Origin of the sequence: Kitasatospora sp. NBC_01539, from assembly GCF_045040525.1 — a bacterium.
Taxonomy (GTDB): Bacteria; Actinomycetota; Actinomycetes; order Streptomycetales; family Streptomycetaceae; genus Kitasatospora.
The window spans coordinates 461,373-572,986 of sequence record NZ_CP109390.1 but is presented as its reverse complement, the minus strand read 5'-3'; the positions used below and the strand labels follow the sequence as shown (position 1 = coordinate 572,986).

General features: G+C 72.7%; 107 protein-coding genes and 3 pseudogenes (1 of these 110 only partly in view). 56 read left to right on the top strand and 54 right to left on the bottom strand.

The window, feature by feature from the left end; all coding sequences use genetic code 11:
* Positions 1-42 precede the first annotated feature (42 nt).
* The 4 genes from OG335_RS02445 (at position 43) to OG335_RS02430 (ending at position 5,233) form a co-directional block, all read left to right on the top strand.
* Complete coding sequence (locus tag OG335_RS02445; RefSeq protein WP_405009288.1) at positions 43-987, top strand: RNA polymerase sigma-70 factor; 945 nt, start codon at positions 43-45, stop codon at positions 985-987.
* Between the two features lie 111 nt (positions 988-1,098).
* Positions 1,099-2,295 (top strand): NAD(P)/FAD-dependent oxidoreductase, encoded by a 1,197-nt coding sequence (locus tag OG335_RS02440; RefSeq protein WP_405009287.1) that lies wholly within the window; start codon positions 1,099-1,101, stop codon positions 2,293-2,295.
* 327 nt (positions 2,296-2,622) lie between these two features.
* Complete coding sequence (locus OG335_RS02435) at positions 2,623-4,548, top strand: sigma-70 family RNA polymerase sigma factor (RefSeq protein WP_405009286.1); 1,926 nt, start codon at positions 2,623-2,625, stop codon at positions 4,546-4,548.
* 220 nt (positions 4,549-4,768) lie between these two features.
* On the top strand, positions 4,769-5,233 hold the full coding sequence (locus OG335_RS02430; RefSeq protein WP_405009285.1) for a phage tail protein: 465 nt from the start codon (positions 4,769-4,771) through the stop codon (positions 5,231-5,233).
* A 205-nt stretch (positions 5,234-5,438) separates the two neighbouring features.
* Here OG335_RS02430 and OG335_RS02425 read toward each other — a convergent pair whose 3' ends face one another.
* From OG335_RS02425 to OG335_RS02405, 5 genes are all read right to left on the bottom strand, one after another.
* Positions 5,439-7,547 (bottom strand): cellulose binding domain-containing protein, encoded by a 2,109-nt coding sequence (locus OG335_RS02425; RefSeq protein ID WP_405009284.1) that lies wholly within the window; start codon positions 7,545-7,547, stop codon positions 5,439-5,441.
* 454 nt (positions 7,548-8,001) lie between these two features.
* Entirely contained in the window at positions 8,002-8,253 is a 252-nt protein-coding gene (locus OG335_RS02420; RefSeq protein ID WP_405009283.1) for a helix-turn-helix domain-containing protein, read from the bottom strand.
* A complete protein-coding gene (locus tag OG335_RS02415; RefSeq protein ID WP_405009282.1) occupies positions 8,253-8,738 on the bottom strand; it encodes a DUF2975 domain-containing protein in 486 nt (161 codons plus the stop codon). The genes OG335_RS02420 and OG335_RS02415 overlap by 1 nt, the downstream gene beginning before the upstream one ends.
* Positions 8,739-8,998: 260 nt before the next feature.
* On the bottom strand, positions 8,999-10,483 hold the full coding sequence (locus OG335_RS02410) for an MFS transporter (RefSeq protein ID WP_405009281.1): 1,485 nt from the start codon (positions 10,481-10,483) through the stop codon (positions 8,999-9,001).
* Positions 10,480-10,938, bottom strand: a complete 459-nt coding sequence (locus OG335_RS02405; RefSeq protein WP_405009280.1) for a MarR family winged helix-turn-helix transcriptional regulator — start codon at positions 10,936-10,938, stop codon at positions 10,480-10,482. Before OG335_RS02405 ends, OG335_RS02410 begins: the two co-directional genes overlap by 4 nt.
* Before the next feature lie 438 nt (positions 10,939-11,376).
* On the opposite strand from OG335_RS02405, the gene OG335_RS02400 reads away from it, so the two are divergent.
* A complete protein-coding gene (locus OG335_RS02400; protein ID WP_405015289.1) occupies positions 11,377-12,951 on the top strand; it encodes a carbohydrate binding domain-containing protein in 1,575 nt (524 codons plus the stop codon).
* A gap of 224 nt (positions 12,952-13,175) precedes the next feature.
* The gene (locus OG335_RS02395; RefSeq protein WP_405009279.1) at positions 13,176-13,850 is read left to right on the top strand and encodes a FadR/GntR family transcriptional regulator; all 675 of its coding nucleotides are present in this window, start codon (positions 13,176-13,178) and stop codon (positions 13,848-13,850) included.
* 177 nt (positions 13,851-14,027) lie between these two features.
* Here OG335_RS02395 and OG335_RS02390 read toward each other — a convergent pair whose 3' ends face one another.
* Positions 14,028-14,861, bottom strand: a complete 834-nt coding sequence (locus tag OG335_RS02390; RefSeq protein WP_405009278.1) for a PIG-L family deacetylase — start codon at positions 14,859-14,861, stop codon at positions 14,028-14,030.
* 407 nt (positions 14,862-15,268) lie between these two features.
* Here OG335_RS02390 and OG335_RS02385 point away from each other — a divergent pair, with 407 nt between their 5' ends.
* The 3 genes and pseudogenes from OG335_RS02385 to OG335_RS02375 all read left to right on the top strand — a co-directional run bounded on the left by OG335_RS02385 (position 15,269) and on the right by OG335_RS02375 (position 18,959).
* A complete protein-coding gene (locus tag OG335_RS02385; protein WP_405009277.1) occupies positions 15,269-17,062 on the top strand; it encodes a thiamine pyrophosphate-requiring protein in 1,794 nt (597 codons plus the stop codon).
* A 272-nt stretch (positions 17,063-17,334) separates the two neighbouring features.
* A pseudogene (locus tag OG335_RS02380) lies at positions 17,335-17,790 on the top strand (SRPBCC family protein); the annotation flags it as partial.
* 212 nt (positions 17,791-18,002) lie between these two features.
* Complete coding sequence (locus OG335_RS02375) at positions 18,003-18,959, top strand: TIGR03557 family F420-dependent LLM class oxidoreductase (RefSeq protein ID WP_405009276.1); 957 nt, start codon at positions 18,003-18,005, stop codon at positions 18,957-18,959.
* 71 nt (positions 18,960-19,030) lie between these two features.
* On the opposite strand, the gene OG335_RS02370 is transcribed toward OG335_RS02375, so the two are convergent.
* The gene (locus OG335_RS02370) at positions 19,031-19,711 is read right to left on the bottom strand and encodes an HAD family hydrolase (protein ID WP_405009275.1); all 681 of its coding nucleotides are present in this window, start codon (positions 19,709-19,711) and stop codon (positions 19,031-19,033) included.
* Between the two features lie 364 nt (positions 19,712-20,075).
* On the opposite strand from OG335_RS02370, the gene OG335_RS02365 reads away from it, so the two are divergent.
* From OG335_RS02365 to OG335_RS02350, 4 genes are all read left to right on the top strand, one after another.
* On the top strand, positions 20,076-20,444 hold the full coding sequence (locus tag OG335_RS02365; RefSeq protein ID WP_405009274.1) for a low affinity iron permease family protein: 369 nt from the start codon (positions 20,076-20,078) through the stop codon (positions 20,442-20,444).
* A 266-nt stretch (positions 20,445-20,710) separates the two neighbouring features.
* Positions 20,711-21,187: a ferritin-like domain-containing protein gene (locus OG335_RS02360; RefSeq protein WP_405015288.1), complete on the top strand. Its 477-nt coding sequence runs from the start codon at positions 20,711-20,713 to the stop codon at positions 21,185-21,187.
* A gap of 89 nt (positions 21,188-21,276) precedes the next feature.
* Positions 21,277-21,471: a hypothetical protein gene (locus OG335_RS02355; RefSeq protein ID WP_405009273.1), complete on the top strand. Its 195-nt coding sequence runs from the start codon at positions 21,277-21,279 to the stop codon at positions 21,469-21,471.
* A 286-nt stretch (positions 21,472-21,757) separates the two neighbouring features.
* Positions 21,758-22,486, top strand: a complete 729-nt coding sequence (locus OG335_RS02350; protein WP_405009272.1) for an alpha/beta fold hydrolase — start codon at positions 21,758-21,760, stop codon at positions 22,484-22,486.
* Between the two features lie 157 nt (positions 22,487-22,643).
* Here OG335_RS02350 and OG335_RS02345 read toward each other — a convergent pair whose 3' ends face one another.
* From OG335_RS02345 to OG335_RS02335, 3 genes are all read right to left on the bottom strand, one after another.
* Entirely contained in the window at positions 22,644-23,759 is a 1,116-nt protein-coding gene (locus tag OG335_RS02345) for a YihY/virulence factor BrkB family protein (RefSeq protein ID WP_405009271.1), read from the bottom strand.
* Between the two features lie 163 nt (positions 23,760-23,922).
* Positions 23,923-24,933, bottom strand: a complete 1,011-nt coding sequence (locus OG335_RS02340; RefSeq protein ID WP_405009270.1) for an AI-2E family transporter — start codon at positions 24,931-24,933, stop codon at positions 23,923-23,925.
* Positions 24,934-25,411: 478 nt separating this feature from the next.
* Positions 25,412-25,582 (bottom strand): hydrophobic protein, encoded by a 171-nt coding sequence (locus OG335_RS02335; protein WP_405009269.1) that lies wholly within the window; start codon positions 25,580-25,582, stop codon positions 25,412-25,414.
* Between the two features lie 204 nt (positions 25,583-25,786).
* On the opposite strand from OG335_RS02335, the gene OG335_RS02330 reads away from it, so the two are divergent.
* Both OG335_RS02330 and OG335_RS02325 read left to right on the top strand, forming a co-directional pair.
* Positions 25,787-25,912 (top strand): hypothetical protein, encoded by a 126-nt coding sequence (locus OG335_RS02330; RefSeq protein WP_405009268.1) that lies wholly within the window; start codon positions 25,787-25,789, stop codon positions 25,910-25,912.
* A 190-nt stretch (positions 25,913-26,102) separates the two neighbouring features.
* Positions 26,103-26,957 carry a SigB/SigF/SigG family RNA polymerase sigma factor gene (locus OG335_RS02325; RefSeq protein ID WP_405009267.1) on the top strand — a complete coding sequence of 285 codons (855 nt, stop codon included), beginning with the start codon at positions 26,103-26,105 and terminating at the stop codon, positions 26,955-26,957.
* 280 nt (positions 26,958-27,237) lie between these two features.
* Here OG335_RS02325 and OG335_RS02320 read toward each other — a convergent pair whose 3' ends face one another.
* Positions 27,238-27,387 (bottom strand): hypothetical protein, encoded by a 150-nt coding sequence (locus OG335_RS02320; protein ID WP_405009266.1) that lies wholly within the window; start codon positions 27,385-27,387, stop codon positions 27,238-27,240.
* 371 nt (positions 27,388-27,758) lie between these two features.
* Here OG335_RS02320 and OG335_RS02315 point away from each other — a divergent pair, with 371 nt between their 5' ends.
* Complete coding sequence (locus tag OG335_RS02315) at positions 27,759-28,118, top strand: STAS domain-containing protein (RefSeq protein ID WP_405009265.1); 360 nt, start codon at positions 27,759-27,761, stop codon at positions 28,116-28,118.
* A gap of 158 nt (positions 28,119-28,276) precedes the next feature.
* Here OG335_RS02315 and OG335_RS02310 read toward each other — a convergent pair whose 3' ends face one another.
* The 3 genes from OG335_RS02310 to OG335_RS02300 form a co-directional block, all read right to left on the bottom strand.
* Complete coding sequence (locus OG335_RS02310; protein WP_405009264.1) at positions 28,277-28,612, bottom strand: ATP-binding protein; 336 nt, start codon at positions 28,610-28,612, stop codon at positions 28,277-28,279.
* A 361-nt stretch (positions 28,613-28,973) separates the two neighbouring features.
* Positions 28,974-29,324, bottom strand: a complete 351-nt coding sequence (locus tag OG335_RS02305) for a PRC-barrel domain containing protein (RefSeq protein ID WP_405009263.1) — start codon at positions 29,322-29,324, stop codon at positions 28,974-28,976.
* 292 nt (positions 29,325-29,616) lie between these two features.
* Positions 29,617-30,159, bottom strand: coding sequence for an EF-hand domain-containing protein (locus OG335_RS02300; protein ID WP_405009262.1), 543 nt, complete (start codon positions 30,157-30,159; stop codon positions 29,617-29,619).
* A 256-nt stretch (positions 30,160-30,415) separates the two neighbouring features.
* On the opposite strand from OG335_RS02300, the gene OG335_RS02295 reads away from it, so the two are divergent.
* The 3 genes from OG335_RS02295 (at position 30,416) to OG335_RS02285 (ending at position 31,812) form a co-directional block, all read left to right on the top strand.
* Positions 30,416-30,592, top strand: coding sequence for a hypothetical protein (locus OG335_RS02295; protein ID WP_405009261.1), 177 nt, complete (start codon positions 30,416-30,418; stop codon positions 30,590-30,592).
* Positions 30,593-30,842: 250 nt separating this feature from the next.
* Positions 30,843-31,496: a HemK2/MTQ2 family protein methyltransferase gene (locus OG335_RS02290; RefSeq protein WP_405009260.1), complete on the top strand. Its 654-nt coding sequence runs from the start codon at positions 30,843-30,845 to the stop codon at positions 31,494-31,496.
* Positions 31,480-31,812 carry a CDGSH iron-sulfur domain-containing protein gene (locus tag OG335_RS02285; protein WP_405009259.1) on the top strand — a complete coding sequence of 111 codons (333 nt, stop codon included), beginning with the start codon at positions 31,480-31,482 and terminating at the stop codon, positions 31,810-31,812. Before OG335_RS02290 ends, OG335_RS02285 begins: the two co-directional genes overlap by 17 nt.
* Here OG335_RS02285 and OG335_RS02280 read toward each other — a convergent pair.
* Positions 31,777-32,772, bottom strand: a complete 996-nt coding sequence (locus OG335_RS02280; RefSeq protein WP_405015287.1) for an iron-containing redox enzyme family protein — start codon at positions 32,770-32,772, stop codon at positions 31,777-31,779. The genes OG335_RS02285 and OG335_RS02280 overlap by 36 nt on opposite strands.
* Before the next feature lie 379 nt (positions 32,773-33,151).
* Between OG335_RS02280 and OG335_RS02275 the strand changes: the two genes are divergently transcribed.
* Positions 33,152-33,427, top strand: coding sequence for a DUF4235 domain-containing protein (locus OG335_RS02275; protein WP_405009258.1), 276 nt, complete (start codon positions 33,152-33,154; stop codon positions 33,425-33,427).
* Between the two features lie 159 nt (positions 33,428-33,586).
* Here the strand turns inward: OG335_RS02275 and OG335_RS02270 are convergent, their stop codons facing one another.
* Positions 33,587-34,027: an STAS domain-containing protein gene (locus tag OG335_RS02270; protein ID WP_405009257.1), complete on the bottom strand. Its 441-nt coding sequence runs from the start codon at positions 34,025-34,027 to the stop codon at positions 33,587-33,589.
* 129 nt (positions 34,028-34,156) lie between these two features.
* On the opposite strand from OG335_RS02270, the gene OG335_RS02265 reads away from it, so the two are divergent.
* Both OG335_RS02265 and OG335_RS02260 read left to right on the top strand, forming a co-directional pair.
* Positions 34,157-34,510, top strand: coding sequence for a helix-turn-helix transcriptional regulator (locus tag OG335_RS02265; protein ID WP_405009256.1), 354 nt, complete (start codon positions 34,157-34,159; stop codon positions 34,508-34,510).
* 246 nt (positions 34,511-34,756) lie between these two features.
* On the top strand, positions 34,757-35,182 hold the full coding sequence (locus OG335_RS02260; protein WP_405009255.1) for an ATP-binding protein: 426 nt from the start codon (positions 34,757-34,759) through the stop codon (positions 35,180-35,182).
* 329 nt (positions 35,183-35,511) lie between these two features.
* Here OG335_RS02260 and OG335_RS02255 read toward each other — a convergent pair whose 3' ends face one another.
* Both OG335_RS02255 and OG335_RS02250 read right to left on the bottom strand, forming a co-directional pair.
* The gene (locus tag OG335_RS02255) at positions 35,512-35,667 is read right to left on the bottom strand and encodes a DUF6131 family protein (RefSeq protein ID WP_405009254.1); all 156 of its coding nucleotides are present in this window, start codon (positions 35,665-35,667) and stop codon (positions 35,512-35,514) included.
* Positions 35,668-35,801: 134 nt separating this feature from the next.
* Entirely contained in the window at positions 35,802-36,971 is a 1,170-nt protein-coding gene (locus tag OG335_RS02250; RefSeq protein ID WP_405009253.1) for a glutamate--cysteine ligase, read from the bottom strand.
* A gap of 455 nt (positions 36,972-37,426) precedes the next feature.
* On the opposite strand from OG335_RS02250, the gene OG335_RS02245 reads away from it, so the two are divergent.
* Both OG335_RS02245 and OG335_RS02240 read left to right on the top strand, forming a co-directional pair.
* A complete protein-coding gene (locus tag OG335_RS02245; protein ID WP_405009252.1) occupies positions 37,427-37,984 on the top strand; it encodes a hypothetical protein in 558 nt (185 codons plus the stop codon).
* A 297-nt stretch (positions 37,985-38,281) separates the two neighbouring features.
* Positions 38,282-38,689, top strand: a complete 408-nt coding sequence (locus OG335_RS02240) for a hypothetical protein (RefSeq protein WP_405009251.1) — start codon at positions 38,282-38,284, stop codon at positions 38,687-38,689.
* A 141-nt stretch (positions 38,690-38,830) separates the two neighbouring features.
* Here the strand turns inward: OG335_RS02240 and OG335_RS02235 are convergent, their stop codons facing one another.
* The gene (locus OG335_RS02235) at positions 38,831-39,319 is read right to left on the bottom strand and encodes a DUF5709 domain-containing protein (RefSeq protein WP_405009250.1); all 489 of its coding nucleotides are present in this window, start codon (positions 39,317-39,319) and stop codon (positions 38,831-38,833) included.
* A 267-nt stretch (positions 39,320-39,586) separates the two neighbouring features.
* Here OG335_RS02235 and OG335_RS02230 point away from each other — a divergent pair, with 267 nt between their 5' ends.
* Complete coding sequence (locus OG335_RS02230; protein WP_405009249.1) at positions 39,587-40,018, top strand: hypothetical protein; 432 nt, start codon at positions 39,587-39,589, stop codon at positions 40,016-40,018.
* 17 nt (positions 40,019-40,035) lie between these two features.
* Here the strand turns inward: OG335_RS02230 and OG335_RS02225 are convergent, their stop codons facing one another.
* Positions 40,036-41,160, bottom strand: coding sequence for an SRPBCC family protein (locus OG335_RS02225; RefSeq protein WP_405009248.1), 1,125 nt, complete (start codon positions 41,158-41,160; stop codon positions 40,036-40,038).
* Between the two features lie 3 nt (positions 41,161-41,163).
* Complete coding sequence (locus OG335_RS02220) at positions 41,164-42,045, bottom strand: histone protein (RefSeq protein WP_405009247.1); 882 nt, start codon at positions 42,043-42,045, stop codon at positions 41,164-41,166.
* 516 nt (positions 42,046-42,561) lie between these two features.
* On the opposite strand from OG335_RS02220, the gene OG335_RS02215 reads away from it, so the two are divergent.
* The 10 genes from OG335_RS02215 (at position 42,562) to OG335_RS02170 (ending at position 48,728) form a co-directional block, all read left to right on the top strand.
* The gene (locus OG335_RS02215; RefSeq protein WP_405009246.1) at positions 42,562-42,927 is read left to right on the top strand and encodes a gas vesicle protein; all 366 of its coding nucleotides are present in this window, start codon (positions 42,562-42,564) and stop codon (positions 42,925-42,927) included.
* A gap of 69 nt (positions 42,928-42,996) precedes the next feature.
* Positions 42,997-43,443: a gas vesicle structural protein GvpA gene (locus OG335_RS02210; RefSeq protein WP_405009245.1), complete on the top strand. Its 447-nt coding sequence runs from the start codon at positions 42,997-42,999 to the stop codon at positions 43,441-43,443.
* 1 nt (position 43,444) lies between these two features.
* Entirely contained in the window at positions 43,445-44,158 is a 714-nt protein-coding gene (locus OG335_RS02205; protein WP_405009244.1) for a GvpL/GvpF family gas vesicle protein, read from the top strand.
* Positions 44,159-44,188: 30 nt separating this feature from the next.
* A complete protein-coding gene (locus tag OG335_RS02200; RefSeq protein ID WP_405009243.1) occupies positions 44,189-44,443 on the top strand; it encodes a gas vesicle protein GvpG in 255 nt (84 codons plus the stop codon).
* A gap of 44 nt (positions 44,444-44,487) precedes the next feature.
* Entirely contained in the window at positions 44,488-44,961 is a 474-nt protein-coding gene (gene gvpJ / locus OG335_RS02195) for a gas vesicle protein GvpJ (RefSeq protein ID WP_405009242.1), read from the top strand.
* On the top strand, positions 44,958-45,791 hold the full coding sequence (locus tag OG335_RS02190; RefSeq protein WP_405009241.1) for a GvpL/GvpF family gas vesicle protein: 834 nt from the start codon (positions 44,958-44,960) through the stop codon (positions 45,789-45,791). The genes gvpJ and OG335_RS02190 overlap by 4 nt, the downstream gene beginning before the upstream one ends.
* Positions 45,788-46,030, top strand: coding sequence for a gas vesicle protein (locus tag OG335_RS02185; protein ID WP_405009240.1), 243 nt, complete (start codon positions 45,788-45,790; stop codon positions 46,028-46,030). Before OG335_RS02190 ends, OG335_RS02185 begins: the two co-directional genes overlap by 4 nt.
* Entirely contained in the window at positions 46,027-46,434 is a 408-nt protein-coding gene (locus OG335_RS02180; RefSeq protein ID WP_405009239.1) for a gas vesicle protein K, read from the top strand. The genes OG335_RS02185 and OG335_RS02180 overlap by 4 nt, the downstream gene beginning before the upstream one ends.
* A gap of 255 nt (positions 46,435-46,689) precedes the next feature.
* Positions 46,690-47,226 (top strand): GNAT family N-acetyltransferase, encoded by a 537-nt coding sequence (locus OG335_RS02175; protein ID WP_405009238.1) that lies wholly within the window; start codon positions 46,690-46,692, stop codon positions 47,224-47,226.
* Positions 47,227-47,606: 380 nt separating this feature from the next.
* Positions 47,607-48,728, top strand: a complete 1,122-nt coding sequence (locus OG335_RS02170) for a hypothetical protein (RefSeq protein ID WP_405009237.1) — start codon at positions 47,607-47,609, stop codon at positions 48,726-48,728.
* A gap of 96 nt (positions 48,729-48,824) precedes the next feature.
* Here the strand turns inward: OG335_RS02170 and OG335_RS02165 are convergent, their stop codons facing one another.
* The gene (locus OG335_RS02165) at positions 48,825-50,402 is read right to left on the bottom strand and encodes an ATP-binding protein (RefSeq protein WP_405009236.1); all 1,578 of its coding nucleotides are present in this window, start codon (positions 50,400-50,402) and stop codon (positions 48,825-48,827) included.
* Positions 50,403-50,629: 227 nt separating this feature from the next.
* On the opposite strand from OG335_RS02165, the gene OG335_RS02160 reads away from it, so the two are divergent.
* Entirely contained in the window at positions 50,630-51,061 is a 432-nt protein-coding gene (locus OG335_RS02160) for a response regulator (protein ID WP_405009235.1), read from the top strand.
* Between the two features lie 127 nt (positions 51,062-51,188).
* Here OG335_RS02160 and OG335_RS02155 read toward each other — a convergent pair whose 3' ends face one another.
* Positions 51,189-52,223: a transcriptional regulator gene (locus OG335_RS02155; RefSeq protein ID WP_405015286.1), complete on the bottom strand. Its 1,035-nt coding sequence runs from the start codon at positions 52,221-52,223 to the stop codon at positions 51,189-51,191.
* Between the two features lie 126 nt (positions 52,224-52,349).
* Positions 52,350-52,541 (bottom strand): annotated as a pseudogene (locus tag OG335_RS02150) (helix-turn-helix domain-containing protein); the annotation flags it as partial.
* A 193-nt stretch (positions 52,542-52,734) separates the two neighbouring features.
* Between OG335_RS02150 and OG335_RS02145 the strand changes: the two are divergent.
* From OG335_RS02145 to OG335_RS02135, 3 genes are all read left to right on the top strand, one after another.
* On the top strand, positions 52,735-52,986 hold the full coding sequence (locus OG335_RS02145; RefSeq protein WP_405009234.1) for a DUF397 domain-containing protein: 252 nt from the start codon (positions 52,735-52,737) through the stop codon (positions 52,984-52,986).
* Positions 52,987-53,081: 95 nt separating this feature from the next.
* On the top strand, positions 53,082-53,927 hold the full coding sequence (locus tag OG335_RS02140) for a JmjC domain-containing protein (RefSeq protein ID WP_405009233.1): 846 nt from the start codon (positions 53,082-53,084) through the stop codon (positions 53,925-53,927).
* A gap of 46 nt (positions 53,928-53,973) precedes the next feature.
* On the top strand, positions 53,974-54,285 hold the full coding sequence (locus OG335_RS02135) for a DUF6087 family protein (protein ID WP_405009232.1): 312 nt from the start codon (positions 53,974-53,976) through the stop codon (positions 54,283-54,285).
* A 258-nt stretch (positions 54,286-54,543) separates the two neighbouring features.
* Here OG335_RS02135 and OG335_RS02130 read toward each other — a convergent pair whose 3' ends face one another.
* The 20 genes from OG335_RS02130 to OG335_RS02035 form a co-directional block, all read right to left on the bottom strand.
* Positions 54,544-56,187: an alpha-amylase family protein gene (locus OG335_RS02130; RefSeq protein WP_405009231.1), complete on the bottom strand. Its 1,644-nt coding sequence runs from the start codon at positions 56,185-56,187 to the stop codon at positions 54,544-54,546.
* A complete protein-coding gene (locus OG335_RS02125; RefSeq protein WP_405009230.1) occupies positions 56,178-57,929 on the bottom strand; it encodes an alpha-glucosidase in 1,752 nt (583 codons plus the stop codon). The genes OG335_RS02130 and OG335_RS02125 overlap by 10 nt, the downstream gene beginning before the upstream one ends.
* A 128-nt stretch (positions 57,930-58,057) precedes the next feature.
* Positions 58,058-58,807 carry a sulfite exporter TauE/SafE family protein gene (locus OG335_RS02120; RefSeq protein ID WP_405009229.1) on the bottom strand — a complete coding sequence of 250 codons (750 nt, stop codon included), beginning with the start codon at positions 58,805-58,807 and terminating at the stop codon, positions 58,058-58,060.
* Between the two features lie 16 nt (positions 58,808-58,823).
* Positions 58,824-59,363: a flavin reductase family protein gene (locus OG335_RS02115; protein WP_405009228.1), complete on the bottom strand. Its 540-nt coding sequence runs from the start codon at positions 59,361-59,363 to the stop codon at positions 58,824-58,826.
* On the bottom strand, positions 59,360-60,421 hold the full coding sequence (locus OG335_RS02110; RefSeq protein ID WP_405009227.1) for a MupA/Atu3671 family FMN-dependent luciferase-like monooxygenase: 1,062 nt from the start codon (positions 60,419-60,421) through the stop codon (positions 59,360-59,362). The genes OG335_RS02115 and OG335_RS02110 overlap by 4 nt, the downstream gene beginning before the upstream one ends.
* 17 nt (positions 60,422-60,438) lie before the next feature.
* Positions 60,439-62,292 (bottom strand): asparagine synthase (glutamine-hydrolyzing), encoded by a 1,854-nt coding sequence (asnB, locus tag OG335_RS02105; protein ID WP_405009226.1) that lies wholly within the window; start codon positions 62,290-62,292, stop codon positions 60,439-60,441.
* Between the two features lie 29 nt (positions 62,293-62,321).
* Entirely contained in the window at positions 62,322-62,570 is a 249-nt protein-coding gene (locus OG335_RS02100; protein ID WP_405009225.1) for an acyl carrier protein, read from the bottom strand.
* Between the two features lie 28 nt (positions 62,571-62,598).
* Complete coding sequence (locus OG335_RS02095; RefSeq protein WP_405009224.1) at positions 62,599-63,654, bottom strand: hypothetical protein; 1,056 nt, start codon at positions 63,652-63,654, stop codon at positions 62,599-62,601.
* Between the two features lie 13 nt (positions 63,655-63,667).
* Positions 63,668-64,681 (bottom strand): 3-oxoacyl-ACP synthase III family protein, encoded by a 1,014-nt coding sequence (locus OG335_RS02090; RefSeq protein WP_405009223.1) that lies wholly within the window; start codon positions 64,679-64,681, stop codon positions 63,668-63,670.
* Entirely contained in the window at positions 64,678-66,072 is a 1,395-nt protein-coding gene (locus OG335_RS02085; RefSeq protein ID WP_405009222.1) for an MATE family efflux transporter, read from the bottom strand. The genes OG335_RS02090 and OG335_RS02085 overlap by 4 nt, the downstream gene beginning before the upstream one ends.
* Positions 66,069-67,160: a glycine oxidase ThiO gene (thiO, locus tag OG335_RS02080; protein WP_405009221.1), complete on the bottom strand. Its 1,092-nt coding sequence runs from the start codon at positions 67,158-67,160 to the stop codon at positions 66,069-66,071. The genes OG335_RS02085 and thiO overlap by 4 nt, the downstream gene beginning before the upstream one ends.
* Positions 67,157-68,143, bottom strand: a complete 987-nt coding sequence (gene aroF / locus OG335_RS02075; RefSeq protein WP_405009220.1) for a 3-deoxy-7-phosphoheptulonate synthase — start codon at positions 68,141-68,143, stop codon at positions 67,157-67,159. The genes thiO and aroF overlap by 4 nt, the downstream gene beginning before the upstream one ends.
* A gap of 108 nt (positions 68,144-68,251) precedes the next feature.
* Complete coding sequence (locus OG335_RS02070) at positions 68,252-68,944, bottom strand: SDR family NAD(P)-dependent oxidoreductase (RefSeq protein WP_405009219.1); 693 nt, start codon at positions 68,942-68,944, stop codon at positions 68,252-68,254.
* Complete coding sequence (locus OG335_RS02065) at positions 68,941-70,275, bottom strand: aldehyde dehydrogenase family protein (RefSeq protein ID WP_405009218.1); 1,335 nt, start codon at positions 70,273-70,275, stop codon at positions 68,941-68,943. The genes OG335_RS02070 and OG335_RS02065 overlap by 4 nt, the downstream gene beginning before the upstream one ends.
* Positions 70,275-71,330: a phenazine biosynthesis protein gene (locus OG335_RS02060; RefSeq protein ID WP_405009217.1), complete on the bottom strand. Its 1,056-nt coding sequence runs from the start codon at positions 71,328-71,330 to the stop codon at positions 70,275-70,277. Before OG335_RS02060 ends, OG335_RS02065 begins: the two co-directional genes overlap by 1 nt.
* Positions 71,327-71,908, bottom strand: a complete 582-nt coding sequence (locus tag OG335_RS02055; RefSeq protein ID WP_405009216.1) for an anthranilate synthase component II — start codon at positions 71,906-71,908, stop codon at positions 71,327-71,329. The genes OG335_RS02060 and OG335_RS02055 overlap by 4 nt, the downstream gene beginning before the upstream one ends.
* Positions 71,905-73,299 carry an anthranilate synthase component I family protein gene (locus OG335_RS02050; protein WP_405009215.1) on the bottom strand — a complete coding sequence of 465 codons (1,395 nt, stop codon included), beginning with the start codon at positions 73,297-73,299 and terminating at the stop codon, positions 71,905-71,907. Before OG335_RS02050 ends, OG335_RS02055 begins: the two co-directional genes overlap by 4 nt.
* Before the next feature lies 1 nt (position 73,300).
* Entirely contained in the window at positions 73,301-73,993 is a 693-nt protein-coding gene (locus OG335_RS02045; RefSeq protein ID WP_405009214.1) for a cyclase family protein, read from the bottom strand.
* A 3-nt stretch (positions 73,994-73,996) separates the two neighbouring features.
* Positions 73,997-75,253 carry a biotin carboxylase gene (locus OG335_RS02040; protein WP_405009213.1) on the bottom strand — a complete coding sequence of 419 codons (1,257 nt, stop codon included), beginning with the start codon at positions 75,251-75,253 and terminating at the stop codon, positions 73,997-73,999.
* A complete protein-coding gene (locus tag OG335_RS02035; RefSeq protein ID WP_405009212.1) occupies positions 75,250-76,488 on the bottom strand; it encodes an acetyl-CoA carboxylase biotin carboxylase subunit family protein in 1,239 nt (412 codons plus the stop codon). Before OG335_RS02035 ends, OG335_RS02040 begins: the two co-directional genes overlap by 4 nt.
* 1,260 nt (positions 76,489-77,748) lie before the next feature.
* On the opposite strand from OG335_RS02035, the gene rph reads away from it, so the two are divergent.
* Positions 77,749-80,361, top strand: a complete 2,613-nt coding sequence (gene rph, locus OG335_RS02030) for a rifamycin-inactivating phosphotransferase (protein ID WP_405009211.1) — start codon at positions 77,749-77,751, stop codon at positions 80,359-80,361.
* Positions 80,362-80,586: 225 nt separating this feature from the next.
* Here rph and OG335_RS02025 read toward each other — a convergent pair whose 3' ends face one another.
* Both OG335_RS02025 and OG335_RS02020 read right to left on the bottom strand, forming a co-directional pair.
* Entirely contained in the window at positions 80,587-82,617 is a 2,031-nt protein-coding gene (locus OG335_RS02025; RefSeq protein ID WP_405009210.1) for a M36 family metallopeptidase, read from the bottom strand.
* A 24-nt stretch (positions 82,618-82,641) separates the two neighbouring features.
* Positions 82,642-84,594, bottom strand: coding sequence for a M20/M25/M40 family metallo-hydrolase (locus OG335_RS02020; protein ID WP_405009209.1), 1,953 nt, complete (start codon positions 84,592-84,594; stop codon positions 82,642-82,644).
* 971 nt (positions 84,595-85,565) lie between these two features.
* Between OG335_RS02020 and OG335_RS02015 the strand changes: the two genes are divergently transcribed.
* Entirely contained in the window at positions 85,566-86,228 is a 663-nt protein-coding gene (locus OG335_RS02015) for a hypothetical protein (protein WP_405009208.1), read from the top strand.
* Positions 86,229-86,302: 74 nt separating this feature from the next.
* A complete protein-coding gene (locus OG335_RS02010; protein WP_405009207.1) occupies positions 86,303-87,139 on the top strand; it encodes a hypothetical protein in 837 nt (278 codons plus the stop codon).
* Positions 87,140-87,425: 286 nt separating this feature from the next.
* On the opposite strand, the gene OG335_RS02005 is transcribed toward OG335_RS02010, so the two are convergent.
* The 3 genes from OG335_RS02005 to sigJ all read right to left on the bottom strand — a co-directional run bounded on the left by OG335_RS02005 (position 87,426) and on the right by sigJ (position 89,736).
* The gene (locus tag OG335_RS02005; protein WP_405009206.1) at positions 87,426-87,914 is read right to left on the bottom strand and encodes an RICIN domain-containing protein; all 489 of its coding nucleotides are present in this window, start codon (positions 87,912-87,914) and stop codon (positions 87,426-87,428) included.
* 206 nt (positions 87,915-88,120) lie between these two features.
* A complete protein-coding gene (locus OG335_RS02000; protein ID WP_405009205.1) occupies positions 88,121-88,540 on the bottom strand; it encodes a nitroreductase family deazaflavin-dependent oxidoreductase in 420 nt (139 codons plus the stop codon).
* A gap of 221 nt (positions 88,541-88,761) precedes the next feature.
* Complete coding sequence (sigJ, locus tag OG335_RS01995) at positions 88,762-89,736, bottom strand: RNA polymerase sigma factor SigJ (RefSeq protein WP_405009204.1); 975 nt, start codon at positions 89,734-89,736, stop codon at positions 88,762-88,764.
* A gap of 173 nt (positions 89,737-89,909) precedes the next feature.
* On the opposite strand from sigJ, the gene OG335_RS01990 reads away from it, so the two are divergent.
* Positions 89,910-91,028, top strand: coding sequence for an LUD domain-containing protein (locus OG335_RS01990; protein WP_405009203.1), 1,119 nt, complete (start codon positions 89,910-89,912; stop codon positions 91,026-91,028).
* Positions 91,029-91,460: 432 nt separating this feature from the next.
* Here OG335_RS01990 and OG335_RS01985 read toward each other — a convergent pair whose 3' ends face one another.
* Complete coding sequence (locus OG335_RS01985) at positions 91,461-92,552, bottom strand: endonuclease/exonuclease/phosphatase family protein (RefSeq protein WP_405009202.1); 1,092 nt, start codon at positions 92,550-92,552, stop codon at positions 91,461-91,463.
* A gap of 11 nt (positions 92,553-92,563) precedes the next feature.
* On the bottom strand, positions 92,564-94,102 hold the full coding sequence (locus OG335_RS01980) for a PLP-dependent aminotransferase family protein (RefSeq protein WP_405009201.1): 1,539 nt from the start codon (positions 94,100-94,102) through the stop codon (positions 92,564-92,566).
* A gap of 57 nt (positions 94,103-94,159) precedes the next feature.
* On the opposite strand from OG335_RS01980, the gene OG335_RS01975 reads away from it, so the two are divergent.
* From OG335_RS01975 to OG335_RS01925, 11 genes and pseudogenes are all read left to right on the top strand, one after another.
* Positions 94,160-95,212 (top strand): glycosyltransferase family 2 protein, encoded by a 1,053-nt coding sequence (locus tag OG335_RS01975; RefSeq protein WP_405009200.1) that lies wholly within the window; start codon positions 94,160-94,162, stop codon positions 95,210-95,212.
* Positions 95,209-96,144: a lysylphosphatidylglycerol synthase domain-containing protein gene (locus tag OG335_RS01970; protein WP_405009199.1), complete on the top strand. Its 936-nt coding sequence runs from the start codon at positions 95,209-95,211 to the stop codon at positions 96,142-96,144. The genes OG335_RS01975 and OG335_RS01970 overlap by 4 nt, the downstream gene beginning before the upstream one ends.
* Positions 96,134-97,537: an aspartate aminotransferase family protein gene (locus OG335_RS01965; RefSeq protein WP_405009198.1), complete on the top strand. Its 1,404-nt coding sequence runs from the start codon at positions 96,134-96,136 to the stop codon at positions 97,535-97,537. The genes OG335_RS01970 and OG335_RS01965 overlap by 11 nt, the downstream gene beginning before the upstream one ends.
* Complete coding sequence (locus OG335_RS01960; protein ID WP_405009197.1) at positions 97,534-98,589, top strand: NAD-dependent epimerase/dehydratase family protein; 1,056 nt, start codon at positions 97,534-97,536, stop codon at positions 98,587-98,589. Before OG335_RS01965 ends, OG335_RS01960 begins: the two co-directional genes overlap by 4 nt.
* Positions 98,590-98,621: 32 nt before the next feature.
* A complete protein-coding gene (locus OG335_RS01955) occupies positions 98,622-99,653 on the top strand; it encodes a UbiA prenyltransferase family protein (RefSeq protein WP_405009196.1) in 1,032 nt (343 codons plus the stop codon).
* Positions 99,650-100,693: a glycosyltransferase family 2 protein gene (locus OG335_RS01950; protein WP_405009195.1), complete on the top strand. Its 1,044-nt coding sequence runs from the start codon at positions 99,650-99,652 to the stop codon at positions 100,691-100,693. The genes OG335_RS01955 and OG335_RS01950 overlap by 4 nt, the downstream gene beginning before the upstream one ends.
* Complete coding sequence (locus OG335_RS01945) at positions 100,693-101,733, top strand: glycosyltransferase family 2 protein (protein ID WP_405009194.1); 1,041 nt, start codon at positions 100,693-100,695, stop codon at positions 101,731-101,733. The genes OG335_RS01950 and OG335_RS01945 overlap by 1 nt, the downstream gene beginning before the upstream one ends.
* The gene (locus tag OG335_RS01940; protein ID WP_405009193.1) at positions 101,730-102,812 is read left to right on the top strand and encodes an endonuclease/exonuclease/phosphatase family protein; all 1,083 of its coding nucleotides are present in this window, start codon (positions 101,730-101,732) and stop codon (positions 102,810-102,812) included. The genes OG335_RS01945 and OG335_RS01940 overlap by 4 nt, the downstream gene beginning before the upstream one ends.
* Positions 102,809-103,786: an aldo/keto reductase gene (locus OG335_RS01935; RefSeq protein ID WP_405009192.1), complete on the top strand. Its 978-nt coding sequence runs from the start codon at positions 102,809-102,811 to the stop codon at positions 103,784-103,786. The genes OG335_RS01940 and OG335_RS01935 overlap by 4 nt, the downstream gene beginning before the upstream one ends.
* Before the next feature lie 759 nt (positions 103,787-104,545).
* A pseudogene (locus OG335_RS01930) lies at positions 104,546-105,724 on the top strand (glycoside hydrolase family 64 protein); the annotation flags it as partial.
* A 27-nt stretch (positions 105,725-105,751) separates the two neighbouring features.
* On the top strand, positions 105,752-106,195 hold the full coding sequence (locus tag OG335_RS01925) for an RICIN domain-containing protein (RefSeq protein ID WP_405015285.1): 444 nt from the start codon (positions 105,752-105,754) through the stop codon (positions 106,193-106,195).
* A gap of 143 nt (positions 106,196-106,338) precedes the next feature.
* On the opposite strand, the gene OG335_RS01920 is transcribed toward OG335_RS01925, so the two are convergent.
* The gene (locus tag OG335_RS01920; protein WP_405009191.1) at positions 106,339-106,722 is read right to left on the bottom strand and encodes a VOC family protein; all 384 of its coding nucleotides are present in this window, start codon (positions 106,720-106,722) and stop codon (positions 106,339-106,341) included.
* Positions 106,723-106,796: 74 nt separating this feature from the next.
* Positions 106,797-108,083 carry an MFS transporter gene (locus OG335_RS01915; RefSeq protein ID WP_405009190.1) on the bottom strand — a complete coding sequence of 429 codons (1,287 nt, stop codon included), beginning with the start codon at positions 108,081-108,083 and terminating at the stop codon, positions 106,797-106,799.
* A gap of 344 nt (positions 108,084-108,427) precedes the next feature.
* Between OG335_RS01915 and OG335_RS01910 the strand changes: the two genes are divergently transcribed.
* Positions 108,428-108,598 (top strand): hydrophobic protein, encoded by a 171-nt coding sequence (locus tag OG335_RS01910; protein WP_405009189.1) that lies wholly within the window; start codon positions 108,428-108,430, stop codon positions 108,596-108,598.
* 307 nt (positions 108,599-108,905) lie between these two features.
* Positions 108,906-109,526 (top strand): hypothetical protein, encoded by a 621-nt coding sequence (locus OG335_RS01905; RefSeq protein WP_405009188.1) that lies wholly within the window; start codon positions 108,906-108,908, stop codon positions 109,524-109,526.
* 137 nt (positions 109,527-109,663) lie between these two features.
* On the opposite strand, the gene OG335_RS01900 is transcribed toward OG335_RS01905, so the two are convergent.
* Positions 109,664-111,614, bottom strand: partial view of a GH92 family glycosyl hydrolase gene (locus tag OG335_RS01900; protein ID WP_405009187.1) — the 3' portion only. 1,172 nt of this gene lie beyond the right edge of the window; 1,951 of the gene's 3,123 nt are visible here — the last part of the coding sequence; its start codon lies off the right edge, out of view; it ends in the stop codon at positions 109,664-109,666.

Here is a 111,614-nt window from a genome sequence, read left to right as displayed (position 1 = left end):
CGCCGTCCGATGGCGGTGCCCGGGAGCGACTAGGATCGCGGCATGGCCCTGATCATGAGCGACGTGGACCGGTTCGAGGCCGCGAGGCCCCGACTGGAGGCCATCGCCTACCGGTTGCTCGGCTCGGCGAACGAAGCGGAGGACGCCGTGCAGGAGACGTTCCTGCGCTGGCAGGCGGCCGACGTCGAGCGGATCGAGGTGCTGGAGGCCTGGCTGACGAAGGTCCTCACCAACCTCTGTCTCAACGTGCTCACTTCGGCCCGCGCCCGGCGTGAGACGTACGTCGGCGCGTGGCTCCCCGAGCCGCTGCTCGCCGGGGATCCGATGCTCGGCCCGGCCGAAACCGCCGAGCAGCGCGAGTCGGTGTCGTACGCCGTCCTCGTCCTGCTGGAGCGCCTGTCGCCCAACGAGCGGGCGGTGTACGTGCTGCGCGAGGCCTTCGGCTACCCGCACCGGGAGATCGCCGAGATCCTGAACGTCACCGAGGCCGCCAGCCAGCAGATCCACCACCGGGCGAAGAAGCACGTCGCGGACGGCAGGGCGCGCACCGAGATCGACGGGGCCGCCGCCCGGCGGATCGTCGAGGAGTTCCTGGCCGCGGCGACCAGCGGCCGTACCGAACCGCTCGTGCGCCTGCTGACCCAGGACGCCGTATCGGTCGGCGACGGCGGCGGCAAGGTCCCGGCCCGCGCGAAGGCGTTCGAGGGCGCGCTCGCGGTCGCGAAGTTCCTGCGCGGCCTGTTCAAGCCCAGCGCGGCCAAGCGGGCCCAGGTCGGCGGCGCGGTCGAGTTCTACTGCGCGGTCGCCAACGGCGGGCCCGCCGCCGTGGCGGTCGTGGACGGCCGGGTCATCGGCATCACCTGCCTGGAGGTCACCGCGGACGGCATCGCCGCCGTCCGCAGCCAGGTCAACCCCGACAAGCTCGTCCGCGCGACCGGGCAGTGGGCCGCCGCCGGCCACGGGAGCGCCCCGCTTCACACCCTCTGACCGATGTGACGTGCTTCACACCCCGGTCCTGTCAGGAAACGCCGGGCTGCCCGGTTCAGGAGACGAAACCGCGCAGAGACAGCGGCAGAACCTCCAGACAGGAGCAGGCACATGCAGCACCGCATCGTCGTCCTCGGGGCCGGCTACACCGGAGCCGTCGCCGCCGGCCGCCTCGCCAAGCGGCTGCACCGGGAGGACGTCGCCATCACCCTCGTCAATCCCGAGCCCGACTTCGTCGAGCGCGTCCGGATGCACCAGCTCGCGGCCGGCCAGGACCTCCGGCCCCGGCCGTTCGACGAGATGTTCGCCGGCACGGGCGTGGCACTGAAGCTCGCGAAGGTCACCTCCGTGGACGTCGACCGCAAGAGCGTGACGGTCACCGCCGCGGACGGCCACGAGCAGGAGCTGGCGTACGACACCCTGGTCTACGCCCTCGGCAGCGGCTGGAACGACGGGGGAGTGCCCGGCACGGCCGAACACGCCCACGACATCTCCGGCCGTCCCGGCGCCCTCCGTCTCCGCGACCGCCTGGCCGCCCTGCAGCCCGGCCGGCCCGTGGTCGTCATCGGCGGGGGCCTGACCGGCCTGGAGGCCGCGACCGAGATCGCCGAGACCCGCCCGGACCTCGACGTCGCCCTGGCCACCCGCGGCGCCCTCGGCGCATGGCTCTCGGAGAAGGGCCGCGCCCACCTGCGGAAGGTGGTGGACGGGCTCGGCATCACCGTCCACGAGCACACCGCGGTCACCACCGTGGCGGCGGACCGCGTGGCGACGGCCGACGGCCGGGACATCCCCGCCGAGGTCACCGTCTGGACCACCGGATTCGCCGTCCACCCGATCGCCCGGGCCACCACCCTGGAGCTCGCCGACGACGGCCGGATCGTGGTCGACGGCACGATGCGCTCGGCCTCCCACCCGGACGTGTACGCCGTGGGCGACGCCGCCACGGCGATCGGCCCGGGCGGCAAGCCCCTCCGCATGTCCTGCGCCTCGGGCGTGCCGATGGCCTGGCAGGCCGCCGACGCCGTCGCGGCCCGGCTCGCCGGCACCAAGGTCCCCCGCGTGCCCGTCCGCTACTTCCAGCAGTGCGTCTCCCTCGGCCGCAAGGAGGGCCTGATCCAGTTCGTCACCGCCGACGACCGCGCGGTCGAGCGCACCCTGACGGGCCGTCCGGCCGCCCTCTACAAGGAACTGATCTGCAAGGGCGCGGCCTGGGGCGTCGCCAACCCGACCGTCGGCATGCCGTCCCGGCGCCGCCGTGTCGTACGGGCGGAGCCCCGCAGCGGCGCACGGTCGGTGGCGGCCTGATCGGCCCGGCCCGCCGCACGCCCAGGAGACCGACGGTGGCGTGCACCACCAGGACAGGCCGCCCGGTCGCCGCGGCGGGCGGCCGGCACCCTGATCCTCGGCCTCCTCGTGTCATTCCGGTGCCGCCCTCATGCTCCTCGGGGTGCGTGCACACGTGTCGGTGACCGGGTCCGCGGCCGCTCGACGACGGAAATCCGGCCCGCGACCGGATTTCCGTTGTCGAGCGGCCGCTCGGACGGTCTCCGTAGACAGAGGCGTCCCGCCGTCCGGAGCACGGGCGCCGGGGCCCCTGTCACGGCCGCCCACCCCACGTAGAGGAACGGACCCATGCCGAACACCCCACGCAGCGGACCCGACACCGGGACGGTGACGGCGGCGCGCGCCGGTGACCGGCAGGCACTGGAACATCTGGTGGCCCACTGCCTGCCGCTGGTCTACAACATCGTCGGCAGGGCGCTGAACGGCCACGCCGACGCCGACGACGTCGTGCAGGAGACGCTGTTGCGCATGGTACGAGGACTGCCGGACCTGCGGGATCCCGCCGCCTTCCGGTCCTGGCTGGTCGCCATCGCCATCCGGCAGGTGCGCAACCGCCAACACGACCGCGCCGTGGCCTCCGACCGCGTCGCCCGCCTGGAAGAGGCCGAGGCGATACCCGACCCCGCCCTGGACTTCGTGGGCCTGACCATCGTGCGCCTCGGACTCACCGAACAGCGCCGCGAGATCGCCGAGGCCACCCGCTGGCTCGACCCCGACGACCGCGAACTGCTCTCCCTGTGGTGGCTGAAGGAGACCGGCGAACTGGAACAGGCCGACCTCGTCGCCGCCCTCGGCCTGTCGACCGGTCACACCGCTGTCCGGATCGGACGGATGAAGGGCCGGCTGGAGGTCTCCCGGCTCGTGGTACGCGGCCTGGCCGCCGACCCGCGCTGCGCCGCACTGAGCGAGACCGCCGCCACCTGGGACGACGCCCCGAGCCCGCTGTGGCGCAAGCGGTTCGCACGGCACATCCGCGGCTGCGCGCGCTGCACCGGCACCGAGCAGGGGCTGCTCCCCGTGGAGCGGCTGCTGTACGGCCTGCCCCTGCTGGCCGTCCCGCCGAGCCTCGACCCGGCCCGGATCCTCGACGCCCTCACCGCGAGCGGTACGCGCTCCCCCTCCCCGGACCCCGGCGGCAGAGGGCGGCGGGCGCGCCGCTCCACCCGCAGGCGACCGCGTGCCGTCTCCAAGCCGGTCCTCGGCAGCGCGGTGGCGGCCCTGGCGGCGGTCGCCGTCCTGGTCGGGGCCCGGCTGACACCGGGGTTCCTCGACGCCCCGGCCGAGACGGCCGCGCTCTCCGCGCCGTCCGCCCTGCCCGCACCCGTCGAGGCGGCCCCGCCGAGCCCCGGCCCGTCACAGGCCCCGTCCGCCTCGCCCACCCCGTCCCCGGCCCAGCCGTCCCCGACCCGGCCGTCCCCGGCGCCGTCGGGAGCGCCGACGCCCACCGCCGGGGCCGCGGCCCCGACGGGGATCGCCACGTCCGCCCGGAAGGGCGTCGGGGTCTGGTCCTTCGACGGCGTGAGCCAGGCACTCGCCGCCTCCGGGGCGGGCTGGTACTACACCTGGGCCACCCGGCACCCCGGCGTGACGACACCCGCGTCGGCGTCCTTCGTCCCGATGATCTGGGGAGCGGCGTCCGTCACCGACGCCTCCCTCGCCCAGGCCCGCGCCAACGGCCCCTACCTGCTCGGATTCAACGAACCCGACATGGCCGAGCAGTCGAACATGTCGGCCGACCAGGCCCTGGCGCTGTGGCCGCAGCTCATGCAGGCCGGCAAGGTCCTCGGCAGCCCCGCGGTGGCGTACGGCGCCGACACCCCCGGCGGCTGGCTGGACCGCTTCATGTCCGGCGCCGCGGCCAAGGGGTACCGGGTCGACTTCATCACGCTCCACTGGTACGGCGGGGACTTCCGCACCCCCCAGGCGGTCAGCCAGCTGACGTCCTACCTGGAAGCCGTCCACCAGCGCTACCACAAGCCGATCTGGCTCACCGAGTACGCCCTGATCGACTTCTCCCGGGGAACCCGCTTCCCGTCCCCCGAGCAGCAGGCCGCCTTCGTCACCGCCTCCGCCAAGGCCCTCGACGCCCTTCCCTACCTCCAGCGCTACGCCTGGTTCGGCCTCGGTGCCGACCCGTCGAAGCCGAGCAGCGGCCTCTTCACCGACGGCACGACACCGACCGCCGCCGGCCGTGCCTACCAGGCCGCACGCTGACGCGTCCGCCGTCCGCCGTCCGAAGGCGGAGGCCGTCGGACGGCTGCTGCAGCGGAATCCCCGGGCACCGCTGAGCGCAGCACGAGGGCGGGCGCGCCCGTTCGGCGGAGGTCCCCTCCGGCCGGGCGCCGGGCGCCGGGCCCGAGAGCGGTCACGACTTCGGGGGAGCGTACGTGTCGAAGGGCGGTCGTCCACGGACGCCCGTGAGAAGGTACCTGCCATGACGTACACCGTGGATTTCGTCACCGTCTCGACCGTCGGTCTGGAGTCGTCGCCCGTCGCGGATGCGCTCGCCGGTCTGCGGGCGAACGAGGCCCGCTACTTCAAGAACAAGTACGACCACGTCTTCACGGTGGAGCCGGCGAGCGACGCCACGGCGGCCGTCGACTGGGTGCACCGGATCCTCCAGGAGGAACGCGACATCGTCATCTCCTCCCGGCCGCTGGAGGCCACGGCCTTCCAGGTCGAGAACATCCGCATGGCGTACGTCTTCTACGAGAGCGGCCTGTCGATCAACGTGATGTACACCGTCGACGACCCGAAGAAGCGGGCTGTCGGATTCAAGCTCTCCGACGGGATGGAGGTCCCGGAGGAGCTCGCCTCCCGGTTCAAGTTCGCACGCCAGAAATCGAAGCTCGCCGGCACCATCCGCGGTTCGTTCTTCGTCATCAAGAACGAGTACTGACCGCGACACCCTCGACTCCGGCGTCGCGGGCCGTGCTCCTCGTCCGCTCGTGGCTGCCGCAGCGGCAGTCGTGGTGCAGCGGACTCCCCGACGCCGTGGTGCAGTTGGGCTCCCCGACGCGGGAGCGGCACCCTCTCGTCGGGCCCGGGGAGACGCCCCGGCCGGGGGCGGCGGTGGCCGCCCCCGGCCGGGGTGGGGGTGCGGATCAGATGACGGTCCGGCAGACCGTTCCGTTCAGCCTGAAGACCGTCGGGGACGGGTTGGCGCCGTTGTTGCCGCCGACGAAGCCGAAGTCGACGGAGTTGCCGCCGTTCGGCGCCAGCCGCGCGTTGTACTGGCCGTTGGTCACGCGGACGTGCTGCCCCGTGCCGGTGATGTCGGCATTCCACCAGGAGGCGACGGACTGCCCGGTCGACGGCCAGTCGAAGTCCAGCGTCCAGCCGTTGATGTCCGCCGGGCCGAGGTTGCTCACCACGACGTTGGAGACGAAGCCGTTGCCCCAGCCGGTGGTCACCTGGTACGAGACGGTGCAGGTGCTGTCGCCCGGTGTGCCGGTGGTGAAGGTCAGCGGGACGGAGGGCCGGGAGAGGCGCCCCGCCTGGTCCCGGGCCAGCACGTTGACCGTGTGCCGGGAGCCCGGCGGGAGGTTGTAGAGCGTGGCGGAGGTGCCGGTGGAGGAGCCGAGCAGCTGGATGGTGGTGCCGAGCTGCTCGTAGACCTCGTAGCGGTCCACCGCGCCGGTGGTGGCCGGCCAGCCGAGGGTGACGGTGCCGGCGCCCACCGAGGTGGTCCGCGGCGCACCGGGGGTGCCCACGGTGGCGGCGGACGAGCCGGTGCCGCTCTTCGGGTGCATGGTCAGCACGGTGATGGAGTACGGGGCCAGGGTCGCCGAGGAGGAGGTGGCGGTGCCGGTCGCGTCCACCAGGCCGTTGCCACCGGGCGCCCACCGCTGGACCGAGGGAGCCGACGAGCCGGCGGTGAAGCCCTGGTACCGCAGGTCCACGGTGTGCTCGGCGGAGGAACTCTTGTTCAGCAGCAGGACGCTGAGGTCACCGTTGGCCCGGAGCACCGCGTGCGACGACACCTCGGAGCCGGAGGTGCCGGAGGCCACCATGCTGTCGCCCGGGTCGCTGAGAGCGCCCAGCGCCTTGATGCCGTAGTACGGCGCGAACGGGGTGTTCACCGCCGGCTCGCAGACGCTGCCGGAGCAACTGCCGTTCGACAGCATGCCCATGTCGCCGTAGTCGGTCTCACCGCCCACGGTGGTGATGGCGCCCGCGCCGTTGTGGGTGTCCCACCAGTCCACGGTGAAGACGCCGTTCTCCAGCGCCGTGATCACGGCCTCCGCGGCGAACAGGCCGTTGGGGTGGCTGGTGAAGGCACCGCCGCCGGAGTTGGAGTTCACCTCGGTCATCGCGATGCCGATGTTCGCGGAGTCGGCCCCCGCGTACTGGTTCACCAGGTTGCGCACCTCGCGGAGCTCACCGGGCAACTGCTGCACGGCTGCCAGCGACTGGTCGCCGTTGTTGGTGTTGGGATACCAGTGGACGCTGACGAAGTCGATGTCGTGGGCGACGGCGGCGAGCACGGTGTGGTTCCAGTCGCCGGTGTCGCCGGCGGCCACCAGTCCGTCCGGCCAGTTGCCGGGCATGGTGAGCACCGCACCGATCTTGACGGTGGGGTCGACGGCCTTCATGGCCGCGGCGTACGCCTTGACCTCCCTGGCGTACTGGTCCGGCGTCTTGTCGGCGTGGACGTCGTTCTCCCAGCCGCTGCCGTAGACGCCGTTGCCGTAGATCTCGTTGCCGATCTCCCAGTACTTCGCCCCGTACGCCTTGGTGACGTTGGCGTACCGAACCCAGTCCGCGGCCTCCTGGGCCGTGCCGGAGCCGTAGTTGGCGATCAGGATCGGTTGGGCGCCGGACGCCTTCACGGTTCCCATGAAGGCGTCGAAGTCGGTGCCGGGGGCGACGTAACCGCCGGGTGCGGTGTTGTCGACCCAGTGGTAGATGTCGGAGTAGGAGCCGCCCGGGTAGCGCAGCGCGCCGATCCCGGCGGCCTTGTACAGGGAGGCGACCTGGGGGTCGTTCATGTACGAGTCCCAGATGGCGGTGTTGGCGCCGAGCGCGGTGGAACTGACGGTGCCCAGGCCCGCGTTCGCGTTGACCGTGACCGTGGTGTCGCCGGTGGCGGCCGGGTCGGCCGCAACGGCGGGGGTGGACAGCGGCAGAGTCGCGGCAACCACGGCCAGGGCGGCCGAGGCCGTCACGGCGAGGGGGCGGCGGAGCCCGTCTGGCCTCTTGCGGAACAGCATGGGGGTGTTCCTCCCGGGTGGGACGCCGGCCCGGGGCCACGCCGCGGAGCCGGACGATGGACGGGTAACTGTGCGGCGTGGGGCGCCGCTTCAACCGTCGACGATGCGTGAGACGGGTGAGGCTTGGGAGCGCTCCCATGATGGGAGGGTGCGCCGAGCATGTCAATCTTCCTGACAGGCCGGGACGCAGGATCGTCACGACGTGCGCCGGTTCGGGCCGAAGGTCCCCGCCCGAACCGGCGACTGTCCGCCGGTAGCCGTCCGGACCGGTAGCCGTCCGGACCGGCAGCCGTCCGTCGGGCGGGGGCGGTGAGGCCCTGGCCGCCCACGCGACGGCGAACCCCCGCCCTTCCGCGCTGGAAGGACGGGGGTTCGCCGTGGGGAGGTCGCGTTCGCAGATCGGGATTCTCGACCGGTGCGTGCGGTGCGCGAGCTGTGTCAAGGGCGCGTGGTGTCAGGCGATTTCGTGCTCGCCCTGGGGTGCGTCCGCTGCCGCGGCGTCCTCGGCCTCCCAGCGCAGCAGGTCGCCGGGCTGGCAGTCGAGCACCTCGCAGAGCGCGGCGAGCGTCGCGAAGCGCACCGCCTTGGCGCGGCCGTTCTTGAGCACCGCCAGGTTGGCGGGCGTGATCCCCACCCGGTCCGCGAGCTCGCCCACGGACATCTTCCGCCGGGCCAGCATCACGTCGATGTCGACGGCGATCGGCATCAGATCACCTCGTCCAACTCGGCCTGCATCTTGGTCGCTTCGACGTCGCGCGCGACGGCCTGGGCGAGCAGCATCCGCAGCACGAGCACCATGAGCGCGACCCCCAGGATGGCCATGCCGACCCCGCCCATGATGAGGGTGACGCCCGGATCCTCCCGCTGGCCCGGCGCGTTGATGGCCGTGACCGCGAACCACACGAGGGCGGCCGCCACGATCGCGCCGATCACGACATCCACGTACCGGAAGGCGGCGTGGGAGAACACGGTTCCGCGTCGCACCATCGCCAGCAGCCGCCACACGCAGACCAGGGCGACCTGGACCGACACCATGCCCAGGATCGTGACCAGGCGCAGCGGGGTCAGCGGGAGCGTCCCGTCCTCCGGGTCGGTGGCCAGTGCCCACACCATCGACGCCTGTACGAACACGGTGCCGGCGAGCACCACCGCGAGCACGGCGCGCAGCGCCCGCACTGTCAGCTTTCCCATGACCCATCCTTCAATCGAGTTACGATGGAAATCTATCGAAGTTCGATAGATGGGGCAAGGGGTGGAACGGGCGACGGACAGCGGCGCCGCGCCGCGGTCGGGACCGCACCCGCCGCTGATCCCCGTACCGGGGGAGCTGGGCAGCGAGGGGATCCGCGATGACGACCATCGATGCTCGGAAGCGTGCTCGGATCCACGGTCGGCGCGCTGTGGGTCGGCGAGCCGGCGGAGGCGGCGTCGAGGTCGGACGGCTTCGATCCTCAGCTTCCGGTTCGACTCGACCGGCCCGGGCCCGGCGCACCGACCGGGGCTGTGGTCGGACTGGTCTCGGGTGAGCGTCGGCGGGCGAGGGCGAGGCCGGCCGTCGTCGTGATCGCCATCGCGGCGACGCCGACCAGCGCCGCGGTCGTGTAGGCGTCGTCGTTCGGGAAGAGGCGGCCCGTGGCGGTGCCGGCGGCCAGGACCAGACCGCCGATGGCGCTGCCCAGGGAGTACCCGACGCTGCGGACGACGTAGTTGAAGCTCATGGCGCTCGACGTCTCGCTCCTGGGGGTGACGGCCAGGATGACGCCGGGCACGGCGGCCGAGAAGCTGCCGACGCCGAAGCCCAGCACGCCCATGGCCGCGAGCAGTTCGGCCAGGTTGGACCGGGCGGTGGCGAACAGGACGAACCCGCCGCCGACGATGGCGGCGCTGCCGGCCAGGAGCAGGGGGCCGTCGATCCGCGTCCGGACCCGCGGCGTGAGCCTGCCGGCGACGAACCCCAGCACGGAGAACGGGACGAGGACCAGCCCCGCCACGAAGGTGGTCAGTCCGAAGCCGTAGCCGGCGCTGCGCGGCGTCTGCGCGTAGCGGGTGATGAGCGTGAGCAGGAGGTACATGCCGCTCCCGCCGACGAACATGGCGATGTTCGCCCCGGCGACCGCCGGGTGCCGTACCGCCCGGACGTCGACCAGGGGCGTTCTGGTGCGCAGTTCGGAAACGGTCCAGGCGCAGAGCAGGAGTGCGGCGGCGACGGCAAGGGTCACCGCCACGGCGAGGTGTCGGATCCACAGGCCCCTGTCGCCGGCCAGGAACAGGACGAGGAACAGCCCACCCGCCAGGACGAGCGCACCGGCCGCGTTCACGTGAGCGGAGCGGCCTTCGGGGGCTGCGGGCATGGAGCGCCACGCGGTCACGAAGGCGACGGCGGTGACGAGCAGGCCGAGGCCGTAGGCGGCCCGCAGTCCGCCGAACTCGGCGAGCAGCGCGGCCAGCGGGTAGCCGACGCCGGCTCCGATGATGGAGACCACCGAGATCAGGGCGATCGTGGCCGCGCTGCGCTCCTCGGGAAGATGGTCGCGGGCCACGCCCATCATCAGCGCCGTGAGACCGAGTCCGACGCCTTGGGCCGCTCTGCCCGCGAGCAGCCAGGCGAACGGCAGTGGCAGCACGGTGAGCGCGCTGCCGACGACGACGATCGCCAGCGTGGCGAGAATCGTGGCCCGCCGGTGCGGACCGGCTCCGAGCCGGCCGAGGACGGGTGTGGCGACGGCGCCGCCGAGCAGGGCGATGGTCAGCGTCCACTGCGCGCTGTCGAGGGAGACGTGGAACGTGGTCGCCACGCTGGTGATGAGTGGCGTCCCGAGGCTGGCGACCGCCGCCACGACCAGGGCGATGAACACCAGGGCGGGGACCAGCAGACGTGCTTCGGAACGTGTCGGGGCGGTGCTCGCGGGCTGGTCATGGGCCTGGGCCGCGGTCACCGGTCCGACTCCTCTCGGGCGTGGCTTTCGAGCTCCGCCAGATGCAGCAGCGCCGGAAGGGCTGCTGCCAGGGCCTCGACCTCGTCACCGGTGAGTTCGTCGATCAACCGCGCGTACGCGTCGACGCCCGCCCGGCGTCGCGTCCGGACGTACGACGCGCCGGCCTCGGTCAGGCACACCAGCGTGACCCGCTTGTCGGACGGATCGCCCCTCCGCTCGACCAGCCCGGATTCCTCCATCACCCGGACCAGGACGGTCATCGCGGGCTGGGTGACGCCCTCGGCCACCGCCAGATCGGTGATCCGTCGCGGGCCGGTCTTGTCCAGGGTGGCCAGGGTGGCGGCGGACGTCAGGCTCATGTCGCGGGGAAGGCGTCTCACGGCCCTGGTGGCCAGACCGTAGAGGGCTGACCCGATGGCATCGGAAGTGTCGTGCGCGGCGTCTCGGCGGCTCATGCCTGAAGCATAGCGGATTTATATGAATCCTTTATGTATTCCCGCGGGCCCGTCCACCGGTGGCTCGAACGGGCCCGCTCCCCTGAGATTGGTCCAGACCTATTGACGAGCCCCATCGCTCCTCCTACGATCCGGTCCGGCACTGCCTCACATGTCCCCACCTCACCCACAGCCGGGCGTCACGCCCCCACGCGTCGGTCTGTCCATGGCGCTCGGCGGGAGGAGCACAGCATGTTCCGTCGTAGGTCGCGCACTTCACGTCCGTCGGGCGATGCCCGCCCCTGTCCGGATCCCGGCCGCCTCGACGGCGACCGGGCCGGGAGCGAGCCGCTCCGAGCACCTCGCCCGCAGAGGGTGACCGTCGAACGTGCGGCGCGGGTGAACCGGACCGGCCGCGTCGAGCACGGACCGACCGTCCTCAGGCGCTCGCTCGCCGGGGTGAGCGCCGCCGCCCTCATCGGTGCCGGCATCGCCGTGGCCGGCACCGTCACGGCCGGGGCCGCCACCACCAACCTGGTGGCCAACTCCGGTTTCGAGAGCGGACTTTCGGGCTGGACCTGCTCCGCAGGCTCCGGCGCGGCCGTCAGCAGTCCGGTCCACTCCGGTGCCTCCGCGCTCAGGGCCACGCCGTCCGGCCAGGACAACGCCCAGTGCAGCCAGACCATCAGCGTGCAGCCCAACTCCCAGTACACGCTGAGCGCGTACGTCCAGGGCAGCTACGTCTACCTGGGCGCCACCGGCACCGGACTCACCGGCACCCTGTCCACCTGGACGCCGAGCAGCCCGTCGTACGGCCAGCTCGGCGTAAGTTTCACCACCGGAGCCGGCACCACCTCGGTGACCGTCTACGTGCACGGCTGGTACGGGCAGCCCACGTACTACGCGGACGACGTGTCGCTCGCAGGCCCCGGCGGCAGCAGCCCCTCGCCGACCGCCAGCCCGTCGCCGAGCAGCAGCCCGTCGACCAGTGCTTCGCCGAGCAGCAGCCCGTCGACCAGCACGTCACCGAGCAGTAGCCCGTCGACCAGCGCTTCGCCGAGCACCAGCCCGACGGGCGGCACCTGCGCCCTGAAGCCCAAGCCGTCGGGCAAGGTGCTGCAGGGATACTGGGAGAACTGGGACGGCGCCTCGAACGGCGTTCATCCCGGCATGGGCTGGGTGCCCATCACGGACAGCCGGATCGCCGCGCACGGCTACAACGTCATCAACGCCGCGTTCCCGGTGATCCTCTCGGACGGCACCGTCCTGTGGCAGGACGGCATGGATGCCGGGGTCAAGGTCTCGACCCCGGCCGAGATGTGCCAGGCCAAGGCGGCCGGGGCGACGCTCCTGATGTCGATCGGCGGCGCCGCCGCGGGCATCGACCTGAGCTCCAGCACCGTTGCCGACAAGTTCGTGGCGACCGTCGTCCCGATCCTCAAGCGGTACAACTTCGACGGCATCGACATCGACATCGAGACCGGCCTGTCCGGGAGCGGCAGCATCGCCACGCTGTCGGCCTCACAGTCCAACCTGATCCGCATCATCGACGGCGTGCTCGCACAGATGCCGGCCGGCTTCGGCCTCACGATGGCCCCCGAAACCGCCTACGTCACCGGCGGAAGCGTCACCTACGGGTCGATCTGGGGCGCCTACCTGCCGATCATCAAGAAGTACGTCGACAACGGCCGTCTGTGGTGGCTGAACATGCAGTACTACAACGGCAGCATGTACGGCTGCTCCGGCGACTCCTACTCCGCCGGCACCGTCCAGGGCTTCACCGCGCAGACCACCTGCCTGAACAACGGCCTGGTCATCCAGGGCACCACCATCAAGGTGCCGTACGACAAGCAGGTCCCCGGCCTGCCGGCCCAGTCCGGCGCGGGCGGCGGCTACATGGCGCCGAGCCTGGTCAGCCAGTCGTGGAACGCCTTCGGAGGTTCGCTGAAGGGGCTCATGACGTGGTCGATCAACTGGGACGGCTCGAAGGGCTGGACCTTCGGCGACAACGTCAAGTCCCTCCAGGGCCGTTGATGTCCCGCTGACACCGCGCCGACGTCCCGCGCCCCGGTGCACCGGGGCGGCCGGTGCCGGTCACCCGACCGGCACCACAGCCGGCGCCGAGCCCGGGGCGCGGGACGTCGAGCGCGGCCCCACCGCGCGGACCACCCGGACCGCCGTCGGCGGCCGGCGACCGGGCCCGCGCACGCGACCGGACCTCCGGTCGGGGCATCGGAGATATCCGTTAGGCTCCATCCATGGCCCTACCTGCCCACCGAACCCGCGCCGAGGACGTCGTGGTCTACGTCGAGGACGCGATCGAGAAGCGTGGACTGCGTCCCGGTGACCGCATCGGCACCCGGGCCGATCTGCGTGAGCAGACCGGTGTCGCGAAGGCCACCGTCAACGAGGCGATCCGGCTGCTGCAGGAGCGGCGGCGGATCGCGGTCCGGCCCGGCCCGGGCGGGGGGATGTTCGTCGCGGCCGCCGATCCGGTGGTCCGGCTCGGGCGCACGCTCCTCACCGTGCACGGCGAGCCGTTGGCGGTCGCCGAGGCCATCGAGGTCCGCGAGCAGCTGGAGCCGCTCGTCGCCGTGCACGCGGCGCAGCACCGGTCGGCGAAGGACGCGCGCGAGCTCAGGTCGCTGATCACCGCGATGAGGAAGAACCTCGACGACATGCCGACGTTCGTCTCGCTCAACTGGGACCTGCACCTGCGGATCGCGGCCATCTCGCCGAACGCCGTCCTGCGGGGCACCTACGTCGGTCTCTACGAGTTCGTCAACCACGTGTCGCTGGTGAACCCCCAGCCCCGCGACGGCGACTACCTCGCGCAGCGCCTGCAGGTCCACGGCGACCTGGTCGCCGCCATCACCGCCGGCGACGTCACCGCCGCCCGGCACGCCGCGGAGGCGCACCGCCACTCGGGCTGAGCCCGCCGGACTGCCGGTCCGGATCCCGGACCGTTTTCAACGGCGCCGCCCTCGTGGCCGCAGTGGGCCCGGCCGTTCGCCGAGCCCGGCGGTCGCCGTGAGCGGACCCGGCCGGCCGGATCCGCTCACGGTCGACGGCCGGGGTCGGCCGCCCTGCCACCTCTGTCGCCCAGCGGATCAGCGCAGCCCGGCGAAGAGGTCGTTCTCGGGCACGGCCGCGCCGGTGGTGTCCTGGACCCGTACGAAGGTCTCCACGCCCATCAGCTCGGTGAACCTCTCCTTGCCCATCTTCAGGAAGAAGATGTTCTCGCCCTGGCTGGCGTGCGCGGCGAGCGCGTCGAACTTCTGGGCGCCGAACTCGGTGGTGTCCACCCAGGTGCTGATCTCCTCGTCGGGGAGTCCGATCTCGGGCATGGCGGCGGTCTCCGCCGGATCCGGCTCCTCCCAGTCCGCGCCGAACTCCCGCATGACCTCGCCGAACCGCTGCATCATCGAGCGCGGCGCGGTGGTCCAGTACACCTTCGGGGTCAGCCCGGTCATCGCCAGCGCCGCCGTCGTGACGCGGTTCGCCTGGATGTGGTCGGGGTGGCCGTAGAACCCGTTCTCGTCGTAGGTCACGACCACGTCCGGCCGGTAGTGCCGCATCAGGTCGGCGAGGCGGGCGGCGCCCTCCTCGACGGGCGTCCGCCAGAACGATCCGGGCGCGTCGTTGGCCGCCCAGCCCATCATCCCGGAGTCGGCGTACTCCAGCAGCTCCAGGTGACGGATGTTCAGCACCTCGCAGCTGGCTTCGAGTTCCCGGCGGCGCATCGCGACGACGGCTGCCGGATCGTGCCCGGGCTCGCCCGGCTTGACACCTCCCGGTCCGTCACCGCACCCGCCGTCGGTACACGTGACGAGGACCGTGCGAATGCCCTCGGCCGCGTACCGCGCCAGGACACCCCCGGTCCCGGTGGCCTCGTCGTCGGGGTGGGCGTGCACTGCCATCAGCGTCAAAGGCCGTTCAACCATGAAATCCATCCTCCGGTGCGAAATGTGCTCCGGCCTCAGTCTGCGGTAGGCGGCGGGGCGATCGCGCGCAATACCGGGGTGATCGGGCACACGGTGACCGGGGGAATACACGGCGGATCCGACGGATCCCGCTGCGAGGGGCGAGGGGCGAGGGGCGAGGGGCGAGGGGCGAGGGGCGAGGGGCGCCGGAGCCGATCGGCCCGGGCGGAAGCCGGCCCCGTCGTCCCCGCGCGGACGCGAACCGGCCCGGACGGCGAACCGGCCCGAACGGTGTGCCGGACCGGGCGGTGCACCGGCCTGTCCCGGCCCCGGGTTTCGGACATTCCCGGCCGGTCAGACGAGCTGCCGGGAGGTGTGCAGCCCCCTCCGCCCGCCGGGTGGTCGCGCTACGAACGGAGCCCGTGCAGATGAAGGTCTCGGACCACATCCTGGAACGCCTGCGGCAGTGGGAGGTGGAGCAGGTCTTCGCGTATCCGGGCGACGGCATCAACGGCCTGCTCGCCGCCTGGGGCAGGGCCGACGACAGGCCGCAGTTCGTGCAGGCCCGGCACGAGGAGATGGCCGCGTTCGCGGCCGTCGGGTACGCGAAGTTCTCGGGCCGCACCGGCGTGTGCGCCGCGACGTCCGGCCCGGGCGCGATCCACCTGCTCAACGGCCTGTACGACGCGAAGCTGGACCATGTTCCGGTGGTGGCGATCGTGGGCCAGACGGACCGCAGCGCCATGGGCGGCTCCTACCAGCAGGAGGTCGACCTGCTGTCGCTGTTCAAGGACGTCGCCTCCGCGTACTGCGCGATGGTGACCGTTCCCGAGCAGCTGCCGAACGTGCTGGACCGCGCGATGCGGATCGCCGCGACGAGCCGCACCGTCACCGCGGTGATCGTCCCCGCCGACGTGCAGGAGCTGGAGTACGAGCCGCCGGCGCACGCCTTCAAGATGGTCCCCTCCAGCCTGGGCGTGGGCCGCTACGCGCCGGTTCCGGCGGACGAGGAGCTGGCCCGCTGCGCGGAGATCCTCAACTCGGGGGAGAAGGTGGCCGTCCTGGTCGGCCAGGGTGCCCGGCACGCGCGGCCGGAGGTGGAGCGGCTCGCGGAGGTGCTGGGCGCGGGCGTGGCGAAGGCCCTGCTCGGCAAGGACGTGCTGCCCGACACCCTGGCGTACGTCACCGGGTCCATCGGGCTGCTCGGTACCCGCCCGTCGTACGAGCTGATGCGTGACTGCGACACCCTGCTGGTGATCGGATCCAGCTTCCCGTACACGCAGTTCCTGCCGGAGTTCGGCCGGGCGCGCGCCGTGCAGATCGACGCCGACCCGTCGATGGTGGGCCTCCGGTACCCGTTCGAGGTCAACGTCGTCGGCGACGCCGGGGAGACGCTGAAGCGGCTGTTGCCGCTGCTGCACCGCAAGGACGACCGCACCTGGCGGGGCACGGTGGAGGAGAACACCGCCCGCTGGTGGGAGGTGATGGAGCGCCGGGCGGCCGTCCCGGCCGACCCGCTGAACCCGGAGCACGTCGTGCACGCCCTCGACGCGCTGCTGCCCGACAACGCCATGATCGCGGCCGACTCCGGTTCCGCGGCGAACTGGTACGCCCGGCACCTGCGGATGCGCGGGTCGATGCGGGGCTCGCTGTCGGGCACGCTGGCCACCATGGGGCCCGGCGTCCCGTACCTGATCGGGGCGAAGTTCGCCCACCCCGACCGTCCGGCCGTCGCGATCGTCGGCGACGGCGCGATGCAGATGAACGGACTGGCGGAACTGATCACCGTCGCCAAGTACTACGAACAGTGGTCCGACCCGCGGCTGATCGTCGCCGTCCTCAACAACCAGGACCTCAACCAGGTCACCTGGGAGATGCGCGCCATGCAGGGCGCGCCGCAGTTCGAGCCCTCCCAGCACCTCCCGGACGTCCGCTACGCGGACTTCGCCGTCCAGCTCGGCCTGCACGGGCGCCGCGTCGAGGATCCGGACGACGTGGAGACGGTCTGGCGGCAGGCGCTGGCCTCGGACCGCCCGTACGTCATCGACTTCCGCACCGACCCGGCCGTGCCGCCGATCCCGCCGCACGCCTCGCTCGACCAGATCGCCGCGGCCGCCTCCGCCGTCGTGCACGGCGACAGCGACCGCGGCTCGATGCTGAAGCAGGGCTTCAAGGCGAAGATCCAGGAGTTCCTGCCCGGCAGCGGCAGCGGCAGGGAGTGAGCCGCTGCGGCCCGGGGCCCGGGGCCCGGGGCCCGGGGCAGGGGGCAGGGGGCTCGCGGGGGACGACGCTCGCGGGGGACGGACGCTCGCACGGGACGGCAGGAGACCCCGGCCGACCGCCGCCGCTCCCGGGCCGGATCGCTCCGCGGGCCGACGACACGATGCCGCGGTGTCGGGAACCTGCCGGAATGCCCTGGTTGGATGTCCCGCCCGAGGGGCAGACGCGCGGTGGGCAACGAATGCCCGACCCGTCGAAGCGGAAGGAGACCGTGGTGAGCAAGGTGAAGGAGTCCATCGACGTGGATGTCCCGCTGCACAACGTCTACGACCAGTGGACGCAGTTCGAGGACTTCCCGAGCTTCATGGACGGCGTGGAGGAGGTCCGCCAGACGGACGACCGGCACTGCCACTGGACGACGAAGGTCGCCGGTGCCCGCCGCGAGTTCGACACCGAGATCGTCGACCAGCTCCCCGACGAGCGGATCGCCTGGCGCACGGTGGGAGGTGATGTCCGGCAGATGGGCGTCGTGACGTTCCAACGCCTGGACGACAGCCACACGCGGGTGAGCCTGGCCATGGAATTCGAGCCGCACGGCCTGGCCGAGAAGGCCGGCAGCATGCTCGGCGTCCCGGACCGGCAGGTCAAGGGAGACCTCAAACGGTTCAAGGGCTTCATCGAGGAGCGCGGCCGTTCGACCGGCGCGTGGCGCGGCCGGCTCGCACCGGGCGGCGGCCCCGCCGACGGTGCCGGCGACAGCCCGGCGGGCGCCGCGGACGCGCCGGTACGCGAGCAGCCGCAGGCCCGGATGACCGGGGAGGGGGCGCCGCCCCTGCCCGCGGACCCCGACGACATGCGGCACGGCTGATCCCGCCCGCGAGCCGGCAGGACCCCGCCGATCTGCACCCCGTCCCCTCACCGGCCCGGGAAGGACACCAGACCATGGCCGCGTTCGGCTACTTCCTCTCCTGCGAGGAGTTCACTCCCGCCCAACTGCTCGACCAGGCCCGGCGAGCCGCGGACGCCGGATTCACCCGCCTGGCGATCTCCGACCACTACCACCCGTGGAACGACGCGCAGGGCAGCAGCCCCTTCGTCTGGTCGATGATCGGCGCGCTCTCCCGGAGCGTCGACCTGCCCGTGACCACCCTCGTGACGTGCCCGACCGTGCGACTGCACCCGGCCGTCACCGCGCAGGCCGCCGCGACCTCCGGCGTGCTGCTGAACGGCCGCTTCACGCTGGGCGTCGGAACCGGCGAGGCTCTCAACGAGCACGTTCACGGCGACCGCTGGCCCTCCTTCGCCGAGCGGGCCGACATGCTGGAGGAGGCCGTGGAGGTGATGCGGGCCCTCTTCACCGGCGAGGAGGTCTCCCACCGCGGCCGCCACTACACCGTGGACAACGCCCGCCTCTACACGACGCCGGCGGACCCGCCGCCGATCCACGTCTCCGGGTTCGGCCCGAACGCGGCCGCGCTGGCGGGCCGGATCGGCGACGGTTTCGTCACCATGACGCCCGACCGGCGGCTCGTCGACGCGTTCCGTGCCGCGGGCGGCGCCGCCCGGCCCGTCATCGGCGGGGTGAAGGTCTGCTGGGGCGACGACCGGGACAAGGCCGTGGAGCTGGTCCACCGGCTCTGGCCCACGGAACTGCTGCCGGGCGAACTCGCCCAGATCCTCCCCACCCCGGCGCACTTCGAACAGGCGAGCGAACTCGTCACACCCGAGATGATCGGCGAGGCCGTGACCTGCGGGAACGACGCGGACCAGCACATCGCGACGCTGCGCGCCTACGTGGAGGCCGGGTTCGACGAGGTGTACGTCGGCCAGATCGGCCCCGACAACGAGGCGTTCTTCGACGCCTACCGCAGCACCGTCCTCCCCGCGCTGACCGGCTGATCGGTCCGGCGCGAACTGCACGGCCGGGCGGCCGGCACCCGTACGAGCCGGGTGCCGGCCGCCCGGTGCCGTCAGCGGCGCGGGGTCGCGGACGGCCGCCCGAGAGCGCTGTCCGCCAGGTGGGCCAGCAGGGCGGCGGGGTCGGCATGTACCTCAAGGGCTCCGGCGGCCCGCAGGTCCCGCTCCCCGGTACCACCGGACAGGAGGGCGATGCACGGGACTCCCGCCGCTGCGGCCGCCTGTACGTCCCACAGGGTGTCCCCGACGAAGACGGCCTCGTCGGGACCTGCGTCGGCCCTGTCGAGTGCGGCACGCACGAGATCGGGGGCCGGCTTGCTCGCATCGACGTCGTCCGAACTGGTCGCGGCGGAGACGGCGTCGTCCGCGTCGAGGACCCGCCGCATGACCGAGAGGTCCCGCGCGGACGCGGAACTCGCCAGCACCACCGTCCAGCCCCGGGCGGCGACGGCGCGCAGCAGGTCCGCCGCGCCGTCGAAAGGCCTCAGGCGTGGCCAGAAACGGGCGTACAGGGCCTGGTGCGCGGAGCTGATGTCGGCGTCGGACGCGTGGTCGCGGTCCGGGCCCAGGACGTGGTCGAGGAGCTGGTCCCCGCCCATGCCGATCGAGGCGTGGATCAGGGCCATCGCAGGTGCGTGACCGTACTGGGAGAGGGCCTCCGCCCAGGCCAGGGTGTGCAGGTAGTTCGTGTCGAGGAGTGTGCCGTCGACGTCGAACAGTGCTGCCGGTGCCATCGGATTCCCCCTTTCCGGGGTGACGGGTCTGGTCGACGGGTCCGGTCGACGACGCTACGGTGGCCCCGGTCGGAACGCGGCGCGGCGCGCCAGGCCCGTTTGCCCCGTCACGGGCCGGACATACGAGGCCCGTGAACGCATTCAGCCGCACGGAGTGCCCCGTCGTGAGCACCGGGGCCGGCGCCGGGATCGGGCGGGGACACGTCGGGGTGTTCGCCCGTCGCGGTGACCGGTCGGCCCTGGTGGCCAGGTGCCGCACCGGCCTCGACACATGCCGGGCGGACCCGGTGACAGACGGGGACCGGGGGCGCCGGCCGCGTCGAGTCGGCCGCTCCCGCAGGCGGCAGGTGGTAGGGAGATGAGCATGACCCTCTCACACCCCGCCGACCGGAGTGACGGCTCGCGCGGCCGGTTCGAGCGGCTTGCCGAAGTCGCTTCCAACCTCACCAGCTCCCCGGTGTTCTCCGGATTCTGCGTCGTACTGGTGGCCGCCTTCGTCACGGCCCACGCGGCCGGGCTGTCGGCGGAGTGGCAGATCCTCGCGGGCGACACGATGACGGCCGTCACCCTGCTCCTGCTGGCCCTGCTCAAGAACGCCGAGCGCCGTGCCGAGCATGCCGTCCAGCGCAAGCTCGACGCGATCGCCGCAGCCCTCCTCGAACAGAACGAAGGCCCCGAGGGGGAGGCGCACCGGGCGCTCCGGGAGGCGATCCGCATGGAGGAGCGGCTCTGAGCTCCGAGCGGCCCGCACGCGTCCGCTCCGCCGCCACCCGTACGGACGCCGACGGCAGCCTCGGGGCGCGCCTCTCCGGAGCGGACCGAACGGGCTTCGCCGCGCTACTGCGAACCGGTGGCATCGGGCACCGGCCCGTGTCGAGTGCGGGGTGGCGGGGGAGACGTGCCCGGACCGTCCTCCTTCTCCAGCGTTGGGAGCGCACCGTGGCAGGCGACGACTTCGTCATCGACGTGAGCCGGGTCCGGGACGAGGCTCGGCAGAAGATGGCCGAAGGGGCCGTGACGAACACCTACGGCCTCGACGCGCACAAGGTGGCGGCCGTCCTGAACGACGTGGTCGCCACCGAGGTGGTGTGTTGGCTGGGCTACACGCGGCACGCCATCTCAGCTACGGGCATCGACCGTGCCCAGGTGGCGGCGGAGTTCACCGAGCACGCCGCCGAGGAGATGCAGCACGCCCTGCGCGCGGCCGAGCGGATCGCCCAGCTCGGCGGGGAACCGGACTTCGACCCCGCCACCCTTGCCGGGCGCGCCCACACCGACTACACCGCGCCGGACGAGAAGGACCTCAAGGCCATGCTGGAGCACAACCTGCTGGCCGAGCGCATCGTCATCTCCACCTACCAGGAGATCGCCCGCTGGCTGGGCGACCACGACCCCACGACGCGGCGCCTGATCGAGTCCATCCTCGAGGAGGAGGAGGAACACGCCGACGACCTCACCGACCTCCTCGCGGTGTGACCCGTCGGGGGAATCGGACGGGGAGAGGGTATGTCCGGCCGTCGCGGACAGAAGCGGCAGGGCCGGCGACACGGCAGGGAGGCAGCACGGTGAACGACGTCGACCGGGAGTTCGACCGCGAGCGCGCCCACAGGAAGTCCCGCGACCTGTCCGACCTCAAGGACGAGCCCGACGAGAAGAACGACGAACACATCGAGCAGGCGCGGAGGGACCAGGACGAGACCGGTGGTCCCGGCGCCGGGCAGCAGGGCGGCGGAGAGCCGCGGGAGCCGAAGGCCGGCTGACCCGCCGGAGCGGACCGCCGACCGGCCCGGACGCTGCAGGTGGGGCGTGGGGCGACGTGTGCGCAGCGACCGACGCGCCGCACCGCGGACCGAGACCGCGGTGCGGAGTGGTCGCCGGTGTCGTTGCGCCCAGAGCCGGACCGGTGCCGGGGCCGGTGCCGACCCGCCACGGGCGGCCTCGTCCGGACGGACCCGCCGGGCTGGAATCTCCCCTCGGGGGAGGTCCTACGGTTCGACCGCAGGCGCCGCAGTCGCGAGCGCGGCGATACGACGGGAGAGGTCGACGATGACGACGTTTCTGCTGGTCCCCGGTCTGTTCATGGGCGGTTGGGCCTGGGAGGCGGTGGCCGCCGAGCTGACCGCGCGCGGGCACCGGGCGGTGCCGGTGACGCTGCCGGGGTTGGGCGAGGGTGTCGGCGGGGAGGCCGGCGGCATCGGGCTGGCGGACCACACCGCGGAGGTGGTGGCCCGGTTGGACGCGGAGGGGCCGGGGGTGGTGCTGGTGGCGCACAGTTACGGGATTTTCCCCGGGCTGGCCGCCGCCGACCGGCGGGCCGGCCTGGTCGACCGGGTGGTGCTGGTCGACACCGGTACCCCGGAGGACGGGGAGTCGGTGCGGACCGCTCTCGTGGGCGCCGGCCTCGGGGCCGCCGACGAGGCCGGTCTGGTGCCGGTGCCCGCCGAGGTCGCCGGCCTGCCGGCGGCGGAGTCGCAGCGGTATCGCCGCCTGGCCAGGCCCCAGCCGGCCAGGACCCTCAGCGATCGGATCGAACTGACCGGCGCGTGGCGCACGCTGCCCACCACCGGCGTGTTCTGCCTGGAGAACGGCCTCAGCCTGGAGGTTGCCAGGGCCCTGCACGCCACCGGTGACCCCAGGTTCGCCAAGCTGGCGGAACCCGGTGTCACCTTCTTCGAGATGGCGACCGGCCACCTCCCGAACCTCTCCGCCCCGGTCGAGCTGGCCGACGTCCTGATCCGTGCCTCACGCGGCGAGGGCGCGGGCCTGTTCGACTGACGGCCGGGCCGACAGGGGCGGACGCCGCTGCGATGCACCCGGTGCGGTCTACCGGTGCTGTGTACCGGTCGGTGTACCGGCCGAGGACTCCCGGCCGTCCGCCCGGTGGCTGCCGCCGAGCCCGGCGCCGGCTTTCCCCCCGACGCGTAGGTCTCGTTCAGGGCGCTTCCGTGCGGTTCGGCCGGCGGGACTCCTCCGGCGGTGTCGTGTTCCCCGGCTCGCCCGTGCCGTCCGGTTCGTCGTCGGGCCAGGTGTCGGGCCAGGTACGGGTGTCCCGGGGCTGGACATAGGGTTCCTCGCCCTCGGGCAGGCCGCCGCGGGTGGCGCGCTCGCGGGCGAGTTCGGCGTCGAACTCCAGGCCGAGGAGGATCGCCAGGTTGGAGATCCACAGCCAGACGAGGAAGACGATGACGCCGGCCAGGGTGCCGTAGGTCTTGTTGTAGGAAGCGAAGCTGGCGACGTACAGGGCGAAGCCCGCGGACGCGGCCGTCCAGAGCAGGACGGCGAGCAGGCCGCCGGGGGAGATCCACCGGAAGCCGCGGCCACGGACGTTGGGGGCCGCCCAGTAGAGCAGGGAGACCATCAGGGTGACGAGGACGACCAGGACGGGCCACTTGACGACCGCCCACACGGTGAGGCCGGTGTCCCCGACACCCAGGGTCCTGCCCGCGCGGTCGGCGAGGGGGCCGGTGAAGACGACGATCAGCGCGCTCGCTGCCAGGAGAAGCAGGAGCAGCAGCGTCAGCCCCAGGCGCAGCGGTGTGACCTTCCATGCCGGTCGGCCCTCGCGGATGTCGTACACGGCGTTCGCGGAGCGGATGAACGCCGCCACGTAGCCGGAAGCGGACCACAGGGCGCCCGCCAGGCCGATGACCAGCAGGACGGTGCTCGTGCCGCCGTTGTCCTGCAGTTGGTCGACGGCGTCGCTCAGGATGTCGCGGGCCGGGCCCGGAGTGAGCTTCTGCAGGTTGTCCAGGGCGGCGTCGGTCGCCGAGCGGCCGACCACACCGAGCGCGGAGACCAGGACGAGCAGTGCGGGGAAGATCGCCAGCACGCCGTAGTACGTCAGGGCGGCGGCCCGGTCGGTCAGCTCGTCGTCGAGGAACTCGGTGCCGGTGCGGCGCAGCACCGTCGACCAGGATCGGCGGGGCAGGTCGCCCGGTGCGTCCGGCGCGTCCTCCTCCATCTGCGCGTCCGGCCCGGGCCGGACCGTGTCGCGGCCGGTCCCGCGGCCGGTCAGGCGGTGTCGCTTGCGGGGTGACGGGGGGTTCATGACGGGCGTCTGCCCGCGAGGGCCGGATGAATCACCCGGTGCCGGTGCCGGTGCCGGTGCCGGCGTTCCGCGGTGTGCGGTGCGTGTTCCGCAGTACGCCGCCGGCGTGCGGAAGGAACGGGGGCTTCCGCGCGGTGCGGGCCGGGACCGGCTGCCGACGGCCTCAGCGGGTGTCCAGGCGGGGGAAGACGAACTCGTCCAGTGCCAGGCCCACGGCGACTGCGACCGGCACCGCGACGAGGGCGCCGATGATGCCCAGGAGCACTCCGCCGGCCAGGACGGCGAGGACCGTGACGAAAGGGTGCACGTCGACTGCGTACTGCATGGTGCGCGGCATGATCAGGTAGTCCTCCAGCACGCGGAACCCGATGTAGAACGTGGCGGTGGCGACGGCGACCGGCCACGAGACGGCCAGCGCCACCAGGCTGACGACGATCCCGGCGACGGTGGAGCCGACGACGGGCACCAGGTCCATGAGAGCGACGAACGCCCCCAGCGCGGCGGCGTACGGCACTCCGACCACTGCGCACCACACGAAGGTGGCCAGGCCGGCGACGGCCGACGTGAAGAGGTTTCCCAGCATGTAGCGGCCGGTCCGGGAGAGGATCTCCTCGGTGAGCTCCCGGGCACGGTCGCGCCGGGTGCCGACGACGAACCGGTAGCAGAACTCCTTGGTCGCCGGCAGACCGGCCATGAAGTACAGCGTCAGGGTGACCACGACGACCAGCGAGGTGACCGTGTCGAGCACGAGCCGGCCCGCGCCCAGCATGCCGCCGACGACGCCCCCGCCCGAGCCGAGTGCCTGCTTCGCCCGGTCGACCACGTGGTAGTGGTCCTCGATCCGTCCGAGGGTGGACTGGTGGTCGTGCACCTGCTGGAGCCAGACCGGCACCGCATCCGCCAGTACGGTGACCTCCCGGCTCAACGGCGGGATGAACAGGGCGAGAAAGCCCCCGACCAGCATGCAGAAAACGCCGAGCACCACGGCCACCGCCCAGCCCCGGCGCAACCGGCGGCGTATCAGGATCCCCACCACGGGTTCCAGGCTGACCGCGATGAAGGCCGCCAGCACCGTCAGTGTCAGCACCTGCTCCAGCCTCACCAGTTGCCGGAACAGGAACCAGCCCAGCAGCGCACCCAGGGACAGCCGCAGTCCGGCCGAGAACCACGGCACCGCCCCCTGCCAGGATCCCTCGCCGGGGCGGGCGCTCCGACTCTGCGCGGGGAGGGTCCCGGCCGCGGGCGCCGCAGGCGCGGCAGCGGGGGCCGGATCGTTCGGGGCCAGGTCGTCCGGGACCGAGCGGTTCGGGGCCACGTCGTCCGGGACCAGGAAATAGCGCCTGGCTCCGTCGGATGCCAGTGTGCTCAGTACCCGCAACCTCGACGGCTTCATGCCGTGTACCGCCCTTCCTCCTCCGGGCCCGCTACGAGCCGCTGGTGCATCTGCCCCGCTTCGGCCGCGGGACGCGACGACGGCGCCGTGGAACCGGCCGGCGCCGAGCGGGCGTCGGCACGTACCGCCCGGCCTCCGGGCGGCCGGTCCCGCACGCAGAACGCCCCGCACGGTGCCCGGCGCTCTTCGGCGACCGGGGGTGCGGGGCGGTGTGCCGGGGCGCAGCGTGGTGCCGGCCGCCGGGCGGTGCGGGGTCAGGTCACCAGCGGTACCAGCGGTGGCGGCTGCCGGAGGAGTGGGTGCCGCGGGCGACGAAGCCGAGCAGCCAGACGACCAGGACGATGACCGCCACCCACCACAGGGCCTTGAGGGCGAAGCCCGCGCCGAAGAGGATCAGAGCCAGCAGGAGGACGAGTACCAGGGGAAGCACGGTGGATCCCTTCGTTCGGCGATGGTGACGAGCAGCCGTGTGCCCCGCTCCCGGACACCCATGCGCATGCCGTACGTCGGGCCGCGGGTCCGACGGCCGTCGTCGGAGCGACGTTCCGTCAGTCGGGCCGATCGTGGACGAGGGCGCATGGAAGTGGAGGACGGGGAGAGCCGATGCACCGGACACCGGCAGCGAGAAGAAGTCATGAGTGGCGCGGGGGACTACGAGAACGCCCCGGAGTTCGACCCCGACAGGCACACCGGCGACAGCGGCCACCACGCGCAGGTCGGCGGCCACCACGGCGACCCGACGATGGACCCCCGCCTCTGACGTCAGGTTCCGTCGGCACGGCGCTCGGCCCGGACCCCGTACCTCGGGGTCCGGGCCGCCGGCCTTTCGAGGCGACATATCGTCTGATACCGGACGACTTTTCGGGACGGGCGCATGGCGGGAGGGATCAGGGGCAGCGGGCGGTCGGGCACGGCACCCGCCGCGTCCACGAGCTGAGGAGACGATGAGCATGGCAGTCCTGCAGGGCACGGCACCGGATCTTCAGCTCGCAGACCTCGACGAGTGCTCCCCGGCGGCGCGGATCGAGGCCCCGGGTGCGGTGGCGCCGGCGGATGCGAAGGAGTTGTCGCGGGACCTGCTGGTGCGGCTGGGTTCGCTGGAGGAGGGGAGCAGTGAGTACTCGTACGTGCGGGGCACGCTGGTCGAGCTCAACGCGACGCTGGTGCGGTTCGCCGCGCGGCGCTTCGCGAGTCGCAGCGAGCCGATGGAGGACATCCTCCAGGTCGGCACGATCGGTCTGATCAAGGCGATCGACCGGTTCGACCCCGCCCGTGAGGTCGAGTTCACCACCTTCGCCCTGCCCACGATCATCGGCGAGATGAAGCGGTTCTTCCGCGACACCTCCTGGATGGTGCACGTGCCCCGCGGCATGCAGGAACTCCGCCTGGCCCTGGCCAGGGCCTCCGACGAGCTGGAGCAGCTGCTCGACCGCCGGCCCACCCCCGCCGAACTCGCCGCGCACCTCGACCTGGAGGAGCGCGAGGTGATCGAGGGCATGAAGGCCTCCAACGCCTACGCGGCGCAGTCCCTCGACATCCCCACCGACGGGGAGGAGCCCGCCGCCGTCCTCGGCGCCCGCCACGCGGTCGAGGAGAAGGGCTTCGAGGCGGTGCTCCACCTGGAGACCCTCAAGCCCCTCGTCGCCGCCCTGCCGGAGCGCGACCGTGCCGTGCTCTCGATGCGCTTCGGCGCCGAGATGACCCAGAGCCAGATCGGCGAGCAGCTCGGCGTCTCCCAGATGCAGGTCTCCCGCATCCTCACCCGCATCCTCAAGCACCTGCGCACCGGCCTGCTGGCCGACTGACCGGCGCCCCCGTGCGGGCTCGTGCGGGCGCCGACGGATCGTCGGGACGGCGAGCAGGACGCTCCGGCACCGTGAGGAACCCGGCCGGACACGGAACGCTCCCGACACTGCCGACACCCGTGCTCCTCACCTGCGACCCCGTCGGCCGGAAGCCGCAGCCGACGAGGCGTCGGGGAGCAGGCGGCCCGATGCCCTGTCACCTGGGCGCATCCAAAGGCGAATCACGGCACCCGGCAGGGTGATGGCGCCGGGGGCCGCGATTCCGCCGGTGGTCGTGACGTCAGTTCAGCCGGTGGCGCGCGCGGCGGCCGGCAGAGCGTGCGTGCGTGGGCGTGGCCCGGGTGCGGTGCCTGGCGTGGCCGGGGCCGGTGGCGGCGATGACGGCTGCCAGCACCAGCGACCCGACGAGCAGGAGCATGGCGAGGTTCATCGGATACCTCCATCTCAACCGGATGCGTACCGTCCGCCTGCCCGCGGTCGCTCCGGTCACACCCTCCGACTCGCGCCGGGACCGTGCCGGGTCGCAGGTACGGGCCACCCGGGCCAGGACATCGATCGCCTGCCTGCCTGCCTGCCTGCCGGGGCGTACAGGCGTACAGGCGTACAGGCGTACGGGCGTACGGGCGTACGGGCGGGCCGGCGTCGCGCGCGGTGTTCGGGGCCGAACACGTCCTTGGCGCCTTGGCGGCCGACTAGACTCGGACCGCGGCTTCCGACCGGCTTCGACAGCGGCCTGCCGCTGGAACACCAGAGTGTGGGCGTGCCCGCCACCGGGCCGGCCCGAGGGAGTGGACGATCAGCGTGGATCCCGTTTTCACCGCCACTGTCCGGCAGTCCGCCACGGGGCCGGTCGTCGGGTGTGCCGGCGAAATCGATCTGGACGGCGCTCCTCGACTGCGTGCCGCATTGACGACGGCTCTGGCGGTACGGCCCGCCCCGGCCGTGATCGTGGTCGACCTCGCCGCCGTGACCTTCTGCGACTCCTCCGGGCTCAACGTCCTGCTGAAGAGCCGTACGGAAGCCGGACGGCAGGGCACCGCCCTGCACCTGGCCCGCCCCTGCCCGCAGGTCGAGGAGCTCCTGAGGATCACCGGTGTCGGGGGGATCTTTCCCGTGGACCGTGACGTGGCCGCCACCGAGCCGCAGGATCCGGCGGGCTGACGTCGGTCGACCCTTCGAGTGGGTACGCGGAGGATCCCGTGTGCGTTCGCCCGTACGAACCCGGGTGCCCGCTGCCCCCGTTCGGGGTCGCACCTGCCGACTGCCGCCTGTGGACGCAGCGCCAGGCGGGCACGGGCCCGGCCGGTGGGCAGGGCGCGCTACCAGGGGATGAGGGCTTCGATCTCCTTGCCGTCCTGGTACGGGCGGATGTGCAGGCTGGTGGCCAGGGGTTGGATGATCGTCGACCAGCCGAAGCCGCCGGTTCCTCCGAGGAGGTCGGGGACACGGGGCTGGGGCAGCACCGGACTGGTGTCGCGCACGGTGATCCGGATTCCGTCCTGCCGAGCGCCGGGATCCAGTGCGAGGGTGAGCCCGAGGGGGCCGGGGGCGTGGCGAACGGCGTTGGTGACGAGTTCCGAGACGACGAGCAGGGCCCGGTCGAACCCACCGGCGTGCGTGGGCGGGTTCTGTGCGGCGAGGGCGGCCAGGAACACGGCGGCTCCCTCCCGCGCCCGTGTGGGGGTTCCGGGACCGCCGTCGAAAGCGGTGGACCACGGCCCGCTCTCCGGGCCTGCTGCCGTCATTCGATGGCCTTTCCGATCGCTCCCCGCCCGCATCACCCTGCCGCCCCGCAGCCTACGCCCAGCCCCGGGAAGCATCCCAGATCCCGGCCGGGGTCCGGCTGCCGGAGGTCACCGGCTCGCAGCACCGGACGCCGAACGCGAGCGGGCCGCCACCGGCACGGTGGCGGCCCGCCGACCGTACGGTCCGGCGTCTCGGCGTGTCGGCCCCGCACCCGGTGTTCAGGGGTGCGGGGCCGGTTCTCCGAAGGTCAGGGACTGCAGTGGTCCGGGTTCACAGCCGGGGGTCGCCGTAGTAGCTGCCGAGCTCGTCGTGGTAGCCGGCGTCGCCGGCGTGCTTGTCGGGGTCGAACTCCGGCGAGTTCTTGATCTCCTCCTTGGAACGGTCGACCCACACCGTCTCCTCCGCGGTGTCGACCCGGGTGATGGTGCCCGCCGGGAGCAGCACGTGCTTGCCGAAGATCCAGGGGCCGGTGTCGACGACGACGTAGGAGGAGCTGACGTCCTCCGAGTGCTTGTCGATCTTGCCGATGTGGCCGTCCGTGGCCTCGACCCGGTACCCGGCGAGGTTGCTGCCGGGGGTGTAGCCGGAGGCGTTCTGGTAGTCCCACATGCCGCTGCTCACAACTTCCTCCTCGTTGTCGGGGTGTGAGGCAGCGCCTCCCCGGCATCCCGGCCCCCATGCGCCCGGCGGGCGCTGGATCGTCGACTGCGGTGCTGAGGCGGGTCGGAGGGGTGCACGGGATGCGGGGTGGTCCGGCCGATGCCGGTTCCGTCGCGCCCTGGCGGGCGTGCAGGTGCCGCCCCGGGCGGCCGTGAACCGGGCCGTGGTGTGTGGGGTGCGTGGGAGGACGTGTCCGGTGGCAGCGGTACCGGCGGCGCTCGCCGCGTTGCCGACGGTGCAGCCCGGTGCCCGGTCACTGGTGCGGGATCTTTCCGCACATCAGGTTTCCGGGCTCCGACGGGTCGTCGCTGATCCAGAACTGGCACCACAGGGCGGCGAATTCGGGTCGGCTGAGGTGGCCGTCCCCGTCGAGGTCGAGGAGGTCGAAGACCTCCTCGACCTCGACGTCCTGCCCGTGCCACGTCTCGACGAGGCGGCGGTGCTCGGTGCGGGAGATGCGGCCGTCCCCGTTGCCGTCCACCGCGTCGAAGATGGTGTCGGCGGTCGCCGCGACGGCCTCGCGCATGCCGGGGAGCCGGTCGACGAGGGTGAGGAGTTCGCTCCTGCTGACCCTGCCGTCGTTGTTCGCGTCGGCCACCTCCAGCAGGCCGCTCCACCAGCCCATGAGGACCGTCTCGACGCGGGCGCGCAACTCCGTGCCCTGCTCGACCCCCGGCAGGCGGCTCCAGCGGTCCACGAGGGCCTCGAAGTCGTCCCTCCGCAGGTAGCCGTCGCCGTCCGCGTCGAACGCGGCGAACATGTTCTGGATCTTGAGCTGCTGAAACACGCTAGCCATGGAGGAGCTTCTCCCAACGCCGAACCGGGCACGCCGTTACGCGTGGCCATCGAGTGGTCACGCTAGGTGGTGGACGGGTGTCCGGTGTCGGATTCCCGGGAATTCCTTCCGCGCCCCGGCGGGTGGGGTACCGTGCCGCGCCCCGACCTCCGGCGTCCACGGCGGACCGACCGCTGCGCGCAGGTGTGGTGTCGCGGACCCGGGGCAGGTGCGGAACCGTATCCGTCGAGGAGTCGAGGAGAGGAAGGCGACCGACATGCCGGGAAAGAACCACGACCTGTCCACACGTGCCGACACCATCGAACCGACCGACCGGGCTCTCGAGGGTTCGACGGCCGAGCGGGCCCGAGCGGTGGTCGCCGCCCACGCGCACCAGGGCGACGACTGCCGACTGCTCCTCGACATGCTCGGACTCCGCGAACCGACGCACTGATCGGGCACCGCTGTACTGATCCGGTACCGGTGTACTGATCGGGTATCGGTGTACTGATCGGGCGCCGACGTGCTCGGGCCGTGCCCATGGCTGCGACGGCCGCCGCGACCGTCACCACGTCGACCCCGGCACCGGGCCGCGGCGCCACCCCGTGGAGGCCGGCCGCACCGTCGCCGTTCTTCGCCTTCCGGCTGTGAATCGGCTCTGACCTGCATGTTTGGGTTCGCATGGTCGTGGGCACGCGCGGATCATGTGGCTGATGAGACCGCCCGGGGTGTACCCGGTGCAGGGCGACACGGCACTTCTGGTGGAGAGTCTGACCGCCGAGCAGATCCACGCCGGTGTGCGCTGCCTGGATCTCGGCACGGGTAGTGGAGCGGTCGCGCTGGCCGCGGCCCGGCTGGGGGCCGAGGTCACCGCGGTGGACGTGTCCTGGCTCGCCCTCGCGACGGCGTGGTCCAACGGGCTGCTGCGTCGGCAGCGTCTCCACCTGCGGCACGGCGACCTCACCCGGCCCGTCCGGCTGCAGGTGTTCGACCTGGTGGTGAGCAACCCCCCGTACGTCCCCGCCGAACGCACCGGTGCGCCGCGACACGGTCCGGCGCGTGCGTGGGACGCCGGTCGGGACGGTCGGCTGCTGCTCGACCGGATCTGCCGGGAGGCGCCGGGGCTGCTGAGCCCCGGAGGTGTGCTGCTGGTCGTGCAGTCCTCGCTGGCCGGTGTCCGCGCCACGGTCGGCGCGATGGAGGACGCCGGACTGCGGGCAGAGGTCGTGGCCCGGCGGCGGCAGGTCTTCGGTCCGGTGATGACGGCCCGCGCCGACTGGTTCGAGCGCCGCGGGCTGATCCGGCCGGGCGTGCGCGAGGAGGAGCTGGTGGTGGTGCGCGGTGTTCGCGGGTGCTGACCGCACCCCGCGCAGGGTGCAACCGGTGACGAACGGCCCGGTGCTGGTGGAAGGGCCGGTCGAGATCGTTCTCCCGGACGGTACGACCGTGCGGTCCGACCGGCCGGTGGTGGCGCTGTGCGTGTGCCGTCGCAGTCGGCGGTACCCGTTCTGCGACACGAGCCACCGGCGGCACCGGCCGCCGCCGCCCGCGGCCCGGGCGGCCCTAGCGGGCGGGTCGGGTGGGCTGGGTGGACCGGGCGAGCCGGACGGCTCCGGCGGCTCGGGTGGCTCCGGCGGATCACCGTCCGGCGGCGAGGGCCCCGCCGCGCAGTGAGCTCGCACCGGCGTCCCACGCCTCGGTGAGAAGGCGCGCGAACCTGGTCTCGGTGAGGGTGCTCGCGGCGATGCCGAAGGCGATGTCGGCCTCCAGCTCCGGCTCCGCCTCCACCATCGGGGCGATGACCTGGTGGCGTACGACCTGCTCGTGGACGGCGTCGGCCTCCACGTGCTCGCGGTAGAACAGGGTGCCTGCCGGGCCCGCACCCAGCCGCTCGAACGCCGCCGCCAGCCGGGCGGCCCCCGGCGGGGAGCCGATCTCGACGGCGGCGAACTGCCCGACCAGGGCGCCGCGCAGCGCGCGGTGCAGGCCGAACATCGACATCAGGTTGACCACGGCGAAGGCCGGGCCGGCCGCCGCGTCCACGTAGTGCCCGTACGCCGGGTCGAGGCCGAAGTCCGCCATCATCTCGCCGAAGAGCCGGGCGTGCGCCCGCTCCGGGTGCCCTGCGCCGTACTCGTCGAACTGGACGGTCATCACCGCGGCACGGGGTGCGCCGGTCAGGCGGGGGACGACCCACAGCTGCGGGTCCGCCTCCTTCAGGTGGTAGAGCGATCGGTGCACCAGGTACTCGCGGGCCTGCTGGCGGCTCCCGGCGGCGAGCAGGCGGTGCGAAGGGCCGCTGCCGGTCCGGGGCTCGGTGAGCAGGTCCTCCAGCAGGGCGCCGAGCGGCCGCACCGGGGTCTCGGCGTGCAGCCCGTCCAGGAAACGGCGCTCCAGTGCGCCGCGCAGGGACAGCAGCGAGGGCGCCCACTCCCAGCCGGGGTCGACGCCGGCGAATCCGCGGTAGTGCAGCTCGTAGCAGACGTACAGGGCCAGGTGCAGGTCCTCGTCCCAGGGGTCCGTGCCGGGATCCGGCACGGGCAGCGGTGGTGATGCCGGACCGGGCGGTCCTGCGGTCAGCGCGGCGAGGAGGCCCGAGGAGAGGTCGCCTCGGGGTGATGGCAGGACGGGCATGGTCACGGGATTCTCCAGGGCCCGGCACGGGACCGCGGGCCCGGCACGGGACCGCGGGTTCGGCCGGCCGCGGGTTTGGCCGGCCGCGGGTTCGGTCGGCCGCGGGTTCGGTCGGCCCGATCGGCGAGGCGAGGCGCGTCACCCGCCGGAGGGGATCCTTCGTGCGGCGTCTGCCCGGTTCGCCGCGGGCCCACACCACGGCCCGGGCAGCCGACCGACCGGGACGCTCCCCCCGGCACCGGCACCGGCACCGGACCCGGACCCGGACCCGGACCCGGACCCGGACCCGAACCGGAAGGCCGTCGCCGGTGTGGTTCGGTGATCCCCATCCGGGTAAGTGCGGCCCGCGGACCGGCCGCCGAGCACCCTGGGGGTACCGATGCCGAACACCGCGAAAATCGTCTACAAGCCGGTCGGGCTCGCCGCCGGCCTCATCGGTGGCGCCCTGGCGAGTTTCGCCTTCCGGAAGCTCTGGGACCGCCTCGGCCCGGAAGGCGACGCCCCGCAGCCCCTGGAACGCGACCACACCTGGCCTGAGGTCCTGTTCGCGGCCGCGATCCAGGGACTGATCCTCTCGGTCGTACGCGCCGCCGTGCAGCGCGGCGGCGCGGTGGCCTGGCGCAGGGCCACCGGGACCTGGCCCGGCGAGGACTGACCGGACCGGGCCGGGGTTCACCACGGCGGTTCACCACGGCCCTGGGCCCTGCTCCCGTACGTCGCAGCGCTCCGGCGGGCGGCTCGCGCCGCCTGCTCCAGTCGGCTGTGGCCGGGCGCCGGCCGTCGGCCCGTGCGGCGGACTGCGGCGGATTCCGGTTCAGCTCTCCTGCCGGGTGGGCGTCGGAGGGGTGCGGTGGGTGAAGAGCGGCAGGGCGTCGCAGACGTCCAGCAGCCGTACGACGGGCGGGCTCGCCGCGCGCAGCCGTACGGGGAAGCCGGCGGTGAGCCCGTGCTGTCGCAGTTCGAGCAGGATGTTCAGGCCTGCGCAGTCGATGAAGGTCACGTCGCGCAGGTCGAGGTCGATCGCTCGCGGTGTCCCGGCCGGGAGTGCCAGCAGCGCGTCCCGGAGGACGGCCGCGTTGTCCTGGTCGATCTCGCCGGCCACCCGCACGCGGCTGAGCCCGCCGAGGGCCCGCACCGTGTGCACCGTCAGCGGTCCCTGCCGGTCGGCACGGGGCGGCGACGGTGTCGGCGCGACCACCGCCACGGAGGAGGGACAGGCGGTGGCCTGGGGCGGCAGGAACGCGTTGTCGAACATGGCGGGCTCCTTCCCGGTCGGGCAGGGCTGTTGATTCGATGCTGCGCGCCGAGGGAACCCATGTCAAGGGATACACGAATGGCAGTGCGTGTATTGCGGTGCAGGAATGGGCGGTCATACGATGGGCGCATGGAGACGCGTGCCGATCCCCGCACCGGTTGGACCTTCCTCACCAACCACGCCCGGGTGCTGTCCCTGATCTCCCGTGACCCCGACATCCGCATGCGTGACGTCGCCACCGCGTGCCAGGTCACCGAGCGCGCCGTGCAGAGCATCGTCACCGATCTGGAGGCCGGCGGGTACATCACCCGCAGCCGCGAGGGCCGCCGCAACCGGTACCACGTCAACCCCGACACCGAGCTGCGTCACCCCGCGGAGGCCGGGCACACCGTCGCCGCCCTCCTCGCACTCCTGGAAGGCCCGCCCGACGTCGCGCCGGCCGGGCCCACCGCGCTGCCGCCGCGGACCGGTGGTGCGGGGTAGGCGCCTGGCGCAGCGGCACAGTGGTGCGGCGAGCGCGGGAGCGGCTGGGGCGGTCCACCGCGGCAGATCACCCCAGGGGCTCACCTCCGGCGCGGAGGCGGACCGCTCGCGCAGGGCCGTCACAGGCCGCGGCGGACCTCCGACGGCCTGGGGCAATGCGCGCCGGAGCAGGTGTGACGGCGGGGGCGGCGGGCAGGCGCCGGTGTGACGAAGGAAATCCCTACGTGACTGCTCCAGGAGCTGTCCATGTGCCCTGTCACCCCGTGCGCCGACCCCGGCCACCACCATCGACTCCACTTCGAGCCCACCGGCGGGGCGACCCCCGTCGGCGACGGCGTGGCCGCCGTGCGACGGGCTCTCGCCGACTGGCACCTCGACGTTTCCGGGGAGGCGGTCGACGATGCCGCGCTCGTGGCCGCGGAACTCGTGGGGAATGCCGTCCGCCATGCGGGCGGCCCCCGGCAGCTCGACCTGGAGCACCGGGGGAACCGCCTGACGATCGCGGTGACGGATTCGAGCCGGGCGCGGCCGCGGCCACGTCCGCACCAGGCGGACGGGGTCGGGGGACACGGGCTGTTCGTCGTCGACCGGCTCGCCGTCCGCTGGGGGCACGACCCGCAGGAGCAGGGGAAGACGGTGTGGGCGGAGATGCTGCTGCAGTCCGGCCGCTGAGGTCGTCTCGACGGCGATCGCTTCCGGGCTCCGTCGAGAACGAGCGCAGCTCGGGCGATGTCGCCGATCCGGCGGGGACAGTTCGGTCACCGAGCTACCGGGATGCCGATCGGATCTGTCACCGAGCTACCGGGATGCCGATCGGCGTCCTACGCGAGGGCGGTGCGGCGACGCCGTGTCCGAGCGGCATTCCGGATCGTGCGAGCCGTCACGGCACCCGTCACGGCCCGGCCGGTCCGGACACCCGTCACGGCCCGGCCGGTCCGGACACCCGTCACGGCCCGGCCGGTCCGGACGCCGACGGCGTCGGAGGGGCACAGCGGTCGGGGTCACCAGTAGTGGCGCCGTCCGCCGACTTCGTGGCCGACGAGTCCGAGGACCCACAGGATCAGTCCGACCACGAGCAGGACCACACCGATGGTCCAGAGGAAGCCCAGCCCCGCAATGAGGCCGATGACGAGGAGGATCACTCCGAGGATGATCATGCGGACTCTCCTTCGAATGCCCCCTGGCCTGCTTCTGCCCGGCGATCCGCAACTCAATCCGGCAGCGCTGCCGGCTCCGGGCGCAGGGGCGGAGGGGCCGAGGGGCGGAGAGTCCGAGGCGCCCGGCGGGCCGGTCAGCGGGAGACGGTCAGGTCGGTGATCAGCCGCAGGAGGCCGGTGAGGCCCGTGTCGGCGAACGCCCGGTGCTGGATCTCGGCGCCGTTGCCCTCGCGGAGCAGTCGGTGGAGCGCTGCGGTCGTCTGCCGGGTGTCCCCTGCATCCTCCAGCGCCCGGGCCGTGTGGTCCACCAGCAGGCTGACGATGTCGCCGACCCGGCGGAGCCGGCCGGTGAGGGGGTCGTGGAGTTCGTCGGTGAGGCCGTACCGGGCGGCATGCCAGCCGGCCCCGGAGAGGCTCTCGGGCTGCCGGTCGGGCATCGGGTGGCCCTCCAGCTCCTCCCGGACGGCGGTGGCGACCAGTGCGCGGACCAGGCCGGCCAGCATGACGGCGTCGTCGGCGCGCATCTGCACGTCCATGGCCCGGACCTCGACCGTCGGGTAGCGGGCGGACAGCCGGGCCTGCCAGTAGATCTGACCCTCGTCGCGGATCATCCGGCTCTCCCGGAGGGCGAGGGTGCGCCGGTCGTAGTCGTCCGGGTCGGCGAACTGCGGCGGGATGCCGGTGACCGGCCAGCGGTTGAACACCACCGTGCGCCAGCTGGCGAAACCGGTCTCGTCCCCCTCCCACACCGGTGAGTTCGCGGCGAGTGCCACCAGGACGGGCAGCCAGGGGCGCAGCCGGTTCAGGGCGGCCACCCGCAGCCGCCGGTCGGGCACGCCCACGTGGACGTGCATGCCGTTGACCAGCTGTTCGTCGGTGAGCCGGGGAGCGTCGGCGTGCATCGCGCGGTAGCGCGCGGAGGGGGTCACCGGTACCGGGGTGCGGCCTGTCATCGGGGCGGCGCCTCCGGCCGCCAGTCGGCAGCCGGACGCCTCCGCGGCCTCCCCGAGGGCGTGCCGCATGCGCAGGAGGTGCCCCCCGATCTCCTCCAGCGTGCCGCACACCGGTGTCGCGATCTCGACCTGTGCCTGGAGGAGTTCGTGCTGGACCTCGCCGGGGTCCAGCGCGGACTGGAGCCGTGCCGCCCCGAGCACCTGCTCGGCGCGGGCCGCGGGCAGTCCGGTCAGCGGGTCGACGAGCAGGTACTCCTCCTCGACGCCGACGCTGAGTACGGGTCCACCCGACGGCCAGCGGTCCTGGGCGGGGACCGGCGCTCCGGCGCCCGAAGGTTCGTCTCGGCTCATGCCGCACGGTTACCCCTCCCGGTGCTCCCGAATCGAGGACCGCGGCCGTTTCCGCGGGCCTGCCGAGGCGGCCGGGTGCCGACGGCGGTGGGGCGACGGCGGTGGGGGTGACCAGGGTGGGGGGTGATCGGGGTGGGGTGACTGTCGGTTCGGCCCGGGGCCGTCCTCCCCGTTCGGACGAACGCCGGTCCACCTTCTCGACACGGCGCCCGCCCTGCCGCCGCGCCGGAACGGCCGGCCCCCGAACGGCGCAGCCACAGGCCCCGCCATGGGCAGGGCCCGGGGCGGCCCCGGCACCCGAACCCGCACCCTCGCGGGCGGGCGGGACCGCGACCTGTCCCGACCGGTGGCGGAGGCATGCGTCCAAGTGGCCGATACCGGGTGCGGTGCGGATGCTTGCAGCGTGTGGTCGATCGGCCACGAACCGGTACCTGCTGTTCGAAGGAGTTCTGACTGTGGCCCGTCCCATGTCCACGGACACGTCCCCGCTGCCGGACGACTGCCCACCACCCCCGGCCGGCTCGGACGAGCGACCCGGCGGGCTGGCGGTGGTGGTCCTCGACGCCGCGGCGGCCAGCCGCCCCGCCCACGAGGTCGCGGAACTGCTGCGCCTGCTGGCCGGACACACCTTCCCCGGCGCGGACGCCGCCGTGCGGGCCGCGGCGGTCCTGCGACCGGTCGCCGAGGTGGCGGAACTCGTCGCGGCACTGGACGGGGAGGGTCCTGCCGTCGACCTGGTGACCACCGAGGCCGTGCTGCGACGCCCGGTCGAAGAGGTGGTGCAACTCGCCGGTCTACTGGCCCGGAGCGCCCCGGATCCGCTGGGCCGCGCGCTCGCCCGGGCGGCGCTGCTGCGTCCGGTGGCGGAGGTCGCGGAGATGGCCCGCGCCCTACCCTCCACCGGGCCCCGGCCGGAAGCGGCACCGGTCGGCGCGGCCCTCTCCGCCGAGGCCGAGGCGAAGCCCTTCCTCGGCCGTGCGCTGCGCTGGTCGACTGCCGCCGCCAAGGGCTGACCGTGGCGGCCGGGCCACCCGGCCCGGCCGCCGTCCCCGGCCGCTCGTCCCCGGGCGGCGTACGACCGTCCGTCACCGCACCGCACGGCACGGGGAGCACCGTGACGCCGTGCCCTGCCCCGCCGCAGAGGCGGTACGGCGGGTCCGGGTTGTTTCGTCCGGTCCACGAGCTGTGACGAGCCGCCGTCCCGGCCGCCACGCGTGGAAGGCGCTCCGGCCGGGAACACGCACGCAGACGACCGGGACGGCGGACCATGACCGACATGACCGACAAGGTGGCGACGGAGGTAGGGGCGCATGACGAGCGGTGACGAGTCCCTGCGGCGGCACGCCCGCCCGGAGGGCGTGGGCGACGCCACGGTCGAGGCGCTGGGGCTGCTCTCGGAAGCGCTGGAGACGACCGTGCGGGCCCGGGGGCGGTTGTACGACTTCCACCAGATGACCGGCGGCGCCGACAAGGCGGTCGGCGAGGCTGTCGAAGCGCTGCGCCGGGCCGGACACGGTGACCTCGCCGACCTGGTGGAGCGCGAGGTGCGGGGCGCGGACGTCCTGCCGGGCATGTGGACGTTCCAGATCGTCGAGGCCTACGACGACGGATACCACCGGCGCTTCACCGAGGTCGAGCGGCAGGTGCGCGAAGCCCTGGTCGGCGGCCGGGACCACATCGCGGAGGCCGAGATGAAGGAGCGCCGCGAGACCCACTGATCGGCGCCGACCGGTGCGAGGGCTGCGGCAGGTGGGGTGCCGTCCGGCGCGGGCCGTCCGGCATCCCTGCACGGCCGTCTCCTGCACGGCGCGGACACCGGGCGGCGCGAGGGGCCGGACGAACCGCCGCGGACCGGCCGACTACGCGGGTGGCGGGACGCCGGGGTCCGCCTCGGTGTCCTCGGCGGGGACGACGTGGACGGCGGCCTCCTCCGCGCCGGCCGCCCCGGCATCGACCCCCACGTCGGTGCCCCACAGCTCCTTCTCCGTGTCAGCGTGGGCCCCCTCGTCGGGAGCCACCAGACGGCCCGCCCGCACGTCCCCGACCTCGCGGTCACGGGGCTCGCCGGCAGCGCCGGGCAGATCGCCGATGCCGTCCCCGGCGGCCTCCCCGACGTCCGGCACCTCCTGGGCGAGCCGCTGGTCGAGCGTCTCGCCGTCGTGCTGCTCCGCCGTGGTCGTCCCCGGCCGGTCGACCGCGAGCGGCCGCTCGGGTGGCGAGTAGCCCTCGTCCAGGACGTCGTCGTAGTCGCGCTCGTCCAGCGCGTTCTCCAGGTCGGGTGGTGTCGCGTCCTCGGGTGCCCCGCCGTCCGGCTGGTAGACGTCGTCCCCCATGTCGCCACTGCTCATGGTCCGTCCTTTCGCGCAGGTTCACACGGCCCGGAATCTCCGGACGGTACGCGCCTACCCGGTATCGGCCGTCGAACCGTCCCCGTCGAACCGTCCCCGCTCTCGTGCCCGTTCTCGTGCCCGCTCTCGCCCGCGGTTCGGCGTCCGCTGTTCGTCGCCCGCGGGGCACCGGCCGTCCGCCGGCCGTCCGGTCCTGCGGATCCCGGCGTGCGATCGGAGAGGGCCGGTCGTTAACGGGGTGTGACTGGTGCTGCGGACGAGGGGCCGATGCTGTGGGCGTTGGCGGTGCGGGAGACGGAGGGCGGGGGCGTCGTCGCGGAGGTGATCGTCGAGGTCGGTGCGGGCGACTACGGGGCGCTGGCGGTGGACGCGTGGGAGAGCGGATTCGTCCTGGCGGCGGGGGAGGCACCGGTGACGACCGGGGCCGTCCAGGTACGCCGGGGAAGGTTCGAGCGGCTGGTACTGGTCGGCGGCAGACAGGTGTGGGAACCGCAGCCCGCGCTCGCGGTGTCGCCGCGCTGGCTGTCGGCCGCCGGAGCCGGGGTGGTGCTGGTGACCGTGGTGCTGCCCGGCACCTGGCCGGGAGACCTCGCGGAACTCCCGGCCGACCGGCGCGCTGAAGCCTTCGAGGAGCGTCTGGAGGCCGCACAGGAGAACGGGACGGTGCTGCAGGGCGTCGTCGGGGTCGTTCTGGCGTGACGGGCCCGCCCGCGTTCTCAGCGCCGGGTCCTGTCGTCCTCGCCCTCGTCCTCCGGTTCGAAGTCCTCCTCGTCGTCCTCGTCCTCATCCTCGGCTTCGTCGTCCTCGCCCTCGTCCTCCGGTTCGAAGTCCTCCTCGTCCGAGTCGTCGAGGGCGTCCTCCTCGATCTCCCCGTCGTCCCCGGGCTCCTCCTGCCGGTCGGCGTCCTCGTCGTACTCCTGCTCCTCGTCGTCCCCGGGTTCCTCGTCGGCGTACTCGTCGTCGCTCTCGGCGTCCTCGTAGCCGTCCTCTTCCTCGTCCTGGTTCTCCTGCTCCCGGGCGGCTTCCTCCTCCTCCATGGCTTCGTCATGGGTCTTGACGACCTCGCCGTCGCGGATCTCGCCGCGCCAGCCGTCGGCCTCGTCGTTGGTGAGCGAGACGTAGCGCTGGAAGTTCTTGAAGTCCAGGCGCAGGCGCCGGCCCTGTGCGCGCCAGATGTTGCCGGTCTTCTCGAAGAATCCTGCCGGGTAGTACTCGACGACGAGGACGATGCGGGTGAGGGTCGGGGTGAGTTCGTGGAAGCTCACCGCACCGCGCGTGCTGCCCTTGGCGCCTTCGGAGGTCCACACGATGCGCTCGTCCGGCACCTGCTCCTGGACGGTCGCCTTGAAGCTGCGCTTGGACGGTCCGACCTTGACCTTCCAGTCGGTGGTGACCTCGTCGCCCTGGGAGACGCTCTGCACGCCCTTGGCGAACCCGCTGAAGTCCTCGTACTTGGTCCAGTGGTCGTAGGCGGTGCGCAGGGGCACGCCGACGTCGAGGGTCTCGATCATGTTCATCGGCTTCTTGCCGGACTTCCGTCCCGGCTTGCCGCCGCCGCCGAACGCCCCCTTGACCTTGTCGACGACGTTGTCCTTGATGCTCTTGGCCTTCTCGCCGAGGAACGCTTTGGCAGGCGAGTCGCCCTGCAGGACGCGAGCCCCGACCTTGGGCAGCACGCCCCCGTTCTCCGCGACGTCGCCGAGCCGGCCCGTCAGGTCGGAGACCTTGTCGCCGGCCTTCTCGACCAGGTGCTCCATCTGGGCACCCAGGTAGTGGACTGCCTCCTCACGCAGCTTGTCGAAACCCGAGGTGTCGGGGGACTTGCGGTCCGTCGTGGCCATGGCCTACCTCCCGCGGGTGGAGCGCGTGGACGGCTTGCCCGCGGTGGTGGTCTTCGTGGCCGCGCTCTTCTTGGCCGCAGTCTTCTTCGCTGCGGTCTTCTTCGCCGGCGCGGCGGCCTTCGGGCCCGAGGCCTTCTTGGCCGCGCTCTTCTCCGGTGCAGCGCGGGTCGTCGAGCGTTTGGCGGGGGGAGCGGACTTCGCCGGGGCCTTCTTGGCGGCTGCGGACGACTTCTTGGCCGGGGCCGCCTTCTTCGCCGGCTTGCGTTCGGGTGCGGGCTCGTCGTCCCGGGACGCCGCCCGTGAGGCACGCCTGCCCGGTCGGTCACCGCTCGCCGTACGCCGCCGTCGCGGTTTCTCCTCCGGCTCCTCCTCAGGCTCCTCCTCGGCGGGTTCCTCCTCCGGTTCCTCCTCGGCCGTTCCCTCCTCCTCATCCGGCTCCACGTCGCCCGGTCCCTCGTCCTCCTCCGGCTCCTCCTCGTCGTACGGTTCCTCCTCGGCCTCCTCGTCCTCGGCCTCCTCGTCGTACGGTTCCTCGTCCTCCCACTCCTCCTCGTCCACCGCCTCGGGCTTCGGCTTGCCGACGTTGAGGGTGCGCTCACGCAGGGAATCGGCGAGCTCCCCGACGCGCCGGTTGGCCGCGGCGACCACCGCACGTTTGCCCGCTTCCAGCAGTTCCCCCTTGACCTGCTCGTTGAGCTCCGCGACCTGGGGCACCTCACCGAGTTTCCGGAGCCCCTCGGTGGCGAGTTGACGCGGATCCAGCCCGAACCGCCGTCCGGCCAGGTAGGTCGCGGCGGCGAAGGCGAGCCGCCCCTTCTTCGCGCGGCCGAGTACGTATCCGCCGGCGACCGCGGCGGCCAGGGCGACTTTGGCGGTGTCCTTCATGAGACAGGTCCCTTCGGCATGTGCCCCTTCTCGATGGACGGGCGCCGCGCAAAGGGGCACGTACGGTGCCGTGGTCGGCCCGGAGCACCGGAGCACTCCGTGTCGGAGAGTCCCTGCCGGGCTGAGGCGCGCAGCGTCACCTGCGCGGAGGGGCAGCCCGGTGCGGTGCACGACGCTCACGCCGTGACGCCTCGTCACGCACGCCCCGGACCGGTGCTCACGGCGGGCAGGGGCCACGACGGACGAGCACGAGCAGCGGGGCACCGTACTGCGCGCCCGTACCACCAGTCTGGGCAGTCAACCCGGCGAGCGCACGTGGGGCGCCGGATCATGCACGGCGCTGCGGCTCGCGCAAGCAGGGATGTCCTCGCCCTGTGCCCACGCGGGCCTTCGGGCCGTGAACGGCCCGAAGGCCCGCCGTGCGCGGCCGATCCCCCGGAGGGAGGATGGGTGGGCAGCATGAAGCACAGTGCCCGTGGGGGCAACCCGCAATTTCTCCGAGCCCGGAGCAGGCAGATGGTCGCAGGCAGGGAGGACGGCGCCAGACCGCGCAGACCTGCCCCGAAGCGTGCACCCGATGCGGACGAGGCCCCCCGCCGCCGTCCGGCATCGCGCAGGCGACGCGTCTCGGCACCGGACGCGATGCGCAACGCCGCCGAGCAGCTCGCCCAACTCCTCGGCCGGCAACCGGAGTCCGTGTCGGCGCTGAAGCCGACGGAGGAGGGCTGGCAGGCCGACGTCGAGGTGATGGAACTGGAACGGATACCGGACACGACCAGCGTGCTCGCCAGCTATCGCGTCACGCTCGACGAGGAGGGCGAACTCCTCGCCTACGAGCGGGTCCGCCGCTACAGCCGGGGGCAGATCGACCGTCCGACCTGACTCGTCCGGGTCCCGTGGGGCACGTGCCGTCCGGGCGTCCAGTGGGCCGGCGAGGCGAAAGGAGGCGCCATGACCGTGGTGCCGCAAAGCCAAGCCGGTGTCCCCGCCCGAGGCGGGAGCACCGGAAGTCTCTACGACATTCTCGAACTGATCCTGGACCGCGGCCTGGTGATCGACGTCTTCGTGCGGGTCTCCCTGGTCGGCATCGAGATCCTCAAGATCGACATCCGCATCGTCGTCGCCAGCGTCGACACCTACCTGCGGTTCGCCGAGGCATGCAACCGTCTCGACCTGGAAGCCGGTCGCAAGGCCCCCGCGCAGCTCACCGACATCGTCGGGCAGGTCACCGAGGGCGGGGCGCACGGCAAGAGCAAGGGCGCGCTCTCGGGCGCCGTGGAGGCGGTGACCGACACCCTCCACCTGGGACGCGACCAAGACGACGAGGAGGAGCAGAAGGAACCCGCACCCAAGCGCGAACGGCCGGCCCGCAGGCCCACCCGGCGCCGGGAGGAATGACGTGCCCGTCTACGTGTACTCCGTCACCGCTGCCGACCACCCCCTGCACCTGGACGGCCTCGACGGCGTGGGCGCGCCCCCCTCGCACCTGCGCACCGTCCGCTCGGGGCCCCTGTGTGCGACGGTCAGCGACGCCCCGCCCGACCTGCGGCCCAAACGCCGCGACCTCGCCGCACACCAGGCCGTCCAGGAACGGCTCATGGCCGACGGCACCGTGCTGCCGCTGCGATTCGGCCTCACCGCCCCCGACGACGACGCGGTGCGGGAGGCCCTCCACCAACGCCGCGAGGAGTACCTGGAACGGCTCACCGCCCTGGAGGGCTGCGCGGAGTACCACCTGAAGGCCGCCGTCGAGGAGGACTCCCTGCTGCGGGAGATCCTCCTGGAGTCCGCCGAGGCCCGGCAGCTCAACGACGACATCACCGGTGGCAGCCGCAGCCCCGACCTGCCGCTGGCCCTCGGCGAGATCGTCGCCCAGGAGGTCCGGGCCCGTCACCTCGCGCTCGCCACCGGCATCACCGAGGCCCTTCGGCCCCACGCCCGCCAGGACGTGGTCTCCGAGCCGACCGGCCAGGACTTCCTGAACGTCTCCTTCCTCGTCGACCACGAGCACCGGGAGCTCTTCCTCACCGCGGAGAAGGGCCTCGCCGCCGAGCTCGGCGGCGACTTCGACCTCCGGCTGCACGGCCCCCTGCCCGCCTACAGCTTCGTGTGAGAACAGCTTCGTGCGAGAAAGGAGAAGGCCGTGGGCCTGCTCACCCAGATCCTCACCCTCCCGCTGGCACCGGTACGCGGCACCGTCTGGGTACTGGAACGCGTCGTGGAGACCGCGGAGAACGAGTACTACGACCCCGGACCCGTCGAACGGGAACTCGCCGCGCTGGAGAAGGCGCTGCTCGCCGGCGAGATCGACGACGAGACGTTCGACCGGCGGGAGGACGAACTCCTCGACCGGCTCGACGAGATCAGGGCGTACCGGCAGCAGCAGTCCGGCACCTGACCGCACGCACCGCAGCACCCGGCCCGGAAGGAGGCGACGACGCCGTGACCGAACCCGTCGCCGGCAGGCTCGGCTCGTTCCCCTCCCGCTCCGCACCGCCGACGGGCCAGTCGTCGGCAAGCCTCGCCGACATCCTCGAACGCGTGCTCGACAAGGGCATCGTCATCGCCGGGGACATCCAGATCAACCTCCTCGACATCGAACTGCTCACCATCAAGCTGCGCCTGCTGATCGCGTCCGTCGACAAGGCCAAGGAAATGGGCATCGACTGGTGGGAACACGACCCGTCCCTCTCCTCCCGGGCGGGGAGCAGCCCGTCGCTGGAGGAGGAGAACCGGCGCCTCCGCGAACAGATCGAAGAACTGCGCGCCGGAGCCGCCCTGCCGCCCGCCGAGGACACGGACACGGACACGGACACCGACACCGACACGTCTGCCGAGGAGACGACCGAACGACGCGCCCGCTCGAAGCGCCCGCCGCCTCGCGCCCGCCCCACCACCGATCGGGACCGGCCGTGACGGCCCGGCACCTCGTCTACGCCTACGCCGTGGCACGGCGCACCGAGGGGCTGCAGCAGGCCGTCGCCGCGATCGTCGGGGTGGCCTCCTCACCGGTGGAGCTCGTACCGCCCACCCGCGGCCACGACCCGGTGGCGATCACGGGCCCGGTGCCCGCCGGTGACTTCGGCGAGGACGCCCTCCGTACCCACCTCGAAGAGCTGCCGTGGCTGGAGACGCTCGCCCGCGTCCACCACACGGTGGTCGAAGCGGTCGCACGGCACACCACCGTCCTGCCGCTGCGCCTGGCCACGGTCTACCTCGACGACGAGCGGGTGCGTTCCATGCTCGACGAGCGCCAGGACATGTTCCTCGCCCGCCTCGCCGAGCTGGCCGGCCGGGTGGAGTGGGGTGTGAAGCTCTACCTCGACGACGCGGCCCTTCAGCCGGCGTCCACCCCGGACGACATCAGTCCGGGCCGCGCCTACCTCCTCCATCGTCGTGCCGAGCAGCACCACCGGCAGGACGCCTACGAGGTGGCCCGGACGGCCGTCGAGCGGGTCGACGCCGCCGCCGGACCGCACGCCGTCGACCGTGTGCGCCACCGCGTACAGCAGGGGGAACTCGCTGCGGGGCCCGGCACCAACGTCGCCAACGATGCCTACCTGGTCCCCGAGGACCACGCCGCGGCCTTCCGAGCGGACGTCCTGCGGTCGGCCGACGGCCTGCCCGGTGTGCGGGTCGTCATCACCGGGCCCTGGGCTCCCTACTCCTTCGCCGGGCTTGAGCAGAACGCGGCACGGCCGAACGAACAGGATGCCGTCCGCCCGGACCGGGGGCCCGCCTCATGACGACGGTCGACGGCCCTCCGGCCGGCTCCGACGGGCCCCTGCCGCAGCGGCAGGTCGCCCTCATCGACCTGCTGGACCGCCTGCTCGGCAGCGGCGTCGTCCTCACCGGGGACGTCGTCCTGTCCATCGCCGACATCGACCTCGTCCGGATCTCCCTGCGAGCGCTCGTCGTCTCCGTCACCGAGCGGACTCCCGTTCCCTGGGCGACGGCCGTCGGACCCGGGCGCGAACCGCCATGACCGGCGAAGCCCGCCACCCGGACCGCTTCGGTGAGATCGCCGAGGCGGCCGGCCGCGCCTTCCACCTGCTGCCGGCCACCTCCGGTGACACCCGCCCCTCCGCACTCCCCGCATCCGGGCACCTGCCACGCAGGATCACCACCGCCCCGGACACCGTCGAACGCGACCTCATGAAACTGGTCCTCACCGTCGTGGAGCTCCTGCGGCAGCTCATCGAACGGCAGGCGGTTCGCCGGGTCGAGGCCGGCGGCCTCACGGAGGAGCAGGAGGAGACCCTGGGGGTCACCCTCATGACACTCCACGACCGCATGACCGAACTCTGCACCCGCTACGACCTGACCCTCCAGGACCTCAACCTCGACCTCGGACCGCTCGGACCACTGCTGCCCCCACCGCCCGACTGATCGCTTGCCGCTCGGCCGTACCCCGGGACCGGCGCCGTCCTGTCGGACGCCGACCGCGGCGTCGGAGCGGTGCGTGGGGCCTGGCCGCGGTACCGGGACACCGGGCGGTCGACCGCAGGCGCCTGCGGCGTGCGGCGGTGACGTGCAGGGACGACGGGCCCGGCCTGCCGGATCCAGGCCAGCCGTTCGGGCGAAGTAGCATGGCCGCCTCCCCGGCGACAGCATGAAGTGAGGCATCCCGTGCACACCGATCCCATGTCCGGGTCACACCTGCCCGGCGCCCCCGTGCGGCTCCGGCCCGCGACCGGGCAGGACGCCGACTTCCTGGCGGACGTCCTGCTGGAGGCCTTCAACTGGGACGGGGCCCGGCACACCTCGGCGGAGATGCTGCGGATGCCGCACATCGCGCACTACGTCACCGGCTGGCCCCGGGCGGGAGACTTCGGGGTGGTGGCCGAGGACGACACCGGCCGGCCGATCGGCGCCGTGTGGGCGCGGACCTTTCCGGCCGACGATCCGGGCTACGGTCACGTCGCCCCCGACGTACCGGAGTTGACTCTCGGCGTGCTCCCGGGGCACCGCGGCCGCGGCGTCGGGAGCGCCCTCCTGGACGCGCTGGTGGAGACGGCGGCCCGGTCCTCCGTCGACCTCCTGAGCCTCAGCGTGGAGGACGGCAACCCGGCCGTCCGCCTCTACGCCGCCCGTGGCTTCACCGTCGTCGGACGCGAAGGGGAGTCGGACACGATGCTGCTGCGGCTCGCCGGGCCGACCCCGGAGCGTCCGGAGGTCTGAACGACGCGGCGGAGCCCCGGACCAGGGACCCCCGCCCGGTATCTGACACGCCCTCACCCGACACTCCGTCACCGGCCGCCGCCGGAGCCGGGCACCACCCGCGCCGAGCAGCGGCGTGTCCGCGCCGGCTGACGTCCGCCGACGACCGGGCGCCTGCGCGGGAAAACGACGGGACCGGCCCCGGCGGGCCCGCTACAGTACCGATGTGGCCGTCGTAGCGATCTCTCGCCGATTTACCGGCCCCCCGGCCCCCGAAGGGCGCCGCAGGGGTCGGACCTCGCCACGTCTCCGGAGCTGAGTCGGCCGATCCCACCGTGCGGCCAGGCCCAGGGGCCGGGGGGTTCTCGACCCCCGTCACCGCTCCTGGCCAGGAGGCCGACATGCCCGCCCACCTCTCCACCGAACAGCTCGCCCGTGACCTGTCCGTCCGGGACCTCACCGATCCCGCCGCCGGGCCGCACGCCCTGCAGCTCGTCCTCGACCGCGCCGTCGATGCGCTGGCGGAGCGCTGGGGCTGCGAAGTCCGCCGGTACCGCGGCGAGCGCACCGTCACCGTCGAGGACAACTACGACAATCTCGGCTACGACCCGGGCGACGTCACGCGCGAGGCCCGCTACACCCGGTACGTCGACGACCGGACCATGCTGCGCAGCCACTCCAGCGCGCTGGTCCCGGCCGCGCTGCGTGCGCTGGCCGCGGACCCGGCCGACGACGTGCTCCTCGTCTGCCCCGGCCTGGTCTACCGCCGCGACAGCATCGACCGCCTGCACACCGGCACTCCCCATCAGCTCGACCTGTGGCGCGTGACCCGCCGCCCGGCCCCGACGACGACCGCGGATCTGGACGAGATGGTCACGACACTCGTCGACGGTCTCCTCCCCGGCGCGATTCACCGCCACGAGGACCGTGTCCACCCGTACACGCTCGCCGGCCGCCAGGTGGACGTCGACCGGGACGGTGAATGGATCGAGATCGCGGAGTGCGGGCTGGCGCACCCGCAGGTGCTCGGGCGGGCCGGCCTCGGCGCCTCGTGGAGCGGTCTCGCGCTCGGCATGGGGCTCGACCGGATGCTGATGCTGCTCAAGGGCATCCCGGACATCCGCCTCCTGCGCTCGGCCGAGCCCTCCGTCGCCGCACAGATGGCGGACCTGGCTCCCTACCGGCCCGTGTCCGCCATGCCCCCCGTCCGGCGGGACCTCTCCGTCGCCGTCGACCGGGACGACCTGGCAGAGGACCTCGGCGATCGGGTGCGCGACGCCCTCGGGCCGGACGCCGACTGCGTGGAGACCGTCGAGATCCGCGCCGAGACGCCGTGCAGCGAACTCCCGCCGCAGGCCCTGGAACGCCTCGGAGCCCGTTCGGACCAGAAGAACGTCCTCCTCACGGTGGTCCTGCGGCACCTGGACCGCACCCTCACCGACCACGACGCCAACCTGCTGCGCGACCGCATCTACGCCGCCGTCCACCGGGGCAGCGCCCACCAGTGGGCCTCGGGCGGCTGACGGGGGCGGCCCGGCCGGTGCAGGGCTGTGGTCGTCGGGCGTGGTCGTCGTCGGGCGCGGTCTTCGGAGTCCGGTTGCCCGGGCGCGGCTGGCGGGTCAGGAGCCGGGGAGGGTGAAGGTGAGGCGGGTGCCGGGTGCGTGGCGGGGGTCGAGGGCGATGGTGCCGCCGTGGTACTCGACGATCTTCTTGCACATGGCCAGGCCGATGCCGTTCCCCTCGTAGGCCTCGCGGGTGTGCAGGCGCTGGAAGATGACGAAGACCCGCTCGGCGAACTCGGGTTCGATGCCGATGCCGTTGTCCTCGACCGCGAACGTCCAGGTGCCGTCGGCGTCCCGGGCCGCGCCGAGGTGGATGCGCGGGGGGCGTTCGGGGGAGCGGAACTTGACGGCGTTGCCGATCAGGTTCTGCAGGAGCATGCCGAGCTGGGTGGGGTCGCCGTCGAGGGTGGGGAGCGGGTCACGGGTGATCCGGGCGCCGCTCTCCTCGATGGCGATGCTGAGCGTGTCGAGGGTCCGGTCGGCCAGGGCGTCGAGGTCGACCGGCAGCCGGGCGTCCATGGTCCGCCCGACGCGGGAGAAGGTGAGGAGGTCGTTGATGAGGGTCTGCATGCGCCCGGCGCCGTCGACGGCGAAGTCGATGTACTGGTTGGCCCTGGCGTCCAGCGCATCCGCGTAACGGCGCTGCAGGAGCTGGCAGAAGCTGGCGACCTTGCGCAGGGGCTCCTGGAGGTCGTGCGAGGCCACGTAGGCGAACTGCTCGAGTTCCGCGTTGGAGCGGCGCAGGTCCGCCGCCTGCCGGTCGAGGTCGAGGCGGGCCCGCTCCTTGAGGGCGACCTCCTCGGTCAGGCGGCGGCGCATCGCGTCCACGTCGGCGGCGAGGGCCTGCAGGTCCGCCGGGCCGGTGGGGGTGATGCGGTGGGCGAAATCGCCGGCGCTGACCCGGCGGGCGTCCGCGCCGAGACGGGTGAGGGGCCCGGTCACGCCGCGCCGCAGGCCCTCGAAGACGAGCGCGGTCATGAGCAGGACGACGGCGCCGATGGCGATGAAGACGGTGTCGCGCAGGCGGCGTGCCGCGGCCAGGTCGGCCCGGCCTGCGGCGCGTTCGTCCTGCAGGTGCTGCTGCTGCGCGGTCAGTGCCGTGCGCACGTCGTCGAACGTCTGCCTCCCGCGGTCGGCGCTCGGCACGTCGTCGGGGGCCGGCGCGCCGGGAGGCAGGGCGGCGACCGGCCGGGCGACGCTCTCCTGCCACACCCGGGCGCACGCCAGTACGGCGTCGAGGTCGGCGTTGTCGCGATCGGTCCGATCGGTCCCGGCGAGGGAGCGCAGCACGGCGACGGCGGAGGCCTGCTGGCGCAGCCCCAGCGTGTAGGGCTGGAGGAACTCGCTCCGGCCGGTGGCGCCGTAGCCGCGTATGCCGGTCTCCTGGTTGATCAGGGCGCTCTCCAGCCGGACGGAGGCGATGAGCGCGGGCGAGGAGCGGTCCACGAGGTGGTCGGAGACGGCCGCCGCGTGGTCGAGGGCCCAGGCCCCGACCGTACCGAGCGCGCACAGCACCACCAGCGCGGTGCCCACGCCGGCCCTGAGCCACCGCCGGGTCGTCCACCGCGCCACGCCCCTGCGGTCGGCCGCGGCCGTCGGGAGCGCCGGTGCGGCGGCCTGCTGCTCCTGGGCCATGACGACATCCTCCCCCTCGGCCGGCCTTCGACCGGTCCGCCCCTGCGCCGTGCGGTGCACCCGGCGTACCGCACTGTACTTGGCGACGCCGCGCCGGACGGTCGTGCCGGTCGCCTATGATGCGCGCATGCCGGGTACCGTCGCCGTCGTCACCCGGCGGACAGCGGGCACGGGACGTACGTACCTCCCATCTGCGACCGCACGCGACAGACACCCAGGAGATCACCATGATCACGCTCGCCCCCGGACGCCCCTACCGCGTGCTGCTCGTCGAGGACGACGCCGCCGACGCGATGCTCATCGAGGAGGCGCTGGAGGAGAAGGCGCAGCGCGACATCGTGCGGGTCGGCAACGGCGAGGACGCCCTGGAGCACCTGCGCGCGGAGGGGGCCCTGCTGCCGGACCTGATCGTGCTGGACCTCAACATGCCGCGCATGAACGGCCGTGAGCTGCTGGACATCATCAAGATCGACGAGAGCCTCAAGTCGATCCCCGTGGTCGTGCTCACCACCTCGGCCGCACCCGACGACGTGACCGGTGCGTACCGTCGGCACGCCAACGCCTACGTGACCAAGCCCGTCCAGCTCGACGACTTCACCCGGGCCGTGCAGAGCATCGACTCCTTCTACCTGGACACGGCCGTGACGCCGAGCGACTGACGTCCCGTCGGATTTTCCGCCGGTCGGCCGGATCCGCCCGCGGAGGAGAGCTCGCGGCGAGCCGGCTTCGTGGCGCAGCCTCCCGCAGACGTGGTCGGACGGTCGAGCGCTCGCACCGGGTAGGGCGTCAGACGGTGGCGGCACCGGTCCGGCGGGCGAACTCCCGCAGCCCGGGCACCGGTGAGGGCGAGTACAGCAGGTCGGCGGTCAGCGCGCGGAGCGCCGGTCGGCGCACCTCTTCCGGGGCGGCCTGCTCGACGAGGCGCAGCGCGGCGAAGGTGCGGCGGTGGTCTCCGAGCTGGTGCCACATGCGGGCGGCGTCGGTGCCGAGACGTGCGCGGCGTTCCGCGGTCGGCATCGATGCGGGGGTGAGGCGTGCGGCGTACGGTACCGCCTCGTCGGGCGTGCCGAGAGCGTTGTGCACGCCGATCCAGTACAGGTCGCGCTGCGTCGCGGTGGCGTCGACGGTGAACAGCGGCGATGCCGGGGCGCCGCCCGGGATGCGGCGGATGGCGTCCTCGGCGCCGGACATGAGGTCGAGGGCGTCGGTCCGGTGCCGATCGCAGGCCGCGGTGTACGCCGCGGTGAGGAGCAGGGTGGCGCCGACGGCGCGGGGCGCGGCGCCGCTCTGCCCGGTGAGGTCTGCGGCGGTGCGGCGCAGCAGGTCGACGGCGGCGGCGGGCCGGCCGGAGCGGCGCATGGTGATGGCAAGGACCCGGGCTGCTTCGCCGATGACGACGGGGCTGCCTCCGGCGCGGGCGGCGGCGAGCGCGCGGTCCGCGGCGGCCCAGGCCATGTCGGAGTGCTGCTTCACCGCGAGTTCGGTCGCCAGGATGTAGGCCCGGGCGATGGCGGCGTGGGCCCGCTCGCGGGCGGCGCCGGCCGCTGCGCGGCCGGCCTCGGCGGCGCCCAGGAGTGCAGGCAGGGCCTGGCCGAGGCGGCCGTAGCGTGCCGCGGTGAACTCGTTGCGGGCGGAGGTGAGCGCACGATCCAGGACGGCCGCCGGTACGGGCCCGCTGGGCTCCGGGGCGTAGAGGGCGCGTTCCAGGGCGGCGGTCGGGTCGTCGCCGACCGGGCCGGTGCGCGGCGCCGCGGTGGCGGGGGAGGGAATCAGGGCGGCGGTGGTGCCGACGATCCCGGCCAGCAGTTCTCGACGTCGCACGGGATCCTCCTGCTGAGCGGGCATCACATCCACTGCCACCCTAACCGTCGCCCCTGTGGCGGTGGCAGAGATCGCGCCAGCGTGCCGTGATGCCGGTACCGGTACGACGCCGAGGCGCTGCGGGGGCAGTTGCAGGGCCTCGGCGATGCGCAGCAGTGTCTCGGGCGTCGGGCGCAGTGAACCGGCCTCCACGCGGCTCACGGTGGATGCGGAGTAGCCGCAGCGCCGGCCGAGCTCTCCTTGGGTCATTCGTGCCGCAGCTCGGGCGCCTCGGACGACTGCTCCGATATCCCGGCCGCCGACCGTCTGCACCGCCATCAGTCCTCCAACCCGGCGGAGTGGCAACCGCCCTGACGGTACACCCAGGGCGACGGTCCGTGCACATTCTGTGCGCGTTCCGCACGTCGGTTGCACGTCCGTGCCGGGCTGACGACCGGGACCGCCCGTCGACGGTTACCTGGTTGCACGGCAGCCGGACCCGGTTGCCGGACCCGGTGGAAGGGACACCACGATGAGCCACGCCATCACCGTCGACGGCTACGACCCGCTCGGCGCCCCGAACGGCCTGCGCTGGGAGAAGTCCAGCAAGTCGAACGTCAACAACCTCGACGACTCGATCGGCGTCGCCGTCGACGACGCCGGGCAGGTCCGGATCGGCATCACCACCGACCCGGCGCAGGTACCGCTCACCGCGACCCGCACGAAGCTCGCCGCGTTCGTGGCCGGCGCGAAGGCCGGCGAGTTCGACCACCTGATCGCCTGACCCCTGGTTCGGCCGGGCCGTCCGCTGTGGCGCGCATTCGCGGGCGTCCCGGCCCCCGCCCCGTCGCTTTCCTGTCTCACCCCGCTGGAGCCCGCATGTCCGTCCTCGCCACGCTGGTCGACGACCCGAAGTCGTTCCTCGCCTCATGGCCCGAGCGGCCGACCGTCCACGACGTCGACCGCGACCGGCTCGCTGTCCTCTTCGACCGCGACGCCGCGCGGCAGGTCGTCGCCGACCCGGCGCTGTGTCCCATCGAGCTCGGCATGGTCCACCGCGGCGCTCCTTCGCCGCTGCCACCGGACGCCGATCATCCGACACACACCCTGGTCCTCAACGGCCTGCACCTGTCGTGGCCGCCGCTGCGCGACGCCGTGCGGCGCCTCGCCGCAGAGCTCGGCCACCCCGTCACGGCGAACGTCTACCTCACCCCGCCGCAATCCACCGGGTACGGGCCGCACTGGGACACCCATCACGTCTTCCTCGCCCAGGCCGAGGGCGCCAAGACGTGGCGCCTGCACCCGCCGATCGTCACCGATCCGCTCAGCCGGCACCGCTGGACCGCGGTCGGCTTCACCACGGAGCAGCTCGACCGGGTCCATGACCGGGCCGAGTCGGTCGTGCTGCGGGCCGGCCAGGTGCTCTTCATCCCCCGCGGCTGGGTCCACTTCGGGCACACCACCGCGGAGCACTCCCTGCACGTCACCTTCGGCGTGCAGCTCCTCACCCGGCACTGGCTTCTCCAGCAGCTCCTCGACCAGGCCGTCGAGGACCCGGCGGTGCGCGCTGCGCTGCCGCCCGACCTCAGCTCGTACGCGGTCGAGGATCTCGTCACCCGGGCCCGGTCGGTCCTGCTCGCCCACCTCGGCCGGCCGGACATCCCCGCAGCCGGCCGACCCGTGTATCTCGCACAACAGCGGGCCGTCGTGGCCGTGGGCGGCTAACCTCGGCTCAGGCCGCCACTGCTCCGTCGGCGAGAGGATCCGCGACGTGCCCGTCCCCGGCGATGAACCGCTGCCCGACTGGTACGCCGACCGCGTCGGCCTGAAGCCTCCGGTCGGCACCCGGGACGCGTTCGTCCTCGACGGCGAGCCCCGGCCCGGCGGACACCCGCTGTTCAAGGACGTGCCACGTCTTGTCGTCGAGTGGGACGGCCAGGAGTGGCAGCCGGTCGCGGTCGCGGACACCTACGCCGTGGCCTACCAGATGATCACTGCCGGCGGCGGGCCGCCGCTCTTCCCACAAGCCGACACGCCGGTGCCGCTGCTACGGCGAGGCACCGGTCGCCACCGGCGGCGCTGACTCGCCGCCCGGGCCCGCGGGGGTGTGAAGGCCGCCCGGTCCTCGGAGCGCGGGTGGCAGCCGGTGGCGCCGCCGTGGGTGCGGTGCTCGACGACAACGGCATGTCCGAGCGCCGAGCGCGTTTCGTCCCGGGCGGCGGTGGCCGCACCGATCGTGCGCGCGGGCAACCCCTGCCGCCGGCCCGCGCGGCCGGACTCCTGCGAGGGGCGGCGGGCCACGGGAGCGCCGGCGGCGGGCGTGGCGGGGAACGGGACCCGGTCAGGCCCGTTCGATCCGCAGCCAGCGGTAGCCGTACGGCGCGAGCGCGGTGCCCGGTCCGTCGGTGGACCCGGCCGCGGCTCCCGTCAGCACGTCGGTCAGGAGGCCCGCCGGGAGGCCCTTCGGTGTGGCCGTGACCTGCCGGTCGGCGAAGTTGTGCAGCGCCAGGACCGCGCCGTCCGGGGTGGAGCTGAGGTGGGCGAGGACGGCGGGGTCGCCCGAGTCGAGCACCTCGCAGCGGCCCCACGCCAGTTCCGGGGCCTCGCGGTACCCCTGGACGAAGGAGCGCATCCGGGCCAGCAGCGAGCCGGGGTCGTGTGCCTGGTCGCGCACGTTGACGTGCTCGGGACCGAACCTGCCCCGGGTCAGCGGCCGGGGGTAGCGGGCCGGGTCGGCCACGGAGAAGCCGGCCGTCGGTTCCGGGGTCCACTGCATGGGTGTGCGCACGGCGAGCCGGCCCTCGGCGTCGGGGTTCTCGGCCATGCCGATCTCCTCCCCGTAGAAGAGCACGGGCGTGCCCGGCAGGGTGAACAGCAGGCTGTAGGCGAGTTCGATCCGGCGCCGGTCGCCGTCGACCATGGCAGGGAGCCGGCGGCGCAGGCCCCGTCCGTACAGCTGCAGGTCCGGCTCCGGGCCGAACGCCGCGAAGACCTCGGCGCGTTCCGGCTCCGAGAGCTTGTCGAGGGTGAGTTCGTCGTGGTTGCGGACGAACGTCGCCCACTGCCCGTCCCGGGGCGGCGGCGGCCGCTCCCGCAGTGACCGGGCCAGTGGGGCGGCCTCCCGCCTCGCCATCGACAGGTACATCTGCTGCATGCCGATGAAGTCGAAGCACATCGTCAGCTCGCCGCCGGAGACGGGGTCGCCGAAGAACGCGCGCGTCTCCTCGTACGGCAGGTTGACCTCGCCCAGCAGCATCGCCTCGCCGTTGCGGCGGCCGGCGAAGGCCCGCAGACCGGCCAGGAAGCCGTGCGGGTCCGGGAGGTTCACGGCGTCGACCTGTCCGGTGGTCTCCAGGAGGAACGGCACCGCGTCGACCCTGAATCCGGACAGGCCCAGCTGCATCCAGAAGCCCATGATCCGCGCTATCTCGTCGCGCACCTCGGGGTTGGTGATGTTGAGGTCGGGCTGCTCCCGGTAGAAGCGGTGGAAGTAGTACTGGCCGGTGGCCCCGTGGTAGTGCCACAGGCTCTTCTCCGCGTCGGGGAAGGTGAGGCCCTGCGGGCCGTCCGCCGGCGGGCTGTCGCTCCACACGTACCAGTCGCGGCGGGCGGCGTCCCGGCCGGAGCAGGCGTCCAGGAACCACGGGTGGTGGTCGGAGGTGTGGTTGACCACCAGGTCGGCGATGACCCGGAGCCCGCGGTCGCGGGCCGCGCGGACGAACTCGGTGAACTCCCCGAAGGTGCCGAGCCGGGGGTCGACGGCGTAGTAGTCGGTGATGTCGTAGCCGTCGTCGCGTCCGCGGGTCGGCTGGAACGGCATCAGCCACAGACAGGTCACACCGAGCCGCACCAGGTGGTCGAGCCGCCCGGTGAGACCGGTGAAGTCGCCGACCCCGTCCCCGTCGCCGTCCTGGTAGGTCTCGACGTCCACGCAGTACACCACCGCGTTCTTCCACCACAGGTCGGCGGTGGCGGTCAGTCGCATCGGGCGGCGCTCCCTTCGGTGCGGCGGTGCACGCGCGCCTCCCAGGGCGCGAGGACGGTCGCGGTCCCCGGTTCCGCCGGGCCGGTGCCGGGTACGTTCCCCAGGATCCGTTCGGCCTCCCGCCACTGCGGCGGCAGGTCGAGCCGGACGCTCGCGCCGGTGAAGTTCCCGATGACCAGCAGCGTCGTGTCCCGGTGGCTGCGGGTGAACGCGTAGACCCGCTCGTCCTCCGGCAGCAGCATCGTGAAGTCCCCGTGCACGACCGCCGGTTCGCTGTGGCGCAGGGCGATCAGCCGCCGGTAGTGGTGGTAGACCGACGCCGGGTCGCGCCGGGCGGCGGCGGCGTTGACGGTGGTGTGGTCGGGGTTGACCGCGATCCACGGGGTCCCGGTGCTGAACCCGGCGCCCGGCGAGGCGTCCCACTGCATCGGGGTCCGGGCGTTGTCCCGGCCCATCGCCCGCAGGCCGCGCAGCACCTGCTCCGGGTCCTCGCCCGCCGCCAGCGCCTGCGCGTGGTGGTTGAGCGACTCGATGTCCCGGAAGTCCCCGATCGAGGCGAACGGGGCGTTGGCCATCCCCAGTTCCTCGCCCTGGTAGACGAAGGGCGTGCCGCGGTGCAGGTGCAGGACGGTGGCGAGCATGGTGGCCGACCGGACCCGGTGGAGGGGGCCGTCGTCGCCGAACCGGGAGACGATCCGGGGCTGGTCGTGGTTGTTCCAGTAGAGGCTGTTCCAGCCGGTGGCGGCGAGACCCTCCTGCCAGCGGGCCAGGGACGCCTTCAGGTCCGTCAGGCGCAGCGGGCGCGGGTCGAACTTGCCGCCGGGGCCGTGGTCCAGGCTCACGTGCTCGAACTGGAAGACCATGTCGACCTCGGCCCGCGCCGGATCGGTGAACAGCCGCGCCTGCTCGACCGTCACCCCCGGCATCTCGCCCACGGTCAGCAGCCGGTCCGGACGCTGCGCGAACACCTCGCGGTGCATCTCCTGCAGGTGGTCGTGCACGCGCGGCCCGCAGACGTAGGACGGCGAGCCGTCGCCCTGCAGTCCGTCGCCGCGCAGCGGGCCGTCCGGCAGGGCCGGGTCCTTGGAGATCAGGTTGACGACGTCCATCCGGAAGCCGTCCACCCCGCGCTCAAGCCACCAGCGCATCATCGCGTACACGGCGTGCCGCACGGCCGGCTCCTCCCAGTTGAGGTCCGGCTGCCGGGAGGAGAACAGGTGGAGGTAGTACTCGCCGCCGGGCTCGTCGTACGTCCAGGCCGGGCCGGAGAAGAACGAGCCCCAGTTGTTCGGCTCGGCGCCGGCCGCCCCGGCCTCCCCGCGCGGCGGCCGCCACAGGTACCACGAGCGCTTGGGGCTCGCCGGGTCGCGGGACTCCTGGAACCACGGGTGCCGGTCCGAGGTGTGGTTCACCACGAGGTCCATCACCAGCCGCATGCCGCGCCCGTGCACGGCGGCCAGCAGCCGGTCGAAGGCCGCCAGGTCGCCGAAGAGCGGGTCGATGTCCTGGTAGTCGCTGATGTCGTACCCGTTGTCGGCCTGCGGAGACGGGTAGACCGGCGAGAGCCACAGCACGTCGACACCCAGCTCCGCCAGGTGGTCGAGCCGGCCCGTGATGCCGTCCAGGTCGCCGATCCCGTCGCCGTCGGAGTCGGCGAAGCTGCGGGGATAGACCTGGTACACGACGGCGGACCTCCACCACGCACCGTCCTCGGACGGCGCGCTCCCGGTCGTCGGGGTCATGGGACCGCCTCTCCTGCTCTCGTCGGACCGGCCTCACCTCTCTCCTGCCCCGGGGCGCCGGAACCACCCGCCCGGGCGGCCCGCCGTCCGCCGCCGGCCCGCCCGGGCTGCCGGCCGGCCCCTGTCGTTCACCGGGACCCGAGGATCAGGTCGGCCACGGCGAGCAGTCCGATCGCGGCGATCGCGCACCGCAGGGCCGTCGGCGGCAGCAGCCGGCCGTACCGGGAGCCGAGCAGGCCCCCGACCGTCGACCCGGCCGCTATGAGCGCGGCGACGCGCCAGTCGACGGTGGTGAAGACGGCGAAGACGATCGCGGCCACCAGGTTCACCGTCAGCGCCAGGGCGTTCTTCACGGCGTTCAGGCGCTGCAGGTGCTCGGTCGTCAGTGCGCCGAGCAGCCCGATGAGGACGACGCCCTGCGCGGCGCCGAAGTAGCCGCCGTAGATGCCGGTGGCGAACACGCCGGACCGCAGCCACGCACCGCCGCGCCGGTGGCCGGCGGAGGGCCGGCGGGCCAGGAGCGGCTGGACGAGCACCAGCACGCAGGCCGTGCCGATCAGCACGGGCACGACCGCCCGGAACCAGGCGGACGGCAGGCGGAGCAGCAGGAGGCTGCCGATCAGCGCGCCGGTGCCGGCGGCCGCTGCGAGCCGCCGGAGGAGCGGGCCCTGTCCGGTGAGCTCCCGGCGGTAGCCGTAGACCGCACCGCCCATTCCCGGTACGAGCCCGACGTTGTTGGACACGGTCGCCAGGATGGGCGGGTAGCCCATCGCGATCAGCGCGGGGAACGTGATCAGCGAACCCGAGCCGACCACCGCGTTGACGGCACCCGCTCCCGTGGCGGCGAGCGTCAGCCATCCGAGGTCCCATCCGTGCACGGCTGCTCCGAACTCCTCATGGCCGCCGGTGGTCCGGTTCCGCGCCGAGGCGGCTGCGGCTGAACAGCAGGGCAGGCTCCTCCGACAGCAGGCCGAACGCCTGTACGGCACCGACGAGGATGGTGTGGTCGCCGGCCGGGTGGGTGGATTCGACGACACAGTCGAAGTAGGCGATCCCGCCGAGCAGCACCGGCGAGCCGGTACGCCGGGCGGGCGCGTGGGCGACGCCGGAGAACGCGGCGCGGCCCCGGGCCCGGGACGGGTCCGCGAACGACCGTGCCGTCCGCTCCTGGAGGGAGCTCAGCACGGTCACCGCGAACCCGTCGCCGGACAGCACCCGGCCGGTCGTCGGGGAACCGGTCCGGAGTACCGCCAGGACCAGCAGCGGGTCGAGCGACACGGTGGTGAACGCGTTCACCGTCATGCCGTGCGGCTCCTCGTCCCGCGTGCAGGTCAGCACGGTCACCCCGGTGGGAAACCGGCCGGCCGCGTGCCGGAACTCACCGGGCGGGTTCTCCGGCAGCCGCACGCGGTCCGCGCTGTCGGTGCGGGTCATCGGCCCTCTTCCGAGGTGGCCGCCCGCAGCGAGCCGAGGAGGTCGAAACCCGCCACGACCCTGTCCCGGTCGACCCCGAAGTCGATGAGGCAGGCGATCTCGTCGACGTCGGCCTTCCGGACCCGCTCGACGACGTCGACGGCCTTGTCGACGGTGCCGAGCAGACCGCCCTCGTCGAAGTACCGCTCGAAGGAGCGCTCGACCATGGCATCGAGATGCCGGGGGCTGAGCGCCGCGGGGTCCACCCGCCGGCCCTTCGGGCTGGAGCTCATGGTGAGGCCGGCGAAGCTGCGGAGGTAGGCGCACAACGGTGCCCGGACGGTCTCCCTGGCGACGTCCTCGTCCTCGTGCAGGTACGCGTGGAGCATGAGGACGACGTGCCCGCGGTCCTCGTCCGAACCGGACCGGGCCGCGTACTCCTCACGGTAGAGCGCGACCTTGCGGGACAGCTCCTCCAGGTCCTGCCCGACGAGGTGGGTCAGCAGTCCGGCCCGCGCGCGGCCCGCCGCCCGGAACGTCTCGGGGCCGCCCGAACTCGTGATCCAGACCGGGAGTTCGGCCTGCACGGGACGCGGGTAGGACCGCACGAGCTGCGGCTCGCCCTCGCCGTCGAGGACGGACAGCGAGCCGCCGCGCCACAGTTCGCGCACCTCCTCGACGGTGGTTTCCAGCTTCGCCTTGCGGTCCGCGAAGTTCTCCGGACGCAGCGCGAAGTCCTGCGGATGCCATCCGGAGGCGAACGACACGCCGACCCGTCCGCGGGAGAGGTTGTCGACCACCGCCCACTCCTCGGCGATGCGCACCGGGTGGTGCAGCGGTGCCACCACGCTCCCCGCGCGGATGCCGACCCGCTCGGTGACGGCCGCGACGGCCGCCCCCAGCACGGACGGGTTCGGGTAGATGCCGCCGAACTCGTGGAAGTGCCGTTCCGGTGTCCACACCGCAGTGAAGCCGTGGGTGTCGGCGAACTTCGCCCCTTCGAGCAGCAGGCCGTACCGGTCCGTCGAACCGGCCTCCGCCTCCTGCTCGTTGGCGAAGTAGAACAGACTGAAGTCCATCGTCTTGCCGTCCTCCGTCAGATGTCGAGGGTCACGTCGTACGCCGACAGCCAGCGGTTGAGCCAGAGCGCCATCTCCAGGCCGCCGCGGCTGTACGGGAGGCTCGTCGCGCTCAGCGACCGGTCCAGGACCTTGTCCACCCTGGCCCGGTCCAGGAGCGGGTGCACCGGCGCGTTCGGGTCGGCGAGCACCCCGGCCATCTCGGCCCGCAGCGCGGCCTCGTAGCCCGGGTCCTGGGTCGCCGGGTACGGGGTCTTCTTCCGCTCCAGGATCGACGCCGGCAGCAGGTCACGGGCCGCCGCGCGCAGCAGGCTCTTCTCCTGGCCGTCGAACGTCTTCATCTCCCACGGCGTGTTGAACACGTACTCGACCAGCCGGTGGTCGCAGAACGGCACACGGACCTCCAGGCCGACCGCCATGCTCATGCGGTCCTTGCGGTCGAGGAGGGTCTGCACGAACCGCGTCAGGTTGAGGTACGACACCTTGCGCATCCGCCGGTCGACATCGCTCTCCCCGGCCAGCACGGGCACCTCGGCCACGGCGTCGGCGTACCGGTCGGCCCGGTAGCCGGCTATGTCGAGCTTCTCCCGCAGGCCGCCGTCGAGCAGCGACGTACCGCCGAAGTACCGGGCCGACCCGGAGGTGAGCCACGGGAACGTGGTCGCGTCGATCGCCTCCGGCCGGTGGAACCAGAGGTAGCCGCCGAACAGCTCGTCGGCGGACTCGCCCGAGAGCGCCACCGTCGAGTGCCGCCGGACCGCCTGGAACAGGAGGTAGAGCGAGGGCCACATGTCGCCCCAGAACGCCGGCGGCACGTCGGTCGCCCGGAGCACCGCCGCCCGGACCGCCGGCTCCGACAGCTCGCTGCTGTCCAGCAGGATCTCCTGGTGGACGGTGCCGACGTGCGCGGCCAGGTCCCGGACGAACGGCGCGTCGGGGGCGCCCCGCACCGCGTCGGGCTGGAAGCTGTCGGGCGCGCCCTTGAAGTCCACCGAGAACGAGTTCACGCGGCCGCGGCCCTCGCGCTCCAGCACCCCCGCGGCGATCGCCGTGATCGTCGAGGAGTCCAGGCCGCCGGAGAGCAGCGTGCACACCGGCACGTCCGAGATCAGCTGCCGGGCGACGATGTCCTCCAGCAGGTCCCGGACGTGTCCGACGGTCTGCTCGCGGGTGTCGGTGTGCGGGGCCGCCTCCAGCGTCCAGTACCGGGACTTCGTGATGCCCGTCGCGTCGACCCGGACGATCTCGCCCGGAACGACCTCGTGCATGCCGCCGAACACCGCGGCCCCGGGCGTCTTCACCATGTCCAGCGCCTCGCACAGGCCCGCCCGGTCGACGGTCCGGCGGGCCTGCGGGTTCGCCAGGATCGCCTTCGGCTCCGAACCGAACAGGACCCCGCCCGGCGTCGGGTAGTAGAAGAGCGGCTTCACGCCCATCCGGTCGCGGACGAGAACGAGCTCCTGGCGCACCGCGTCCCAGATGCCGATCGCGAACATGCCGTTGAGGCGGCGGGCGAAGTCCGTGCCCCACTGCAGGTAGGCCCGCAGGACGACCTCGGTGTCGCTGTTCGTCCGGAACGCGTGGCCGTGCCCGATCAGCTCCGTGCGGAGCTCACGGTAGTTGTAGACCTCGCCGCAGAAGGTGAGGGCCGCGAGCGTGCGATCGCCGTCGTGGTCGGCGACCATCGGCTGCTTGCCGCCTTCGAGGTCGATGATCGACAGCCGCCGGTGCCCCAGCGCGATCGGACCGGAGATCCACATGCCCTCCTCGTCCGGTCCGCGGCAGTCCATGGTCCGGGTCATCAGCCGCACGAGCTCGTGATCGCGTTCGAGCCCGCGGTCACGGTCGAACCAACCGGTAATTCCGCACACGTCGTGTGTTCTCCGTTCTTGAGTCGTCGCTAGGCGAGGAGGGCGTCGACGAGCGCGAGGAGCTCGCGCGGCGTCTTCGCGTCGGAGGTGACCGACGCGGGGAGCTCGATGCCGTACCGGCGCTCCAGCTGGGAGACCGCGTTGAGCAGCGTCAGCGAGTCGTACCCGAGCGCGTCGAACGCGACGTCGAGCACGTCCGGCGTCGGCTCGACCGGGTCCTCGAAGTCGTTGCACTCGTTGAGCAGCTCGATCAGTGCGTCGAGCGTGAGCTTCTCCATCGGGAGGCCTTTCGTCGGGATGGCTGCTTCAGAGGGAGGGGCCGGGGCGGAGCACCGCGTCGACCGATGCGACGAGGGCTTGCAGGAAGTCCGGGTCGAACGGCCCGTAGGTGCGCCGGCCGTCGGCCGCGCGGGGCGACATCAGGTGCCCGAGCCGCGGATGGACCGTCAGCTGCGAACGGACGCCGTGCGCGAGCGCCGCGTGGTGCAGGAGGTGGGCGTGCCGGGGCGGCGTCGTCCAGTCCTCGGCACCCACGTGGATCGTCATCCGGCCGGAGATCCCGGCCAGCCGGCGGTACGGAGCGGGCTGCGCGAACCAGTCACGCCAGAACGAGGCCGGAGCGGACTCCTCGCCGTGCCCCAGCGCCCGCTCCTCCCAGGTGTCGTACGCGAACGCGAGCTCGGCGCGGAGCAGTTCGAGATCGGCTTTCGACCCGAAGCGGTCGACCAGGTCGAAGTCCTCCCACCACCCGCTGCGCCCGGTGGCGTCGGCCTGCGCCGCGGCGAGGTCGACGGTGCCGTCCGCGCCGGCGAATCCGGCGGCGACCAGCCATTCCAGGCGCCGGTCCAGGCCCATCCACCGCTGGAACACCGGGCGGGCCTCGGCGCTCGGGGCGACGACCGCCAGGTGGCTCTCGCCGCCGAGGCGCTCGGCCGCGGCCACCGCCACCTCGGCGCCCATCGAGACGCCCAGCAGCAGCACGCGGCCGTCGTCCACGTCGGGGTGGGCCCGTACCCGTTCGACCACCCGGACGGCGTCGTCGACGAGGCCGGTGAAGGTGAAGCGGGGTGAGCCGGCGCCGTCGCGGCGGTCCTCGGTCAGGAAGCGGGTGTCGAACGCGGCCGCGGCGAGTCCGGCCCGGACCAGGGCGCCACCCAGGTCGTCGAACAGCCGGACCGGGCCGGTCCCGGAGGCCTCGGCGGGCAGGAAGGCGTCGCGGTCCCAGGCGCCGAACGGGTGCAGCATCACGACGGCCGGGACGGTCCGGCCGGGCGGGATCCCGTTCGGCAACCGCAGCGCCGCGCTGCGGTCGCCGTCGAACGGCAGGTCGTCGGTGCGGTCGAAGACAGTGTCGTCGGTCATGTCCGTCACCGTCTCAGACCCGTACGAGGCTGCAGAACCACTGCATGCCCCCGGACAGGCCGGCGAGCGCCACGAGGTCACCGGGGGCGAGTTCGTCCCGCTCGTCGTAGACGCTCAGGCAGAGCAGCTGGTCGGCGCAGCCGACGTGGCTCAGCTCGGCGGCGAGCGCCGCGTTCGTCCGCTCCAGCGGGATGCCGGTCGCCCTGGCGACGCCGGCCAGCGAGTGCTGGTTGTCGTTCAGGTAGATCAGGCGCCGGATCTCCGACATCGACACGCCGGCCCGCTTGCAGGCGCGCTCCACGACGGCGGTCACCTGGTGGTCGACGTCCTTGACGAACTGGGCGAGCTGCTCGGGTTCGCGGCGGAAGTGCTGGTGGACGAGGGCCAGTTGGTCCACGTCGAGGTTCCCGCCGGTGGGCGCCGCGCTGCCGCCGTACTCGACGCGGAAGAAGTCCACGTAGCGCGGGTCGACGATCTGATCGGTCGCCAGCCACTGCAGCCGGCCGTGCCCTCGCTCGACCACCGCGGCGGCGGCGCCGTCGCTGCCGAGGCACGTGTTGTTGCGCATCCGGTTGATGTGCGCCTCGCTGACCCGGTGCACCGCGACCAGCAGGACACGCCGGATGTCGTCCCGGACGGCCATCAGCCCGGCGATCTGCTGGAGCGCGGTCACCGCGGACGCGCAGCCCTGGGTGGCGAGCAGGGTCGGCGTCGTCCCCAGGCCGAGCTCGCGGGCGACGGCGGCGGAGGCGTCCCAGTTGAGGTACTCCGGCACTCCGCTGTCGGCCACCACCAGGTAGTCGACGTCGGACGCCGTGAGACCGGCGGAGTCGAGCGCCCGGCGGGCGGCGTCCGCGGCCATGCGGGTCTGGCCGACGCCCGGGGCGGCCCGGTGGTAGGTGCGGTACCCCCAGCGGATCACCCGGTCGGGGTCGTCGACGTAGGAGCCGGCCGTCTCGGCGACGTCGCAGGGCTCGCCCAGCACGTGGGCGAGGGAGGCGATTCCGAGCGTCACGGGCGGGTTCATGCCGTAACCTCCTTGGCTTTGAGAATCTGACGGGCCGACAGCACGAGGAGGACCGTCGTCTGCGTCCCGGCGTTGACGATCATGGCGATCCATGCCCCCGTCAGCCCCAGCGGCGTGAGTGCGAGCAGTGGTGCCAGGCAGAGCTGCAGGGCTGCGCCGGCCGTGGTGGAGGTGGCCAGCGCACGGCCGTGGCCGCCGCCCAGGAAGATGCCGCTCAGGGTGACGTTGCAGAGCAACAGGGTGATGTAGACCGCGAGCCAGGGGATCTGGCCGTGGGCCGCGGTGCGGATCGCCGCCTCGTTCGTGACCGCGTCCACCGCGAGGCCGCCGAAGGCCAGCACCGCCAGGCCGCCGAGGAGGGACCAGGCGACGCCGAGCCGCACCGACGACGAGCGGCTCGCCGCGAGCAGCACGTCGTCCGTGGCGCCCTTGGCCCGGGCCGCGACGATGGTCGCGGCCTGCCGCATCGCGTACGCCGCCATGGTGAGGAAGAGGAGCGTCCGTGTCACGGTGCCGTACGCGGCGACCTCGTCCGTCCCGAAGCGGGCCACCACGCCGACGATCAGCATGCCGGCGGTCATCCGGACCAGGAAGTCCACGCCCAGCGGCAGGCCGGCCCGCAGGATCTCCCGGACCGGGCCCGGCCCGGGAGCGGCCGGCGCCTCCGGAGCGGCGCTCATCTCGCGCAGCAGCGGGGACCGCCGGTAGAGCCTCCAGGTCACCGCCAGCGTGACCGCCCGCGACGCGACCAGGGCCAGCGCCGAGCCGGTGACGCCGAGCCGCGGGGCGCCCAGCCAGCCGTAGATGAGCACCGGGTCGGCGACGACGAGGATCACGTTCGACAGGACGGCCATGCGCATCGGCGTGCGGGTGTCCCCGTTGGCCTTGAACGTGCTGTCCAGGAGGTACTGGCCGTAGAACACCGCTATGCCCGGTACCGCGACGGTCAGGTAGTCGACCGACAGCCGGACCGCCGCCGCCTCGTCCGAGCCGAGCACCAGTCTCGCCAGCGGCTCCCGCAGCGCGAAAAGTACCACACAGATCACCGCGGTGACGGCGGCGGTGAGACGGAACGCGGCACGCAACACCGGCCGCAGCCGCGCGTGTTCGCTCGCGCCGACGGCGCGCGACAGCAGGATCGTCGTGCCGCCGCTGACCGCCAGGATGACGCTCATGAGCACGTTCTCGAGGGTGCTCGCCATGGTCACGGTGGCCAGGGCGGGACCCCCGAGCCGCGCGATCCAGACGACCGAGATGATGCCGGCGATGACGCCCGACATGAGCTCGATGTACACCGGCCAGGCGACGGGCAGCAGGCGCGCCGGGTCCAGCCATCCCATCACCGGCCGACGTCCCGTCGGCGGTGCGGTGAGCACGGGTGGAGCTGTCATCGCGACGCGGTTTCCTTCGCTGGTCGGAATCGTCGAGGGGTGAATGCCGCCGGAATCCCGTCGTCACCGGTGACCAGCAACCCGGTCATCAGATCCGCCGCGACCGGCGCGAGCAGGACGCCGTGCCGGTAGTGCCCGGTGCAGACGTAGGCACCGGGGCGGCCCGGGACGCGCCCCATGACGGGCAGGTGGTCGGGGGTGTCGGGCCGCAGGCCCACCCTGGTCGCCGCCACCTCGTGGCCGGCCAGCGCCGGCACCAGCGCGACCGCCTTGCGCAGCAGAGCATCGGTGGCCTGCGCCGAGGGCCGCACGTCGAAACCCGTGTGGTCCAGGGTGGCGGCGACGATCGTCTCGTGGCCGTCCCGGCCCGCCAGGTAGACGGGCTCGCCCCGCACCACGCCCCGGATGCCGTGCCGGAGTCCGGGGCCGCCGGACGGATCCCGCAGCAGCACCACCTGGCCCCGCACCGGCGTGACCGGGAAGTCGCACAGCGAGGGCGACCACGCCCCGGCGGTGACGAGCACCGAGCCGGCCGAGACCTCGTCGAGCGACCGGACCCGTCGGTCGACGTAGCGGACCCCGAGCGCCTGCCCGGCGGCGCGCAACGCCAGCCGGACCCGCTGCGCGTCGACGTGGTGGTCCTCGGTGGCGAAACCGCCGCCGCTGCTCCCGGCCGAGAGCAGCGGCTCCCGGGCCCGTAGTCCGTCGGCGTCCAGCGGTGTGCACGGGACGTCGAAGCCGTCGCGGAAGCCGTACATCGCGGCCAGCCGCGCGCGGTCCTCGACGCCGTGGGCGACCAGGAGCAGGCCGTCGGTCGCGTACCCGAGGTCGATCCCGCTCGCGGCGGTGAGCTCCGCGGCGAACGCGGGCCAGCCGCGGCGGGCCTCGTGGGCGAACTCCAGCAGGGCCGGATCGGGGAAGTCGGCCTCGCTCACCGGCGCGAGCATGCCGGGTGCGACCGCGGAGGCCGTCCCCGGGATCTCCTCGTGGTAGACGTGCACGTCGAGCCCGAGCCGGGCGCAGCGCCACGCCACCGCCAGGCCGATGACCCCGCCGCCGATCACGGCGACGTCCGGACGCCGCGTCATCGGGCCCGCCCGGCCGGTTCGGGCTCACCGGGCGCCAGCCTTCGGCCCAGGCTCGTGAGGACGTCGCGCAGCGTGTCGGCGAGGTCGAACCAGCGGTCCCGGTCGAGGGCCTGATCGCCGTCGCACAGTGCGGACGGCGGGTCGGGGTGGATGTCGACGAGCAGTCCGTCGGCGCCGACCGCCGCGGCGGCCAGCGCGAGCGGCTTGACCAGGTGGCGGTGGCCGGTGCCGTGGCTGGGGTCGACGATGACGGGCAGGTGGCTTCTGTGCTTGACCACGGCGACCGCGCTGAGGTCCAGCGTGAACCGGGTCGCCGGCTCGAAGCTCCGGATCCCGCGCTCGCACAGCACGACGTCGGGGTTGCCGGCGGCGAGCACGTACTCGGCCGCCTGCAGCCACTCGCCGACGGTGCACCCGAACCCGCGCTTGAGCAGGACCGGCCGCCCGGCCCGGCCGACGGCTCTGAGCAGGGTGAAGTTCTGTGCGTTGCGGGTGCCGATCTGGAGCACGTCGGCGTGCTCGGCGACCAGGTCGACCGTCTCCGCGTCGACGACCTCGGTCACGACGGGCAGGCCGGACTCGGCCCTGATCTTGGCCATGATCCGCAGGCCCTCGTCCCCCAGGCCCTGGAAGCTGTAGGGAGAGCTCCGCGGCTTGTAGGCGCCGCCGCGCAGCGCGACGGCGCCGCCGGCCCTGGCCATCGCCACCGAGGCGGACATCTGCTCGTGGCTCTCGACCGCGCAGGGGCCCGCGATCAGGGCGAAGTCGACACCGCCGACCGTCGCCGACCCGCCGAGGCCGACGACGGATCCGAGCGGAGCGGCCTCCCGGTCGGTCAGCGGCGCGTCCGAGTGGTCGGCCACCGTCCGCCGCACCAGCCCGGCCTCGTGGAGCGCTTCGGCCGGTGCGGGCTGATCGCCCGGCACGTGCACCAGCAGCTGGTCACCGATTCGGCACATGGTGGTGCCGTGCGGGGTGGGCACGCGGGCGTGTATCCGCTCGCGCACCGCATCCTCGTCGACAGCCCTGCAGACAAGCAGCACCGGAGCTCCTTCTGGACGTGGGAAAACCTGACAGGTGGACGGGGAAAATCAGTGCAGGAACCGGCCGCCGTCGACGACCAGGGTCTGTCCGGTGACGCCGGTGGCCGCGGCGATCCCGAACACCGCGTCGGCGACCTCCTCCGGGGTCACGACCCGTCGCAACGCGGTGGCGGCCAGCAGGCCGGCGACGACGCCGTCGGGGAGCGCGTCGGTCATCGCCGATGCGACCGGCCCGGGGGCGACGCAGTTGACCCGGATCCCCTGCTCGCCGAGCTCGCGGGCGGCCGACCTGGTCAGGCCGACCACGGCGGCCTTGCCGGCGGCGTAGTGCGGGCCGAACGCGCCGCCGGTGAAGGCCGCGACGCTCGACAGGTTCACGACGGCACCGGCCGCCGCGGCCAGCGGGCCGACGAGCTCCCGCGTCACGGCGAACGGCACCTCGACGTTCAGTTGCATGCTCTCGCGCCACGCCGCGGTGCTCAGGTCCGCGTACCGTGTGGGCCTCGCCCCGCCGATGCAGTTGACCAGCAGGTCCACGCCGTCCCACGGCAGCGCCGCGAGGAGTTCGGCGGGGCCGTCGTCGCGGGTCAGGTCCACCCGGACCGGGGTGACCGACGGATGCGGAACGGCCGGTGGCCGCGTGTGGAACTGGGCGAGGACCTCCGCGCCCGAGGCCACCGCGCGGGCCACGACGGCGGTGCCGATGTCCCCGGACGCTCCGGTGACGACGACGTGCTTCATCGGGTGGGCTCCTTGTCCGAGAGCAGGGCCTTGGGCTCCAGCAGGAATCCGGTGAGGCTGCCGTCGTGCGGCAGCTCCGGCCCGCTCGTCCAGGGCGTCGTCCCGCCGACGACGACGCGTCGGATCTGCGGCTCCGCCAGGGCGGCCAGGGGGAGGGCGGGGTCGTCGCTGAAGACCGACAGTGCGAGGGTCCGGCCGAACGACTCCAGGTCGTCGGCGGCCGACCACGGCGTGACGACGACGAAGGGGAACGGCAGTTCGGTACCGATGGACGGGTGCCGCGGGTCGTCCGTGCTGAGCACGACCGGGCGCGCGGCGTACGAGCCGTCGGGCAGCGGCACCGGACCGTCGTCGGCCGAGTGGCGCCGGAAGCCGGCCTCCTCCAGCCCGGCGACCGTACGGCGCAGCTGCGCGGCCTGTTCCGCGGAGACCGTCGGCAGCATCGCGTCGTGGTGCGCCGCCGGGAGGGTCGGCAGGCCGTCCAGGCGGGTCGCCAGGACGTCGGCCACCTCCGCCGGATCCCCACTGGTACGGATCACCGACGTGTTGGTGCACCGGACGCCCGCGTCCGCGGCGACGGAACGGACCAGCGCCTCGACGACGTCCGGCGACAGCGGCCGGTCGAGCAGCGCGGCGCTCCGGCCGGGGCCTCGTGTCAGCACCCGGGGGTGGTCCGCCCAGCGGCTCACGGCGGCCGGACCGCCGTACACGATGCCCAGGTCGGACTCGGCGAGGAGCCGCTCACCCAGGTGGTGATCACCGGGGAGGACGGTCAGGCAGTGCGGCGGCAGCCCGGCCGCGAGCAGGGCGGCCGCGAGGCGGAACGGCGTGAACGGGTCGCGCGTGCCGGGCCGGACGATCACGCCGTATCCGAGCGACAGCGCCCGGGCCCACGTCAGATGCGGGTCGACGTGGTTCGACGGGGTCACGATCCCGAGGGTCCGTCCGCGGGGCACCCACCGGACACCGGCCGTCGGCGCCGGCAGCTGGCGTGCGGTGCTCTCCTCCAGTCGGGCCAGCCCGTCCCGGACGCTGTGCAGACCGTCCGTCACGAACCGGTACGGCAGGCCCGTCGCGGCCACCACGCGGCGGCGGTACTCGTCGGCCGACTCGCCGGCGAGGTCGGCCCCGGCGAAGAGCGTGCCGGCCCGGCTGAACACCTCCGGCGGCACGGCCGCGCCGCGCAGGCGCCGCAGCGCCAGCTGGAGCAGGAGCGTGGGGGACGCTCCGACGCGGGCCACCGGTGCACCGTCGACGCCGGGCACGTCGGTGGTCTCGTCGCAGGTGAAGGTCTCGCCGCCGACCAGCGGCTGCAGGATCGGAAGGCTCATCAGTACACGCCCTCGATGACGCGCGCGCCGGATGCCGGGCGGAAGGGCTGGACGTCGGCGAGGTCGTCGCCGAGGCCGGGCCGACCCGGGGTGATCCGGACAGCGGTGTCGCGTTCCAGCACGTTGGGCAGGAACAGGTCCTTCGTCAGCAGGTGCACGAGGACGCGGCCGCGCTCGCCGGGCGCCACCGGTTCCGCCGTGTCCGGGTCCACGACCTCGACGACCGACCGGGGCCGGAAGGTCCGGAACACGCACGGGTGCGTGTCGCCGGGCTCGGGCGTCCGCTGCGGCGCGATGCCCATGAGGCTGTTGCCGTAGATCCCGCGCACCTCGGCGCGCGGGAAGAACTCGGTCCGGAGCAGCCGCAGCGACGTGCTGCTGATGCTGGTTCCGCTCCAGATGATGCCGGTGACGCGGTCGGCCAGCATGCGGTAGAGCTTCTCGCGTCCGCACAGCGCCTCCAGCACGGGCGGCGTGATGAACAGGACCCGTACGTCCTGCGACTCGGCGATGGTCTCGACCTGGTCGAGGACGTGCTGGACGTACTCGTCGGCCAGGGGTCGGCGGTCGGTCCGGATCAGCAGCTTCACCCACCGCGGGTCGAAGTCCACCGTGAAGAACACGGCTCGGCGCAGTTCCGCCAGCCGGCGTACGGAGCGGCCGACGATGTGCGGCCCGGTCGGTCCGACGTGCAGCCAGTGGCCGCCACCGCCGAACGAGGGCAGCACGGTCTCGACCCAGTCGACGCCCTCCATCCGGGACCGGTGCTCGACGATGCGCTTCGGCGCGCCGAGCGTGCCGCCGGACTCGTACACCTCGAACGGGCTGTCGGCCGAGCCCGCCGGCCGCAGGAGGTCGACCGGGACGGTCCGCAGCTCGTCGCTGACGTCGGGGAACTTCCGCAGGTCGGCGAGGTCGGCGACGTCGCGGAGGGGGTCGAAGCCGAGGCTCTCCTTGCGCTTCAGCCAGAACGGCGACCCGGTCTCGGGGCTGAAGTGCCACCGGAGGGTGTCCTGGAGGTGCCGCGTCATGTCGTCGTCTCCGTTGCCGCTCATGCCGTCACCCGCTCGGCTGCCTTCAGCGCGTTCGCCACCATGTCGAGGCCCTTCTCGGTGAACAGGGATTCCGGATGGAACTGCACGCCCTCGATCGGCAGGTCCCGGTGGCGCAGCCCCATGACCTCGCCGGTGTCGGTCCAGGCCGTGACGGTGAGCTCGTCCGGCAGGGACGCCGGGTCGACGGTCAGCGAGTGGTAGCGCGTCACCTGCAGCGGGCTCGGCAGCCCGGTGAAGGCGCCGGTGTCCCGGTGGTACACGGGGCTGAGCTTGCCGTGCATCGGTACGGCGGCCCGGACCACGCGCGCGCCGAACGCCTCCGCGATGCACTGGTGTCCGAGGCACACGCCGAGGATCGGCACGCGGTGGCCGCGGTCGCGGACGAGGTCCAGCGAGATGCCCGCGTCCTGCGGGCCGCCCGGGCCGGGCGAGATGAGGATCAGGCTCGGGTTCAGCGCGGTGACCTCGTCGACGGTCAGCGCGTTGTTCCGCACGACCCGGCACTCGTGGCCGAGCCGGCCGGCGTACTGGGCGAGGTTGTAGACGAACGAGTCGTAGTTGTCGATGATGACGATCACGCGTGGACCCCCGGTCCGAGGCTGACGGCGGCGGCGCGGGCGGCGGCCCGGAGCTTCGCCACGCACTCCTCCCGTTCGGCGAGGGGATCGGAGTCGTAGACGATCCCGCTGCCGGCCTGCAGGTGCAGCTCGCCGTCGTGGAGGACGAGCGCGCGAATGGTCAGGTAGAGGTCGGCGTGGCTCACGCCGAACGATCCGACGGCGCCCGAGTAGAGGCCGCGGCCGACCGGTTCGAGTTCGTCGATGATCTCGATCGCCCGCACCTTCGGAGCGCCGGTCATGGTGCCGGCGGGGAAGCTCGCGCGGAGGAGGTCGTCGGTGCGGCAGTCGGGGCGGAGCAGTCCGTGCACGTCCGATGTCAGATGCATGACATGCGAATACCGCTCGACCTCCATCAGCCGCGGCACGCGCACCGTCCCGGGGACGCAGACCCGCCCGAGGTCGTTGCGGGCCAGGTCGACGAGCATCCGGTGCTCGGCCAGCTCCTTCTCCGACGAGACGAGGTCCTGCTCGGCCGCGCGGTCCGCGGCGGGATCGGCGCCCCGCGGACGGGTCCCGGCCAGCGGCCGGATGAGGACGTCGCGGTCGGCGAGGGTGACGCACGGCTCCGGCGACGCACCGACCACCTCGAACTCGCTGCCGCGGTACCAGAAGTGGTACGGCGAGCGGTTGAACTCCGCCAGCCGCCGGTACACCGTCAGGCCGTCCGCCTCACCGGGCGCCGAGTACCTGATCGACAGCACGACCTGGAAGATGTCGCCGGCCAGGATGTAGTCCTTCGCCCTCCGCACGGCCTCCAGGTACTCGTCCACGCCGTGCCCGAACGTGCCGGCGCCGACCCGTGCCGACACCTCCGGGACCTCCTCGGCCCGCCGGAGCACCCGCTCGACGCGCTCGGCGGCGTGCCGGGCCTCCGGCGCCGTGGCGCCCCGTCCGACCACCGTGGTCCCGGTCCGGTCGAAGCGGACCAGCACCTCCGGCAGGAACATGTCGTAGCTCGGCAGGCCCGTCGACTGCAGCGACAGCCGCTCGAAGTCGGTGACCGCGTCGAACCCCACGCATCCGTACCAGCTGCGTTCGTCGAGCGCCGCGCCGGACGCGAACTCCAGGCCGGCCAGGAAGTCGACCGCCGCCGTGACCGGGCGGGGAGCCGACGTGCCGTGCTGCCGCGGGCCGGTCCGGCGGGCGGTGGCGAGCTCGCCGACCGCGAGCAGCACGACCGGCTCGGGCTCCGAGGCCCGACGGCTCAGCATGATCCGGCCGGAGCCGCGCAGCGCCGCCGCCGCGGCGACCGCGTCGACGTCGGGCCCGCGCAGCTCGTACCGGTGCACCACGTCACCGGCGCGCAGCCCGCTGCGCAGGAAGGCGGGCGAATCCACGGTGGTGGCCACGTCAGCCACCGGCGGTGGGAACGGCCGCGTCGCCGTACTCCACCGCCACCACGCGGGCCGGCGCGGCCTCCACGCCGGACACCTTGATCGGCAGGGCGAACAGCTGCACCACGGACTGCTCCAGCTCGTGCAGGTTGGTCACGTACTCCAGGATCGGGATGCCCGCCGCCAGGAGGGCGTGGTGCACCGGCGACTCCGCGTCGCCGGGACGTTCGGTCAGGCAGTCGAACCCGACGAGGACCGCGCCGTTGTCGATGGCCCACTGCGCGGCCGACGGCGTCATGTACGGCGGGCGGTCCCAGTAGTCCTCGGCACCCCAGTTGCGGCGGAGGTAGTCGGTGCGGACGAGGAGGCGGTCCCCGGGCGACCAGCGGTCGCCCACCGCCTTGTCCAGGTCCTCGGCCGTCACCGGCTCCAGGTCTCCCTTGTGCGACAGGTCCGCCACGCAGGCCCGGCCGATCAGGGTTTCGAGCGGGACGTCCTCGATGCCCTCGGCCCCCGGGAAGAAGTGCTGCTTGTACTCCACGTGCGTGCCGTTGTGCGGGAAGATGTGCAGCGTGGAGAACGTGCGGTTCGTGCCGTACGGATCCGTCTCCGGCGTCATCGCCCGGTCGAAGGTGAAGCGCGGGAACCAGTCGGCCGGATAGGACGGCATGCCCTCGTAGAATCCGTGGGTAAGGTCGACAATGCGCATTGGTCAGCCGTTCTGCTGGTGGTGATCTACGTCGTAGAAGCCGGTCCCGTCGAGATATCTGATGGTGTTCAGATCCCGTTGCAGGACTCCGTCGGACTCGTGGTGAAGCGTGACGGTGAGCGGATAGGTCAGGTCGTTCACGGTGGGCTGGATGGCACTTCCCGGCGCGACGAGGGTCCGCAGCCCGCGGAGGCTCTGCAGGGCCTCGATCTGCTCGATCCCCCGGTAGGAGACGAGCGTCCCGCGGTACGGCGACGCCAGCGCCGACCAGGCGAAGTACCGCTTGAGCCGGTACGGCGCACCGCAGCGCGCGTCGAAGCGTTCCGGCCGGACGTAGCAGTCGACGGTCCAGTCGAGCTGTGATTCGCCGATCGCCTCGGCCGCGAAGTAGGGCAGTTCGCCGCCCGAGATGCGCGCGCCCACCTCGACCAGGCAGGGACCGTCCGGAGTCATCTTGATCTCCAGATGGGCCGGACCGAACCGGATTCCGAGGGCGTCCAGCACGGCGAACGCGTACGCGGTCAGTTCGGCGAGGCCGGGTGCGTCCGGCTCCAGCAGGACGCTCTCCACCAGCAGGTCGGTGATCCCGTTGACGGACAGCCGGCCGGATCCCCAGCTGTCGGTGACGTGGTGCCGCCCGGCACGGCTCACCGTGTTGACGATGTACTCCGCGCCCAGGAGGTACTCCTGGGCCACCACGCCGAGGTTCGGCAGCGAGAAGATGTTCTCCCGCCCCATGATCTCCGCGAGTGCCGCCGCGGACCGGTCGGGGCTGTCGCAGAACGTGACACCGTCGCCGGCGGCACTGCGCAGCGGCTTGACCACGATCCGGCCGCCGATCTCCCGGTGCCACGCGCGCAGCTCCGCCTCGTCGGTCACGTGCACCTGGCGCGGCGTGCGCAGCCCGGCGGCCGCCACCTGCTCGATCATCCGGAACTTGTCACGCCTGGTCTCGCTCAGCTTGGTGCCGTTGGTGTCCAGACCCAGCAACTCGCTGAGTTCGTCGGCCAGTTCGACGCCCAGCTCGCTGCCGGTGAGGACGGCCACCGGCTGGTACGCGGACAGCTGCCGGACGGTGTCCGCGATGTCGCCCCGGTGCACCACGTTCGCGACGTAGCCGTCGAGATCCAACGGGCCGCGGTACACCGCCGGGACCTCCGCCGTGCTCTGCAGGCGGACACAGGGATACCCCGCCGCCGTGAACGCAGGCGGCAGTCCCCGGGCCGGTGCGTACGGATCGACCAGCACGACGTGCTTCACGCGACGTCTCCCATCGGCTCGGCGCTGATGCGGAAGTCGGCTGCGGCGGCCTGGATGGCTTCCTCCACCGTCCGGCTCGTGGTGCCCCGGAACCGGAACCGGCCGCCCACGTGCTCGTAGTAGGCGTCGGCCGGTGGCAGCACCTCGCCGCGGCGCAGCAGCGCCTCGGCGTACAGGCCGGGGACCCGCCCGCTCAGCGGGGTGACCTCGGTGATGCGGCAGGGCCGCCGCGCGGGCGACGGCACCAGCAGCCAGCCGGCGACCTCGTCGTTCGTCAGCACCGGCGGATCCAGCGGTTCGCCCAGCTGCAGCCTGAGTGCTGCCGCCATGAGGTCGTACCCGTGGACCTCCCGCCACAGGAACGGGATCTCGCTGCCGCCCACCCGGGCTCCGACCTCCAGGAACGTGCACTCGGGCTCACCCGTGCCGTCCGCCGGTGCGACGAACAGCTCCAGGTGGAACACCAGCGGATCGGTGTCGAAGGCGGCGACGAAGCGCTCCGCGGCGGCACCGACGGCGGACACGATCGCCGGGTGGTCCTCCTCGACCGATCCCAGGTAGTCGCCGCTCCGGAAGGCGAGGCAGTCGTTGACGTACCGGGAGGCGCGGAAGGCGGCGAGGCGTCCGTCCAGGTACACGCCGTCCACGTGGTAGATCGGGTGCGGGTTGTAGACCTGGGCGAGCATCGGCCGCCCGGCGAAGTCGATCCCGTCCGCGTCGGTGGGCTCCTGCAACCGCGCGACTCCGTCGCTGGAGCTGCCGATCCGTGGCTTCACGATGACGGGCCAGCCGTACTTCTCGGCGAAGACGCGGACCTCGTCGGCACTGTCGACCGCCGTGAGCGGAGGCACCGCGAGACCGCGGTCGGCGACGACGTCGGCCATCACGAGCTTGTCGAGGAACCGCAACGCCTCCTCGGGCCGGGTGCCCTCGCAACCCCACTCCGCCCGGAGCACCGCCGCGGTGAGCAGGTCGTCCTCCTTCAGCGCGACGATCCGGTGCGGTGGTCCGTGCCGCTCCGCGAGCGCCGCGACCGCCCGGCGCGCTGCCGCGAGGTCGTCGGTGTTCGCGACGATCTCGACGCCGGCGGCCTGGTCGGGGACCCGGGCCCGACCGACCTCGGTCGTGACGTAGCTGACGCGGTGGACGGTGTGATCGAGCACGGCCGCGTAGTCGACGTACTCCGCCCGCCACCGGTGGATGACCACCACGTGGTTCTGGACCGACGCACTCATCACGAATCCTTCATCGTCGTTGGGGGATTGACCGGCCGCCCACCGGCAGGTGGGCACGCAGGCGGGCATGCAGGTGGGCACCCAGGCATGCACGCAGACGGGCACGCGGGCACGCAGACGGGCACGCTGCATCGCGCCTGCCACAGGCGAAGGCCATGGCGGGCGGTGCGGTGGACGGACCACTCGCACGATCTCGAAAGGCATGGTGAGGATCTCTGCCGCAGCGCTGATGTCGCGCGCGTCCTCTTGAACGTAGGCCCGGCCGTCTGCCCAGGTCACGGCGTATCGAGTCGTTCCCGACACCTGTGGCGCACCGGCAGCCGGGCTGTGCGGCTAGCGCCGCCGGCTACACCTACAACACGCGAGCAACTTGCCGGAACCGTCCGGGCAACTCACACCGTCAGACCTTCTGCCCATGAATGAAACCCCCGTTTGATCATGTCAGCGTCAGGAGCCTACGGCGGGGTTGATCCGTCACGCAACCCCTGGGGCTCCAGAGGATCGACTTGTTGCTTTCAGTTCGTCAGTTCGTCGACTTGAGCGCGTGTTTCCGTGAATCAACAAGTCTCTCCGGCAGTGGAGTTCGAGCATATCCGGCTCATCTGACCAGCTGTCAGCGATGCCTGCCGCCCGGCTCGGGGCGGGTTCGGCCGGTCGCTTGTGGGATCGGCGCGTCCGCCGGACGGCGCTGCGGGGCACCCGGCGGCCCGGCACCGTCGAGTGCCGTCCAGCGGAGAGCGCCGGACGCGGCAGGCCGGCGGAACCGGGGCAGGCCCCTCACGATCGGACCGGGGCCGCGTACCCGTGCGCGGTGCGCCACCGCTGCGCGGCACGCCGGCCGGTTCGTCGGACCGCACACGGCAAAGGCAAGGAGAGCCCGCTCCTTGCCACTCTCAACTTATAGCGCGCCGGGGGGCTTGCCGCAAGGCCCGGGTGACGGCGCAGAATCGTCGGCCGATGCCACTACCTGTGGCAACGGGAGCGCGGTGTGCGTGTGTCGTTGTCGACGTACGGGGGATGCGGTGACGTCGAATCAGTGGGGGACCGGCGGTGCGGATGCTCCGCGCGTCTGCCGTCCGGTCGGCCCGGTCGGCCCGGCCCGCAGAGGAAGACGACGAGGAATGACGACGAGGAATGACGACGAGGAATGACGACGTGCTCGGCAAGAGGTTCGACAAGAGGTTCGGCAGAGGTGGAGGCGCCGGTGCGGCGAACGGCCATGGCAGGGCAGCGGAGCACGACGGCCTCGGAGGTGCCGCGGTGAGCGAGCCGTACGTGCGGGACCTTCGCGAGGTCGACGGGACGCAGGTCGCGGTCGTCGGCGGCAAGGCCGCGTCCCTGGGCCGGCTGGCGCGGATCGAGGGCGTCAGCGTGCCGGGCGGCTTCTGCGTGACGACGGACGCCTTCCGCCGGATCATGGCGGAAGCGCCGGCGATCGACGATCAGCTCGATCGGTTGTCGCGCGCGGACCCGCACGACCGGGAGGCGATCCGCACGCTCAGCGCGCGGATCCGCCGGACCGTCGAAGGGATCGCCGTACCGGACGACCTCGCGGCGGCGATCACCCGCGCGCTCGCCGGGTTCGGCGCGGAAGCGGCCTACGCCGTCCGGTCCAGCGCGACGGCGGAGGACCTGCCGACGGCCTCCTTCGCCGGCCAGCAGGACACCTACCTGAACGTCGTCGGGCCGGCGGCGGTCCTCCGGCACGTCAGCCGGTGCTGGGCCTCGCTGTTCACCGAGCGGGCCGTGATCTACCGCCGGCGGAACGGCATCGACCACCGTACGGTCCGGATGGCCGTGGTCGTGCAGCGGATGGTCCTCCCGCAGGCGTCCGGCATCCTGTTCACGGCCGACCCCGTCACGGGCAACCGGAAGGTCGCCACCGTGGACGCCGGCTTCGGCCTCGGCGAGGCCCTGGTCTCCGGCCTGGTGAACCCGGACGTCTTCACGGTGCGGGACGGCGAGGTGACCGCCAGGGCGATCGCCGCCAAGCAGCGTGCCGTCCACGCCCTGCCGGCCGGCGGCACGCAGGTGGTGGCGGTCGACGCGCGGCGGCAGGAGGAACCGGCGCTGACGGATGCGCAGGTCGTGCGGCTCGTACAGCTCGGGCGGCGGATCGAGGCGGCTTTCGGCCGCCCGCAGGACATCGAATGGTGCCTGGTCGACGACGGCTTCCGGATCGTCCAGAGCCGCCCGATCACGACGCTGTTCCCCGTCCCCGAGGCCGGCGACCAGGAGAACCGCGTCTACGTCTCCGTCGGCCACCAGCAGATGATGACCGACCCCATGAAGCCCCTCGGGCTCTCGATGTGGCAGCTGACGGCGATGGCGCCGATGCAGGCGGCCGGCGGGTGGCTGTTCGTCGACGCCACCCGGCGCCTGGCCTCGCCCGCGAGCCGCGCCGCCCTGCTCGACCTCATGGGGCGAGGCGACCCGCTGGTCAGGAACGCCCTGGAGACCGTGCTCGACCGCGACGACTTCGTGCCCCTGCTCCCGGACGCGGCTCCCGGCGGGCCGCCGGCCGGCGGTGCGCCTGCCCCGGTCGAGACCGATCCGGCCGTCGTCGCCGGACTGGTCGAGCGCAGCCGGCGGTCCGTCGCCGCACTGGAGCGCGACATCCGCACGAAGACCGGACCGGCGCTGTTCGACTTCCTGCTGGAGGCCTTCGAGGAGCACAGGCGAGTGCTCGGCGATCCGCTGAGCATGCAGGTGATCATGGCGGGGATGGAGGCCACCTGGTGGCTCAACGACACGCTGCAGGAGTGGCTCGGCGAGAAGAACGCGGCCGACACGCTGACGCTGTCCGCCCCCGGCAACATCACGTCGGAGATGGGACTGGCGCTGCTCGACGTCGCCGACGCCGTCCGCCCGTGGCCGGAGGTCGTGGCGTTCCTGCAGGGCGTCCGCGACGGGGGCGTCCGGGACGAGGACTTCCTGGACGAGCTCGCGAAGCCCGCGGGCGGGACCGGGGCGCGCGACGCCGTCGAGGCCTACCTCGACCTGTACGGCATGCGCTGCGTCGGCGAGATCGACATCACCAGGCCGCGGTGGCGCGAGCGCCCCACCACCCTCGTGCCGGTGATCCTCGACAACGTCAGGCTCTTCGAACCGGGCGCCGCCGAGCGGCGCTTCGAGCAGGGCCGGCAGAAGGCGGAGGCGAAGGAACAGGAGGTGCTGTCACGCCTCCGGGCCCTGCCGGACGGCGACCGGAAGGCCGACGAGGCCAAGCGGATGATCGACCGGGTCAGGACGTTCATCGGGTACCGGGAGTACCCGAAGTACGGCATCGTCAGCCGCTACGCCGTCTACAAGCGGGCCCTGATGGCGGAGGCCGGACGCCTCGTGGAGGCCGGCGTGCTGCCCGAGCGGGAGGACGCCTTCTTCCTCACGTTCCAGGAACTCCACGACACCGTGCGCTCGCAGCAGGCGGACCACCGGCTCGTCCGGCAGCGCAAGGACGCGTTCCGTTCGTACCACGCGCTCACACCGCCCCGGGTGCTCACCTCGGACGGTGAGGCCGTCACCGGGGCGTACCGGCGCGACGACGTGCCGGCCGGCGCCCTGACCGGCCTCCCGGTGTCCGCCGGGACCGTCGAGGGACGGGCCCGCGTCATCCTCGACATGGCGGAGGCCGACCTCGAAGCGGGCGACATCCTGGTCACGACCTTCACCGACCCCAGCTGGTCGCCGCTGTTCGTCGGAATCGCGGGCCTGGTGACGGAGGTGGGCGGCCTGATGACCCATGGCGCGGTGATCGCCCGGGAGTACGGCCTGCCGGCCGTCGTGGGCGTCGGGCAGGCCACCCGGCTGATCCGGGACGGGCAGCGGATCCGCGTGCACGGGACCGACGGCTACGTCGAGGTCCTGTCGTGACCGACCGCACCGGGCGGCCCCGCCCGCGGCGTGACGGCGGCGGCGCGGGCGGCGGCCCCGCGCGCTTCGGGCGCGCGGGGCCGCCGGTGGGTGCCGGTGGGTGCCGGTGGGTGCCGGCCGTCAGGTCCGCGGACCGTGGACGACGCCGGTCCGGCGCCGTACCGTCCCGGGTTCTCCCGCGGCTCTCCGGCCGAGGGACGGTCCCCGGGTGTCAGTCCTCCGAGGTCAGTCCTCCGAGCCGGACGGGGGCAGTGCGCTGCCGCTCCGGCAGCCGACGAAGGACGCGTTGGGACAGGTGGCGTCGAAGCCCATGCCGTACGCGGCGAACGCCGTCCAGGCGGCCTCGCGGACGGCGGGGTATTCCTCCGCGGTGATCCTGGAACCGCGGAGGTCCTTGAAGGCCCGCATGATCGCGTCGCGCGCGGTGAGGAAGGAGGGGTTCTTCGGCGTGAGTTTCAGCCCGTCGACGACGGCCTGCCAGGTCACCCGGTACCCGCGGCTGCGGTCGCCGAGCGCGTCGCCGACCTTGCGGGTGACCTCCATCAGCGCCGCGCACCAGATCTCGCCGACGTCGTGCACCTCGCGGTAGCTCAGGTCGGGCTGGCCGGCGACCTGTCCGGGACCCTTGCCGATGTCGCCGAACCTGCCCGGGTAGCCGGAGCCGTACGGCCGCTGGCGGATGCCGGCCGGGTTGTCGACGACCCAGTTCCCGACGACCTCGCGGTCCAGGGTGTTCAGGGAGTTGCGGATGCTCAGGGCGAAGTAGTCGCTCCAGCCCTCGCCCATCGAGACGGACTGGTCCTCCTCCAGGCCCTCCGCGTCGAACAGCCCCCCGACCAGCCGGTTGCTCACGCCGTGGGTGAACTCGTGGCCGACGACGTCCCAGTCGCGGGCGGTGTGCCGGTGCGTACTCGTGACGAGGCCCATCACCATCATGCCCGCCAGTCCGTCCGCCCGGGTGGCCATGGTGGCCGTCCCGGGCACCTGCCGCGGGTCGGCGACGGCGATGACCGGGTCGCCGCCGAGCCCCTGACCGCTCGGGTTGACGGTCTGGAAATTCCCGTGCGCCTCGTCGAAACCGAGGACCTGGAAGAAGTCGCGGGCGTAGTTGCAGAAGAAGAAGATGTTGGTGACGAGCTGCTTCGGGCTGTCGGCCGGGTCGTCGAACACGCCGTTGCCGGCGGCGTCCAGCGGAATCGTCACCGGTTGCCGGCTCACTCCGTCCAGGGCCCGCACGTTGTTCCCGACGGTGGCGGCGGTGCCGTTGGTGACCTCCACCCAGGTGCTCGGGAAACCGGCCGTACTGCCGCCGGTCTCCACGTCCGGGTAGTCGGCCGCGGGCAGCGGGAACGGCGCCAGGTCGAAGGTGCTCTCGGCCGGGTTGCGGCGGAAGACCCGCCCGGCGAGCACCCGGTGCGCCCGGTCCTGGAAGTAGAGGATCTCCGGGTCCTCCGGGTCCCCGGTGCGGTCGTCGGCCTCCACCAGCGCCTGGTACTGCGTCGTCCAGTTGTCCCGGGAGAGGACGAACCGCCAGCAGAGCCGGACGTCACCGCCCATGTACAGGTACATCAGCCGGGTGGACACGGCCTCGTCGAACGGGCCCTGCGAGAAGGTCATCGGCTGGTCGTTGCCGTCCTGCGCCGCCAGCCGCCGGAAACCGCCGGAGACGTCCAGCCGGGGCAGCTCGCTGGTGCCGAACGGACCGCTCAGCGTGCGGGGTTCGGCCGCCTTCGCGGCAGCGACGCGCAGCGCGGTCTCGGCCGGCACGGTCGGGCGCACCGGCAGGTCGGGCGGCAGGCTCACGGTGTCGCCGACCAGCCGTTCCACCGTTCTGTCGCCGCGCAGCCACACCTTGGGCGCCATCCCCCACACGTCGATGCCGTTGCTGGTCTGCTGGAGGCTCACCACCCGCAGGCCCTCGCTGGTGGCGGCCACCGCGGGGTCCGCCACGAACTCCACCGGTTCGCCCGCGGCGAAGCCGATCGCCGGGGCGGCCGAGGCGACGTACTCCTTGGCCCGGGCGATGAGGGCCGCGTCGGAGGCGGGTGCCGATCCGGCCGCACCGTTCCCGGCGCTGCCGCTCTCCAGGGCCGGCGCGAGGTCCACCCGCAGCTCGGTCAGGTGTCCGGTGAAGCGGTTGACCTTCTCGGGCGAGCCGGAGAGTGTCTCGGTGATGTCGGCGAGGAAGGCGTCGGCCCCGTCCACGGTGTCCAGGTGGTCGTAGCTCATGTCCCGTTGGTCGATGATGTCGGTCATGGTGCGGTCCTAGGTGTCGGCGGGTCACAGGCCCGCGAGGGTGAGGGCGGCGGTCGCGACCGTCCGGGCGACGGCCGCCGAGTAGGCGGTGTCGTGGTCGGGGTCGGCCAGGGTGTCGCCCGGTCGGTGGTACTGGCGGGTGCCGGTCTCGGGGGCGGTGTCCGGGAAGAAGTTCTCGCAGACCGCGACCGCCGGCCAGCCGCGTTCGTGGAAGCTGGCGTGGTCGCTGCGGCCGGCCGCCGGGTCGGCAGGGCCGGACAGCCGCTGGCAGACCAGGTCCGGGGCGACGCTCGCGGCCGCCTGCTCGACCGCGGCGCCGAGCGCGTCCGAGGCCTGTTCGACCGGGCCGGCCACGGCGGACCCGGCGTGGATCTCGAACGTGCGCGGCCCCTCGCGGCGGCCCGCGATCATGTCCATCTGCAGCACGGCGGAGATCCGGTCGCCCGTCGCGGCCGCCGCCCGCGCGTACGACTTGCTGCCGACCAGGCCCTGCTCCTCGGCGTTGAACAGCACGAACCGCACCGAGCGGGCGGGCGCCAGGCCGGCGGCGAGCATCCCGGTCAGGCACTCCGCGGTGGCCAGCACCGCCGCGACCCCGCTGCCGTCGTCGTCCGCGCCGGGCGCGGGATCCACCGCCGGATCGTACCGGCGGGGCAGGCCGGCCCGGTCGAAGAACGTGCCCTCCAGCGCGGTGGAGTCCAGGTGCGCGGTGACCAGGACGGCCCCGTCCGCGCCGGCGACCCGGTGCTCGGCCTCCACGTTCGCCAGCCGGTGACCCCGCCAGACGAACTCCTGACGGCGGGTCTCCAGGCCGAGGCCGGCCAGCCTGTCCAGCAGGGCCTGCACCACCCGGGGGTTGTCCGCGTTCTCCGCGTTCCGGCTGCGGACGGGCGGCCGCAGGTCGCCGTCCACCAGCGGTGCCGCGCCGGAAACCCTGGCCACGTGCTCGCGGACCACCGCGGCCGTGACGGCCGACCGGACCGCCGCCACGGTCCGCTCGGAGGGCACGGCGGCGAGGGCGCTGCGGACCGCACCGGCGGAGACCAGCCCGGAGGCCTCGGCCTCCCCGGGACGGCTCAGCAGCGCGGGGTCGGCCAGCAGCCGCTCGGTGTGCCCGGGCCGCCCGGCCGGCAGGTGCAGCTCCTCCACCCGGAGCGCGGCGGTCGCCGCCAGGTAGGTGCCGCCCGGGGCCGGTCCGAGGTCCACCGGGGCACCGGTGGACGAGCCCGCCCACGCCGCCGTCCCGGCCGCCTCGGCCGTCCCGGCCGAGGGCACGCCGGGCAGGGGCACGCCGGGCAGGAGCGCCTCGGCCTCGGCCCCGGCCGCCCCGGGCAGGAACGGCGGGTGGTCGCCGCGGACCAGGAAGGCCGCGGTCTCCTCCACCGCCTCCCGCAGGTCCGCGGTGAAGCCGGCCTGCTCCAGCACGGCCGCACCCTCCGCGGTGGCCATCGCCAGCACCAACCGGGCGGAGGCGACATGGAGGGGCACCACCTCGGCCGTGTTCGCCACCGCCTCCAGTGCCGCCAGGTCGAGGTCCTCCGGCAGCCCGATCCGGACGAACAGCACCGGCCTGCCCTGGGCCGCGGCCCGGGTGAAGACCGGGTGGGCGGCCGTCGCCATGCCGGCCTCCCGGGCCTGGGCGCGCTCGCCGGGGTCCTCCCCGACGAACACGCAGTCCGCGGAGGGCACCCCGGACGCGGCCACGGCCCGCTCGAAGATCTCGGGGGAGTCCTTGCTGCCCCAGAGCAGCAGGGTCCGGTCGGGGAACCGGCCGGGGAACGCCGTCTCCAGAGCCGCCGCCGCGCGCTTCCGGGCCGCCTCGCCCGGGCCGGGATCGGAGACGACCCCGCGGCGGCTGTCCGCGAGGCCGTCGAGCACCTCCTGGACCCGCCGCCGCGGGCTGAGCACCAGCACGCCGTCGGCGCCGACCGTGGCGTCGGCCAGCGTCGCGCCGATGTCGAAGAAGTACACGGTCATCGCGGCCTCCACGGCTGGCACGGAGCCGTCGGGCACCGTGCGACGGCTCCAACACGGCCCATGCTAGAGACGCCCGCCGCGTCCCGGAACGGTGGAACCACCCAGTCCTTCCGGGGGTCGCCGGTGTCGCCAACCAGGCCGCGGAGAAGGCCGGTTGGGGACGGTGTGGGTAGTTCCACCGATGCCCCCGCGCACGATGCCCCCGCACCCGGACCCGCTACGTGCCGTTCGGTGCTCGGTGCTCGGTGCTCGGTGCTCGGTGCTCGGTGCTCGGCGCCGGCCCGACCCGCCGCGGCGGGCGAACGGCGCCGGCCCGACCCGGCCACCGGTCGCCGTTCCTTTCCGTGAATGTCGTCCGGTAACGCCGGGTATTCTCCGAGCCCGAGGTGGCCGGAGAACCCGTCGGTCGGCCGTCAGCCTGTGACAGTCCGTCACAGGCGTCGAAACGGCCCGCACCTGTTCCCCGCATCCGTCGGGAGCGCGCTTGATTGTCAGTCACCGGAGGAGGAGAGTGGGAGGCGCAGGAGACAGGATCCGGGGATCCTGAGGAGTGCGAGGGGCCCCCACGCTCAGAAGCACGGGGAAGAGCCGGAGCCGGGAGCTCGACGAGAGCCGGGAATTCGCAGGACGCGGATGGATGTCCCAGCGCCCGCCCCGAAGGCATTCCACGGCGATGAAGCGCATCGGTCTGCGCGTCCACGGCGGGGGCCGCAGAGTCCCGGATCCGTTGCCGTCGGCGGCTCGGAGCCGATCCGTACCGTGCCGAGTCGCCCTGGAAGTGCAGGCCGATCCCCGGTGTCGAAAGCCTCGCCACCCCGAATGGGACCGGGCCGTACAGCCGATCGCAGCGGCGCTGCCGTACCGGCAGTGGCCGCACTCCGGAAAATCGTGGATCCGGGCAGATCCGACCGAGACGTGTCATCGAGATCCCTGTCGTCGGTCGGGCCGTGCACCCGTGAAGAGGGATAACCATGTCCGAGGAATTCAGCCTCCCCCCGCCAGAACTCATGCGCGTCGAAACGGTCGATCTCGGCCCCGTCATCGACCCCCCGTTCACCGACGCCAGGAGCTGGCGCGAATACCTGCCGAAGGTGCGCACTGCGCCGGTCGACTTCGAGCGGATCGAGCCCACCCTCACCGACGACGGAATCCACCGCGCGATCGAGGTGGCGCTCGCGTCCGGCGAGGTCGGGCCGGCGCTGACCGGCAAGCGTTGCGATGTGCTGAGCGTCGGATCGGCGGCGACCGGGCGGGACGACGAGCACCCGCTGGTGACCATCTTCAACTACACCGACGGCACCGTCGTCGAGGCGCTGGTCGACCTCGACTCCGGGAGGGTCCTGGAGTCGGGAACGGTGGACCGTCAGCCTCCGCTGGCGGACTCGGAGCGCAGCCAGGCCTTGGAACTGCTGCGCGGGGAGGGCGCCCTGGCCGACTACGGCGTCGACTTCGAAACCGGGATGGGGCTGATCGTCGAGGAGGTCGACTTCCGTGACCCGCGGTACGGGCACCGCCTCGTCGACCTGCGCTTCGGCCCTCGGGACAGGCGCCTGCCGATCGCCTTCGCCATCGTCGATCTCACCGATCAGGACGTCGTCGCGGCCGGTCGGGTACCTCAGGAGGTGTCGTCATGACGTCCAGCGGGACGGTGCAACCGTTGTCCGGAACGTCCCTCACGTCGTCCGGGCTCATGTCGTCCGGTGGGCTGGTGCAGTGGCCCCCGGAGGCTCCGGTGTGGAGCTTCCAGTGGCAGATGGTGGACGGGGACAGTGAGGCGATCTCCTTCACTGGCGTGCACTACAAGGGGCAGAAGGTCCTGTACAAGGCGAGCCTGCCCATGATCCGGGTCCAGTACGACGGCCCCGCGGGCCCGTACAAGGATGCCCTGAGCAGCGGAAACATGCAGGGGCCGGTCAAGGTCTACGAAGGAACCAATCCGGCCTACCGATTTCTCGTGGTGGAGAGCTACCACACCATCGGGGCCTACCGGCTGACCAACCGATGGATCTTCCGGAGTGACGGCATCATCCTGCCGCAGCTCTACAGCGCAGGACTGCAGGCGCCGTACAACCACCGGCACCACGCCTACTGGCGGTTCGACTTCGACATCGTCGGCGCCGCCGACAACCTCGTGCTGGAGCACCTCCCGGTCGGTACCGACTGGGGCTACGGCCCCGGCTGGCTGCCGTACACCACGGAGTCGGTCGTCGCCCGCACACCCCGGAGCACCTACGCGGTGCTGAACAAGGCGAACCCGCTGGGAAGGACGACGGGGTATCTCATCGCGCCGGGCCCGTTCGACGGTGTCGCCGACGGGTTCGGACGACTCGACACGGCGGCGCTCACCTATCGCGCGGCCGAAGACCTGCGAGGCCGTCTGGGGACGGCGCAGGACGACCAGATTCTGACCCAGGCCACCGGTGAGAGCATCAACGGTCAGGACCTCGTGCTCTGGTGGTGCGCTCACCTCGGGCACCACGCCAGCGAAGGCGGCAGCGAGTGGCACGTGTGCGGGCCGATACTGCAGCCCTTCGGCTACCCGTGACAGCCGTCGACCGGACTCGGCGCGGCGACCGAGGAGCCTTCACGGCCTCCGGCCCCCGTGAGCCGGTCGTCCGGCGGGCGGTCGCGGAGACGTCTCCGGCCGGCGAGAGCGAGGACCACCGGCGTCCCGGCTCCCCGCCGGTCGGAGACGATCCCGGCCGCAGGCCGATGTCGAGCGCAGCCGTCGGGCAGCTGCCTGCACGGCGGGTCGCACGGTTGCGGGTGCGCCGCAGGTCGGCCGCCGCCGCCACTGGGCGGGGCTGCTGCGACCGACCTGCGGCCTGCGGTCAGCGCCAGATCTGGTTGGCGCCGTCGTTGCTGCCCCACTGGTCGACGGAGGTCCCGTTCGCCGTGCTCCAGCCGTGGATCTCCAGCAGGAGCCGGCTGTACCGGTTGACGTAGCGGCCTGCGCCGACCTGCCAGTCCTGGTTGGCGCCGCCGGTGCAGTCCCACTGGTCGATCTGGGCCCCCCAGACCGTGCTCCAGTCCCTGACCTCAAGGCACTTGCCGCTGTTGACGTTCTTGATCTGGTAGTAGCCGTCGTGGGTGACGAAGTCCCACTGCTGGTTCTCCCCGCCGGTGCACTCCCAGAGGTTCACCGGGGCGCCGTTGTTGGTGGCCCAGCCCCCGACCTCCAGGCAGACGTGGCTGTCGATGGTGGTGCGGATGGTCAGTATCGAGCCCTCCGCGGACGCCGGAGCGACACCCCCCGCGAGGAGTGCGAACGTCCCCGCCACCACTGCGGCCGCGCGCATCCGAACCGTGTTCCGAGACATGATGATCCCCCTTGGTGACACGACGACGTCGGCCCTGAGCCCGGCCGGCGGGTTCAGACCCTACCGCCTGAACGATCACCGGGGCGGGGGATTTCGTACACTGCCCACCGCCGTCCACCAAGCCCACCGCCGGTCGGCCGGACGGCGATGCCGAGGGGATCGGACCGAGCCCGCCCGGCCGGGACGCCCCGTCGACCCCGCTCACATCAGCCGACGGTACGTGTCAGTGCGACAACGGGGATCCGACGCCCGGCCCGTTCCTGGAATCCGGCGAAGTACGGCGTGTGCTCCAGCTGCCGGTCCCAGAGCCGTTCCCGTTCCACGCCCTCGATCTCGGTCGCCGTCACCTCGTACGTCTCGGTGCCCACCTCGACACCGGCGGCCGGGTCGGCCAGCAGGTTGTGGTACCAGCCGGGTCGGCTCTCCCTCCCGCCGTTGGCGGCGAAGACCACAAGTCGGTCTCCGTCCCGCAGGTAGGTCACGGGCATCGTCCGTGGTTGCCCGCTGCGGGCACCGACGGTGGTCAGCAGCAGGAGGGGCACGCCCTCGAAGTCACCGCCGACCACTCCGCCGGTGGACCGGAACTCGTCGATCACCAGCTGATTGCGCTGCATGCGTTCGGACATGGATGGCAGTCCCTTCCGGGCAACGAGGTTCTCGTCGCCCGCACGGCGGGGTGTGGTCGAAGTCCGGCGTGACGAACCGTCGGTCGTCACGATCCGTCGCGACCCGCCGGGGCCCGTCGGTGCCCGTCGAGGCGGGGCAGGTCCGGGCGGGTCGGAGCTGTGAGCAGGGTACGGGGTGGTGCCGGCCGGGATCCGCTCGCTCCGGCGGTGCGGACCGCTCCTCAACCGGTCCGCCAGGGCCGTAGCTTCTCGGGGTTCCGCACCGCCCAGATGCGCCTGATCCGGTCGCCCGCGATCTCGAACGCGAACACGGTGACGATGCTGCCGTCCTGCCGCGCCGCCAGGCCGGGCAGGCCGTTGACCGTGCACTCCAGGAAGGTCGTGCGGTCACCTGCCACACGCGCGATCTCGGCGTAGGCACGTGCGATCCGCTCACCGCCCACGATCGGGTGCAGGTGGGTGACGGCCAGCCCGCCGCCGTCGGCGGTCGCGGTGGCGCCGGGGTCGAGCAGGCCGATCAGGGCACCGACGTCCTTCGCCTCCCACGCCGTTCTGAACCGCCTGACGATGTCGGCCTGCCCGGCGTCCGGGCCGTCCGGTACCTGCGCGGTGCGGAGGCGGCGGCGGGCGGACGAGGCCAGCTGGCGGCACGCCGCCGGAGTGCGGCCGACGATCCCGGCGACCTCGCCGAAGGGGTAGCGGAAGACGTCGTGCAGGACGAACACGACGCGCTCGGCCGGGGTCATCGAATCGAGGACGACCAGGAAGGCCATCGTCACCGACTCGTCGAGGGTGACCCGGTCGACGGGGTCGATCCCGTCGCCCCCGGAGCTCCCGGTGATCCACTCCGTGGGCTCGGGCAGCGGTTCCGGGATCCAGTCGCCCACGTACGTCTCCCGCCTGGCCCGCGCCGAGCCGAGCAGGTTCAGGCAGATGCGGCCGGCGACCGTCACCGACCAGGCGCCGGGCGACGCGACGGCCAGCCGCTCCCGTGCGGACAGGGCGCACCAGCGGGCGTAGGTCTCCTGCACGACGTCCTCGGCGTCGGCGAGGGACCCCAGGAGCCGGTAGGCAAGGTTGATCAGCAGGCGCCGCTCGCTCATGATCGCGCTGAGGCCCGGATCGCCCGGATCAACCGGGTCGCCCGGAACACCCGGAACGCCCGGGTCGTCACCGGGCTCGGCTCTGGTGGTCATGGTCTACCCGTCTCCCTCGCTCGCTCCCGTACCTCTACCCGGTACGACGGGACAGCCTCTACCCGGTACGACAGAACGGTGCACCGGAATGTGAGGCCGACGCGCCGCCTCACATTCCGCGGGGCTGCGCTGTCGTACCGGTGAGGACGACGACACGAGGAGAGGGAACTCCGATGAACGACTTCAGGGCCGTCGCGGACCGCGTGGAGATCGAGGCACTGCGGGGCGAGTTCACCGACGCGGCGATGATGCGCGACCGGCTCCGGCTGGCGTCGCTGTTCACCCCGGACGGCGTCCTGCGGATGCCCGACGTCCCCGCCGAGTTCGTCGGCCGCGAGGAGATCCGTGCCGGGGGCGAGCGGCTGCAGAGCCGGTGGGACTTCTTCGTGCAGACCACACACCCGGGCACGATCCTGCTCGACGGCGACACCGCGACCGGCCGCGCCTACATGCACGAACTCGCGCGCACCCTCGACGGCCGCCAGGGCCTGAACCACGCCGTCTACCACGACCGCTACCGGCGCACCGCGGAGGGCTGGAGGTTCGCCGAGCGGGTGTACGAGATCAGGTACCTCGACACCTCCCCGCTGGCAGGCGCGGCGCCCCACTCCGCGCGGGGCTCCGGGACCGACGTGTCGGCCGCCCTGGCCGCCCAGGCTCCCGCCGCCGCCCCGGCTCCCGCCGCGTCCTTCGCCGACCCCGCACCGGCCGATCGACTGGAGCGGGTGGCCGCCGCGCTGCGGGCCAACGGCTTCGCCGCCGAGATCCTCGACGACGCCGCAGCCGCGCGCGCCCGCATCAGGGACCTGATCCCCGAGGGCGCCGGCGTGCTCACCGGAGCCAGCGAGACCCTCCGCCTGTCCGGCATCGACGAGGACGTCAACACCGGCGGCCGGTACGACGCCGTCCGGCCGCGCGTCCTGGCCCTCGACCGTGCCACCGGCGCCGACGAGATCCGACGGCTGCTCGCCGGCCCCGACTACGTCGTCAACAGCGTCGCCGCGGTCACCGAGACCGGCTCGCTCGTCCTCGCCTCGGGCAGCGGCAGCCAGCTCCCCGCCAACGCCGGCGGCGCCGCCCACGCGGTCTGGATCGTGGGCGCCCAGAAGGTGGTGCCCGACCTGGCCACGGCACTGCGCCGCGTCGAGGAACACGCCCTCCCGCTGGAGAACGCCCGCGCCCGGGCCGTCTACGGGATGCCCAGCGCCGTCAACCGCCTGCTCGTCCTCAACGCGGAGCCCTACCCGGGACGCGGCACCGTGCTGCTCCTCCGCGAGGCCATCGGATACTGAACAGGTGTCCAGGCCCAGGCCCAGGTCCGGGTCCAGGCCCAGGTCCGGGTCCAGGCCCAGGTCCGGGTCCCGGGTTTCGCGGGGCGGTCCGACGCCGCAGGGTGCGTTCAACGCAATGGGGGAGCGCTCCCATCACGCTACCCGGCGCGTCACGGCGCGGCTCTGCAACACCCTTCGATGGGAGGGGAGTTGTTCATGCGGGGAGTGAACTCACAGCTGGAGCAGCGCGATAGCGGGGGAGAGGGACGTGAAGTTCAGCCTCTTCCGGGTGCTCGGCGGTTCGGGCCGCCCGCTGACGTCGTAACTCCCCATCTCCCCCGCGGTGCACCGGAGATGGGTGTTTCCGGGCAGCGCTGGGAGCGCTCCCAAAAGGCCGGGGCCGTCCGGTCGGCGGGCGGACCCTCCGGCCGCCGGCCTGACGGCCCGCGGCTTTCAGGTCCCGAGGTCGATGGTCGTCACCTGGGCCTTGTGGGTGGAGAGTCCGGACGGGTCGTGCAGCTCGTATCCGCTGACGTGGACGTCCGCCGAGGTGTAGGTCGCATCCAGCCGCCACAGCCAGGCCCCCCGCAGGGCGAACGACACCGGGTACACCGAGGTGCCGGCCGCCACGGCGTCGCGCAGCGGTGCGAGGTGGCGCAGTTCGCCCATGTTGGGCAGGGTGTTGAGGGTGCCGGAGACGACCACGGGGTCGGGGTTGTCCCGGATGTCGGCGCCGAGCACCCGCCACTGGGCCGAGCGGTAGGCGGCCAGTTGGTGGATCGAGGTGTAGAAGTGGCGGGTCAGCGGCGACTGCCCGAGGTCGAAGGGGTCCGCGATGTGCACGTTGTAGACGCTGACCTTCTGTCCTGCGACGAGCAGGTCGGTACGCAGCACGCGCGCGTCCCAGTAGTCGGCCCACGGTGACAGCGGCGTCATCGGGCTCGCCGTCAGGACCTCTTCACCGACGATCGGCAGGCGGCTCAGGGTGAGCAGTTCACCGCGGCTCGCCAGGGTGTACCCGGGGAACTCGGTGCGCAGCCGTGCGGTGTCGTCGACCGGGTCCGGCCCGTCGTCGCCCTGGACCATGTATTCCTGGAGCAGGTAGACGTCCGCGTCCAGCGATTTCAGGTAGGCGAAGAAGCGGTCGGGGTCCTCGTCCTGGTGCCAGAACAGCGTGTCCCAGGAGGCGATGCGCACGGATCCGGTCGGCGGTGTCGACGGGTCGTTCGTCAGCGCGGCGAGGTTGAGTCCCGAGCCCTGCGCACCCAGGGCGAGCGCGGCGACCGCGCAGGCCAGCGCGGTGCGGGCGCCCCAGCCGACGGGCGGCCGGCGCGCCGCGTACACGGCGCACCAGGCCACCAGGATCAGGAGGGGCGCCAGGACGTACACCGGCGGTGGCAGCAGGTCGGGCAGCACCCACCACCAGGCCCGGCCGCTGAGCAGCAGGTGCGCGAGGGTGAAGGCCAGCCAGCCGGCGGCGCAGGCCGCCCAGACGACCGGCGCTGCGCGCTGCCGGCGCCCTCCGGCGGGTGCGTCTCCTGTCATAGCGAACGAACCTATGTGCGGGGCCGCTCGGTCGGCAGACCAATTCGGTGCCGGATCGGCAGACCAATTCGCACCACCGCGGCGATCCGCTCGACCGCACCCTCCACGGCCGCGTCGGGCAGGTTGCCGTAGCCGATGACCAGGCCGGGTGCTTGCGGGTCGGGCCGGATGCGGTAGGTGTCCAGGTCGGAGATCCGGACCCCGTCGCGGTTGAGGCTGCGCACGACCGCCGCCGACTTGATGCGCGCCGGCAGGTGGGCGACCAGGTGCAGGCCGGCGTCGGCCCCGCCGATCCGGGCTTCGGGCAGGGCTGCGGCGAGGTGTTCGACGAGTTCGGTGCGGCGGGCCCGGTAGCGGTTGCGGCTGGTGAGCAGGTGCCGGTCGTACGCGCCCGTCTCCAGGAAGCGGGCCAGCGTCGCCTGGATCAGCCCGGACGGCGGGGGGAAGCAGGCGGCGGTGAGCTGCGGGGCCCACGCGCGCGGGCAGAGGAGCCAGCCGATCCCGATGGCGGGGGCGAGGGTGGTGCTGGTCGAGCCGAGCAGCAGGACCCGGTCGGGATCGAGGCTCTGCAGCGTACGGGCGGGGCGTCCGCCGTAGCGGAAGGGCGCGTAGGAGTCGTCCTCCAGCACGAGGGCGTCCGCCGCGTGCGCCCAGGACAGCAGCGCGGCCCGGCGGGCGGACGACATGGCGGCCCCGGAGGGGAGTTGGTGGGCCGGGGTGACGAGGACGGCGCGCAGCCCCGGATGCCGGGCGAGGTGGTCCACCCGGAGTCCCTCGTCGTCGACGGGGATGCCGACCACCTCCAGCCCCTGCGTGGCCGCGACCTTCCGCAGTTGCGGCCGGCCGGGGTCCTCGACCGCCAGGGCGGTGATGCCGGCGTTGCGCAGGGCCCAGCAGGCGCGGGCCACACCGCCGGTCACGCCGTTGGTGATCACCACGTCGGCCGCCCCGGCGTGGGCGCCGCGGCTCCGGCGCAGGTAGTCGGCGATCAGTTCGCGCAGGGTGGGGTTGCCCCCGACCTGGGGGTACGCGAGGTCGGTGAGCGCACCGGTCACCATGGTGCTGCGAAGGGCTTCGAGCCAGCGCCGGTTCGGGAAGGCGCGCAGGTCGGGCCGGCCCGGGGCCAGGTCGTAGCGGACCGGGGCGGGCGCCGGGGTGCTGGATTCGGTGGCCTGCGGAGTGGGGGCGCAGACCCGGGTCGCGGACCCCTGCCGCGCCTCCAGGTGTCCCTCGACGGCCAGTTGGTTGTAGGCCTCGGTGACCGCCCAGCGCGAGCAGCGCAACTCGACGGCGAGGTTGCGGCTGGGAGGCAGGACGGCTCCGGGGGCGAGCCGTCCGGCGCGGATCGCGGCGCGCAGTGCTGCCGTGAGCCGTTCCCGGAGGCTGCCGTGCGGCTGGGCGTCGAGGTCGAGAAAGACGTCCCACGCCAGATTGGATCGTTCGTTTGGCCGGGGATTGGACCGGGGGGCCTGCGAACGCGGTGGATATAAAAGATCCGGTGCCACGGGGGTCACCGTGAACGTACGAGTCTGCTGTGGAAGCGCTCCCATGGGGAGTGAGGATAGCGACCCGGACAAGCCTCACCCCCGCCATGGAGGGGAGGAACCATGCCGCCGACGGTCTCGGTGGTCGTACCGTGCTTCAACGCCGCTCGCACGCTGCCCGCCTGCCTTGCGGCCATTGCCGCACAGACGGTCGCCCCCGGCGAGGTCGTCGTCGTCGACGACGCAAGTACGGACACCAGTACGGCCGTTGCCGCGGCAGCCGGGGTTCGGGTGGTCGGTCAGCCCCGCAACCGGGGTGTCTCGGCGGCCCGCAACCGCGGGGCGGCGGAGACCACGGGAGCGGTGCTGTTCTACGTGGACGCCGACGTGGCGCTGGCGCCGGACGCGCTCGCGGAGGCCCTCGCGGTCCTCGACGCCGAGCCGGAGGTCGGCTGCGTCCACGGCATCTACGAGACCACGCCGCTGATCGACGACGGGCCGCTGGAGCACTACAAGATCCTCAGCAACCACTACTGGCGCCGGCGCAGCGTGGGGCGGGTCGGCACGGCCCTGTTCGCCCTGGGGGCGATCCGCCGCGAGGTCCTGGAGCGCGCGGGTGGCTTCGACGAGGCCCTGCGTGACGGTGAGGACATCGAGTTGAGCATCCGGCTGCGGCCGCTGTGCGCGATCCGGCTGACCGACGCGGTCGCCGGCCGCCACGACGACGCGGACCGGTGGCGCGCGGTGCTGGGGGAGCAGTTCCGGCGCAGCCGGCTGCTGGTGCCGATGGCGCGGGCCGAGCGCCGCCCGGGCCGGGCGGAGCCGCCCGAGGCCGAGGCGCCGACGCTGACCGGCCAGCGGCCGGTCGCGGTGGCGGCGACCGCCGCGGCCCTGGGCGCGCTGGCCCTCATGCCCCTCGCGGCGCTGGTCACCGGCGGGTGGCCGGTGTTCGGTGCGGTGGCCGCGGCCGCGCTCGTCTGCGCCCTGCTGGCCGATCCCGGGCTGCTGGCCTTCGTCCGCCGTGAGCGCGGCTGGCCGTACCTGGGGTTCTTCCTCCTCGCCCAGACGGCCGTGCTGGTCGTCCTGGTCGTCGGCGCGGTGACGGGTGCGCTGCCGGTCGGGCGGGGGCGCCGCCCGGGCACGCCCCCGCGGCCGAACGCCGCGGTGCCGCGATGAGCAAGCGCGCACTGCGACGCTGCCTCGCCGTCGGCTACGGGGTCTGTGCTGCGGCCGGCATCGCCTTCGCGTTGCACGGGGCGCAGTGGAGCGGGGCCCGCGAGCTGCTGACCCCGCACGCGATGCCCTGGCTGATCGCCGCCCTGCTGGTCAACGTGGCCGGCATCGGCCTGGGCATGGTGGCCTGGCGCGAGCTGCTCACCGGGCTGGCCGGGCCGGTGCCCGCCCGGCCGGCGAGCCGGCTGTACTTCGTCAGCTTCCTCGGCAAGTACATCCCCGGCCGGGTGTGGACCCTGCTCGCCCAGATGCGCCTGGCCGACAGCGTGGGCGTGCGACCGGCCGCGATGACCGCCACCTTCGGCCTGAGCCTCGCCGTGGTGACCGTGACCGGTCTCGTCGTCGCCACGCTGATCGCGCCGAGTCTGGGCGTGGGCGCCGGCTGGCTGGCCCTGCCGGCCTGCGTGCTCGTGGCGGGGCTGGCCTGGCCGCGCTGGATCGCCGCGCCGATGGTCTGGGCGTCCCGGCTGGTCCGGCGGCCGCTGACCATCCCCACGGACGTCGACCGGCGGCTGCGTACGGCGGTGACCGTGCAACTCGTCTGCTGGGCGGTGTCGGGGCTCCACCTGTGGCTGCTGGCGGTGGTGCTGGGCGCCGACCCGCTGCGCGCCCTGCCGGCCGCGGTCGGCGGTTTCGCCCTCGCGATGGTGGTCGGCTCCTACGCGGTGTTCGTCCCCGACGGCGCCGGGGTGCGCGAGGTGCTGCTCGCCCTGGTCCTCGCACCCGTGCTGCCCGCCACCGCCATCGGCGTCGCCGTGCTCGCCAGTCGCCTGATCTGTCTGGTCACCGAGGTCGCGACCGCCCTGGTCGTCTGCTTCGGCGACATCGTCCGCACCAGAATCGAGGTATCGCATGTCGACATTGATGTCCATTGAGGATGCGGAGGCACTGGACGTCGGCGAGGTCCACCGCCTGTACCGGCGCTACGTCAACAAGAGCCAGGTCGGCCTGATGACCTCCTTCGGCTTCGGCCGGGAGCTCGTCGAACGGGCCGAGGGCGCCCACATCTACCAGCGCGACGGCCGCCGCATCCTGGACTTCACCGGAGGCGTCGGGGTACTCAGCCACGGGCACAACCACCCGCGCATCCTCGCCGCACGGCAGCGCTTCGCCGAGCAGCAGCGCATGGAGGTGCACAAGACGTACTTCTCGCCCTACCTGGCGGCGCTCAGCCACAACCTGGCGACGGTCCTGCCCGGCGACCTCAACATGTCGTTCCTGCCGAACTCCGGCGCCGAGGCCGTCGAGGGCGCGGTCAAGCTGGCCTTCAAGTACCACGGCGGCACGCGGAAGACGGTGCTGCGGGCCGACATCAGCTTCCACGGCAAGCTCCTCGGCTCCGGCGGGCTCACCGCGGGCTCGCAGAACCACTTCGAGTTCCCGACCATCCCCGGCATCGACACCTTCGTCTACGACGACCTCGACAGCGTCGCCGCACTCATCGAGCGGCACAAGGGCGACGTGTACGCCCTGCTCATCGAGCCGTTCAGCGCCTCGACCCTGCGCTGGTGCTCGGAGGAATTCCTGCGCGGGGTGCGCGAGTTGTGCACCCGCCACGACATCGTGCTGATCTTCGACGAGATCTACACGGGCTGGGGCAAGACCGGATCCCTGTTCTACTTCATGCGCTACGACGGACTCGTCCCCGACGTGCTGACGACCTCCAAGTCGTTCGGCGGCGGCAAGAGTTCGGTGTCCGCGTACGTGGCCAGGGACCCGATCTTCCGCAAGGCGTACGACAACATGCACGACGCGCTGCTGCAGTCCACGTCCACGACGTACTACGGCTTCGGCGAGGAGTGCGCCACCGCCATCGAGGCCATCAACGTCGCCGTCGAGGACGACTTCCCGGCCCGGGCCCGGGCGATCGAGGCACAGCTTGAACCAGGGCTGCGCCGCATCGCCGCCCAGTACCCGCACGCGATCAGCGAGGTCGCCGGCGCCGGCGCGCTGTGGGGCATCTTCATCGACGGCGGCCCCAAGGTGCTCGACCTGATCGCCCGGATGGCCCCGGGCGGCCTCGCCAAGGACCCCCGCTTCCGGGCGAAGCTGGTCACCTCCGCCGTGGTCAACGCCCTCTACCGGGACCACGACGTCTACGCGTACTACACCCTCAACGGCCTCAACCCGCTGGTCTTCGGACCGCCGCTGGTGGCCTCCTCCGACGACGTGGATCACGCGCTGGCCGCGCTCGACGCCGTCCTCGCCCAGGGCCTGACCAAGCTGGTCACCCGCCTGCTGGCGGAGAAGGTGAGCACGCTGTGGTGAACGGCGCGTCCCCCCGCACCATCGCCGTCACCGGCGCCGCCGGCATGCTGGGCAGCCACCTCACGGCCCGGCTGCTGGCCGACGGCCACCACGTGCACGGCCTCGACATCCGGGAGTACGGCTCCGACCCGCACGAGCGCCTGGAGTGGAGCGTCGCCGACGTCAGGGACGACGCCGCCATCGGCGCCGCGCTGGCCAGGACCAAGCCCGACGTCGTGATCCACACCGCGGCGGCGCTGCCCAGCTACCCGCGGGAGCAGATCCGCTCGATCATCGTGGACGGCGCCCGGGGGGTGTTCGGGGCGGCGGCCGCCCTCGGCACCGAGCGGATCGTGCACGTGAGCTCGACCGCCGTCTACGGACTGCCGTCGGTCGTGCCGACCACGGAGGAGTACCCGCGCGAGCCCACCGACGACTACAGCCGCGCCAAGGCGGACGCCGAGGTCGTCGCCGAGGAGTTCCGGGCCAAGGGGCACTGCGTCAGCATCCTGAGGCCCAAGACCTTCCTCGGGCCGGGCCGCATGGGCCTGTTCGCCATGCTCTTCGAATGGGCCGAGGAGGGCCGCAACTTCCCCGTGCTGGGCAGCGGCAACGTCCTCACGCAGATGCTCGCCGTCGAGGACCTCGTGGACGGCGTCCTCGCGGCCGTCCACGCCGAACCCGAAGCCGCCAACGACACCTACAACCTCGCCGCCACCCGGTTCGGCACCGTCCGCGAGCAGTTCCAGGCGATCCTGGACGCCGCCGGACACGGCCGCCGTGTCGTCTCCGTCCCCGCCGCACCGGCCGTCGCCCTGCTGGGCGCACTCCAGCGCGCCGGACTCTCCCCCGTCTACGGACGCCTTCTCCACAAACTGCGCGGCGACTCCTACGTCAGCGTCGAACGCGCCGCCACCGGGCTCGGCTTCAGCCCCCGCTACTCCACCCGGGATGCGCTGCTGCGGTCCTACGAGTGGTGGCGCGGCACGGACACGAAGTCGGCCACCAGCGGCAACACCAGCCAGCAACCGTGGCGGCAGGGCGTGCTCGCCGCCGCGAAGGTCTTCTTCTGAGCGCGTTCGACCTTTCCCCGAGGAGGTTCGTCGTGATACCCAACCCACTGGTCAGCGAATCCACCAGCCCCCCCGCACCGTCACCCCTGCCCGTGCCGCCACCAGCCCGGTCCGAACTGCCCCCGCCCCCGTCCGGACCCGACACCTCGTCCCGCCGCCCCCACCCCCGCGACGTCATCGCGCTGCTGCGCCCCGGCCAGTGGGCCAAGAACGTCTACAGCATGGCGCTGGTCGGCGCCACGGCGAGCGTGTGGACGGTGCACGCGGCCTGGCAACTGCTCTGGATCACCGTCGTGTTCGTGATCGCGTCGGGGGCGGTGTACATCGGCAACGACGTCGCGGACCGCGACAACGACCGCAGGCACCCGGTCAAGCGCAACCGTCCGCTCGCCTCCGGGCGGGTCGGCATGCCCACCGCGATCGCCCTGCTCGCCGTCTGCCTCGGCGTCCTCACGGCCCTCCTCGCGACAAGCCCGCCCACCCGCTGGTGGCCGGTCGTGGCCTACCTCGGGCTCAACATCGGGTACAGCGCCGGCCTCAAGCACGTACCGCTCGTCGACGCGTTCATCGTCGCCATCGGCTTCCAGTTACGCCTGGTCGCCGGCTACCTCGCCGTCGGCGAGGACCCCTCGCAGTGGCTGCTGACCGCCGTCCTCGCCGTCTGCCTCGTCCTGGTCCTCGGCAAGCGCCGCCACGAACTGATCACCGACGGCCGGGAGAGCCGGCCCGCCCTGCGCGGCTACACCGCACAACTCATCGACCAGATGCTCGTCATCTGCATGGTCGTCACGATCCTCTCCACACTGCTGTACCTCTGGCGCGACGCCCCGCTGGGCCAGTTCTCCACCCACGCGGTCCTCATCTCCGCGCCCTTCACCCTGTTCGGCCTCTTCCGCTACCTGCAGGTCCTCGTCGTCGAGCGCGGCGGGGCCGACCCGGTACGGATCCTGCTGCGCGACCGGACGCTGCTGATCTGCATGGCCGCCTTCGCCCTCGCCTTCCTGACGGCGCTCTACGCCGCGCACCACTCCCTGCCCGCCTCGACCGCCACGAGTCTGACATGACGACGAAAATTGACCCGATCACGCCACCCCTCGTGTCAGTGATCATCCCCAACTACAACTACGCCCGGACGCTGCGCCTGTGCCTCGAGTCGGTACGCGCGCAGAGCTACCCGAACATCGAGCTGATCGTGGTCGACGACCGCAGCACCGACGACTCGGTGCGGATCGCCCACGAGTACGGGGCCGACGTCACCGTCACCCCGACCAACATCGGCGCGCCCGCGGCCCGCAACCTCGGCGCCCAGGGGGCCCGCGGGGAGGTGCTGTTCTTCCTCGACTCGGACGTCGCGCTCGCACCGGACGCGGTGGCCAACGCGGTCGAACTGCTCTCCGGCGACCCGGCCGTCGGCGGGGTCTGCGGCACCTACGACGCCGAACCCCTCATCCGCGACAGCCTCGTCGAGGAGGTGCGCAGCCTCCAGCTCTACGCCTGGATCCACGGCGGACAGGGCGACATCTCGACCGTGTACACCGCCCTCTTCGCGGTGCGCAACGACGTCTGGGCCGAGGTCGGGCCGTTCGACCCCGCCCTGCGCCACAGCGAGAACGCCGACTACGGGCACCGGCTGTCCAGCCGCTACCGGATCGTGCTCAGCGAGACGGTGCACGGCCGCCACGACCACGACGACACGCTGCGCGTGCTGCTCACCAAGATGTTCCACCGGGCCCGCATGCACATCCCGCTCTACCTGCGGCGGCCCGACTTCTCCGGTGGCCCGACCAACGGCCTGCGCGGCTGGGCCACCCTGGCCGCCCTCGCCGCCGTGCTCACCGCACCGGCCGCGGCCCTGGCCGGCCCCTGGGCCCTCGCCCTCCCGGTGGTCCTCCTCGTCGTCTCGATCGTCTTCGACGCCGGGATGTACAGGCTGGTGGTGCAGCACAAGGGCTTCTGGTTCGCCCTGTACTTCACCGCCGTGTGGTTCCTGGTGAACGTCACGGTCGCCCTCGCCGTCTTCGCCGGCCTGGGGCAGTGGGCACTGTCGGCGCACTTCCGGCAGACGTACGACGCCCCGCTCGCCGCAACCCCGAGGAGCGCGTGATGAGCGACCCGCTGAACCCGGCCGCCGCGGACGGGCCGCTCGTCTCGGTCATCGTGCCGAACTACAACTACGCGACCTCGCTCGGGCTGTGCCTGCGCGCGATCCTCGACCAGACGTACGACCGGATCGAGCTGATCATGGTCGACGACGGCAGCACCGACAACTCCGTGGAGATCGCCCGCTCGCTCGGCGTCACCGTGCTCCACACCCCCCGCAACCTCGGGGTCGCGGGTGCCCGCAACCTCGGCATCGCCCGGTCCAACGGCGAGGTCTGCTTCTTCGTCGACTCCGACGTCGCCCTCGCCCCCGACGCGGTCGCGCACGCCGTGCGCCTCCTCCAGGACGACCCCGAACTCGGCGGCGTGTGCGGCATCCACGACCCCGAACCGCTGATCCGCGACGGCCTCGTCAAGGAGTACCGCGGCCTCCAGTACCACTACTGGTCGGCCAGCTCGGCCGGGTTCATCTCCTTCCTCTTCCCGGCCTCCTGCGCGATCCGCCGCACCGTCCTCGACGAGATCGGACCGTTCAACGAGCAGTTGCGCCACACCGAGGAGGTCGACTACGGCAACCGGCTGACCCAGCGTCACCGGCTGCTGCTCACACCGCTGATCCGCTCGCGGCACGACCACGACGCCGTACTCGTGCCGCTGCTGCGCAAGCTCTTCCGGCGCGCGCACGCCCGCGTGCCGCTGTACGTCGGCCGCCGGAAGTTCGCGCGGGGCTTCGAAACCTCGTCGCGGGCGGGCGGCAGCCTGGCCGCGCTGGCCTCGCTGGCACTCCTGCCCGTGGCCCTCCTCAGCGGATACGCGCTGATCGCCGTCGTGCTGGCGCTGGGTGTGTCGCTGGGCACCGATGCGGGGATGTACCGCTTCGTGGCACAGCGACGCGGATGGATCTTCGCGGCCTACTTCACGGCCGTGCACTGGGTGGTCAACGTGACCATTGCGGCGGGAGCGCTCGCCGGCGCCGCACACTGGCTGGGCTCCCCGCGGTTCCGCCGCCTCTACGACGCGCCCGTGCCGGAGGCCGTCGGATGAGAAGGCGTGCGGTGCGGGTCGGCGCGGTCCTCTCCTTCGTCTGGCTCGCCTGCGTCGTCCTGCACACCGTCCTGTCCGGTCGCTGGTGGCCGATGCTGCTGCCCGACCTGGCCCCGCCGCTGCTGCTGGTGGCGGTACCGGTGCTGCTCGGCGTCCCGGCGGTCCTCGGCGTGGTGGGGGCGCGCCGCGATCCGCGGCGGTGGGCTCCCGTCGCCGCGGGCGTGGCGTCCCTCGCCCTGGGCGCAGGACAGTCCGGACTGAACGTCGACGCCTTCGGCCGGGGGTCGGCACCCGTGCCGGCCGGGGCGCTGCACGTCGTCGCCTGGAACACCCAGTACTGGGACCAGGACGAGGACCCCGGCGCGTTCTACGCCTACCTGCACGCGTTCGACGCCGACGTCTACCTGCTCCAGGAATACCTGAACTGGAACGACGACACACCGGTACGCCTCGACGACACCGCCCGGCTGCACGCCGAGTTCCCCGGCTACTCGATCGCGACGGACGGGGAACTGCTGACGCTCTCCCGGCTGCCGATCACGGCCAGCAGGGCCCTGGACAACACCCGCTGGTACGCGTCGACACCGGCCGGTTCGGACTTCCCCGAGTTCTGGCGCGCCAAGACGCTCCGGACGGACATCCGGGCCGGTGACCAGGTCGTCTCCCTGTACAACGCGCACATCCCCGTGCAACTGGACACCTCGTCCGGCGTGTTCACCCCGGCGTTCCTCGGGAAGGTACGGACCCAGGCCGAACGGCGCTCCGCCGCCTGGGCCGCACTCACGGACGACCTGGCCGGCAACCCGGCGCCGCGGCTGGTCGCCGGGGACTTCAACACCACCCCCGCGATGGGTGAACTGTCCCGTCTCGACGGGATCCTGCTGCGCGGCCAGCCCACCGGCGGCGGGCTGTACCCGACCTCCTGGGACGCCCGCGGTCTGGGGCTGTGGCGGCTCGACTACACGTACCACGACCCGGCGGTACACCTCGCCCGATACCGCTTCCGGGACAGTCGGGGTCTCTCCGACCACGACGCCCAGGAGCTCTGGATCAGCACCACGAAGGGAAGTACGGCATGACACGCACACTCGGCCGCAGCGGCATCGAGGTCAGCGCGGTGGGGGTGGGCTGCTGGGCGGTGGGCGGGCCGTTGCACGCCGGCACCGAGCAGTTCGGCTGGGGGCCGACCGACGACGACGAGTCCGTCGCCGCGCTCCGCCGGGCCCACGAACTCGGCGCCACGTTCTTCGACACCGCGAGCAACTACGGTGCGGGCCACAGCGAGGTCGTCCTCGGCCGGGCACTCGCAGGCCACCGCGACGATGTCGTGATCGCCACGAAGTGGGGTTACACGTTCGACGAGGCCACCCGTGAGGCCGGAGCCGAGGACGCCAGCCCCGAGTACCTGCGGTCCTGCCTCGACGGCAGCCTGCGCCGGCTGGGCACCGACTACGTCGACCTCTACCAGTTCCACCTGGGCGGCGCGCCCGTACCGGTCGCGCTCGACCTCGTCCCCGTGCTCGACGAACTCGTCACGGCGGGCAAGATCCGGGCGTACGGCTGGAGCACCGACGACGCCGCGAGCGCCGAGGCGTTCGCCAAGGCCGGGGTGGGCTGCACCGCGATCCAGCACGACCACTCCGCGCTCCACGACGCCGCCGAGGTCGTCGCGGTGTGCGAGGCCCTCGACCAGGCGAGCATCGCCCGCGGTCCGCTCGCCATGGGACTGCTCTCCGGCAAGTACCACGACGGACGGTCCGTCGGCGCGCAGGACGTGCGCGGCCAGGGCTACGAGTGGCTGACCTACTTCAGCGGCGGTGCCGGCAGCAAGGAACAGCTGGCCCGGATCGACACGGTGCGCGACGTCCTCACCTCCGGCGGCCGCACCCTGGCCCAGGGAGCGCTCTCCTGGCTGCTGGCGCGCAGCCCTGCCACGATCCCGATCCCGGGCTGCCGCACGGTCGCCCAGGTGGAGGAGAACCTCGGCACCCTCGCGTTCGGGCCGCTGAGCGAGCAGGAGTTCCAGCAGGTGGAGGCGATCCTGCGCGGCTGACCTCCCGCGCCGCACCCGGCCCGGCTGCTTCCCGGCTGCTTCCGGCTGTTTCCCGGCAACGACCCGACACCGCACCGCTCCCGTGCGAGACGGCCGGCGGCCGCAGGGCGTCGGGGACGGCCGATCGGGGCCCGGTGCCGCGCAGGCCGGCGCCCCTGCGGATCACCCGCAGGGGCGCCGGCCCTGTTGCGTCCGTCCTCGGCCGCGTTCGCGCGCCTGCACGTTCGCGCGCGCCTGCACGTCTGCGCGCCTGCACGTCCGCAGGCCTGCACGTCCGGGCGTCCTGACGCCCTTCCCGGCCCCTCGTGCACCGCGCCGAGCCCCGCGGGACCCCCACTCCGACGGTTGCGGCCCCCGAGCCCCGCTCCGTCCGGCCCTTCCCGCCTCCCGGCCCCGTGACGCGGTCGTGCCCGTCACACGCGGCACCGCGGCCCGCGCCGGGGCGCTCGTCGACATCGGAACGCCGGCCTGTGCGTATGTCAATGCTGCTGGCAGCACAGGTCGATGGAGTGCGGAGGTGGGCAACGGGCCGCCTCCGTACGGTCGGTGGCGGCCGCTGCTTTGGCCCAGACGTTGACAGAGCACGGTCGGAGCGTGATGCTGAGAGCGCTCTCAGAGCGGTTCAGGCCTTTCCGACTCCCCCTCAGCGCCGGACGGGCACGCAGGCCGGCCGGGCGCCGTCGACATCCCCCTCGGTGTCGTCACGCGCCCGCACGCCCTGGGTCCAAAAAATCCCCCACCACGAGGAGACACGTGCTCATGGCACGGAAGTCACTGGCGTTGTTCCTCGCCGCAGCAACCACCGCCGCAGGAATGACCGCGCTCATCGCCACCCCCGCCGACGCGGCGGTACCTGACACCATCCCGCTGACCTTCACCAACAACTCCGGGCGCAGCGAGCCGCTCTACATCTACGACCTGGGCACCCAGCTGTCCACGGGCCGGCAGGGCTGGGCCGACGGCAGCGGCACCTTCCACGCCTGGCCGGCCGGCGGCAACCCCCCGACCCCGGCACCGGACGCGTCGATCGCCGGGCCGGCGAACGGCCAGACCGCCACGATCCGGATCCCGAAGTTCTCCGGCCGGATCTACTTCTCCTTCGGTCAGAAGCTCGTCTTCAGCCTGACCACGGGGGGACTCGTGCAGCCCGCCGTGCAGAACCCGAGCGATCCGAACCACAACATCCTCTTCGACTGGACCGAGTACACCCTCAACGACTCCGGGCTGTGGATCAACAGCACCCAGGTCGACATGTTCTCGCTCCCGTACACCGTGGGCGTCAAGGCGGGCGACGGCAGCACCAAGTCCACCGGCCAGCTGAAGCAGGGCGGTTACAACGCCTTCTTCAACTCCCTGCGGAACCAGCCCGGCGGCTGGGCCGGCCTCATCCAGACGCGCTCGGACGGCACGGTGCTGCGCGCCGTCAACCCCGGCCACGGCATCGAGTCCGGCGCCCTGCCGAGCACCGTGATGGACGACTACGTCAACCGCGTGTGGTCGAAGTACAGCAGCTCGACGCTGACGGTCACGCCCTTCACCGACCAGCCGAACACGAAGTACTTCGGACGGGTCTCCGGCAACACCATGAACTTCACCAACAGCTCCGGGGCGGTCGTCACCTCCTTCCAGAAGCCCGACTCGGACAGCATCTTCGGCTGCTACAAGCTCCTCGACGCACCCAACGACCTCGTGCGCGGCCCGATCTCCCGCACGCTGTGCGCCGGGTACAACCGCTCCACCCTGCTCACCAACCCCAACCAGCCCGACAGCAGCGCCGCGGGCTTCTACCAGGACGCCGTCACCAACCACTACGCCCGTGCCCTGCACGCGCAGATGGCCGACGGCAACGCCTACGCCTTCGCCTTCGACGACGTCGGCAACCACGAGTCGCTGGTGCACGACGGCAACCCGCAGCAGGCCTCCATCACCCTCGACCCGCTCGGGGGCTCGGCCCCCTCCGGCCAGGTGGACACCTCGGCCTGGTACCGGCTGGTCAACGCGAACTCGGGCAAGTGCGTGGACGCGTCGGGTGCCGGGACGGCCAACGGCACCCCGATCCTGCAGTGGTCCTGCGGGAACGGCCAGGCCAACCAGCAGTGGCAGTTCAGCGCCACCGACAGCGGCTACTACGTGATCACCAACCGCAACGCGGCCGGCAACCAGCAGGTCGTCGACCTCCCGAACTCCTCGACGGCCGACGGGACCAAGCTCACCACCTGGGCCCGCAACTCCGGCGCCAACCAGCAGTGGCAGCCGGTGCGCCAGTCCGACGGCGCCTACCACTTCGTCTCCCGCAGCAGCGGCAAGTGCCTGGACATCCCCGGCGCCTCCACCGCGGACGGAGCCCTCGTCCAGCAGTGGACCTGCAACGGCACCGGCGCCCAGTCCTTCCAGCTCGCCACCGGCTGACACGGGGACGGGAGCCGTGACGGAGGCGGCCACCGCGTGATCACCGGGTCGTGCGAACCCGGAGACCGCGCGGCGGCCGCCCCCGCCACCGAGTCCGCCACCGAGCTCGCCTGAGGCTCACCCGGTCGGTGAGCGGGTGAGCCTCAGGCGGACATCGCCGCCCTCTCGGCCGCGCTGCGCAGAACGCAGAACTCATTGCCTTCAGGGTCGGCGAGGACGGCCCAGCCGGCACCATCGGGTTCCCGGTGATCGGCGACGAAGGTGGCGCCGAGGCCCAGCAGTCGCCCGACCTCCTCCTCGCGCGAGGTCTCGGGGCGCAGGCACAGGTGAATCCGGTTCTTGACCGTCTTCGGCTCCGGCACCTGGTTGAAGTACAGCATCGGGCCCTCCGGCAGGATCACGGCGGTCTCCGGGTCGCCCGGCCTGCTCTCCGGATGCAGCGGACATCCGAGCGCCCCGCTCCAGAACCGAGCCAGCTCATGGGCATCCGCACAGTCGACCGCCACGTTCTGCACCACCGAGACCATGTACGGGATCCTGCCCGGAGCCCCGCTCTCCGGCAACCCGCCGCCGGACCGCACCAGTGCTTCCGCCGCAGACCCTAGTCGGCCTCCAGCAGCGGGGATCCGGCGTGCCGGCGTTCCGCGGGGGCTTCCGCGCCCGGCTGCCCGGAGCGGGTGCGCTCGGCCCAGGCGGCCACCGGAGGTCCCGCGGCGCCCAGGCATGCGAAGAACACGCCGAGGAGGAGCCATCCCGTCCGTCCGAGCGCGAGGACCGCTCCGGTCAGGACCACGGGGGCGAGGGCCTGGCCCGCGTCGAAGCCGATGCCGAAGAGGCCCTGGTACTGCCCCTGGGCATGGTCGGGTGCGAGGCCGAAGCCGAGCGCGAAGCTCGCCGAGGACTCCCACACCTCCCCGACGCTGTGGACGCACACGGCCAGGACGGCGAGTGCCGGCGCGACCCACGCGGGCACGTCGGCCGTCAGGGCCATCAACGGGCAGCTGACGAGGAACAGGAGCCCGGCGCGGCGGAAGGCACGGCCACCCTGCCGGGGGGTTTCCACCGTGGCGCCGAGCCGGCGCTGCAGCACCACGCAGACGCCGCTGTTGATCGCGTAGACCGCTGCCACGGTCCAGCGCGGTGCGTCGGTGTGGGCACTGAGCCAGATCGGAACCAGGAGGGAGACGGTCTGGTACTGCAGGCCCATGGCGCTGTAGAGCGCGACGAAGGACACGTACGGCCGGTCCGCCAGGACGGACCACTGACGGTGCCCCTCGGGCCGGGGCAGCGGCCGGTAGTTCGGGACACCGGTGAACACGATCAGTCCGGCGCAGGCGAAGCTGGCGGCGTTGGCGAGGATCAGCACGGTGTAGGCGGGACGGGTGTCGATCTGGATGGCGAAGGCTGCGCCGACGGTGCCCACGACGACGCCGAGATTGACGAACGTGCGGAGTCCGGCCCGGAACGCGGCAGGGCGTTCACCGCCGGCCCTGGCGACGAGCGCACCGCCCGCGGCACCGCTCGCCGTGCCCGCCAGCCGGTCCAGGGTGGCAACGAGCGTGAACGCGAGCCAGCTGTCGATGAAGACGAACGCCGCCATCGTGACGGCCTGCAGGGCGAGGGTCGTCAGCCAGATCGTGCGTGGCCCGTACCGGTCGGCCAGATTCCCCGCCGGTATGCCGGCCGCCAGGCCGCAGAGGCCGGCGATCGTCAGGCCCGCTCCCACCTGTGCGGCGGGCAGGTGCACCACCAGCGTGAAGTAGAGGACGGCAGCGGTGTTGAAGAGGCCGTTGCCCACCCTGCTGACGAAACTGGCGAAGATCAGGGCCCGCTGCGCACCGGAATCCGGCCCGGCGGGCACCTGTGGCCCGGACCCTCTCGTGATCATGTCGATCAGGCTAACAGCGCCTCCTGCCGGGAGTTCCGTGCGGTCGGCAGGAGCTCGCCCGTCCCCGGCGGTGCCCCGCGTCGAACGGCTCACCGGCCTCCCCGACCGCCTGCCACACACGAGCGCCCGACCCGGTGGTGGCTCGGCCGTCCGCCGGGGCCGCCGGGGCCGACGTCGAGCGACAGCGCTTCTCGACGGAGACGGACACCGTCCGACGGTCGGCAGCCGCTTCCGGGCCGGTCCGGGCCGGTCGGCAGACCGGTGATTCCCGTACGTCGGCGCATGAGCGGGTGACGGAAGGGCAGACGCCCGCACGTCAGCGTCACCGAGCGAAAGGCCCCACGATGCTTCCCCTGATACTGGTACTCCTCCTGGCGCTCGTCCTCTTCGGTGCGGGATTCGCCCTCAAGGCCCTGTGGTGGGTGGCCGTGATCGTGCTCGTCGTCTGGCTGGTCGGCTTCGTGGCCCGCGGCACCCACTCCTCCGGCCGCCGCCACAGCTGGTACCGCTGGTAGACCGGCCGCGCTCCCCGCGGTCCGCCCCACGACCCGTGCGGGCCCGGGCAGTTCCCCGGACGTCGCCGCGCCCGCCCTCCCGGAGGGCGGGCGCGGCGACGTCCGGCCCGGCCGCATCCGCATCCGCATCCGCATCCGCCGGACGCACCGGCCCGGAACGGGCACGCGGCGCCGCGACACATACCGGACAAGGGGACCACGGACCATGCCCACCGGTCGCTCCCGTACCGAGACCCGACAGCGGCACCCACGGCACGGGCGACGCGGGGAAGCCAGGCTCCCTGCCGTCCTGGCCACGCTCGTCGCCGTGCTGCTCTACCTGGCCCTGCCCGAGCAGCTCCTCGTCGCCCCGCGCTTCGTCCTGCCCGCGCTGGAACTGCTCCTGCTCGTCCCCCTGATCGCGGTCAACCCCCGCCGGCTCACCCGCCAGACCCGCGTCTCGCGCGTGCTGTCGCTGGCGCTCGTCGCCGTCATCGGCGCCAGCAACCTCACCGCGCTCGGCCTGCTCGTCCACGCCCTGGTCTCCACCGACGTCAAGGACGGCCGGTCCCTGCTGATCGCCGCCCTGCAGGTGTGGGCCACCGACATCATCGTCTTCGGCCTGGCCTACTGGGAGCTGGACCGCGGCGGTCCCGTCGTGCGCACCCAGGCCCCGCGAGGCGAACTTCCGCTCGCGGACTTCCGCTTCTCCCAGGACGAGAACGACGACGCGGTGCAGGAGGTCTCCGACGGGGCCAGCATCTCCTCCGACTGGGTGCCCGCGCTGATGGACTACCTCTACATCTCGGTGACCAACTCCACCGCGTTCAGCCCGACCGACACCATGCCGCTGTCCACCCGGGCCAAGGTGCTGATGAGCATCGAGAGCGTCGCCGCGCTGATCACCTCGCTGCTGGTCATCGCCCGCGCCGTCAGCATCCTGCACTGAAGCCCGCCGCCACCGCCCACCGCCGTGCACCGTTGCCCACCACCGCCCACCGCTGCCCGGCACCGTCGATTGGTGGGTGCCGGGACGGCGGGTGCCACCCGCCCGGGAAGGGACGGGTGGCACCGGGACAACCGCTCCTACACGGAGGCGGTCAGGTTCCACTTCTGGTTGGCGCCGCCGTCGCAGTCCCAGATGTCGAGCTGGACGCCGTTGGTGGTGTCGGACCCGGGGACGTCGAGGCAGCGGCCGGAGGCGGGGTTGACCAGGGTGTCGCCGGTCCGGTTCCACTGCTGGGCCGTGGTGCCGTTGCAGTCCCACAGCTGGACCAGGGTGCCGTTGGCGGTGCCGCTCGCGGTGACGTCGAGGCACTTGCCGTTGATCCGGAGGGTGCTGCCGGTCTGCGTCCACTGCTGGGCGCTCGATCCGTTGCAGTCCCACACGACGATCTTGGTGCCGTTGGCGTTCGAGGCGGTGTAGTCGTCCATGCACTTGGCCGTGTTGAGCCCCGAGGTGATCGGCGCGGCCTGGGTGCCCGGTGCGGCGGGTCCGGAGGCGTACGCCTCCAGTTCGTAGATCCGGGCGACGGTGTTGCCCGCGGTGTTGGTGGCGGTCGTGACGACCACCCGGACGTAGCGGGCGCTGCGCGCCGCGAACGGGGTGTAGGTGCGGCTGGAGCGTGAACCGGTGACGGTGGCCGCGGTGGACCAGTTCGTGCCGTCCGTGCTGGTCTGCACCTGGAACCCGCCGGTGTTCCAGCCGGTGCTCTCGCCGCCGAGTCCGGCGTGCTTGAGGACCACGGACGCGACCGTCTGTGCCGATCCCAGGTCGACCTGGAGCGTCGCACCGGCGGCTTGCGAGCACCACTTGCTGTTGTTCTTCAGGGTGGCGTCGACCGCCTTGTCGCCCGCTTCCGCCGTGGCGCACGCGGCCGACGAGCTGGTGGGCCGGCCCTGGGCGAGGTTGGCGCCGAGCTCCGGCGCGGTGGGTACGGCCGTTGCGCCGTCCTGGAAGGAGGGCGGCACGTCCGAGGCGCCGGTGCCCCAACTCGCGCTGGGCGCAGTGCCCATGGTGAAGTTCAGGGTGGCGCCGGCCGCGACGTCGGGGTAGCGCAGGTAGTTGTGGCCGGTGGCGGTCCCGTTGACCTGCAGCCCCTGGACGTAGGAGCCGCTGCCCGTTGAGTTGATGGTGATGTTGCCGCCCGGGCGCTGGATCAGGACGGACGGGAAGGACGGACCGTGCACGGCCAGGGTGTCCGCACCGGGCGTCGAGGGGTAGAGGCCGAGGGCCGCCCAGACGTACCAGGCCGAGGTCGCGCCCAGGTCGTCGTTGCCCGGCAGCCCGCCGGCGCCGGTGGTGAAGGACTCGGTCATCACCTTGCGGACCGCAGCGGACGCGCCGGCGGGGTTGCGCGCGTAGTTGTACGCCCACGGCACGCCGTGCTCGGGCTCGTTGCCGATGTAGTAGTACGGCAGGCTCTGGCCGGCGTTGACCTGGGTGAAGTGGTGGTCGAGTCGCTGCACGGCGGTCTGCCGGCCGCCCATCTCGTTGATCAGGTCGGCGAAGTCGTAGGGCACCATCCAGGTGTACTGGGCGGCGTTGCCCTCGGTGAAGTTGGACTGGGCGGCGGGGTTCAGCGGCCAGGTCCAGGTGCCGTCCGAGTTGCGCGGCTGGGTGTAGCCCGACTCGGCGCTGTAGGTGTTGCGCCACCACTGCGCCCGGGTCATGTAGGTGGAGTAGTCCGCGGTGTTGCCGAGGGCCTTGGCGAACTGCGCGACGGCGAAGTCGGAGGCCGAGTACTCCATCGAGTCCGAGGGGGAGCCGGGCAGGTAGTGCAGGCTGGTGTACGTCGACTGGCGGCCGCGGATCGGCGAGCCCTGGGTGGTGCCGCCCTCGGAGGACTTCTTCATCAGGGACAGTGCGGCCGCGGTGTCGAAGCCGCGTGTCCCGAAGGCGTACATGCTGCCGACGATGATGGGCCCGGGGTCGCCGGTCATCACGAAGTCCTCGTTGGTCTGCTGCGACCACTTGGGCAGCAGGCCGCCCTGCTGGCCGTCCAGCACCATGGACTTGGCGATGTCGGACGCCTCG

Excerpts from the sequence above, each read along its gene's own strand:
- OG335_RS02445 (WP_405009288.1), top strand. The coding sequence starts at position 43 with ATGGCCCTGATCATGAGCGACGTGGACCGGTTCGAGGCCGCGAGGCCC.
- OG335_RS02440 (WP_405009287.1), top strand. The coding sequence starts at position 1,099 with ATGCAGCACCGCATCGTCGTCCTCGGGGCCGGCTACACCGGAGCCGTC.
- OG335_RS02435 (WP_405009286.1), top strand. The coding sequence starts at position 2,623 with ATGCCGAACACCCCACGCAGCGGACCCGACACCGGGACGGTGACGGCG.
- OG335_RS02430 (WP_405009285.1), top strand. The coding sequence starts at position 4,769 with ATGACGTACACCGTGGATTTCGTCACCGTCTCGACCGTCGGTCTGGAG.
- OG335_RS02425 (WP_405009284.1), bottom strand. The coding sequence starts at position 7,547 with ATGCTGTTCCGCAAGAGGCCAGACGGGCTCCGCCGCCCCCTCGCCGTG.
- OG335_RS02420 (WP_405009283.1), bottom strand. The coding sequence starts at position 8,253 with ATGCCGATCGCCGTCGACATCGACGTGATGCTGGCCCGGCGGAAGATG.
- OG335_RS02415 (WP_405009282.1), bottom strand. The coding sequence starts at position 8,738 with ATGGGAAAGCTGACAGTGCGGGCGCTGCGCGCCGTGCTCGCGGTGGTG.
- OG335_RS02405 (WP_405009280.1), bottom strand. The coding sequence starts at position 10,938 with ATGAGCCGCCGAGACGCCGCGCACGACACTTCCGATGCCATCGGGTCA.
- OG335_RS02395 (WP_405009279.1), top strand. The coding sequence starts at position 13,176 with ATGGCCCTACCTGCCCACCGAACCCGCGCCGAGGACGTCGTGGTCTAC.
- OG335_RS02390 (WP_405009278.1), bottom strand. The coding sequence starts at position 14,861 with ATGGTTGAACGGCCTTTGACGCTGATGGCAGTGCACGCCCACCCCGAC.
- OG335_RS02385 (WP_405009277.1), top strand. The coding sequence starts at position 15,269 with ATGAAGGTCTCGGACCACATCCTGGAACGCCTGCGGCAGTGGGAGGTG.
- OG335_RS02375 (WP_405009276.1), top strand. The coding sequence starts at position 18,003 with ATGGCCGCGTTCGGCTACTTCCTCTCCTGCGAGGAGTTCACTCCCGCC.
- OG335_RS02370 (WP_405009275.1), bottom strand. The coding sequence starts at position 19,711 with ATGGCACCGGCAGCACTGTTCGACGTCGACGGCACACTCCTCGACACG.
- OG335_RS02365 (WP_405009274.1), top strand. The coding sequence starts at position 20,076 with ATGACCCTCTCACACCCCGCCGACCGGAGTGACGGCTCGCGCGGCCGG.
- OG335_RS02360 (WP_405015288.1), top strand. The coding sequence starts at position 20,711 with ATGGCCGAAGGGGCCGTGACGAACACCTACGGCCTCGACGCGCACAAG.
- OG335_RS02350 (WP_405009272.1), top strand. The coding sequence starts at position 21,758 with ATGACGACGTTTCTGCTGGTCCCCGGTCTGTTCATGGGCGGTTGGGCC.
- OG335_RS02345 (WP_405009271.1), bottom strand. The coding sequence starts at position 23,759 with ATGAACCCCCCGTCACCCCGCAAGCGACACCGCCTGACCGGCCGCGGG.
- OG335_RS02330 (WP_405009268.1), top strand. The coding sequence starts at position 25,787 with ATGAGTGGCGCGGGGGACTACGAGAACGCCCCGGAGTTCGACCCCGAC.
- OG335_RS02325 (WP_405009267.1), top strand. The coding sequence starts at position 26,103 with ATGGCAGTCCTGCAGGGCACGGCACCGGATCTTCAGCTCGCAGACCTC.
- OG335_RS02320 (WP_405009266.1), bottom strand. The coding sequence starts at position 27,387 with ATGAACCTCGCCATGCTCCTGCTCGTCGGGTCGCTGGTGCTGGCAGCC.
- OG335_RS02300 (WP_405009262.1), bottom strand. The coding sequence starts at position 30,159 with ATGGCTAGCGTGTTTCAGCAGCTCAAGATCCAGAACATGTTCGCCGCG.
- OG335_RS02295 (WP_405009261.1), top strand. The coding sequence starts at position 30,416 with ATGCCGGGAAAGAACCACGACCTGTCCACACGTGCCGACACCATCGAA.
- OG335_RS02290 (WP_405009260.1), top strand. The coding sequence starts at position 30,843 with ATGTGGCTGATGAGACCGCCCGGGGTGTACCCGGTGCAGGGCGACACG.
- OG335_RS02280 (WP_405015287.1), bottom strand. The coding sequence starts at position 32,772 with ATGCCCGTCCTGCCATCACCCCGAGGCGACCTCTCCTCGGGCCTCCTC.
- OG335_RS02275 (WP_405009258.1), top strand. The coding sequence starts at position 33,152 with ATGCCGAACACCGCGAAAATCGTCTACAAGCCGGTCGGGCTCGCCGCC.
- OG335_RS02270 (WP_405009257.1), bottom strand. The coding sequence starts at position 34,027 with ATGTTCGACAACGCGTTCCTGCCGCCCCAGGCCACCGCCTGTCCCTCC.
- OG335_RS02265 (WP_405009256.1), top strand. The coding sequence starts at position 34,157 with ATGGAGACGCGTGCCGATCCCCGCACCGGTTGGACCTTCCTCACCAAC.
- OG335_RS02260 (WP_405009255.1), top strand. The coding sequence starts at position 34,757 with ATGTGCCCTGTCACCCCGTGCGCCGACCCCGGCCACCACCATCGACTC.
- OG335_RS02255 (WP_405009254.1), bottom strand. The coding sequence starts at position 35,667 with ATGATCATCCTCGGAGTGATCCTCCTCGTCATCGGCCTCATTGCGGGG.
- OG335_RS02250 (WP_405009253.1), bottom strand. The coding sequence starts at position 36,971 with ATGAGCCGAGACGAACCTTCGGGCGCCGGAGCGCCGGTCCCCGCCCAG.
- OG335_RS02240 (WP_405009251.1), top strand. The coding sequence starts at position 38,282 with ATGACGAGCGGTGACGAGTCCCTGCGGCGGCACGCCCGCCCGGAGGGC.
- OG335_RS02235 (WP_405009250.1), bottom strand. The coding sequence starts at position 39,319 with ATGAGCAGTGGCGACATGGGGGACGACGTCTACCAGCCGGACGGCGGG.
- OG335_RS02230 (WP_405009249.1), top strand. The coding sequence starts at position 39,587 with ATGCTGTGGGCGTTGGCGGTGCGGGAGACGGAGGGCGGGGGCGTCGTC.
- OG335_RS02225 (WP_405009248.1), bottom strand. The coding sequence starts at position 41,160 with ATGGCCACGACGGACCGCAAGTCCCCCGACACCTCGGGTTTCGACAAG.
- OG335_RS02220 (WP_405009247.1), bottom strand. The coding sequence starts at position 42,045 with ATGAAGGACACCGCCAAAGTCGCCCTGGCCGCCGCGGTCGCCGGCGGA.
- OG335_RS02215 (WP_405009246.1), top strand. The coding sequence starts at position 42,562 with ATGGTCGCAGGCAGGGAGGACGGCGCCAGACCGCGCAGACCTGCCCCG.
- OG335_RS02210 (WP_405009245.1), top strand. The coding sequence starts at position 42,997 with ATGACCGTGGTGCCGCAAAGCCAAGCCGGTGTCCCCGCCCGAGGCGGG.
- OG335_RS02185 (WP_405009240.1), top strand. The coding sequence starts at position 45,788 with ATGACGACGGTCGACGGCCCTCCGGCCGGCTCCGACGGGCCCCTGCCG.
- OG335_RS02180 (WP_405009239.1), top strand. The coding sequence starts at position 46,027 with ATGACCGGCGAAGCCCGCCACCCGGACCGCTTCGGTGAGATCGCCGAG.
- OG335_RS02175 (WP_405009238.1), top strand. The coding sequence starts at position 46,690 with ATGTCCGGGTCACACCTGCCCGGCGCCCCCGTGCGGCTCCGGCCCGCG.
- OG335_RS02170 (WP_405009237.1), top strand. The coding sequence starts at position 47,607 with ATGCCCGCCCACCTCTCCACCGAACAGCTCGCCCGTGACCTGTCCGTC.
- OG335_RS02165 (WP_405009236.1), bottom strand. The coding sequence starts at position 50,402 with ATGGCCCAGGAGCAGCAGGCCGCCGCACCGGCGCTCCCGACGGCCGCG.
- OG335_RS02160 (WP_405009235.1), top strand. The coding sequence starts at position 50,630 with ATGATCACGCTCGCCCCCGGACGCCCCTACCGCGTGCTGCTCGTCGAG.
- OG335_RS02145 (WP_405009234.1), top strand. The coding sequence starts at position 52,735 with ATGAGCCACGCCATCACCGTCGACGGCTACGACCCGCTCGGCGCCCCG.
- OG335_RS02140 (WP_405009233.1), top strand. The coding sequence starts at position 53,082 with ATGTCCGTCCTCGCCACGCTGGTCGACGACCCGAAGTCGTTCCTCGCC.
- OG335_RS02130 (WP_405009231.1), bottom strand. The coding sequence starts at position 56,187 with ATGCGACTGACCGCCACCGCCGACCTGTGGTGGAAGAACGCGGTGGTG.
- OG335_RS02125 (WP_405009230.1), bottom strand. The coding sequence starts at position 57,929 with ATGACCCCGACGACCGGGAGCGCGCCGTCCGAGGACGGTGCGTGGTGG.
- OG335_RS02115 (WP_405009228.1), bottom strand. The coding sequence starts at position 59,363 with ATGACCCGCACCGACAGCGCGGACCGCGTGCGGCTGCCGGAGAACCCG.
- OG335_RS02110 (WP_405009227.1), bottom strand. The coding sequence starts at position 60,421 with ATGGACTTCAGTCTGTTCTACTTCGCCAACGAGCAGGAGGCGGAGGCC.
- OG335_RS02100 (WP_405009225.1), bottom strand. The coding sequence starts at position 62,570 with ATGGAGAAGCTCACGCTCGACGCACTGATCGAGCTGCTCAACGAGTGC.
- OG335_RS02095 (WP_405009224.1), bottom strand. The coding sequence starts at position 63,654 with ATGACCGACGACACTGTCTTCGACCGCACCGACGACCTGCCGTTCGAC.
- OG335_RS02090 (WP_405009223.1), bottom strand. The coding sequence starts at position 64,681 with ATGAACCCGCCCGTGACGCTCGGAATCGCCTCCCTCGCCCACGTGCTG.
- OG335_RS02085 (WP_405009222.1), bottom strand. The coding sequence starts at position 66,072 with ATGACAGCTCCACCCGTGCTCACCGCACCGCCGACGGGACGTCGGCCG.
- thiO (WP_405009221.1), bottom strand. The coding sequence starts at position 67,160 with ATGACGCGGCGTCCGGACGTCGCCGTGATCGGCGGCGGGGTCATCGGC.
- OG335_RS02070 (WP_405009219.1), bottom strand. The coding sequence starts at position 68,944 with ATGAAGCACGTCGTCGTCACCGGAGCGTCCGGGGACATCGGCACCGCC.
- OG335_RS02065 (WP_405009218.1), bottom strand. The coding sequence starts at position 70,275 with ATGAGCCTTCCGATCCTGCAGCCGCTGGTCGGCGGCGAGACCTTCACC.
- OG335_RS02060 (WP_405009217.1), bottom strand. The coding sequence starts at position 71,330 with ATGAGCGGCAACGGAGACGACGACATGACGCGGCACCTCCAGGACACC.
- OG335_RS02045 (WP_405009214.1), bottom strand. The coding sequence starts at position 73,993 with ATGCGCATTGTCGACCTTACCCACGGATTCTACGAGGGCATGCCGTCC.
- OG335_RS02035 (WP_405009212.1), bottom strand. The coding sequence starts at position 76,488 with ATGAGTGCGTCGGTCCAGAACCACGTGGTGGTCATCCACCGGTGGCGG.
- OG335_RS02025 (WP_405009210.1), bottom strand. The coding sequence starts at position 82,617 with ATGACCGACATCATCGACCAACGGGACATGAGCTACGACCACCTGGAC.
- OG335_RS02020 (WP_405009209.1), bottom strand. The coding sequence starts at position 84,594 with ATGACCGTGTACTTCTTCGACATCGGCGCGACGCTGGCCGACGCCACG.
- OG335_RS02015 (WP_405009208.1), top strand. The coding sequence starts at position 85,566 with ATGTCCGAGGAATTCAGCCTCCCCCCGCCAGAACTCATGCGCGTCGAA.
- OG335_RS02005 (WP_405009206.1), bottom strand. The coding sequence starts at position 87,914 with ATGTCTCGGAACACGGTTCGGATGCGCGCGGCCGCAGTGGTGGCGGGG.
- OG335_RS02000 (WP_405009205.1), bottom strand. The coding sequence starts at position 88,540 with ATGTCCGAACGCATGCAGCGCAATCAGCTGGTGATCGACGAGTTCCGG.
- sigJ (WP_405009204.1), bottom strand. The coding sequence starts at position 89,736 with ATGACCACCAGAGCCGAGCCCGGTGACGACCCGGGCGTTCCGGGTGTT.
- OG335_RS01990 (WP_405009203.1), top strand. The coding sequence starts at position 89,910 with ATGAACGACTTCAGGGCCGTCGCGGACCGCGTGGAGATCGAGGCACTG.
- OG335_RS01985 (WP_405009202.1), bottom strand. The coding sequence starts at position 92,552 with ATGACAGGAGACGCACCCGCCGGAGGGCGCCGGCAGCGCGCAGCGCCG.
- OG335_RS01980 (WP_405009201.1), bottom strand. The coding sequence starts at position 94,102 with ATGGGAGCGCTTCCACAGCAGACTCGTACGTTCACGGTGACCCCCGTG.
- OG335_RS01975 (WP_405009200.1), top strand. The coding sequence starts at position 94,160 with ATGCCGCCGACGGTCTCGGTGGTCGTACCGTGCTTCAACGCCGCTCGC.
- OG335_RS01970 (WP_405009199.1), top strand. The coding sequence starts at position 95,209 with ATGAGCAAGCGCGCACTGCGACGCTGCCTCGCCGTCGGCTACGGGGTC.
- OG335_RS01965 (WP_405009198.1), top strand. The coding sequence starts at position 96,134 with ATGTCCATTGAGGATGCGGAGGCACTGGACGTCGGCGAGGTCCACCGC.
- OG335_RS01950 (WP_405009195.1), top strand. The coding sequence starts at position 99,650 with ATGACGACGAAAATTGACCCGATCACGCCACCCCTCGTGTCAGTGATC.
- OG335_RS01945 (WP_405009194.1), top strand. The coding sequence starts at position 100,693 with ATGAGCGACCCGCTGAACCCGGCCGCCGCGGACGGGCCGCTCGTCTCG.
- OG335_RS01940 (WP_405009193.1), top strand. The coding sequence starts at position 101,730 with ATGAGAAGGCGTGCGGTGCGGGTCGGCGCGGTCCTCTCCTTCGTCTGG.
- OG335_RS01935 (WP_405009192.1), top strand. The coding sequence starts at position 102,809 with ATGACACGCACACTCGGCCGCAGCGGCATCGAGGTCAGCGCGGTGGGG.
- OG335_RS01920 (WP_405009191.1), bottom strand. The coding sequence starts at position 106,722 with ATGGTCTCGGTGGTGCAGAACGTGGCGGTCGACTGTGCGGATGCCCAT.
- OG335_RS01915 (WP_405009190.1), bottom strand. The coding sequence starts at position 108,083 with ATGATCACGAGAGGGTCCGGGCCACAGGTGCCCGCCGGGCCGGATTCC.
- OG335_RS01910 (WP_405009189.1), top strand. The coding sequence starts at position 108,428 with ATGCTTCCCCTGATACTGGTACTCCTCCTGGCGCTCGTCCTCTTCGGT.